We start from the raw sequence: 115343 nt of genomic DNA, 5'->3' as shown, positions 1-115343 counted from the left end.
CCGCCTTGGTCAGCCGCGCCCCATTCGGCGCGACCATAAATCTGGGCAATGCGGTCATGCGGCAAGCGCCTTGTCGATGGCCGTTGATAGCTTGCCCACCAGCTCATCAATCTGTGCGTCCTCGATGACAAACGGCGGCGCGAGCAGCACGTGGTCGCCATATTGGCCATCGATTGTGCCAGACATCGGATAGCAGATCAGGCCGGCGGCAAAGGCCTCCTTCTTGATCCGCGCGGCGAGGCCACGGGACGGATCGAATGGTGCTTTGGTGCTGCGGTCGGCAACCAGTTCGATCCCGCGGAACAACCCGCGCCCGCGAATATCGCCAATGTTGTCATGATCGCCGAACTGCGCCTTTAGTGCTGCGTCCAGCTTGTCGCCCTGGGTGGTGACATGGGACAGCAGGTCGCGGTCAAGGATTTCGCTAAGCACGGCATTGGCCGCCGTGGCCGCCATGGCGTGGCCCATATAGGTGTGGCCATGCTGGAAGAAACCGGTGCCCGCTGCAATCGCATCATAAATGGCAGCTGAGGTCAGCAGCGCGCCGATCGGTTGATAGCCCGCCCCAAGTCCTTTGGCGATGGTGATCATGTCCGGGGCGACGCCGTCCTCGGTGCAGGCGAACAGTTTGCCGGTACGGCCCATGCCGCACATCACCTCGTCCAGGATCAGCAGCACGCCATATTGATCGCAAATCTCGCGGATACGCTTGAGATATCCCGGCACCGCGGGTACCGCGCCAGAGGTCGCACCCACGACAGGCTCCGCGAGGAAGGCCATCACCGTATCAGGGCCAAGCCGCAGGATTTCGGTTTCCAGCTCGTTCGCCACGCGCAGGCCGTAGGCCTCTTGAGTTTCGCCGTCCTGCCGGTCGCGGTACTCATAGCAGGGGCTGATATGGGTGGTGTCGGCAAGCAGGGGCGCGAACTGGGTACGACGCCACGCATTCCCCCCTGCTGCCAAAGCGCCCAATGTATTCCCGTGATAGCTTTGGCGGCGGGCAATGACGCGGTGGCGCTTGGGCTGCCCGATTTCCAGAAAATACTGCCGCGCGAGCTTGATCGATGCCTCGACCGCTTCGGAGCCGCCAGAGACGAGATATACCCGATCAATGCCCGCCGGCGCGTTCTCGACCAGGCGATCGGCCAAACGCTCTGCCGGATCAGAGGTGAAAAAGCCGGTGTGCGCGAAGGCAAGCTGGTCAATCTGGGCGTGCAGGGCGGCGCGGACTGCCTGATTTGAATGGCCCAGACAGGAAACAGCAGCGCCGCCCGAGCCATCAAGATATCTGCGTCCGTCCGCATCGATCAGATAGCAGCCGTCCCCCTTGGTGGCGACCGGCAGCGCGCCTTTGGTGGATCTGCCGAAGATATGACTTTTCATGACTGTAGTCCTTGCTTGAAGACGCGCTTTGGGTGACGTGACATCAGCACTTGCCTGCGCGATGATGCGTTTGTATTATTTTATTGCTATAGATTAAGCAAATGTATTTTTGCTGTGCATTGGATGTGACAGCGACGTGAACGCCGGCACGCATAAACAGAAGGTAAGGGTTTGATGAGCAACGATGAAACGCTGAAAGACCGCTTGTCACAGGTAAGTGCGCAAGGTACGCCCGCGCTTCGGTCCTTTGCGCGGTGGCTTCTGGATAACCTTTCGGTCGTGGCCTTTAGCTCGATTCGCGGGCTGGCCAAGCAGGCAGGGGTCAATCCGAATACCGTGACCCGTATGGCGAAGGAGCTTGGCTATACCAGCTTTGACGCCTTCCGCACGGATGTGCAGGCAACGATCCAGACACCTGCGCCAAACTACGGCGCGCGTGCCCAGACACTAAGACACGAACATCGCGACAGCGCGTTTGCCGCGCTCATGGAAGCGCATGGTAAAAACACGGCGATGCTTTTCTCGGCAGATATTATGGACACGTTGAATGCGTGCATCGACCCGTTGCTCGGGGCGCGCAAAGTCTATGTGGTCGGCGTGCGCAGCTGCTATGCGATCGCGCATTATTTCTCGTATGTGGGCGGCATGGCGTTTTCGAACTTCGTAGACGTGCCGACCCTGCCGGGGGGCATTGTCGATGTACTGTCTCAGGCCACGTCCGAGGATATTATTGTCGGGATCACCTATGAACATTACGCGGCAGAGGTGGTTCAGGCCTGCCAGATCGCCCAGTCCCGCGGTGCGCGGGTTTTGGCGCTGACGGACAGTCATGCCTCCCCAATCGCGGTTGGCGCATGGAAAGTGGTACCGCTGCCGATGGCCGGACCTCATTTCCTGCCGTCGCTCAATTCGGCGTTTCTAGCGGTGGAGATGCTGCTGGTCGGAATGGCCGCGCGTTCGGATGACGCGGCAGAGCGGGTATCGAATTTTGAGGACCGTATCCGGCAGTATGGCGGCTACAACGTGTGAGGTGTCTTGCGCGGATGAAAATCATCCGGCAGGCCCAATGCCACGGCAGAGCCACCGGTGATCAACCCCGTGGACCGCAGGTCGCTTTCGTTCAGCGCGACGATGACCGCATAGGATCGGCGTTGTGCCAGTCCGCGGCATGAGTGACGGTTATACCGATACCGGGCGTGTTGTGGGCGCGGGTCTGGCTGCTACGCGCCCCATTCTGCATGTGACCCAAGATGCGCGATAAGAAAGTCGATCAGGATGCGCGTCTTGGGGGTAAGCACGTTTGAGCGCGGGTACATCAACCACAAGACCGAACTGTCGTTCAGCTTCCATTCCGGCAGGACACGGATCAACCGGCCCGAGCGCAGCTCGTCCGAGACGCTCCAGAGAGAATTGATCGACAGACCGGCCCCCGCAAGCGTGGCCTCACGCTGAGCGTCACCATCGTCAACGATAGTCCGGCAGATCATCTGGGCTGGGTCAAGCGGCGCGGTTTCGCCCTCTGGGCCGATCAATTCACGCGGCTCAAGGTCGATCCATGCCAGAAACCGATGCCCCCGAAGCTCTGCCGGTGACTGCGGTACGCCGTGTTCCTCAAGATATGCAGGAGAGGCACAAAGAACGCGGGTATCACCCGCCAGCTTGCGCCCCTTGAGGCTGCTGTCGGTCAGGGGGGCCGCGCGCAACGCAAGGTCAAAACTGCCCTCGATCGCGTCAAACCGTGCGTCAGACAGGCGAAGTTCGAGCGTAAGGTCGGGGAACGCCGCGTGAAACTGCGGCAGAAGCGGCATGATGTGGCGCTGCGCGAAACTGCTTGGCGCGGCAAATCGGATGGTGCCTTTGGGGCTGGTTTCATGACTGCCAAGAACGGCCTTCGCGGCCTCTGCCTGCGCCAGAATCTCCCGCGCGTAAGGAAGGAAGTCGGACCCTTCAAGCGACAGCGACACTTTACGGGTGGTGCGTCGCAGCAGCTCTACGCCAAGCTCTTGTTCCAGTTTGGCAAGGCGGGCGCTGGCGACCGCAGGCGCAAGGCCCAGATTCCGTCCGGCAGCAGAGATGTTCAGCCGGTCGGCGGCCATCACAAAAAGGCGCAGGTTGTCAGTATCCACCGCTATTATCTCCGTTATCCGAATAATCAAATCGGAAAAATGCCGGTTTTCTACCGTTTCACAAGACCTATTTTTCAGCGACACAATGAAGGAAGAAAGAAATGAAAGCCATTGGCTATAGCGCGGCGGGCCCTGCGGACACGCTCGATATGATTGAAATCGACCGGCCCGAGGTGGGACCGCGTGATCTGTTGGTCGCGGTGAAAGGCATCTCGGTCAATCCGGTCGACGTAAAGCTGCGCGCAGCCGCCCAACCCGAGGGCGCGGCGCGCGTTCTGGGCTTTGACGCGGCAGGCGTCGTGGCCGAGGTGGGCGCGTCGGTCACCGGCTTTAAGATCGGCGATGAGGTCTTCTATGCGGGCGACGTCACGCGCGCGGGCACCAATGCGGAGTTCCATGCCGTCGATGAACGGATCGTCGGGCGCAAGCCGGCCAGCCTCGACTTTACCGAAGCGGCGGGGCTGCCGCTGACCTCGATCACCGCGTGGGAGATGTTGTTCGACGCATTCCGCCTGACCGAAGGGGGCGGCGCGGAGCAAAGCTTGCTGGTGATCGGTGGCGCTGGCGGCGTCGGCTCTATCCTCATCCAGTTGGCCAAAGCGCTGACCGGGCTTACCGTCATTGCGACGGCCTCTCGGCACGAGACCGAGGATTGGGTGCGCAAGATGGGGGCGGATCACGTGGTTGACCATCGCGGTGACCTAGCCGCGCAGCTGGCAGAGCTGGGCCAGACCCCAAGCTATGTCGCCGCGTTGACGGCCACGGATCAGCATTGGCCCGCAATCATCGACTTGATCGCGCCCCGCGGCCAGATCGCGTTGATTGACGACCCCGAGGCGCTGGATATCAAGGTGGCTAAACCCAAGGCGCTGAGCGTCCATTGGGAATTCATGTTCACCCGTTCGATGTTCGAAACCGACGATATGGATGCCCAGCAAGACCTGCTGAACCGCGTCGCAGCGATGATCGACGCAGGCACATTGCAGTCGACAGTCACCGAACGCGGCGAGGCGCTGACGGTCGAGGCGCTGCGCGCGGCGCATCTGCGGCAGGAAAGCGGTCGCGTGATTGGCAAACAGGTGCTTGGCGGACTTTAAGTAATAGAGATCACGCGGGGGCGTCGTGCCATGTTCACGCCACGCCCCCGCGTCCCTTGCGCCTTTGAAGGGGCGCGTTGATTGCCCATAGTTTCGCGCAAGCGCAACGGGTTGCTGATCAGGGCTTGACCTGCGTCGAATGAATCAATAATTCCCGATATATGGATAAGAATCATGCTCTCGACGCTTTTGCGGCGCTCAGTCAGGTCACCCGCCTTGATGTCTTCCGTCTTCTCATCACAGCCGGAGAAGGGGGGATGTCGGCAGGCGATATCGGCGACACCTTGGGGGTGCGGCAGAACACGATGTCGACCAACCTCGCGATTCTGGCACGTTCGGGCCTTATTCGCAGCAAGCGCGAAGGGCGAAGCATTCGTTACTTTGCCGATATGGAGGGGCTGCGCGGTTTGCTTGCCTTTCTGATGGAGGATTGCTGCGGCGGGCGCCCGGAACTCTGCCAGCCCATCATAAACGAGCTCGCCTGCCCCTGTTAGGCGCCCATGGGGGAGGTGCCGCATTGGTCCTGTAACATTCCTGTGCTGACATCGGGCAACCACATATTCACGGCCAAGGGGCTGCAATTTTTGAAGGTTCGACATGACTGATACGACACTTCCCGCGGCGGCGGGTCTGGGCACGTTTGAAAAATGGCTGTCCGTCTGGGTGGCGCTGGCGATTGGCGCGGGGCTGCTGCTTGGCAATCTGTTCCCGACTGCGTTTGGTATGCTTGCCGGGCTTGAGGTGGCGTCGGTGAACCTGCCCGTTGCGGTGCTGATCTGGGCGATGGTGTTCCCGATGATGGTCGGGGTGGATTTCGGAGCCTTGCGTCAGGTGGGGGACAAGCCGAAAGGGTTGGTTGTCACGGTGGTGGTGAACTGGCTGATCAAACCCTTCACCATGGCCGCCCTTGGCGTGTTGTTTTTCAACTATTTTTTCGCAGGCCTGATCCCGCCGGATGACGCGCAGGCCTATCTTGCGGGCGTGATCCTGCTGGGGGCCGCGCCCTGTACCGCGATGGTGTTCGTCTGGTCGAACCTGACGCGGGGGGATGCGACCTATACGCTGGTGCAGGTGAGCGTGAACGACGTCATCATGGTGTTCGCCTTCGCGCCCATCGTTGCCTTCTTGCTGGGGGCCACGGATATCGTCGTGCCTTGGGATACGCTGCTGTTGTCCGTGGGCCTTTACGTGATGCTGCCGCTTTTCGTGGGATATCTGACGCGCCAGCGGCTGATTGCGCAAGGCGGCGAAGCGGCGGTGGATCGGTTCAAGTCGGGTGTGCAGCCGTTCTCGATCATCGGTCTGCTTGTGACGGTGGTCTTGCTTTTCGCGTTTCAGGGCGAGGTGATCCTGGACCGGCCGCTGGTGATTGCCCTGATCGCTGTGCCGCTTCTGATCCAGTCCTACGGGATATTCTTTCTGGCCTATGGGGTCGCGCGGGTCTGGGGTATTCCCTTCAACGTCGCGGCGCCCTGCGCCTTGATCGGCACCTCCAACTTTTTCGAGCTGGCCGTCGCGGTTGCGATCAGCCTCTTCGGGCTCGGCTCTGGTGCGGCATTGGCGACGGTGGTCGGTGTCTTGGTCGAAGTGCCTGTCATGCTGTCGCTTGTCGCTTTTGCAAACAGAACCCGCCACTGGTTCCCTGCCTCGGAGGGGTCAGCATGAGTGTTGTCATTCACCACAACCCCGACTGCGGCACCTCCCGCAATGTGCTGGCCATCATAAAGGCATCGGGCGTGGAGCCCGTTGTGATCCCCTATCTTGATACCGGCTGGACGCGCGGACAGCTTCTGGGGCTTTTCGCGGCGGCGGGTCTGACACCGCGCAGGGCTTTGCGGATAAAGCGATCTCCGGCAGAGGCGTTGGGGCTGCTGGATCCCGACGTGAGCGACGAAGCCCTTCTGGCCGCCATGCTGGAACACCCCATTCTGGTCAATCGCCCCATTGTCTGCACACCCAAAGGCGTCCGGCTGTGCCGCCCAAGCGAGGCCGTGTTGGACTTGCTTGACCACCTCCCACAGGGGCCGCTGACCAAGGAAGACGGCTCTTTACTGATTGACGCGGAAGGAAACCGAGTTGCCTGATACCCCGAACCTTGATGACACCCATTTCAAAGCGATTGATGCGGCGCGTCTGCTTGAGCCCGCAGCAGACGCGGACCGCCCGCGTATCCTGCTGCTTTACGGATCACTGCGGGACCGGTCGTTCAGCCGGCTCATGACCGAAGAAGCCGCGCGCATTCTGACACGGCTGGGGGCCGAGACGCGTACCTATTCGCCGTCTGGCCTGCCGCTGCCGGATGATGCCGACGCCAGTCACCCCAAAGTGCAGGAACTGCGTGATCTGGTCACATGGTCCGACGGGATGGTCTGGTGTTCACCCGAACGCCACGGGGCCATGACCGGCATCATGAAAACCCAGATCGACTGGATTCCGCTGTCCTTGGGCGGTGTGCGCCCGACGCAGGGCAAAACGCTGGCGGTCATGCAGGTCAGCGGGGGGTCACAAAGCTTTAACGCCGTGAACCAGCTGCGCATTCTTGGGCGTTGGATGCGGCTGCTCACGATCCCGAACCAGTCCTCCACCCCCAAAGCCTTTCTTGAGTTTGACGACGCGGATCGGATGAAGCCATCGCCGTTCTATGATCGGGTCGTTGATGTCATGGAAGAGCTGGTGAAGTTCACGATGCTGACCAAAGACAGGAAAGACTACCTGCTGGATCGCTATAGCGAGCGGAAGGAAAGCGCCGCCGAGCTGTCCAAGCGCGTGAACCAGAAGTCGATCTGACCGATTTGTCGACCGCAGGGGCAGAAATATCCGTATGTTGAACGGGACGCGGCTTGAATGATTTGCGCGACAGCTGCGCTGGATGGTCTGTTAAAGCTTCATCCAGCGCAGTTGTCTGCCTAAGGCGACCGCGCAGACGCTGTAATTAACGATCGTGATATCGCCAGAGACAGGGGCATTTTGTGACACAACTATCTGATACACCAACCCGTTACGGCACCGTAAGCCGGCTGCTTCACTGGGGCATGGCCGCATTGTTTGCGGCGCAGTTTATCTCCGCCGCGGCGCATTGGGCGCTTCCGCGAGAGAACACCCTGCGCGAGCTTCTTTGGGGCTACCATACGACGCTGGGGGTGACGCTGTTTGGGCTAATCTTGGTGCGTGGTCTGTGGGGGCTGGCGAACATCCAACGGCGGCCTACGAATGCCGGTTTGATGGGGCAGGCGGCTGTCGCGGGTCATGTGGTTCTATATGCCTTGATGGTGATCGTCCCGGGCGTACGGCTCTTGGCCGCAGCGGGCGGCACCCGTGGGCTAAGCTATTTCGGGGTGCAGATATTTTCTCCCCAAACCGCCGAGGTCGCCTGGATGCAAGCGCCCGCGGAATGGCACGGAGAGCTGGGCTGGATCCTTGCCCTTGTTGTGCTTGGGCATATCTTCATGGCAGTCGTTTGGCATCGCCTGATCCAGCGTGATGATGTCCTGTCCACGATGGCGGGGCGGTAAGATGCTGAAAGTAGGGAACTTGGGTCTTTCCCGAGGCCAACGGCCGCGTCTTCGGTTTTACTATGGGGCCTTCAGGGGGTAAGACGGGCTAACGGCCTGGCTGCTTTTCACCACTTTCAACAAAGGCTTTCCCATGGCCACCAAAACCAACCTGCACCCCCGCAACCTCCACAACGAGGGGTATGATTTCGCGCGCCTGATTGCGGCCCTCCCCGAGCTGGAGCCGTTTACGACCCCTAATCCAGCAGGTCAGACCACCATCGATTTCCGGGACGTGGCGGCTGTGCGTATGCTCAATCGGGCGCTGCTCAAGGCGGACTACGGCATTGATTTCTGGGACATCCCGCCGAACTACCTTTGCCCGCCCATTCCGGGGCGCGTCGATTATATCCACCATCTGGCCGATCTGCTTGCGCGCAGCAACAACAACGAGATTCCGCGCGGGCCGCAGATCAAGGCGTTGGACATCGGCACCGGCGCAAGCCTAGTGTACCCGCTGACGGGGCAAAGCGCCTATGGCTGGCAGTTTACCGGTGTCGATATCGACCCTGTTGCCATCAAGTCTGCGCAACAGATTGCAAAGGCCAACGCGCTGGACGTGGACCTGCGGCTGCAAGAGAACCGCGAGGATATCTTCGACGGGGTGATCAATCCTGACGACCGTTTCCACGTCACCCTGTGCAACCCGCCCTTTCATGCCTCGATGGAAAGGGCGACGAAGGGCACGCAACGGAAGTGGGCGAACCTTGGCAAAGGGCGTTCAGGCAAGCTCAATTTCGGTGGGCAAAACGCCGAGCTCTGGTGCCCCGGCGGCGAGATCAGGTTCATCGCCAGCATGGTCGACCAAAGCCGCGCGATTGCGGGGCAATGTCTGTGGTTTACGTCGCTTGTGTCAAAAAAGGACAACGTGCAGACGCTTTATAAAATCCTGAAAAAGGCCAAGGTCGCCAACTGCGATGTGGTCGAGATGGCGCAGGGACAAAAAACCAGCCGGTTCATCGCCTGGACATTCATCAAGAAAGATCAGCGTGCGTCCTTTATGAAGGGATCCGCGCGCTAGAACGGCCGCGCGCGTGTCTGATACCCCGCGACATTAACCGCCCGTATCGCCCTTCGTCTCGATCTTGAGCGTGGTGCCGCAGTGTTTGCAGTGAACGGCGTCTGTCTCGTGACGGTTGAGGCCACATTCGGGGCAGGTGTGCTTGATCTTGGAGGGTTGGAAAATCGTCCGCGCCAATTGCACGAACAGCGCGACCCCGACCACCATGATGAACACCGACAGCAGTTTGCCACCCGTTGTCGTCATCGTGATGTCGCCAAAACCCGTTGTCGTCAGCGTCGCCACTGTAAAGTACAGTGCATCGACATAGCCCGCGACGCCCGCGTCCTCTTCAAAGGTCAGCACAAACACCAGCGATGTGATGACAAAGATGAACACCAGCAGGTTGACCGCCGCAAGGATCGCGTCCTCGTGTTTGCGGAAAAACGCGCTTTCGCGCCGCAGGTCGTGCAGCAGATGATAGGCATGGATCAGCCGCAAACCGCGCAAGACCCGCAGGAACGCAAAGCTTTCCGCCATAAGCGGTGCCAGCACCAGCGATATCACCACGACCAGATCGGCAAGGGTGTAGATGCGCGTCAGCTCTTTGCGCAGGTTCGTGGAAATCCAAAGACGCGCGGCAAGGTCGAACAGGATGAACAGACCAAAGAACGCATTGACCGCCGTAATCACCGGCGTTGACGGCAGCGCGGCGGTGGCGATGAAATAGATGATCGTCAGCGAATCAAATAGGATCAACCCGTATCGAAACCGCCGCGAGCGCGTGTTCTGCCCATCGTATAAAGCTTTAATCGTACTGCGTAGACTGTTCATTGATTGGACATACCGCTTCCCTCAGGGTCGTCATCGTCAACAACCGCTGAGGGTCAAGATGGCGCAAGGCGCGCCAATATCAATGGTTTGCGTAGTCCGGCAGGATTACTCGGGCGTGGGCTCGTCTGTCCGGGCCAAGCGGCGCACAAAGCTGACGCCCGTTTGACGGCTCAGCATGCGTCGGGATTTATGCTTTAGGCCGACTTCTTCCAGCACCTTGGGGTTGCGGTAATGCACCGTGAAGATATCGCGATCTTCGGGCAGGGGCTCCCCCCGTATCTTGCCGCCCAGGATATAATGTTGCTCTTCCGCCAGCGGGTTCCATGTCAGGCCCGCACGGCGGATGGCGACAGGAAGGCTCATCTGATCAAGATAAGGGCGTCGCTTTTCCAGCGTGTCGATCTCGTCAATCCGTCGGGCCGTCTCGTACCAGACATCGGCAAACCGGCCCTGTGGCCCCTCGGCTTCGGGGAAAAGGACGAAACCGGACGAGAAATAGGGCACTTTGGGGCGGCGCGACTGGCGCATCAGATACACACGCTCTTCCGGGATCTCCATATCGAAGGCCCCGTAGATCAGGTCCCAGATGTCTTTCTGCGCCCAATACATACTGGCCGCGACAGAGCAGGAAACATGGCCGGATTTGACGATATTGTCGATTGTATTGGGGCGGATAAACAAGACGTCGGAATCCACAAAGGCGGAAAACTCGCTCTCGCGGGGCTGCATCGCGGCGATGATCTTGTTGCCGTGGGGATAGGGCTCGCGCCACATGCCTTCCGTTTTCATCGGGCGCAGCTCCGCGCCCATTTTCTCGTGTGCGATGAACACCGAGGGGTGAACGTCGTTCATGCGATGTTCGGGCACATAGCCGATGCAGGCCACGTCTTCGGAAAACTGCTCGCGTACAGAGGCAAGCAGGCTACAGGCCATGATGTCGTAAGAGGGCGGTTCCACGATATAGGTGAGCGTAAGTCTCGGTTTCGCCATTAATCTGCTTCCCTATCTACGGTGCCCGTCCCGCCCGGGCGGTCGGCTCCGGCGGGACTGTCGCGCAAGGCTCGCTTGCACGCCCCAACTGTTTTTCAGGAATGTCTGGTTCTGTCTAGGTTTACGTGACCGATGACCCGCCTGCGCCTTAGCGCAGACGTTGTTCGGTGTTGGCGTCAAACAGCATCGCCCGCTCTGGCGGGATTTTCACGCCAACCTGCGCCCCTTCGCGAGACCGGTCGTCGCCGCGTTCCTCGACGATGATCTTGGCACCGGTGTCGGACAGCAGGTGAACATAGGACACGCCGCCAAGAGCCTCGGTCATTTCGACGGTGAAGCCTTTGCCTTGGGGTTCAATTTCGATGTGCTCTGGCCGGATGCCGAGGGTGATGTCCCGGCCGTCTTCGGGTGGGGTCACGGGCAGGGCATAGCTGCCGTCCAACCCGTCCAGCACGACCTTGCCGCCGCTGGTGGTGCCATCCAGAAAGTTCATCGCGGGCGAACCGATGAAGCCGGCGACAAAGCGGTTGTCAGGATCGCGGTACAGGTCAAGCGGTGCGCCGACCTGTTCGATCCGGCCCTTGCGCAGCACCACGATCTTATCGGCGAGGGTCATCGCCTCTACCTGATCGTGGGTGACATAGACCATCGTCGCCCCGATTTCCTTATGCAGGCGGGCGATCTCGACGCGCATTTCGACGCGCAACTCGGCGTCGAGGTTGGATAGCGGTTCGTCGAACAGAAAGACTTCGGGGCCGCGTACGATGGCGCGCCCGATAGATACGCGTTGCCGCTGGCCCCCCGACAGGGCGGCGGGCTTGCGGTCAAGATACTCTTCCAGCTTCAGGATCCGCGTCGCCTCGGCCACCTTCTGGGCGATCTCGGCTTTGGGGTGGCCGTTCATTTTCAGGCCGAACCCCATGTTGTCGCGCACGGTCATATGCGGATACAGCGCGTAGGTCTGGAACACCATCGCGACCCCGCGCTCTGCCGGGTCCATGCGGGTCACATCCCGGTCGCCGATGCTCATGCTGCCTTCGGTGGTTTCTTCCAGCCCGGCAATCATGCGCAGCAAGGTCGACTTGCCGCAGCCTGACGGGCCGACAAAAACGCAAAACTCGCCATTTTCGATTTCAAGGTCGATCCCGTGTATCACCTGAACACCGCCATAGCGTTTCACGACATCTTTCATGACGACACCGGCCATATACGACTTCCTTTTATGAGGGGACAGAGGGGGACTGCCAGGATTGCGCCTCGGCCCCGATGCGGGTGGCACACTCAAGCAGGGCAGGGCGAAACGCATTCAGACCGTCCAGCGTATGACGGTGTGTTGCGGTTGCAATGGATACGGCACCCACGACGCGGCCCGCGTCGGTTAGAATGGGGGCGGCGATGCTGATGATGCCGGCCTCGTGTTCCTCGCGGTCAAAGGCGATGCCCTCAGCGCGGATCTGTTCCAGCTCGCGCACAAGGGTTTCGGTGCTGGTATGGGTCGCGTCGGTATATTTCAAAAACGCCTGCTGCTGTAGCGCCTGCGCCTGTGCCTCGGGTTCAAGATGCGCGAGAATCGCCTTGCCGACTCCTGTGCAATAGGCCGGGGCGACCTGACCGGTGCGCGCCAACGTGGCAAAGCGGCTGCTGGCCTGACGCTTGTCGACGAACACGACCTGACCGTTGTCGATCTGCGCAAGGTGGATCGCCTCGCGCAGGCGTTCGCCGAGGGCGCTGATATAGGGGGCGGCAATCGGTGCAAGCGAGGCTTGCGACCATGCGGAATGGGCAAGGCTGACCAGACGGATGCCTGGCGCATAGGTCTGCTGATCCTTGTCATAGCTTAGCATACGTTGACTGGTGAGCGTCTGAAGCAGCCGATACAGCGTCGGTTTTGGAAACTCCGATGTCTCCAGCAATTCGCGCATGCGGACGGGGCGGCCCATTGCTGTCACCTGATCCAGCACGCTCAGCGCCTTTGCAACAGTCCCGTCGCTGTTCACCACATTCATATCGTTCTCCGTCCCTCAGGGCGCTGCATCCTGTGGGGTCTTTTGACTGACCCATCCCCCATGCGGCGCACCAAACTGTTGACAAGGCTAGCGAGCTTGATCTTATATATCAATATACAAAACTAAGTTTCAAATAATGAGACAGTTTTGGATTGCGGAAGCATCAGGGAGGATACCATGCATTCCATTCTCAAGAGGTCACTCGCGGCTGTTGTCGCTGCGGGATTTTCAACATCGTTTGCTGTCGCGGACGAAAGTCAGCTTTCAGGGGAGCTCAAGATCACCTCTGACATGTCGAACCCAGCGCCGCGCGCGGTGATGGAGAGTTTGGCAGCCGGTTTCGGAGAGCTGCATCCGGACGTCGATATCGAACTGACGATCGTCGACCGCGAAGCGTGGAAGACGCAGATCCGGAACGCCTTGGGGGCGAACCCGCCCGATGTGGTCAACTGGTATGCCGCGAACCGCATGGGCCCTTATGTCTCTGCCGGGTTGTTCGAAGACATCTCTGATATGTACGCCAACGGCGATCTGCCCGGGCTTGAGTCTGTCAAAGGTGCGCTGACCATCGACGGCAAGCAATATGGTGTGCCCTATACCTACTATCAGTGGGGCATGTACTACCGCGAAGATATCTTCAAGGAACTGGGGCTGACCGAGCCTGAAACCTTTGAGCAAGAGCTTGCGAACTGCGAAAAGATCGTTGCCTCGGGCCGTGCGTGCTATGCCATCGGGACCAAGTTCCTGTGGACCGCTGGCGGCTGGTTCGACTATCTGAACATGCGCACCAACGGCTTCGACTTCCACATGGAACTGGCCCGTGGCGAGGTGCCCTGGACCGATCCGCGCGTCCGCGAAACCTTTGCCAACTGGCGCAAGATCATCGACATGGGTGGCTATGTCGCCGATCACCAATCCTATTCCTGGCAGGAAGCGTTGAACTTCATGATCGAAGGCGAGGCGGTTGCCTATCTGATGGGGAACTTCGCCGTTGCCGCGATGCGCGAAGGCGGCCTGGACGACAGCCAGATCGACTTCTACCAGTTCCCGAAGATCGCGGATGTGCCACAGGGCGAGGATGCCCCGACCGACACGTTCCACATCCCGTCAGGTGCCAAGAACAAGGAAAACGCCCGCGCGTTTCTTCAGTATGTGACATCGGCTGATGTGCAGACCAAGATCAACGCAGGCGACGCCTTGGGGCAGCTGCCCATCAACTCTGAATCCTCGGTCGATAAGGACGAGTTCCTCGAGCAGGGGTTCGAGATGCTGAACACCAGCGCCAAAGGCGGCGTGGCCCAGTTCTTTGACCGCGACTTCAGCGCCGAGATGGCCAGCGTCGGCATGGAGGGGTTGCAGGAATTCATGGTGGTTCCCGACAACCTCGACGACATTCTCGAGCGTCTCGAAGAAACGCGTCAGCGCATCTACGAATAACGCTAAAGCGTCGCGTCCTCCCGCATCGGGGGGACGCAACCCACCGCCTCAATCCATTCGCAAGCCCGCCGATGGCCGGTTTTCGCATGTGTTGATTTACCGGAGACCACGGCATGGCAGCAACAACACCGCCCCCCGCGCGCAGTTGGTACAAACGCAACGAGATCGCGCTGACGCCGTGGCTTTTCCTGCTGCCGGCGATGCTGTTCTTTGCGGTCTATGTGATCATTCCCATCGGCCAAAGCGTGGCGATCAGTTTCTACCAGTGGGACGGACTGGGGGAAAAGACCTTTGTCGGCACCGCGAACTATGAAAGGTTGCTGGGGATCGGCGACCAGAAGATGGACCGCAAGTTCGAGATCTCGTTCTGGAACAACCTCAAATGGCTGGTGCTGTATTTGCTGGCGGTGCCTGCGGGGCTGTTCATCGCCTTGTTCCTGAACCAGACCGTGCGCGGCATCCGTATCTACAAGTCGTTGTTCTTCTTTCCTTTTGTCATTTCCCAGGTGGTCGTCGGGCTGGTGTTTTCGTGGTTCTACCTGCCACGCGAAGGGCTGCTGAACGCGATGCTGGCGATTTTCGGGGCAGGGCCGGTGAATATCCTGGGCGATCCGTCTACGGCGACCTACGGGATCATCGCGGCGGGGCTGTGGCCGCAGACGGCCTATTGCATGATCCTTTATCTAACGGGTCTGAATGCGGTGGACCCCGAGCAGATCGAGGCCGCGCGACTGGACGGGGCCAAGGGCCGCAAGATGCTGTGGTACATCATCCTGCCCCAGCTCAAGCCCGCGACGTTCATCGCCTTTGTCGTCACCATCATCGGCGCGCTGCGGTCGTTTGACCTGATCAGCGTCATGACCAACGGCGGCCCCTTCGGATCGACCCGCGTGCTGTCGTTCTACATGTTCGAAGAAGCGCTGTCCGAGTTCGGCTTCCGCATGGGCTATGGCTCTGCCATCGCGGTGATCCTGTTCCTCATCATGCTCGGGTTCATCGCCTATTTCCTCTATGCCATGTGGCGCGAAGAGCGGGAGGCTCGCTGATGTTCCCTACACCGATCGCCAAACAATCGCGCAGCCGCCAGCTGACCTATCAGACGTTGCTGCCCGTCGCGCTGATCCTGTGGCTCTTGCCGCTGATCGCGGTGGCTCTGTTCTCTATCAAGCCGGGGTCGGATTTCGCCGCCGGGAACTACTGGGGATGGCCGTCCAGCTTCGAGGGGCTGACGAACTACGGCAAGGTCTTCTTTGAAAGCAATATGCCGCGCTATCTGATGAACTCGGTCTTTATCACGCTGCCCACGGTGCTGGGGGCGATTGCGCTTTCCAGCATGGCGGGGTTCGCCTTGGGGATCTACAAGTTCAAGGGCAACCTGCTGATCTTCTTCATGTTCATCGCGGGTAACTTTGTCCCGTTCCAGATCCTGATGGTGCCCGTGCGCGACCTGACCATATCGCTGGGGATGTATGACAGCATTCAGGGGCTGGTCCTGTTTCACGTGGCGTTCCAGACGGGCTTTTGCACGCTCTTCATGCGCAACTTCATCCGCGCATTGCCCTTCCCCTTGATCGAGGCCGCCCGCGTCGAGGGCGTGGCCGAATGGCGCATCTTCTTCTTTGTCGTGCTGCCACTGATGAAGCCCGCACTGGCCGCGCTGGCGGTATTGGTCTTTACCTTCATCTGGAACGATTATTTCTGGGCCGTCGTGCTGACCCAAGGGCCAAGCGCGCAACCTGTCACCGCGGGCATCACCGAATTCAACTCCCAGTTCCGCGCGGCCTATCACCTGATGAGCGCGGGATCGATTGTCGCCGCCTTTCCGCCGGTCGCGATGTTCTTTCTGATGCAGAAACACTTCATCGCCGGTCTCACGCTTGGCGCAGTAAAGTAGAGAGTTATGACACAGACCTACCGCCTTGATGACGGGCACCAGACGCTTGTTCTGGCCTCTGCGCACGACCGCTTGCCGCAGGTGGTCTATTGGGGCAGCCCGCTGCCAGACGGCGAAAATCTGGAAGAGATATGCGCCGCCCATGCCATCGACGTCACAGGCGGCATGTTGGACAAGACCCCTGATCTGTCGCTGTGCCCCGAAGCCGGGCGTAGTTTTCCGGGCCAGGCGGGGATCGCGGTTGCGCGCGCCGATGGCATGCCGCTGCGCCCCGTGTTTCACCTGCGCAACGTGGTGCAGGATGCAGGGCTGCGGTTTGTCTGCGCGGCACCGGACGAGGGGCTGACGCTGACCTTTGACTTTGGGGTTGATGCGGGAACCGGCGTGATCACCTGCCAGACGACACTGGAGGCCGTGCAGCCCGTGCGCCTGCACTGGCTTGCCGCGCCGGTCATGCCCGCGCCGCAGCTGAGCACAGAGATGATCGACGTCTCGGGCCGATGGTGCGGTGAATTCCAGTTGAACCGCACCGCGTGGCGGGCAGGCATCCACGCGCGCGACAACCGCACGGGTCGCACGGGCCACGAACACTTCCCCGGATTGCTGATCCCGACCACGGGGACCACAAACACCCAAGGGACATGCTACGGGTTCCACTATGGCTGGTCGGGCGGTCATACGATGATCGCCGAAGAGCTTCAGGACGGGCGGCGGCAGGTGCAATGGGGCCATGCGGCTGGCACCCAGGACGCCCCCGCGACGCGGTTCCAGACGGCACCGCTTTACCTGACCTATTCTGACACGGGCCTGAACGGCTGTGCCGTCAGCTTTCAGCGTCATCTGCGCGACCGCATCGTGACATGGCCCAAGCCCGACACCCCGCGCCCCGTCCATTACAACTGTTGGGAAGCGGTGTATTTCGACCACGACTGGTCTGTCCTGACCGATATCGCCAACCGTGCTGCCGCTTTGGGGGCAGAGCGTTTCGTGCTGGATGACGGCTGGTTCGGACAGCGCGACGACGACACCAGCAGTCTGGGCGACTGGATCATCGATCCGCGCAAATACCCCAAGGGGCTGACCCCGCTGATCGACCATGTTCAGGGCTTGGGGATGCATTTTGGCCTCTGGTTCGAGCCCGAGATGATCTCGCGCGATAGCGACCTCTACCGCGCCCACCCCGATTGGATTCTCGGCCCGCAGGACCAGATAGAGGGGCGTCAGCAGTTGGTGCTGAACATGGCGCTGCCGCAGGTCCAAGAGCTACTCTACGACCGTATCGCCACGGTGCTGCGCGACAATGCCATCGACTATATCAAATGGGACCATAACCGCGTGTTGCCCGCACCCGAGGCGGCGCAGACACGGGGCGTCTATGCGCTGCTGGACCGGTTACGCGCCGATTTCCCGCTGGTCGAGATTGAAAGCTGCGCGTCAGGCGGAGGGCGGATCGATTTCGGGATCATGGCGCGGACCCAGCGGGTCTGGCTGTCGGATAGCAACGACGCGCTGGAACGGCTGCGCATCCAGCATGACGCTGCCTTGTTCCTGCCCGCTGCCGTGACCGGCAGCCATGTCGGGCCCCGCCACTGCCATACCTCCGGCCGCACGCTGGACATCAGTTTTCGCGCCTGGGTCGCCGCGCAGCGCCACATGGGGTTCGAGATGGACCCGCGCGAGCTCGACGCCCGCGAAACCGATGTGCTGAAACAGGTCACGCAGTGGTGGAAGGACAATCGCGGATGGATGCGCACTGCGGATATCCTGCGGCTCGACAGCGCTGATCCGGCGGTGATCGCAGAGCAGCAACAGGCCGCCGATGGGATGCGTTTCGTGGTGTTCGCAGGCAAGGCCGCGACCTCGGCCCAGATCTCACCGCGCCCGCTGCGGCTGACCGCACTTGACCCGCAGGCGCGCTACCGGATCACGCTGGCAAACCGTGACGATGCGGTAGCGCTGTCACGGGGCGATGCCGCGCTCAAGACCCGCGCTCTGGTGCTGTCGGGCCAGTACCTCATGAACCATGGCGTGACCCTGCCATGGTCGTTCCCTGAACGCATGTGGGTCATTGAAGGAACACGGCTATGACAAAAGAGAAACGCAACCGCGCTTGGTACGGCAAGAATGATCGGGACGGGTTCATTCACCGCAGCTGGATGAAAAATCAGGGCTTTCCCGACCACGCGTTTGATGGCCGCCCCATTATCGGCATCTGCAATACATGGTCCGAACTGACCCCGTGCAATTCCGGCCTGCGCGATCTGGCCGAAGGGGTGAAGCGCGGCGTGTGGGAGGCAGGGGGCTTTCCGGTCGAATTTCCGGTGATGAGCCTGGGCGAGACCCAGATGAAGCCGACCGCCATGCTGTTTCGCAACCTGCTGGCGATGGACGTCGAAGAAAGCATCCGCGCCTATGGTATTGATGGGGTGGTTCTGCTGGGCGGCTGTGACAAGACCACGCCGGGTCAGCTGATGGGCGCGGCAAGCGTCGATCTGCCGACGATCGTTGTCAGCTCCGGCCCGATGCTGAACGGCAAGTGGAAGGGCAAGGACATCGGCTCTGGCACGGATGTGTGGAAGTTCTCGGAAGATGTGCGCGCGGGCGAGATGACCTTGCAGGATTTCATGGCCGCTGAATCCGGCATGAGCCGGTCCAAGGGCGTGTGTATGACGATGGGCACGGCCTCTACGATGGCGAGTGTGGTAGAGGCGATGGGGATGTCACTGCCCACCAACGCCGCGCTGCCTGCCGTTGATGCGCGCCGCATGGCGCTGGCGCATCTGACCGGCAAGCGCATCGTCGAGATGGTCGAGGAAGATATCAAGCTGTCACAGGTCGTTACCCGTGCCTCGATCGAGAACGCCATTCTGGCCAATGCCGCTGTCGGCGGGTCGACCAATGCCGTGATCCATCTGCTGGCCATCGCGGGCCGCGTCGGCATCGACCTGACGCTCGATGATTTCGAGCTTGGGTCGGATATCCCGCTGCTGGTCAATTGCATGCCCTCGGGTAAATATCTGATGGAAGATTTCTGCTATGCGGGCGGGATGCCTGTGGTGCTGTCCCATCTGCGCGACAAGCTGCGGCCCGCGCAGACCGTCATGGGCGGGGATATCCTTGCCTATGCCGAAGGGGCTGAATGCTACAACGAGGATGTGATCCGCCCGCTGGATAATCCGCTGCGCCCTGCGGCCGGGTTGAAGGTGCTGCGCGGCAATATCGCGCCCAACGGGGCGATCGTGAAACCCTCGGCGGCGACGGACACATTGCTGGAACACGAGGGCGAGGCATATGTCTTCGAGAATATCGAGCATATGAAAGCCAATATCGACCGCGAGGATCTGCCGGTGACCGCGGATACGGTTCTTGTGCTCAAGGGCTGCGGCCCAAAGGGGTATCCCGGTATGCCCGAAGTCGGCAATATGCCGATCCCCGCGCGTCTGGTCAAAGAAGGCGTGCGCGACATGGTCCGCGTGTCCGACGCGCGTATGTCCGGCACCGCCTATGGCACTGTGATCCTGCACGTCAGCCCTGAATCCAACGCAGGCGGCAATCTGGGGCTGGTACAGACCGGCGACCGTATCCGGCTGTCGGTGGGGCAGGGCACATTGGACGTGCTTGTCTCTGACGAGGTGCTGGCACAGCGCCGCGCTGCCTGGGTACCCGAACCGCCCCGATACGACCGCGGCTATGCCAAGCTCTATACCGAGACGGTGTTGCAGGCAGACAAAGGCGCGGACCTTGATTTTCTGGTGGGTAAAGACACCCGCCCCGTCACACGGGAGAGCCACTGATGACCCTGAACGCAACATTCCCCGATCTGCGCGGCCGGTCGGTATTCATCACCGGCGGCGGCGCGGGGATCGGTGCCTTTCTGACCGACGGGTTTCTGGCGCAGGGGGCCAAGGTCAGCTTTGTCCAGCGCAGCGACGCCACCGCGTTTTGCAATGAGATGGAAGAAAAACACGGCCAGCGCCCCTTTGCGCAGACCTGCGATATCTCGGATATCGCGGCACTTCGGTCCAGTCTGGCCGCAGCCGCCGATGAACATGGCCCTGTCACGGTTCTGGTGAACAACGCCGCCAATGATGCCCGCCACACCGCCGAAGAGGTCACCGAAGACTTCTGGGACCAGTCGCAGGCGATCAACCTCAAGTCCTATTTCTTCGCCTGTCAGGCCGTGGTCGCAGGGATGCGCGCCGCGGGCGGCGGGGCCGTGGTGAACATGAGCTCGATCTCGTATATGATGGGGAACGCGGGCTATCCTGCCTATACGACCGCCAACGCCGGCATCAACGGTATGACCCGTTCGCTGGCGCGGGAATTCGGGCCGGACAAGATCCGCTTTAACGCGCTGGCACCGGGGTGGGTGTTGACGGAAAAGCAGATCGAACAATGGGTCACGCCCGAAGCACTGGCGGCGCATATTGACCGGCAATGCCTTAAGGATACGTTGAAGCCGCAAGACATCGTGGATGCGGTGCTGTTTTTATCCTCTGCCTCCAGCCGCATGATGACGGGGCAGTTGATGGCCGTCGATGGCGGCGTTGTGGTCACCGGATAGGAAGGGATACCGTGCAACACTACGCTGAATGGATCGCTGTCGATTGGGGCACGTCAAACCTGCGGGTCTGGATAATGGGGGCCGATGGGCGGCCCTTTGCCGCTGACAGGTCTGACAAGGGGATGGCGGGGCTGACGCAGGACGGGTTCGAACCTGCCTTGCTTTCGTTGATAGACCCCTACCTAGATCCGGACCATGTGACCCCAGTGATCTGCGCGGGTATGGTGGGCGCCCGCGAAGGCTGGCGCGAGGCCGCCTATGTCGCCACGCCCTGCGCGCCTCCGGATGCGCGGGCGGCGGTTGCTGTACAAGCCCATGACCCGCGGATCGCAGTGCACATCCTGCCCGGCGTGAAACAGATGGCTGCCCCTGACGTGATGCGCGGCGAGGAAACCCAGATCGCAGGGGTGCTGCACAGTCAGCCGGCGTTTGACGGCATCCTCTGTCTGCCCGGCACCCACACCAAATGGGTCCACATCAGCGCGGGCGAGATCGTGAGCTTCCAGACCTGCATGACCGGCGAGATCTTCGCGCTGCTGGCCAGCCAGTCGGTCCTGCGCCATTCGGTCACCACGGCAGAGTGGGACGAGGACAGCTTTATCGACGGCGTCACGCAGGCGATGGACAGCCCACAAAGCTTCGCCTCCAGACTGTTCGGTTTGCGTGCAGGGGGGCTGTTGCAGGGCACATCTGCAGGGTCGGCGCGGGCGCGGCTTTCAGGGCTGCTTGTCGGGCTAGAGCTGGCCGGCACGCGCCCCTATTGGCTGGGCCGCCATGTCGCCATTCTGGGCGCAGACAGCGTCGCCGCGCATTACCGCAGCGCATTGGTTGCACAGGGTGTGCAGGCCGAAACACTGGATAACGCGGGTCTGACGCTGGCGGGCCTGACCTCTGCCTATCGTTCATTGAAAGGGGCCCTTGTATGAGCCGCAATATCATCGCCATTCTGCGTGGCATCCAGCCGCATGAGGCCGCCGACATCTGCGCCGCCTTGATCGACGCAGGCATCACCCGCATCGAGGTGCCGCTGAATTCGCCAGAACCGCTGAAATCCATCGAAACGATGGCCCAAACCTATGGGGCCGACGCGTTGATCGGCGCGGGCACGGTGTTGGACGTTGAAAACGTCGCGGCGGTGGCGGCTGTGGGGGGGCGGATGATTGTCTCTCCGAATGCGGACCCTTCTGTTATCACGGCAAGCAAGGGGGCGGGCATGATGTCCTATCCCGGTGTGATGACGCCCACGGAATGTTTTGCCGCGCTTAAGGCCGGGGCCGATGGGCTCAAGCTGTTTCCGTCTTTCCTGCTGGGGGTCGAAGGGCTCAAGGCGATCAGGGCGGTGCTTCCGGCGCAGACCGAAACCTATGCGGTTGGCGGCGTCGGCCCGTCGAATTTTGCGGAATGGCTTGCGGCAGGGGTGACGGGCTTTGGCCTTGGGTCCAGCCTGTATAAACCGGGGCAAAGCGCGGCTGATGTGGCGCAAAGCGCGCGCGCGGCGGTAAGCGCCTATGACAAGGCGACCCTCTCTTGAACGCCACACTCTTTGATGCGCGGGCGTGCGCGTTGGGCGAAGGGCCGCTGTGGCACCCCGAACGTGGCCAGCTGTTTTGGTTCGACATCCTCGGGCATACCCTGATGTCGCGGCAGGGTGACAAAACGCTCTCGTGGCGGTTTGACGAATGCGTCTCTGCCGCGGGGTGGATCGATAGGGATACCCTGCTTGTCGCGTCCGAAACCGCGCTGTGGCGGTTCGACCTAAACGGAGCGGAGCGTTCCCTCGTCGTGCCACTTGAGGCGGATCAGCCCCTGACCCGGTCAAACGACGGGCGCGCCGATCCGTGGGGTGGTTTCTGGATCGGGACAATGGGCTTCAACGCAGAGCGGGGGGCGGGGGCGATCTACCGCTACTACAAGGGCGCGCTGCGACAGCTTTTCGCGGAGATTACCATTTCGAACGCGATCTGCTTTTCGCCCGATCGACGATTTGCCTATTACACTGACACGCCCACGCGCCAGATCATGCGCGTGCCCCTTGATGCGACAGAGGGCTGGCCCTCGGCCCCGCCAGAGGTGTTTGTCGATCTCAAGAAAGACAAGCGTAACCCCGACGGCGCGGTTGTCGACAGCGGCGGCTGCCTGTGGAACGCGCAATGGGGGGCCGGGCAGGTCGCCCGTTACAGCCCCGATGGCACCTTGTTGCAGACCCTTGATATTCCCGCAGCGCAGGCCACCTGTCCGGCCTTTGGCGATGCGGATCTGCGGACGCTCTTTGTCACCTCTGCCGCGCAGGGCCGCGACGGGGCGGAGGATGGCCAGACCTTCCAGCTTGCATCGGACGTGCGAGGCCAGTTGGAACACCGGATAATTTTGTGAGGCGTGATGAAACGAACCCTAGGGACTTGCTACTACCCTGAACAATGGCCCGAAGAGATGTGGGAAACCGACGCCCGCCGCATGGTAGACGCCGGCCTGACATGGGTGCGCATCGGCGAGTTTTCATGGAGCAAACTAGAACCGCAACCCGGCCAGTATGACTGGGCGTGGCTGGACCGCGCGATCGAGGTTGTAGGGGCTGCTGGTCTGCGGGTTGTGCTGGGCACCCCCACCGCCACCCCGCCACGCTGGATGCTGAAACGCCACCCCGACATGCTTGCCGTGGATATTGAAGGGCGTCCGCGCAAGTTCGGGTCGCGCAGGCACTACTGTTTCAGCCACGAAGGCTATCAGAAGGAATGCGTCACGATTGCCACGTTGATGGCGAAACGCTATGGCGCGAACCCCCATGTGGCCGCGTGGCAAATCGACAATGAATACGGCTGCCATGACACGGTGATCTCGTATAGTGACGCGGCAGCCCATGCCTTTCGCGGCTGGCTGGCACAACGCTACGGCACCCCCGCCGCGCTGAACGCCGCGTGGGGGAATACGTTCTGGTCGATGGACTACGACAGTTTTGACGACATCGACCCGCCCAATCTGACCGTGACCGAAGCCAACCCTGCGCATCGTCTGGCGTTTCGGCGGTTCAGCTCGGATCAGGTGGTGGCATTCAACCGGCTTCAGCTTGACGTGATCCGCCAGCACAGCGCCGCCCCCGTGAGCCATAACTACATGGGCCGGATCACCGACTTTGACCATTTCGCGGTGGGTGAAAATCTTGATATCGCCACATGGGACAGCTACCCGCTGGGCTTTCTCGAGGATCGGGTGGGCGCGGATGCGGCGCAGCAGCACCGCTATGCGCGGCAGGGTGACCCTGACTTTCAGGCGTTCCACCACGATCTTTACCGCGCCGTGGGCAAGGGGCGCTGGTGGGTGATGGAACAGCAGCCGGGGCCGGTCAACTGGGCCCCGCACAACCCCGTGCCACTGGCCGGTATGGTGCGTCTGTGGACATGGGAGGCCTTCGCCCACGGGGCCGAAGCGGTGTGCTATTTCCGCTGGCGACAGGCCCCTTTCGCCCAAGAGCAACTGCACGCCGGCTTGCTGCGCCCCGACAGTGCCGACGCCTTCGCGATGGCGGAGGTCCGGCAGGTTGGCGCAGAGATGGCCAAGGCTCCGGATGTGCAGCCCGCGCAGGCACCGGTCGCGCTGCTGTTCGACTATGACGCGGATTTCGCATGGGCGACCCAGCCCCATGGTGCGGATCTAAGCTATTTCGGGTTGGTCTTTCACACCTACAAGGCGCTGCGGCGTCAGGGGTTGTCGGTCGATATCCTGCCCGCCACCTGCCGCGATTTTGGCAGCTACGGGCTGGTGATGGCACCGGGGGTGATGCATATGCCGGACGCTCTGAAACAGGCGCTGGCGCGCAGCGCGGCGACGGTCATCTATGGCCCCCGCAGCGGCGCGCGCACGTCCGAGATGGCGATCCCCGTGCCGCTGCCCCCCGCAATCGACGGGTTGGACGTAACGGTCACGCAGGTCGAAAGCCTGCGGCATGACATCTTCGTGCCGCTGGAGGGCGGTGGGAAAGTGATCCGCTACCGTGATGTGCTGGACGGCACGGCAAAGGTCATCTTGCAGACCACAGACGCAGATCCGGTTGCCATGCGCGACGGGCGGCAGATCTATCTGGGGGGCTGGCTGGATGAGGACACGCTCGACCAATTCGTCAGCGGGCTGTGCGGCGCGGCAGGGATCGACGTGCTGCCGATGCCCGAAGGGGTACGTACCCGCACGACGGGGGGCGAACGGTTCTGGTTCAATTATTCAGATGCAGAGGTTGCCTGTCACGGTGTCGAACTGCCCGCCGCGGGCGTTCTGCGTGTGCCGGTCTGACCACAGGGGCGCGGCCCAAAAGACCGGATACCGCCGCGTCATTGGCGGTATCCGGTGCGTCACTTTACCAAGATGTGATGACGGTCCCGTGGTAGCTTTCATCGATGAAGGCTTTGATCTCGTCCGAGTGATACGCCTCTAGCAGGGTCTTGACCCAAGGCGCGTCTTCCTTGCCCTCTTGCACAACGATCACGTTCACATAGGGATTGTCGGCGCTTTCCATCGCGATGGAATCTTCCTTGGGGCTAAGGCCCGAGGCGATGGCGTAGTTGGTGTTGATCAGCGCCGCATCAAGATCGGCCAGCGAACGGGGCAGCTGCGCCGCGTCAAGTTCTTTGAACGACAGGTCTTTGGGGTTCTCGGTGATGTCCAGAACGGTGGGCACCAGACCTGCAGCGGGGTCGACCTTGATCATGCCAAGCTGTTGCAGCACCAGCAACGCGCGCCCGCCGTTGGTGGGGTCGTTCGGGATGCCAAAGGTTGCGCCTTCTTCAAGCTCGGCGATATCGGTGATCTTGTCCGAATAGATGCCCATCGGCGTGGTGATCGTGTTGCCCACAACAGCCAGCGCAAAGCCGCGGTCTTTCATCTGTGCCTCAAGGTAAGGCACGTGCTGGAAGGAGTTCGCCTCGATGTCGCCATCGGCCAGCGCCTGGTTCGGCACCACATAGTCAGAGAATTCGACAACGTCGATCTCAAGGCCCATCGGTTCGGCCACACGGGCGACCTCTTCCATGATCTCGGCGTGCTCGCCGGGGGAAACGCCGACTTTGATCTGCTCGGCCATCAGCGATGTCGCCATAAGCGCGAGGGTAGAGGTCAGGGTCGCAATGCGTAGCATGTATATGCTCCTTTAACTGGGAAACGAAATTGGGAGGAGGAGACGGGCGCTATTGCCCGCCGCTTTTGGTGGCGCGTTTGTCGACAGCGGCTGCGATGCGTTCGCCGATCGATTGCACAAGCTGCACCAAGACGATGAGGATGATCACGACAACCGCCATAACGTCGGGCATAAACCGTTGATACCCGTAGCGAATGCCCAGATCGCCCAGACCTTCGCCGCCCACGGCACCGACCATGGCGGAATAGCCGATCAGGCTAACGATGGCGAGTGTAAGGCCAAGCGTGATGCCGGGCAGCGCTTCGGGCAGCAGCACCTTGCGGATGATCTGCAACGGGGTCGCCCCCATGGCGCGCGCCGCCTCGATCAGGCCGGAGTCAACCTCGCGGATCGCGTTTTCCACCAGACGCGCGATGAAGGGCACGGTGGCAATCGTCAGCGGCACAATCGCGGCTGTCGTGCCGATCGACGTGCCCGCAACCATCCGCGTGAAGGGGATGATCGCGACCACCAGAATGATGAACGGCACCGACCGCGTGGCATTGACCACCAGCCCGAGCACCTTGTTGACCCACGGGGCCGACAGCAGCTCGCCGCGTTGCGAGGTTGCCAGAAACAACCCCAAGGGTAGGCCAAGCAGCGTCCCCAGAAGCGCCGAGATGGCGACCATGTAAAGCGTCTGGCCCGTGGCCTCGATCAGTAGGTTGATAAGGTTAGCCGACATAGCCAAGCACCTCCGTCATAAGCCCGTGGCTTTCCAAAAATGAACGCGCCTCTGCGGCCTTGGCCACAGGCAGCGATACCAGCAGGTTGCCGAAGGGGCGGGTGCCGATTTCCTCGACCGCGCCGGCAAGGATATTGACCGGAATGCCCATGTCCTGCGTCAGCCGCGCCAGCATCGGGTCGGTGGCGTGCTGGCCCGCAAAGGTCACGCGGATCACCTCTTCGCCGCCCTGCGCGGGGGCGTTTGGGATCAGACGATCCTTGACGAAAGCGGGCAGGGTGACGCCGGTCACCCCCGACAGGAAAGACCGCGTGGTCGCATGCTGAGGCGCGGTGAAGATATCGTAGGTCTCGCCATGTTCGACGATGCGGCCCCCGTCGATCACGGCAACGTGGCTCGCGATGTCCCGGACCACGGCCATCTCGTGGGTGATCAGCAGGATGGTCAGCCCCAGGTCGCGGTTGATGTCCTTGAGAAGCGATAGCACCGTTTGCGTCGTTTCAGGGTCCAGCGCGGATGTCGCCTCGTCCGACAGCAGCACTTTGGGGCCGGTGGCCAGTGCCCGTGCGATGCCGACGCGTTGCTTTTGCCCGCCCGACAGCTCTGCCGGATAGCGTGTGGCGTGCGCGCTAAGTCCGACCCGTTCGATCAGGTCGGCCACACGGGGTTTGATTTGCGATGACGGCACACCGGCGATTTCCAGCGGCAAGGCGATGTTGCCCGCCACGCTGCGCGAGGCCAGCAGGTTAAAGTGCTGAAAGATCATCCCCACATCGCGGCGGATCGCACGCAGCTTGGACCCTTTTGCAGCCCCCACATTCTGCCCGCCCACCAGAACCGCGCCCGTCGTAGGCCGCTCGATCCCGTTGACCATGCGCAGCAGCGTCGATTTGCCTGCCCCCGACCGTCCGATGATGCCGGTGATTGATCCCGGCTCCATCGCCAAAGAGACGCCTTCAAGCGCCGTGACAGTCGTGCCGCCGGATTTGGAATAGGCTTTGCCCACGTTTTCGAACGTGATCGAAGCGCCGTTGGGTTCTGTCATGATCGGTCCAGCCTGCGGTCGGTTGCGGTGGCGCCCGTAGACAGAAAGGCAGGGGGTATTGCAAGCGCAGTTTTCGCATACCCGCCCTGACTTTACCGATGTGCTGAACGCTAGGTTTTCACAGGTCCAGCACCAGATGCCCCCCCGCTGCCGCCGCGCGCGACTGGCAGGTGATCAACGTGGTTTCACGCTGCGCCTGTGACAGCACATAATCGCGGTGATCGGCGTCGCCCTCGACCAGCCCGCAAGCGCAAACCCCGCAGATCCCGTCGGCGCATTTCACATCCACGGGCACGCCTGCCTCTGTCAGCATATCGGACAGGCTGCGGTCGGCGGGGACGTGGATGTCTTTGCCGGTCTTGGCCAGATGGACCGTAAAGCTGTGGTTCTCGCGCGGGGGGGCTTCGGGGACGGCGAAATATTCGATGTGACACCGATCCTCGGCAAAGCCCGCGCGGGCGGCGGCGGTCATTGCGGCCTCCATATAGGCAGGGGTGCCGCAGGCGTAGGCGTGACTGCCCACAGGGTGGTCTGACAGGATCGTGTCAAACTCTGCCCGACTGCCCTGATCGCTGACGTGCAGCACGGCATGGGCGGCCCAAGGGGCGGCAGCGATCTCGGCCGCAAAGGCCAGATCAGCGGCGGTGCGGGCTGAATAATGCAGCGCGAAGTCGCGGCCCAACTGATGCAGGCGGTGCGCCATGGCGATCATCGGGGTGATACCGATGCCACCGCCCATCAACACGCTGAAGGGGGCGTCTTCGGTCAGGGGGAAATGGTTGATCGGGCGGGCGGCGAAAATCTTGCGCCCCCGCGTGAAGATACGGTGCATCAGGGCGCTGCCGCCGCGGCCCTGATCCTCGCGCTGGACGGCAATGACATAGCGCGACCGGTCCGAGGGATCGCCGCACATGGAATATTGGCGCAGGTACTCGGGCGCGATCACCACATCCAGATGCGCCCCTGCCTGCCACGCGGGCAGATCTGCCCCGTCGGGATCGCGCAATTCATAGCGCGTGATGCCGTCGCTCAGCACATCCGCGCGGGTGACGGTCAGCGGCAATACCGGACTATCCGCCAAGGGTTTTAGCGCAGGGACCAGCCCCTGCGTGTCTCCGCTTGCGACCCGCGCGCGGTGTGTGGCGGCGGAGATCATCGCGCCATAGGCGCGGATGCCGGCCTCGCGGTCCATCGGGTCAGGGTAGGGGTAGGGATGCGGGGCAAGCGGCGCAGGGTAGACGGCCAGCGTCTGGTCTTTCGCGCGCAGCTTCAGGTCTTTTTGCAGACCGCGGGTGTTCACCGGCTTGTCCGTGGGGCGGTAGCCACCGTCGTCCTGCACCTCCAGATCCCACCACCATTTCTTGACGGGGTTGATGTCGCCACGGTCCAGCAGATCGTCGAGCTTGGCCAGCGCTGGCGCGGTGGCGGGCAGTTTCATCGCGGTCCAGCGCCACACGCTGTCGGCCAAGATCCCCTCAAGGTTCCAGGGGCAGGTCTTCATGCAGCGCCCGCACATGGCACCGCCCTCGGTCGTGATCCGGTAAGTGGCGCATTTCTGGCTGTCGGATTTCCAGATCTCGTAGCCGTTGAACATCAGCTTCGGCCCCGCCGTGATCGCCCCCGAGGGACATTCCCGCGCGCATTTCTGGCAGCTTTCGCAGAATTTCTGCAGGCCGAAGTCAATCGGCTTGTCATGGGTCATCGGCAGGGTGGTCGTCACCGCACCCGATTTCAGACGCGGGCCAAGATAGGGGTTCAGGATCACTTCGCCGATGCGGCTGACCTCGCCCAAGCCCGACAGCAGCAGCAGCGGGGGTTGCAGCACATCGCCATCCATCACCGTATGCGCCTTGGCGGGATATCCCAGATCGCGGATCAACCGCGCCAGCACGCCGCCCACAAGGCTGAACCGCAGATAGGCGCGCATGGATTGCGCCACGCTGATCCAGTCATCGCCCGAAGCCCCCTCCATCGTGTCGAAACCCTGATCGATCACGAGGCTGATCGCCTGATCATGGGGCGGGTCGATCGCGGTGCCGGTGGCGTCATGGCTGTACCATGCCCAATCGGGGCAACGGCTGACCCCCACGGCATCGGCCCCCAGGAAATAGGCAACCGCCTTGACCATCTCTGCAGCCTGTTGCGAGGCCAGGGCGGTTTGCGTTTCGGCAGCTTGCCCGTCTTGCAGCAGACCAAAGGCCCCAAGCGCGCGCCGCTGCGCCATCGAGGTCGGCGTTTTGCGGATGTAGCGCCCGCCGGTGGCCCCGTCTTGCAGCTTTTTGCCCATGTCCCCGAACAGCGCACGGCTGAACATATCGGTGCGTTTGGGCAGGCGCGGGATGCGCGGTTCGTCCATATAGGTTGTGGGGCTGTCCACGCGCTTAAGCTTTTCGAAAGGCTGCGCGCCATCGACAAAGCGCCGTGTTGCATAGGCGGGCGGCGTGCGGGGCAGGGCGGCGGCGGCCAGAGGGCGGTCACAGGCCAGATCCATCGCCATGGTGACGGCGGCCAGCGAAAAGCGCGTGCCGACAAAAGGAGCGGTCAACTGACCGTCTTGGGACAGCGCCAGACCCGCCGCGACCGCCAGCCGGTTCAGATCCACATCGCTTGCCGTCATGGTATGCCCGCGCGCCGGACGCCCCAGCAGGCGGATGTAATTCGACAATACCGCCGCCGATTCCGCGGCCAAAAGGGACGACCGGTGATCCTCCATCCCCGCGATCCATGTCGCACCGGGTTCATCCTGTTCGACCGCGCGGGGATGCGCGAAAAGCAGTACCAGCGCATGGGTATGGCCTGCGATATCCGTCTCGGGTGCGGTGACGGAGTCGCGCAGGTCGGCCATGATCGCATCCACACCAGAGGCGAGCGTTTTGACCTGACGCGTCTGCAAATCCTGCGCCAGCCGCGCCACATCCGCATTGCGCAGGGGCTGTGCCAGATGGTGGTCGGGGGCAAGTTTGCAAATCCCCACCATCGTCGCATCGTTGAAATGGGCGAACGCCTTGAGGTGCTGCGCCCGCTCGGTCAGATCGGCGGGGATCTCGGCCAAGGCCTTGTTCACCAGCCCCTCGCGGATCGCATCCAGCATGGCGCGGTGATCCCGCGTCGCTTGTGCAAGCGGACGCGCGTCGCCCGTCACGCCCAAGGGGGTGAAGGCCGGCACCGGCCCTGCAACACCCTCCGCCCGCCGCAGCTTTTCAGTCGGGTAGGCACCCATATGGATGGGGCGGTTTTTGCGTGAACGCAGCCGTGGGGTCATGGGTATTGCCTCTTAATTCGGCGCCATAGTTGTCCTAGGTCAACTATTTTGCAAGCAAACAGTAGCGGTGCGGCAAAAATGAAGTATTCATGCTTTATGACCGGACCCGAGAACACCTCTGACCCTGCCTCCTATCGTCTGCATGACAGGCTGGGCTTTCGCGTTTCGCGGCTGGCCGCGGTCATGCGTGCCAGTCTGGATGCAGAGCTTTCGCAGCTTGGGCTGACACGGTTGGAATGGTGCGTTTTGGCCAGTATCGCGCTGGAAGGCATCACCGCGCCCTCCGGTATCGCCGAGAATATCGGCATCACCCGCCCCACGGCGTCGCGGACGTTCAAGCAGATGCGCGACAAAGGTTGGCTGGTGCAGAACCTGACAGAAGGCGACGGGCGCGCCCGTGCGATCACGCTGACCGAGGCGGGACAAGACCTGCTGGCGCGGGCGCGCGTGCTGGTCGACGCGCATCAGGCGCGGTTTCTGGACAAGCTCGCCCCCCAAGCGGCGGCGCATTTCCTATCCGCGCTGGATACGCTGCTTGAAGGGGTTCACGACCGGTTCGACGATCCGTAGGGTGGCTTAGGTCACCACAGGAAAGACGTTCGACTGCTTCAGCACGCCATAGGCAAAGCTGGAATCAATCGACGCGATGCCGGGGATGTTGTGCAGCTTGTGGCGCACGAATTCTTCGTAGCTTTTCAAGTCCTCGACCAGCACGCGCAACAGATAATCTTCGCTGCCGGTGATGACATAGCAATCGAGGATCTGTTCGGTCTCGTGCACCTTCTTCTCGAACAGTTTCACCACGTCGCCCGTGTGGCTGCTTAGCCGGATGCGCACCAGCGCGGTTACGGGCAGCCCGTAGGCGCGTTCATCCACAATCGCGGTATAGCCCTTGATCACGCCCTTTTCCTCAAGCGCGCGGGTGCGCCGCAAACAGGGTGAGGGCGACAGATTCACCTGAGCCGCCAGATCCTGATTGGTCAGACGCCCGTTACGCTGCAGCGCTTTGATGATCTCGCGATCTTTGCTGTCCATCTTGGCCCTCTAAGGGCAGGATATGCCCCAAATTCATAATATCGCGCAATCATTAGCAAGCATCTGCCCGTGGATACAGCGTAAAACAGCGCAGATACAACGCGCAGGACGAATATGCTCAGTTCCCCCTCACTGCCCGCCGCACATGGACTTGGTCCGCAGCAGATCCCCCTTCGGCCCCTGGTTGGCTATCTCGCGATTGCGGTGACCGTGCTGGTCTGGGCGGGGTTCGCGCTGTCCACCCGTGCCGCCAGCGGGGCGCAGCTGACGTTTGGCGATGTGGCGCTGATCCGGTCGGGTATTCCGGCGCTGTTCTTTTTGCCCTTCCTGCCAAAACGTATCGCTGTGTTAAGGCAGTTGCCCGCGCATCGCTGGCTGATGATCGCGGCGGGGGCGGGGCTGCCGTTCTTCTGGCTCGCGGCTATGGGCGGGGCGCAGACCTCGGCCACGCATGTGGGGGCGTTGATCGCCGGGACGACACCGGTGTCGGTGGCGGTTCTGACGTGGGTGATCTACCGCCAGCGCCCCGCGGTCATGCTGCCGCTGGGGATCATCCTCGTGGGGGTGGCGGCGCTGATCGGGGCCTCGGGCAATCTTGCGGCAGGCAGTTTGACCGGCGTGGCGCTGCTGCTATCGGCCAGCCTGTTCTGGGGGTGCTATACGCTGGGGCTGCGGGGCAGCGGGTTGGACCCGATTGGCTGCGCGCTGGTGCTGGCACTGCCGTCCACGCTGGTGCTGCTGCCGCTGCTTGCCACGGGGGTGTTGCCCAGCAATCTGACGCAGGTGCGACTGGCCGAGGCGATGCCGTTCATGCTTGCCCAAGGGGTCGGCGTCGGCCTTGTGTCGAGCCTGACCTATGCCATCGCCATCGCCCGCCTTGGCGTCGCGAAATGTGCCGCGATCGGGTCGCTCGCCCCTGCGATTGCGGCGGTGCTTGCCGTGCCGCTGCTGCACGAGGCCCTGACGCTTGGCACGATTTTCGCCGTTCTCATCATCTGCGCCGGCGTCATGCTGGCCAACCGTCCCAAGGAGTAACCCCGATGCTCGACGCGCTTGCCGCCCTTCCCGAAGACCCGATCTGGGGTCTGACCTCTGCCTTTCGCGCCGATCCGCGCAGCCACAAGATCGACATGGTCATCGGCGTCTACCGCGATGACAACGGGGCCACGCCGAATATGAAGGCGGTGCGCATGGCCGAGCGCGCCTTGGCGCAGGACAGTGCGCCGAAAACCTACCGCGCTTTGGCGGGCAATGCGGTGTTCAACGCGGGCATGGCGCGGCTGGTCTTGGGCGATGCGCCCGCGCGGATCGCGCGCAGCCATGTGATCCAGACGGTCGGCGGGACAGGGGCCTTGCGTGTGCTGGGGGATATGCTGGCCAGCTTGCGCCCCGGCGTCACGGTTTGGAGCACGGACCCCGGCTATGTGAACCACCGTCCGATATTCGAGGGGGCCGGGCTGACGCTGCAGCTGTATCGCTGGCAGGCCAAGGGTGACGCGCTGGATCTTGACCGCGTGCTCGCGGATCTGGCGGCGGCGAAGCCGGGGGATGTGGTGCTGCTGCACGGCTGCTGCCACAACCCCACGGGCATCGATCCCGATGCGGATATGTGGCAGGCGCTGGCCCGATTTTGCGCGGCGCGGGGGCTGATCCCGTTGATCGACATTGCCTATCAGGGCTTTGGCCGCGGGCTCGACGAAGATGCGGCGGGGCTTCGGGTGATGGTCGACGCGGTGCCTGTGGCGATGGTTGCGGCAAGCGGGTCCAAGAACATGGGGCTATATTGCGAACGTATCGGGGCGGCGATGGTGCTGGGGCCGGATGCGGCGTCCATCGCCCATGTGGGTCGCCACCTAGAGACATTGACCCGCGCGAATTATTCGATGCCCCCCGAACATGGTGCCGCTGTCGCCTGCCACGTCTTTGACACCCGCACCATCTGGGAGGAAGAGCTCGACAGCATGCGCGCCCGTGTCCAATCGCTGCGGCAGCAATTGGCAGATGCGCTGGCCGCGATTGATGCGGACCCCGCATTTCAGGCGCTGCGGCACCATCGGGGGATGTTTTCCCTGCTGCCCCTCGCGCCCGACCAGATGGAGAGCTTGCGCCGCGACCACGCGATCTATGGCACGGCCACCGGACGGATCAATATCGCCGGTCTGCGCAGCACGCAGATCGAACAGGTCGCGGCGTCGCTTCGGGAGGTGTCACAGGCGTGACACTGGCCCGCCCCTTGGGTCAGCGTCTGTAGGTCTTAGCGCGGAGCGGCGTCGAGCATCCCCAGACGCGGCTCTGTCAGCGAGGTCACGGCAATGCGTCCGTCGGGCAGGGTCACGGCACCCGTGGTCAACGCATAGTCCCCTGCCGGATCCTGAAGCGTTTCCAGCACTTTGCCCGAGGCATCCATTCGCAGGACAAAGCCATAGCGCAGCGGCGCGGGTTTCATTGCGTCGGGCAGGCGCATGATCACGCGGCGCAGGAAGGGGCTGTTTGCCAGTTGATCCATGACGGGGTTGCGCGGGCTGACCAGACCGACCCAGAATGTGCCATCGGGGGCGTTGTTGATATTGTCTGGAAATCCCGGCAGGTTCTCTAGCACCACCGTGCCTGCGCTGCCGTCCATGGGGAAGCGCCAGACGCGGTAGTTGCCGGTTTCGACCACAAATACCGCGCTGTTCGCGTCATCCACCGCCACCCCGTTGGCAAAGTTCAGACCGTCGGCAAAGACAGTCGTTTCGCCCGATGCGGGGTCGTATTTCAAAATGCGGCCGTTCGACGAATGCTCCACCAGATCCAACACCGATGCCGCCAGCGTGCCGCCGTTATCCTGCGCACCAAAGCGGGTCGAGGCATCCGAGAAATAGACGCTCCCATCGGCGGCGATATCCACATCATCGGCGTAAAGGATCGGGCTGCCGTCCTTGGTCGTCTCGGCCAGCAGGGTCACCTGGCCGCCGCGGTCCACCGACAGCAGGCCACGATAGGCGTCGGCGACGTAAAGCGTGCCGCTGTCGTCAAATTCGATCCCAAGAGGGCGGCCCCCGGTCTGCGCAAAGACGGTGATGGCCCCGTTCTCTTCGATCCGCAGGATTTCACCATCATGGGTGGCGACATGTACCAGCCCGTCCGGGCCGATATCGGCATCCTCCGGCCCGCTGCGGCCCTCAAGCTCGACGATCTTCAATGCGGTCAAACGGTCGTTGGCCGCGAAATCACCGGTGTAGCCCTGATCCGGCGGGGCCTCCCACGCGACGGGGGCGACGGATACGGGCCAGAATGCAAGATAGGCAAGCAAGGCCAGCAGGGCGATGCCCAGTAGTGTAAATAGTTTTTTCATCGGTAATCTCCTCCCCAGAGCTCGCGCCAAAGTAGTGGCGTACAGCGTAGGGTTGCCGATCCCTCGGGCAGGTGCAAGAGGCAGGATCGCGAGATTTCTGTCAGCCGCCGTGGCCCGTGCGCGGTCGTGTACCCCCTCGCAATAGCGGTCATCGCGAGGGGGTTTTGCTTAGCTCTCTACCTCGAAGGTCAGCCCTGCATTGGCTGTGAGCCGGTCGATGATCGCACCACCAAAGGCAGGGGCCGCCGTCAGCACGCCGCCGGGGGTGTCGGCGGCTTCCTCGATCAGACACAGCGCCGCTTCGGTCAGCATTTTGGAGGTGGAGCCATAGCCCGGATCGCGGTCGCCCTTGACGCCAACGGTCAGCCGCTCTTTGTCAGCGGAGGTGCCGGTGAACATCAGGTCATAGCTGCCGTTGTCGCGTTCTTCTTTCGACGGGCCTTCGCCGGGTTTGATGTCATCATCGCCCATCGGGTTGGATTTGGCGATGCTCTTGGCGATCGCCTCGCCTTTTTCGCCCTTGCCGGTGAACATCATTTCTTCATAGGTGAAATCCGTGCCGTAGGGGTGCCCCATCAGCATATTGGACCGGTGCACGTTCTTGGTATTGATCGACGCCATCACGAAAGGGGCGACCCAGATGCCGAAATCGGGGTCTTCGTAGGGCTTGTTGCCGTAAGGCTGTGCCGGCCCCTCAAACCCCGGTGTCAGCGCGAAGGACGAGACCAGACGTTTCATCACATCGGGATCGCCCATGGCCAGCTTCATCGTCTCTTTGCCCGACGCCGCCGTCCCGCCCGAGAACGTACCCTTCATCCCGCGCACGCGTCCTTTGACGTCTTTCAGCGGCGCGCCAAAGCGTTTTTGTGCCTCTTGCTGCAGGAAATAGACGCCCATATCGAAGGGGATGCTGTCAAAACCGCAGGAGTGTACGATCCGGGCCCCGCTGGCCTTGGCGGCGTCGTTGTACTTTTCGATCATGTCCCACATGAAGGGCGGCTCGCCCGAAAGGTCGACGTAATCGGTGCCCGCCTTGACACAGGCCGCGACCAGCGGCTCGCCATACAGCAGATAGGGGCCGACCGTGGTGATGATCACCCGCGCCCGCGCGACCATCGCGTCAAGCGAGGCAGGGTCAGAGGCATCGGCCTCGATCAGGGGGGTATCGGCGGGCAGGCCCATCTCGTCGCGCACCTGCGCCAGCTTGGACGCGCTGCGCCCTGCCATCGCCCAAGGACGGTCCGGATAGGTCGCGTGGATGTATTCCGCGACCAGCCGCCCCGTAAACCCTGTCGCGCCGTAGATGATGATATCGAATTCAGCCATGTGCCGTTCCTCCCCGATTGGTTGCATGTCTTTGCGCCGACTATGGGACAGCGCAGACGGTATTGGCCATTGCCGAGTTTCAGAACGCTGCGTCGGGGGGCAAAAGAAACGGGCCGCAGCAGATGCTACGGCCCGTCTCGAATTCAGGTAGGATGCGTCCGGATCACTCTGCCGGGAGCTTCCATGCGTCGCGGTCGATATCCAGATCGGCATAATCGTCCGGGTTCAGCACGGGGCGTTCGACGCCTGCCTTTAGCTGACGACGGAAGTCGCGCAGCAGGCGCATGGCCACGGGGAAGAGCATCATGATCGCCAGCAAGTTGACCAACGCCAGGATACCCATCATCGGATCCGAGAAGAAGAACACCGCAGTCGCCGCCGGTGCTGTCGCACCCAGGAAGACAATCGCGATGATCGCAATCCGCAGGCCGAGGATGCCCAAGGGGCTCTTGGTCAGTACCGTCATCGCGTTTTCACCCAGATAGTAGTTGTAGATGATCGACGAGAACGAGAACAGCAGGATCGCGCCGCTCAGGAAATACTGCACCCATGTGCCCAGATGCGACACCATGCTTTGCTGTGTCAGCGCCACGCCGTCGATGCCTTCGGCACCGGGGACATAGACATCGCCCAGCAGGATCACGAAAGCCGTGCACGAGCAGATGATGATCGTGTCGATAAAGACCGAAAACGACTGCGTGATGCCTTGGCTGATGGGGTGACGCACCTCGGCGGTGGCCGCGACGTTCGGGGCCGAACCCAGACCCGCCTCGTTCGAGAACAGACCGCGCCGCAGACCTTGCGCAACCGCAGCACCCATACCGCCACCAACGGCTTCTTGCAGGCCGAAGGCATTGGTCACGATGTCATAGATCACGCCGGGCAGGCTGGTGATGTTGAGCAGGATCACGATCAGCGCCATTGCCAGATAGCCGATGGCCATGATCGGCACGACAACGTCCGACACTTTGGCAATGCGGTGGATGCCACCAAAGATGATAAAGCCCGAGATGGCCGCCAGCGCGATACCGGTCCACAGACGGTCAATGCCAAAGCTGTCCTGCATCGAACCCGCAACCGTGTTGCCCTGGAACGCGTTGAAGCCCAGACCGAAGGCCGCGATCAGGCAGATCGCGTAGATCACTGCCAGCCAGCGGTATTCCTTACCCAACCCGTGGATGATGGCCGCTGCCGGACCGCCGCGGTAGCTGTGCTCTCCGACTTTGCGCTTGAAGAGCTGTGCCAGCGAACATTCGACAAGGCTGGTGGCCATACCGACCAACGCGATGGCCCACATCCAGAAGACCGCACCCGGGCCGCCAAGGGTGATCGCAACCGCGACGCCCGCGATGTTGCCGCCGCCGACACGTCCACCGACCGACACCAGCAAGGCTTCGCGTGCTGAAATCTGGTTGGAATCATCCGCGTTGTTCTTGTTCGACAGCACGCGGAACATGCGGCCAAAGTATTCGATCTGCACAAAACCGGTGGCAATGGTGATGAAGATACCGAAAATGACGAGGATCGGGATCAGCGACCATCCCCAGGTGAAGTCTCCGATCCAGCCGAAGAGCGTTTGTAGAAATTCCATATAAATGTCCCTTTGTTTTGCCGCGTTTTACGGTGTTCTTGGCCAAAGCGTAAAGCCGAATGACGCAGCGCGAAGCACGCAGCCTCTGCGCGACGTCTAGTGCGTTGATCCTTATACAGGTTATTTCGCAATTCAACTCTAGCGGGTCGGTTCTTTACGCGTTATTCGGCCATTTCTCCGCATTGATCCGCAGCCAGATAGGCGTGTTGCGCGTCAAACTGCGCAAAGCAGCTCAGCGCGAGGTGGATTTTGACGAAGGCCGCCTCGGCTGTCATCTGGCCGCCATCGACCACCCCGCTGTCGCGCAGCGCCTTGCCCGCGGCGTAGGTGCCGATCTGCATGCCGCCCTCCGCGCATTGGCTGACGGCCACGACGGGCACGCCCTTGCCTTGCGCCTTGCCCAAGGCGGCACGCAGGGCGGGGCTGTCGGGGACCGTGCCCGCGCCAAAGCAGCGCAGAACGATCCCGTCGCAGGTGGTCGCCGCATGATCCAGCAGGGCGGCGCTGAAACCGGGGGTGACGGTCAAAAGGGCAACCTCCTGGGGGCGCAGGGGGCTGAGCTGCGGGTCGGGTGCGGTGACACGCGGTGCCCTGTCGGTTGGCGCGGCGGTAAAGGCGTCCAGCGCTTGCGAATGGGCTTTGCGCACCCGCCCGCCATGCAGCCGTTTGCCGCCGAATTGCACCCAGACCCCCGCCGGTGCGGTACGCGCTGCGGCAAGCGCATCGATCAGATTGGCCGTGCCGTCCGTGTCAGCCACAGTCAGCGGTCGCATCGCGCCGGTCACGATCACAGGCTGCGCCAGACCGGGCAACGCAAGGCACAGGGCGGCGGCGGTATAGGCCAGCGTATCCGTCCCGTGGGTCACGACGAAGCCGTCAAAGCGGCCCCGATGCTGATGGATGGTCTGCGCGATGCGTGCCCAATCCTGCGCCGTGGCAAGGGCGGAATCGATCAGCGGATCAAGGCGCAGCACCTCGACCTCTCCGGTGACCTTGCCGCTGGCCACCAGCGCTGCGACCGCATCTTCGACCACCCCCTCGCGAGGGGCGAAACCGTCGGGGGTCTGGGCCATGCCGATCGTGCCGCCCGTGTGGATCAAGAGTATCGCCATGCTGCGCCCTTTGTGTTGATTGCCGCCCAATATGCCCCGTCCGGAGCCCTGCAAAAACTGCCGCAGGCGGACCAGAAGCGCCCGTCGCTGTCAAGCCTGTTGACCGTCGGCGTATGGGGCCAAAGCCGCCATGACGTGACATCCGGCTTGACGGGCAGGGTGCGGCGGCGCGTATATACGCCCGACACGACCGGAAGGCCCCCTGATGCGCACACCGACCCGCCGCCACTTTATCGCCCTCGCCAGTGCGGGTGCCGTTGCCGGATGTGGCGGGCAGGGCGGGTTCTCTGTCGTTGATCCGGACCACGCCAGCGCAGGTGTAGGGGAGGATGTGGGCGCAGGCGTGCAACAGCTGCTCGTTGCGACCACACGCACCGCCGATCCCGCGCCGATCGCCTATGGGGCGGGGCGGGCCAAGACGCTGGATTTCGCGCGGCTTGCCATCTCGATCCCGCCGAACCACGAGGTCGGGCAGATCGAACGCAGCCGCGGATCGCGGGCCGACCCCGCACGCCATTTCGCCCTCACCGGGGCAGAGACCTTGCCGGATCTGGAGGCGCTGGTCACTGCCGCCCGCGCCACGTCGACACCGGGGCAAGAGGCGGTGGTCTTTGTGCATGGCTATAACAACGGTTTTGCCAAAGCCGCATACCGTCATGCGCAGGTGGCGTGGGACTATGAATTGAAGGGGCCGCAGATCCACTTTTCGTGGTCGTCAGCGGCGAACCCGTTCGAATATACCTATGACCGCGACAGCGTGCTGATCGCCCGCGATGCGCTGGCGACTTTGCTGCGGCGCCTGCTGCGCGAGGACGGGCTGCGCGTATCGCTGGTCGGGCATTCGATGGGCGGGCTGCTGATTATGGAGACATTGCGCCAGATCGCGCTGAGCGGGGACCGCGCCCTGCTGGATCGTTTGTCTGCGACGACGCTGATCTCGCCCGATATCGATATGGATCTGTTCCGCGCGCAGGCCCATGCGCTTGGCCATTTGCCGCAGCCCTTTACCGTGGCGATCGCGCAGAACGACCGGTTGCTGCGCCTGTCGTCGGGCTTGTCAGGGGGGGCTGCCCGTCTGGGATCGGTAGAGGATCTGGACCAGCTTGAAGGGCTTGGCGTCTTCGTGGTGGATATGACGGGCATTGCCGACACGGGCAGCAATCACTTCCTGCCGGGCACCTCGGCCTCTGCCATTGCGCTGATAAAGGGGTTGCGAGACGCCGATGCGCTGGCCCCGCAATCCCTGTCGGTCGGACCGGTAAGCATCAAGCTCGGCGGGTAGCCTCGTCGCCGTCCAGGCCCGCTGCTGAAATGGCCGCCCGAAGCGCTGTGCTAAAGCGCGCCATCATCGTGGCGTCCTGTGACAAGCTGCGGCGCAGGGATCGGGGCAGTTCCAACTGCACGCCCGCGCCGCTGCGGGTGCGGTTGCAGATGTTGCTGGGGTGTACGCCGGGCAGGGCCGTATTCAGCGCGGCCCCGAAGCCCGCCGCGCGCAATGCGTCGCCGACAGCATCCCGCAGGGTTTCGTCACGCCCGCCCAGCCAGACCGTGTCGGAGCCATCATCCTTGCGCCCGTGAATGGCGATCGACGTGTCCGCCCCAGCCACCAGTGCCAGCGCCCGAGGTTCATCAAACCGATGCGAGGTGATGTGGTAATCGCCATGCGCCCCGGCGCGCAGCGCCTCGAACAGATAGAACGACAGATCATCTCCGGCGACAGCCCGTGCGATGCTTGCCGTTTCCGGTTCGATCGTCCCGCCGTGGGGCGCAAGGATCGCGACGCGCGTGCCGCGATCCTGCACGGTGGTACGGTAGTCCTTGCCGTGATCATGCGCCGCGGCGAGCGTGGCGAAATCGGGGTAGCGGTCGGCCATAGTCTATACGTCCAGCTTGGTGATCGTTTTGCTGATCTTGCCGTCGACGCGACGCAGGCTCACCATCTCTCCGAAGCGGATGTGTAGCCAGTCTGACCCATCCTCGGTCAACGGTTCCGACGCGAAAATGGCTGAGGTCGCTTTGCCCTCGGGGCTGGCATCGACCTTGTAGCTGTCGGCGTAGTCCTCGAAATTCTCGCCCATCAACAGGTACATCGGTTCAAGCAGCATCGACAGGGCGTAGTCATCGGTGCCGGGGCCGGCTTTGCGCAGCTCTTTCCAGTTGCCTTCGGGTGCGGTTTCGCCTTTGTGGCCGGCCCCATAGTTCACGCCGATGATCCGGTCGGTGGACACCAGCGCGATCTTCAACTTGGTCAGGGCGACCAGATCTAGCTTGCGCATCGCCTGCAATACGGCATCAAGCAGCTTCTCGAACGCTGCCTGCACGTCGTCATCGCTATCGCCTTCCAGTAGGGACAGCAGCAGCACGTAGAAGAATTCCGTGTCTGTCGTGCCTTTCATCTGCCGTAGGAAATCGTCTTTGCACAGGGGCAGCAATTCGCGTTGCAGCAGCCGCCAATGGGGCAGGGCTCCGTTCTGCGCGATGATCCACGGGGTGCCCTTGAACGAGAACGGGTGGCAGTTCTCGTCCGCCAGCACATTGCGGGCGTCATAGGCCGCAGCGCGGACATGGGCGAGCATGGTGCTGGCCTGCAAACTGGGGATGATGCCGGGGGCGTTGTCATCGTGGAACGCGGCCATGGGGCGGTGATACAGCAGCGGTTCCTCGGGCTTCAGCAGATGCGCGCTCCATAATCCGAAGCCCCAACCGGCGAGCTGCAGGTTCGGGTGCAGCTCGGGGTCAAGGCTTTGGTTGATCAGACTGTTTTCCGGCTTGATCAGCAGGCTTTCAAGCGGGATTTCAGGCCCGATATAGGCGAGAACGCGGCACATGGCTTTCCTATCACATCAAGGGGCGATCAGGGGCACCACCAAGCGGCGGCATCCCGTATCATTCTGTCAGCTCAGGTAGGGCGGCGCGGGCCAAAGGCCAGATCAGCGGATCAGAGGGGGCGGACACCTGCGCATGTGGCAGGGGCGTCCGGCAAATGCAGACGGTCGCGGGTCAGCGTGTTGCGCTCACAGCGCGACAGGTGCTGTTTTGCGGCATCCGTATCGCCACTGAACCGCTGCAAGGCGCGCTGCCACGCCCGCAGGGCAGAGCGTGCGGACCAAGGCAATGCCGCTTGGGCCAGCCAGCCGCGCAGTTCCGGCGGCAAGCGGTCATAGGCGGCCATCGGGTCTTGTGTGCGGCGACGTGCGGCAAGGCTGCTGCGGCAGTTGGGCTGGCGAAGGGTGGTTTTCGGCATGGTACTTTTGTCGCTGGAAGCAAGGGGTGCGCCGCCACCGTCAAGGCAGGCAGCGGCGCAGGATGTCAGTGCGCCTGCATCTCGGCAGAGATGTCAGCGGGGCTGAGGGCCGCGGGGTAATATGTCGGCCAGTTGGTGACCTCTTTCAGCAGGGCCGCGCGATCATCCCCCCAATATAGGTGATAGTGATCTGCCTTGGCGGGCGCGATCTTGTGGTCGCTGAACTGGAAGAACATCGGAGCCTCGGCGTCACCGCTGACCTTTTCAAAGATATAGCGCACACCGCGATTACCCTTTTCATAGGTCAACACCTCGAAGCCGTCGCTTTCATACCGCCCCTGCACCGATGTCTCGCCCGTGTAGAAGGTTGCGGTATCGCCCGAGAATACGATCCGGTCGACATCGGTGGCATAGCCGGTGGTGTAATAGGCTTTGTATTCCGCGGCGGTTTTGTCACCCTTGGCCGCCTTATGCGCCATCACTGCGTCCAGATCACCGCTTTGCAACAGCGGGTAGACGGACTGCCAGTCGCCCTCCCAGTCGGCCAGTGGGCGCGGTTTGATCTGCGCATCGTCGAAGTAGCCTTTGTAGATGTCGTCGTCGCCGTGGTCGTGCTTGTGGTCATGGTCATGGTCATGGTCATGATCGTGGGCTTCGTGGTCATGCGCCTTGTCTTTGGCGTGATCCGCAAGGGCGGGCAGGGCTGTGGCGGCAAGAGAGGTCGCGGCCAGAGCGGAAAGAAATGCGGTGTGGATGCGGGTCATCATGGGCTCCATTCAGGTCGGTAAGGAAGTGATTCGTTATGTTATAACGTAACTCTTTTCCTACAGGCAAGCCACGCGGAGAGCAATGATCAGAATTCTTGATTAAATCAGTCAAGGCGGTAAGGTCGGGACACGATTGCCGGTAGGGAACTTGAAAAAGGGCCGTGCAGTCGCTCTGGGAGGAGAACAAAATGAAGACTAATAATAGTATTAATCGACGTTCGTTTTTGACCAAATCGGCAGTCGCTGGCGGGGCTGCGGCTGGCAGCATGCTGGCGGCTCCGGCGGTTCTGGCGCAAGCGCCATTGGTTATCAAAATGCAAACGTCATGGAATGATGCCAACATCTGGCAGGACTTCGCACGCGACTATGCCACCCGCGTCGAAGAAATGTCGGGCGGACGCGTCAAGGTCGATGTGCTGCCTGCCGGCGCGGTTGTTGCGGCGTTCCAAGTGCTGGACGCTGTGAATGACGGCTTGATCGATGCCGCGCATTCGGTGCCTGTCTATTGGTACGGCAAGAACAAGGCCGCGTCGCTGTTCGGCACCGGTCCGGTTTTCGGCGGGTCCGCAACGACGATGCTGTCGTGGTTCTACGAAGGCGGCGGCCAAGAGCTGTATAACGAGCTGACACAGGACATCATGGGCCTCGACGTGGTTGGCTATATGGGCTTTCCGATGTTTGCGCAGCCCTTTGGCTGGTTCAAGGAAGAGGTGAATTCGGTCGAGGATCTGCAAGGGTTCAAATATCGCACCGTGGGTCTGGCGGCCGATCTGATGGCCAAGCTGGGCATGTCCGTCGCTCAGCTGCCGGGCGGCGAAATCGTGCCTGCGATGGAGCGTGGCGTGATCGACGCTTTCGAGTTCAACAACCCCTCGTCGGACAAGGACTTTGGCGCGCAGGACGTGGCCAAGAACTACTATCTGTCGTCTTATCACCAGGCGTCGGAAAGCTTCGAATTCCTGTTCTCGCGGACCTTCCTTGAGGATCTGGACCCGGACCTGCAGGCGATCCTGAAATATGCTGTCGAAGCGGCCTCTACCGCGAACACAGCCAAGGCGATGAACCGCTATTCTGCGGATCTTCAGTTCTTGCAGGATGAAGCAGGGGTCACCGTGCGCCGCACCTCGAAAGAGATTCTGGACGCACAGCTGAAGGCATGGGACGAACTGATCCCCGAGCTGGAAGCCGATCCGTTCATGAAAAAGACCCTCGACAGCCAGCGCGAGTGGGTCAGCCGTGTGTCGTATTACGAGCTGATGAACTCGCCCGACTACGGTCTGGCCTACGAGCATTACTTCCCTGGCAAGATCAAGCTCTGATCCCGCTGACAGGTAAAGTACAGAACCCCGGCACCTTTGTGTGCCGGGGTTTCAGACGAGGCATGGGGACATCATGATTTCATTTATACGGTTCGCCGACAGCCTGTCGGCATGGTTTGGCAAGTCATTCGCGTGGCTTATCCTGTTGATGTCCATCGGCACGGGCTACGAGGTTTTCGTACGCTATGTGCTTAACAGCCCGACGGCCTGGGCGCTGGACGTTTCCTTTATCATGTACGGCACGCTGTTCATGATGGGCGGGGCCTATACGCTGTCGCGTGGCGGGCATGTGCGGGGCGATTTCCTGTACCGGCTGCTGCAACCCAAGACCCAGGGCAAGATCGATATCGTGCTGTATATCGTCTTCTTTTTCCCCGGTGTGCTGGCCCTGATCCTGTCCGGCTGGAAATACGCCGCGCGGTCCTGGCAATACGGAGAGGTCTCCGTCAACAGTCCCGCGGGTGTGCCGATCTACCAGTTCAAAGCGGTGATCGTGGCGGCGGGCATATTGCTGTTTATCCAGGGGATCGCGCAGGTATGCCGCTGCATTATCGCGATCCGGGACAATTACTGGCTTGAAGCGGACGAAGACGTTTTCGAGACCGAAGATCTTTTGATCCAGAAGGCCAACATGGCCGAGAAAGACCATATCACATGACCGATCCGCAAATCGCCCTGATGATGCTTGGGCTGTTCATCATCTTTGTTTTTCTGGGCTTCCCGATCGCCTTTACCCTGATGGCCATGGGCATCGGCTTTGGCTACTACGCCTATTTCGATGCGCGCCGCATGTGGCGCGGTTTTGACCGGCTGGATGAAACCGCCGGACAATGGGAACAATGGTCGAGTTGGATAGAGGGATTTTATAACAACCGAATATTTGACCTCTTCGTGAACCAGACCTTTACCGTGATGTCGAACGAGGTGCTGACGGCTGTGCCCTTGTTCCTGTTCATGGGCTATATCGTCGAACGCTCCAACATCGTTGACCGTTTGTTCACCACGCTGAACATCGCGTCCAAGAATGTCCCCGGATCGATGGGGGTGGCGGCGCTGATCACCTGCGCGCTGTTTGCCACGGCGACAGGGATCGTGGGCGCGGTTGTGACCTTGATGGGCCTGCTGGCGCTGCCGGCGATGTTGAAAGCGCGCTATGACCCGTCCTTTGCGGCGGGCATCATCTGTGCGGGCGGCACCCTGGGCATCCTGATCCCGCCGTCGATCATGCTGATCGTCTATGCGGCGGCGACCAATGTGTCGATCGTGCGCCTTTATGCGGCGGCACTGCTGCCGGGGCTGACGCTGGTGGGGCTGTATCTGGTCTATATCATCGGGCGGTCTTTGCTGCAGCCATCGTCGGCACCAAAGCCTACGGCGGATGAGGTGCCGGACATGCCGATGGGAAAGCTGGTGATGATGATCATCACCTCTTTCGTGCCGCTTGCTTTCCTGATCTTTGCGGTGCTCGGGTCGATCCTTTTCGGTCTCGCCACCCCGACAGAGGCGGCATCTATCGGTGCATTGGGCGGTATCTTCCTTGCCTTCATCTACCGCGCGATGACATGGCAGCGTTTGCGTGAAAGCGTCTATCTCACCGTGCGCACCACGGCGATGGTCTGCTGGCTGTTCGTCGGCTCCTACACCTTCTCTGCCGTGTTCTCCTACCTCGGGGGGGAGCATGTGATCTCGGAGTTCGTGCAATCCATGAACCTGTCGCCGATCCAGTTCCTGATCATGGCGCAGCTCATCATCTTCCTGCTGGGCTGGCCGCTGGAATGGTCCGAGATCATCATCATCTTCGTGCCGATCTTCCTGCCGCTGCTCGCGGTCTTCGAGATTGATCCGCTGTTCTTCGGTATCCTTGTGGCGCTGAACCTGCAGACCAGTTTCCTGACCCCGCCGATGGCGATGTCGGCCTATTACCTCAAAGGCATCGCGCCGCCGTCGCTCCTGCTGACGCAGATCTTCAAGGGGGTCATGCCGTTCCTCTTCTGCGTGATCCTGTCGATGGTGCTGATGTATGTCTTCCCGCAGATCGTCTTCTATTTGCCGGATCTGTTTTATGGACGGTAATCGGATGACGGGTCACGGGGTGGACGGCACCCCCAGCGTGACGCTGCTGCGCGACAGGCTGGCGTCCGGCGCGCTGGATGCGCTGGCGCTGGTCGACAGCTATATCAAGCGGATCGAGGCGCGCGAGCCGCAGGTCGGTGCATGGGCGTGGTTCGATCCCGAATTCGCGCGCGCACAGGCCCGCACGCTGGATGCGCATCGCCGGGCAGGGCGTCCCTTGGGGCGGCTTCACGGGTTGCCGGTCGCGCTGAAGGACGTGATCGACACCCAACGCATCCCCACGGAAAACGGCAGCGTTCAGGATGCGGGGCGCGTGCCCCTGCGCGACGCCTTTGTCGTAGAGAGGCTGCGCAAGGAAGGGGCGATCCTGATGGGCAAGACGGTCACGACCGAGCTTGCCTTCATGCAGCCCGGCAAGACAGTGAACCCGCATAATCTGGCGCATACGCCCGGCGGATCGTCGCAAGGCTCTGCCGCGGCGGTGGCGGACGGAATGGTCCCGCTTGCCATCGGCACCCAGACCGGCGGTTCGGTGATCCGCCCGGCGTCCTTCTGCGGGGTGACCGGATATAAACCCACCTTCGGCGCGATCCCGCGGCGGGGGGTGCTGACGCAATCGCCCTCGCTTGATACGATCGGGGTCTTTGCCAGCGACCCCGCAGGGGCAGCACTTCTGGCCGAGGTGCTTTTCGGGCAGGATGACGAAGACAGCGCGACCACGCTTTGCGCCGCACCCGCCTTACATGCGGCGGCGACTTCGGCCCCGCCGCTGCCGCCCGTGTTCGGCTTCATCCGCCCGCCGGGATGGGAGAATGCGGAGCCGCAACTGCTTGACGCCTTTGCCGAGCTGCTGGACGCGCTTGGCGATCAGGCGTTCGAGCTTCCGTTGCCAGCGGTGTTCGACACGGCAGCAGACCAGCGCAAGCTGATCAATCTGGCCGAGATGTCCTATCACTACTACCCCTATTGGCACCGGGGCGCGGACAAGCTGGGGCCGATCACCCGCGACGCGATAGAGCAAGGCAACGCCGTGCCTGCCCGCGACTACCTGTCGGCCCGCGACATGCCCAAGGTGCTGAACGCCGCGCTGGACGAGATGTTCACCCGCTGCGATGTGATCCTGTGCCCCTCGGCCCCCGGTCCGGCCCCCAAAGGGTTGGAAACCACGGGCGATCCGGTGTTCAACGGGCTGTGGACCTTCTGCGGCACACCCTGCATCAACCTGCCGCTTTTCACCTCGACCGAAGGGCTGCCCATGGGCGTCCAACTGGTCGGCGCTCGCCACAATGACGCGCGGTTGCTGCGCACGGCACAATGGCTGACCGACTGGGCCGCCGGTGCCTCTGCATAAAGGATATCTGATATGAACCGACTTCTCGCACTTGTGGCGTTTGCGACCATCACCGCCTTTCTGCTGATCCTGGCCGTCAAGGTGCCCAGCCCCGATCTGGTGATCATCGTGGCGATCACGCTGGCGTTCATCGCCTTTGATCTGTTCACCTCCAGTCACAACAAGAAAGACTAGCCGATGTCCAAGCCCGTGATCTGGATCACCCGCACTCTGTCGAATGCCACGCTGGAACGCGCCCGCCGCGACTACGAGGTGATCTGGGATGCCGCCGACACCCCCGGCAGCGCCGAGGATATCATCAGGATGAGCGCATCCGTCGACGGGATCATCCCGTGCCACTCCGAACATTTCAGGGCAGATGTCGTGGCGCAGCTCGACCCGCGGCTGAAAATCGTCGCGAACCATTCGGTCGGGGTGGACCATTGCGATCTGGACGCGCTGCGCGGCAAGGGGATCGTCGTGACCAATACGCCCGATGTGCTGTCGGACGCTACGGCAGAGCTGGCGATGATGCTGATGCTGGGGGCTGCGCGCAATGCGGTCGCGGGGGACCGGACTGTGCGGTCCGGCACATGGGATTTCTGGTCGCCGGCCTTTCTGGTGGGCAAACAGATGACCGGTGCGCGGCTGGGGATCGTGGGGATGGGCGGTGTGGGTCGTGCCTTTGCCCGCAAGGCGCGCGGCTTTGACATGGAGATCCACTATCACAACCGCAGCCGTCTTTCGCCCGAGGATGAAGCGGGCGCGATCTATCACGAGACGCTGGAAAGCCTGCTGGCCGTGTCCGACTTCCTGTCGCTCCATTGCCCCGCAACGCCCGAGACGGTCGGGCTGATGAACGCCGACCGTTTGGCGCAACTGCCCAAAGGGGCGGTTCTGGTCAACACGGCCCGCGGCAATCTGATTGACGAGGCTGCTTTGGTCGACGCTCTGGATGCGGGGCATATCGGGGCGGCGGGGCTGGATTGCTTTGTCACCGAACCGGGGGGCAATCCGGCCTTCGCGTCCTATGACAACGTGATGATGATGCCCCATGTGGGCAGCGCCACGGTGCAGACACGCGATGCGATGGGGTTCAAGGCGCTGGATAATCTTGACGCGTTCTTCCGTGGAGAGTCCCCGCCGAACGCGCTGTAGTCTAGAAGGGGTCCGAAGAACTCAATGCGGACCTACGCTGAAAAAAATCGTATACGATTTACATGATCGTATTTATTTGTCATGGTGTGTTTCGAAAGGGGCGCATCATGACACTTCGGCAATCGAAATCGGACATTCTATTCGACCGGCTTCGCCGTGATATCCTGTCGCTGGATCTGCCACCGGGCATGGCGCTGCGCCTACCGGCCCTGTCGGAACACTATGGCATCGGCCTGACGCCGCTGCGCGAATGTCTGAACCGGCTGGCGGCTGAACAGCTTGTCGTGCCCGAGCATAACAAGGGCTTTTGCGTCACCCCGCTGACCCGTGCCGATCTTCTGGATCTGGAACGCAGCCGCGATGCCATCGAAGGCGCGATGCTGGCCCACTCCGTCAGCCACGCCGATGACACGTGGGAGGCAGGGGTAATCGGCGCCTATCACCACCTGTCGCAAACGCCCGTGCCTTCGGTGATCCATAATGACGAGGCACTGGCCCAATGGACGCGGCGGCATCTGGCCTTTCATCAGGCATTGGTAGCGGGGGCGCGGTCTGAATGGATGGCGCGGTTTGCGGGGCAGTTGCAGGACCAGTTGGGGCGCTACCACCGTTTTATTCAGGCAGGCCTGCGCGATCTGACCCAAAGCGCGCCCCCGCTCGCGGCCAAAGCGGCAGAGGTATTCTCTGCCGGTATGGCGCTAGAGCCGCATCGCGCGCTCTATCAGGCAGCAGTTGATCATGATCCGGCGGCGGCGCTTGCCGCCTTTCGCCATCACACCGGCCTGAGCATCGCCGCGTTCGAGGAGCTTTCGACGCTGATGCCTGCCCATTCGCCCTTTGCAAGAACCCTCGGCCCCCAATCGGAGACCCCCGCATGACCGGATACAACCCCGCCGATGAAGGGGCACAAATGTCCTTTGCCAAGGATATGTCCTATACCGACTACCTGTCGCTCGACCCTATCCTCGGGGCGCAGAATTGCAAATCCGATGCCCATGACGAGATGCTGTTCATCATCCAGCATCAGACCTCAGAGCTATGGATGCGCCTGTGCCTGCACGAGCTGTCGTCGGCGCGCACCCATCTCGCGGCGGGTGATTTTGCGCCTGCGATGAAGATGTTGACCCGTGTGGCGCGCATTTTTGAACAGCTCAACAGCGCGTGGGATGTGCTGCGCACCATGACTCCCAGTGAATACAGCGATTTCCGCGACGACCTTGGCGCGTCCTCGGGGTTTCAGTCGCATCAATACCGGCTGATCGAATTCATCCTCGGCAACCGCAACCGCGCGATGATGAAAGTGCATGAACATCGCCCCGAACTGCACCGCATGCTGACGCAGGAACTGGGGACAAAATCCCTGTACCATGTGGCGCTTGATCTGCTGGCAGAGGCAACGGGGCAAACCTTTGACCCGCAAGCCTATGCGATGGACACGCCTCATGCGGCGGATGATGCGGTGATGCAGGCATGGGTGCGTGTCTACCAAGACCCGCGCGCCCATTGGCAGCTGTATGAGCTGGCCGAAAAGCTCGTCGATCTCGAAGATTATTTCCGCCGCTGGCGTTTCAACCATGTGACCACGGTGGAACGCATCATCGGCTTCAAACGCGGCACGGGCGGCACGTCGGGGGTGAAATACCTGCGCCGGATGCTCGAGGTCGAACTTTTCCCCGAACTCTGGAACGTACGAGGTGCCCTGTGACCCGATTGCCGATGAAAGACCGCTTTTCCCTGCCCGAGGGCATGATCTACCTTGATGGAAACTCGCTTGGGCCTCTGCCTGTGGGGACGGCCGAAAAGGTGCAGGATGTGGTGCAGGCGCAATGGGGCGCGCACCTGATCAAGGGCTGGAACCTTGACGGCTGGATGGCGCAGCCCGCACGGGTCGGCAATCGCATTGCCCGCCTGATCGGCGCGCCCGAGGGGTCGGTCACCATGGGCGACACGCTGTCGGTCAAAGTGTTTCAGGCCTTGTCTGCCGCTCTCAAGATGCGCCCCGACCGGCGGGTGATCCTGTCGGACAGCGGCAACTTCCCGTCGGACCTGTATATGGCCGAGGGGCTGATCCAGCAGTTGGGGCAAGGCTACGAGCTGCGCGTCGTCGCCCCCGAGGATGTCGCCAGCGCCACGACCGATGACGTGGCTGTCGCGATGATCACCCAAGTCGACTACCGCACGGGCCGCATGCATGACATGGCGCAAGTGACCGCGGCGGCCCATGGGGCAGGGGCGGTGATGCTGTGGGATCTGGCCCATAGCGCAGGCGCGGTGCCCGTCGATGTGGCCGCCTGCAACGCGGAATTCGCCGTCGGCTGCACCTATAAATACCTCAACGGCGGGCCGGGGGCCCCTGCGTTCATCTATGCACGGCCCGATATCGTCGCGGACATCCAGCCCGCTTTGGCCGGATGGCTGGGGCATGATGCACCCTTCGCCTTCGAGACCGGATACCGCCCCGCTGCGGGCATCGAGCGCATGCGCGTCGGCACGCCCCCCGTGATCCAGATGACCGCGCTGGAACATGCGCTTGGGCTTTGGGACGCGGTGGATATGGCCGAGCTGCGGGAGAGGTCTGTCGCGTTGAGCGAGCTGTTCATCGCGCTGGTTGAAGAAAAATGCCCCGAGCTTGTGCTGGCCAGCCCACGGGATGCAGACCAGCGCGGCAGTCAGGTGTCTTTCGCGTCAGAGAACGGGTATGCGGTGATGCAGGCGTTGATCGCACGCGACGTGATCGGTGATTTCCGCGCGCCTGACATCATGCGCTTTGGCTTCACGCCCTTGTACATCGACGAAGCTGACGTGCGCGGCGCAGTCGACATCCTTGCCGAGATCCTTGCGACCCGCAGTTGGGACCGGCCCGAGTATCACCAGAAGCGCGACGTGACCTGAAGGGACAAGCGACATCGGGACACAGCGCGGTGGCGGTGCGTCTTGGTGATGGTGGTCCGCGCGAATGAACGCTATGATCAGGCCATGCTTGATCTTCAGTCGCGCCCGAAATGCAGTGAATGCCCGATCCGCCACCGCGCCGTTTGTGCGCGGTGCGATGATGATGAACTGCTGATGCTGGAGCAGATCAAGACCTATCGGTCGTTCAAGGCGGGTGATCCGATGCTCTGGCGGGGCGACGGTCTGACCTATGTCGCGTCGGTTGTGTCGGGCGTCGCGAGCCTTGGCAAAACGATGGAGGACGGGCGCACCCAGATGGTGGGGCTGCTTTTCCCGTCGGATTTCATCGGCCGTCCGGGCCGCGCGGCGATCGACTTCGACGTGGTCGCCGTTACCGATGTGACGCTGTGCTGCTTCCAGCGCAAACCCTTCGAGGCGCTGATCGAAACCACGCCGCATATCGCCCAAAGGCTGATGGAGATGGCGCTCGATGAACTGGACGCGGCGCGTGACTGGATGCTGTTGCTGGGCCGCAAAACCGCGCGCGAAAAGATCGCGACCTTCATTGAAATGCTGGCGCGGCGGCAGCAATTGGCCAATGCGGATACCCCTGGGCAAGAGCTGGTCTTGCCTCTCACACGGTACGAGATCGCCAACTATCTGGGGCTTACGCTTGAAACGGTCAGCCGCCAGCTTGGCGCGATGAAGAAAGAGGGTATCCTGAGCTTTGTCGACCGTCGCCGATTCCGCGTGGCCGATGTGGACGCGCTGCACGCGGCCTCGGGCGACGACTGCGACTAGGGAAATATTCCCTTTGATTTGATCTGTATCAACGCCGCAGGGCACCCCAAGGTGTTTCCTGTCTGCACCTTCATAGGAGAGTGCAGCATGTACAAGAATATCCTGATCCCCGTTGTTTTCGAGACCCCCGAGATCACCCAGACCGCCTTTGATGCGGCGCAGGCGCTGGCGGCACCGGACGCCAGATTGACCCTGCTGCATGTGATAGAGGCAGTGCCGGTCTATGTCGCCGAATACATCCCCACCGACGTCGTGACCTCCACCCGCGAGGCGGTACAGGCGCGGCTGGATGCGCTGGCGCTAAGCTTGCCGGGGGCCGCGACAGCGATTGCGGACGGGCGCGCCGGGCCACGGGCGACACGCTGGGCCGAGGAAAACGGGACCGACTGTATCGTGATCGCGTCGCATCAGCCCGCGTTGTCTGACATCCTGCTGGGGTCGGTCGCGCAATATGTGGTGCGTCACGCCAAGTGCGCGGTGCATGTGGTCAGATAGGTCGGGGCACCGCCAACGCGCTATTGCAGCCCAAGTATACCGTCAGCGGTGGCGGCAACGCGGGCGAATGCGGCGCGGTCTTTACGTGCGATCAGCCAGAGGTCATGAAACCGTCGTTGGGGCAGGGTATGCACCGCTAGCGCGTCGCGGTGCGCAAACCCCTCCACCCCTGATCGCGGCAGGATGGTATAGCCCAGTCCTTGGGCCACGGGCAGGGGGATTTGCCCGATCTGGTTGATAAAACTGCGCAGCCGCAAATGCTCTGCCCCGCGGTAGTCATCAAAGTTGCGCCCGAGAAGATCATCGGCATAGGCATTGCCATCAGGATGCGCGATGAACCCCAAGTCATCAAGCTTCTGCAGTGTCAGATCCGCCGCGTTAAAGGTGGCGGGCAGCACGAGGCAAAGTTCCTCTTGCGACAGGGGCGTGGCCTGAACGCGGGGCATATCGGGCACCGCGGTTACCACGCCCAGATCAAGCGTCCCTGCCAGTATATCCGCCAGTATACGCGCCTGCGGGGCGGCGCTGAGATGCATCTTGAGCTTCGGGGCCTGCTGCATCCGCGCGATCAGATACGGATACAGCCTTAACGCAAAGCTGCCAGAACAGCCGATCCTGACCGTGCCTGACAAGGGATCATCGCGCTGCATCCTTTCGCGCAGGGCGCGCTCCTCTGTCCGGCGGGCACGTCCGATCGACAGCAGCTCTTCTCCGGCGGGGGTGAGGGTAAAGGACTTTCCCTCGCGCAGGATCAACGGCTGGCCGACCTGTTGTTCCAGCTTGCGGATATGCTGCGACACCCCCGGCTGGGTCATGGCCAACCGGTCTGCGGTGCGGGTGAAATGCCCGATGTCACATAGGGTGGTGAAGGTTTCGAGCCATGAGGCGTTTAACATGCGGATCATTCCATAAAGTTATAAATTTAATTCCATATGATAATTTTATGTTTGCTCGTGGTCCACCTAAATCACGGGGTATCACAGAACAAAGGATAGACCATGACACCGACACCACGCAGTTTCTCTCACATCGGGCTTTCCGTGCCGGATCTGGACCAAGCCGTAAAATTCTACGCCGACGTGCTGGGGTTTTACGTCATCATGCAACCGACAGAGGTTGTCGAAGACGGCAGCGATATCGGGCAGATGTGTACCGATGTCTTTGGCGAAGGCTGGGGCCGCCTGCGTATCGCGCATCTTGCCACGGCAGACCGTATCGGGATCGAGTTGTTCGAATTTGACGGCAACCACGCCCCCGCAGACCCGCTGAATTTCCGCCAGCACGGCACGTTCCATTTCGCCATTCAGGATCCCAACCTCGAAGACCTGCTGGCCAAGATTGTCGCGGCAGGGGGCAGGCAGCGGATGCCGGTGCGCGAATACTTCCCCGACGATAAACCCTATCGCATGGTCTATGTCGAAGACCCCTTTGGCATCGTGTTCGAGCTGTACAGCCACAGCTACGAGCTGACCTATTCCGCAGGTGCCTACAGCTAAACTCAAGTCTGTTCTGCGGGCGAGGGCAGGGCTTTCGCCCGCAGTTATAATGACAAGATATGTCAAATAATGCAGGTCGGCGGGAACCCTCCTGCGCGGGAAGGCGGTTTTGTTGTCATAGCAACATCACGAAAGGTCTTCTCATGTCATACTGGCGCTTCTTTGCAATGATCATCACCTCTACCGTGGTGATGTTCGGCTTAATGTATCTGAACACCTACGCAATCGATCACGTGTTCTTTAGCGAAACCCGCAGCTATATGGCGCTGTATATGGGCGCGGTGATGGCGGTCATCATGCTGGCGTTTATGCTGGGGATGTACAGCAACCGTGGGGTGAATATCGCGATTTTTGCAGGCAGCGCGCTGGTTTTTGCGGTGTCGCTGTTTCTGGTGCGCAGTCAGTCCACGGTCGATGACACGGCGTGGATGCGTGCGATGATCCCGCACCATTCCATTGCGATCCTGACGAGCGAGCGTGCCAATATCTCGGACCCGCGGGTGCGCAAGCTGGCGGATGATATCATCGAAGCGCAACGGCTTGAGATCGACGAGATGAAGGCCCTGATCGCGGATCTTGAAGGCGGGCCAACCGCAACACCGGAAATCGACGGGAAGTGAGGACACAATGACGCAACAGCAGACACAACCGGCACAACTCTACCGTATGGTGATGCCTGACCATACCTGTCCCTACGGTCTGAAATCCAAAGACCTGCTGGAGCGTCAGGGCTTCGAGGTCGAGGATCACCACCTGACAACGCGCGAAGAGACAGACGCGTTCAAGGCGAAGCATGATGTCGAAACGACGCCGCAGAGCTTTATCGGCGGGGAACGGATCGGCGGCTATGACGATCTGCGGGTCTATTTTGGCTTGGATAAACCCAAGGATCAGCAATCTGACACGTCGTACCAGCCGGTGATCGCCATCTTTTCGGTCGCCTTTCTAATGGCGCTTGGCCTGTCGTGGTTTGCCTTTGAAAGCATCTTTACCGTACAGGCGTTCCAGTGGTTTATCTCGATCTCCATGTGTTTCCTCGCCGTGCAGAAGTTGCAGGATATCGAGAGTTTCTCGACCATGTTCCTGAACTATGACCTGCTGGCAAAACGCTGGGTGCCCTACGGCAAGATCTACCCGTTCGGAGAGGCCTTTGCAGGCATCGCCATGACCGCAGGGGCGTTGCTGTGGCTGGCAGCACCGATCGCGATCGTGATCGGTGGCATCGGGGCGATCTCGGTGATCAAGGCGGTCTATATCGACAAACGCGAGCTGAAATGCGCCTGCGTGGGCGGCAGTAGCAATGTGCCGCTTGGCTTTGTGTCCCTGACCGAGAACCTGATGATGCTGGGCATGGGGCTTTGGATGCTGGTACGCCTCTTCGGGTGATATTCTGGCACCTGCTCAGCGGAATTGAAGCCTATTCCTATTGCAAATCCCCCCGCGCCGCATCCGCGGTACGGGGGGATTTTTGTTCGTGTGGGGCGCGGGAAACACCCCTTTCCGTGCCTGACCATAAGCGCCGCCTTAGGGGGCGATCCGCACTTCAAAGGACACAGACCCCGTTGCACCCGGTTCATGTGATCCGGTGCAGTCCCATTGCAGCGCCCCCGCATAGCCCGCCGTATCCGCCCCGGGCGTGGTCATCGTGCAGATCACATCGCCGCCGATGGAGACGGGGCTTGGGATGGCGGATGCCAGTTCTGTGTAGGGCGGCGTGCGGTCGTGGATCACGATGTTGGTCGCGGGCAGTTCGCCAGGGTTGTCGAGGAAGATGCGATATTCAAGCACATCCCCCGCAGCGGCACCGTTGCTGACGCCTTCGGGCGTGCCTTGGGTGACGTTGCGGACCGTCTTGCGCAGTTTCAGCACCCCTTCGGAGGATTCTACCCGCACCAGATCGGTGTTGCGGTCCTGCTCGGTCGCGCCGGTCGCGCCATAGGTCGTGTCGGCGACCACATCAAAGGCGATGGTCGATCCCGGTGCCGCCGCACCCGAGGCGGCGACACGCGCCACCAGACAGATACGCGTGTCAGGGGTCACGGGCAGGGCGGTGGTGATGGGGCTGGTGGCCGTCCCGTCGCAGGCGGCATCCTCGAACAGGGCGACGGAAAAGAGCCCCGGCGCGGTGATCGACTGGATATCGGTGTCAAACACCACAGAGCCTTCTGCATCGGCAAGATATTCATGCCGCAGGGTCACCACCTGTGCCGGACGGATCGCGCTTTGCTGGCTTTCGCTCAGCCGGGCGTCCTCGATCAGGCCGACATCCAGATCAGGATAGGATGTCCCCGCCGCAGGCGTGAAGGTAAAGGTACCATCGCCGCTGGCCGGGTTGACCAGGCCGGGCAATGCACCGGGGTTTTCGGACACGGTGAGCAAGCCGTTGTCCGGGACCACGGTGATGGTGACGTTATCGGCAAAGCCTTCGGGCAGGGTCAGGCTCCAGCTGCCGTCGCTGGCAACCTGCGGCGACCCGATCAACGTGCCGCTGCTATCGGTGATCCGGACTTCGGCAGCACCGGTGTCGGCTTCCGAGGCCCCTTGCAGCGCGTCATAGGCCGTGTCGGAACCTGCACCATTGTCGATAAAGACCTTACCAGACAAGCTTGGGCCGGACCCGGCAAAACTCACGCTCACGGCGGCTTCGTCGTCATCGACAACCGCGTCGCCCAGATCGTCCGTCAGCGGGCCCACCAGCGGATCACTATCGGGATCCGGCAGGTCAGAGGCGATGATCTCGGCCACGTTGGTATGCTCGCCTGTGGCGTTCATCGTGACCCGCACGGTCAGGGTTTCGCTCGCGCCATTGGCCACCTCGCCGACGTCCCATGTACCGGTGTTGGCGTCATAGGTATCGGTGCTATCCGCCGGTGTGGCAGAGACAAAGGTGAACCCGTCGGGGATCAGGTCACGGACCCGCACACCGGTGGTACCGTCAGGGCCGTCGTTTGTCACGGTGAGCACGAAATCAAGCTCTGTGCCCGGGCCCGCTTGGGTCACCGGCTGGCCGCTGGTGTCGAACACGCCCTTGGTCAGGGACAGGTCCGCCGTCGCCCCGCCGTTCACAAACCCGAAATCAAGGGTGCGCACGCTGCCGGCGGTGATTGATACGCCCGTCTGCGGGTTCACGGTACCGGCCACAAGCCCGGGGGGCATGTCGGGATCGGCTGCGTCGACCTCTACGCGGTAGGTCGCTGTGGCAGATAGGTCAGAGAAGAGATAGGTGCCGTTGCTGGCTGTCTCTACGCTGGTCAGGAACGTGTCATCCGCGGTGTCGGCTGTGCCATTGTCGTCGTACAGCGACACGGTCACGGCGCTGAGCACGGTTTCACCGGGCTGGTAGCTGTCCGAATAGTTGGTGTCACGGTAGACGACGCCGGACAGGTCACCTTCGGGCGGCAGCGGGCCAAAGCGCGACGGGCAGGCGGCACCGTCGTTCAGGCCACCCTCGCCGACAGGCACCGTATTGATCAACTGCCCCCCGCCCGAGCCGGAGCCCTGAAGTCCTACGTCGGCCTCATAGACCTCGTTTGTGACGTTCTGGTTGATGTACATGCGGCCGTAGAAATCGAACCACACCGCGCCATAGGACCCTGTCCAGGCGGTCGGGCCGAATTCAACCGGCGCGCGGGTGCCAGACGTACCATCCGCAGGGTCGATATAGAACAAACGGTCAGAGGCCTCGTTGACACCGTACAACATGCCGTCGTTCGGATTATAGGCGATGTCGGAGGGTTCAACCGCAGCCGACAGCGTGATCAGGCCCAGATCAACGGGCGCGGACGGATCGGAAAGATCCAGCAGCTGCAACGCGTTGGCCCCGTTCACACGATAGACCATCACCCCGTTGGGCAGGATGTCGCCCGCGGTGGAGCCCACCGCCGCCGACGCGGGGAGGGTCGAGACCACCTCGTAGTTGCCGGTGGAGTCCAGGCGGATCAGCTCGCGCGTTGCACTGCGCACCCCGTAGAACAACCCGTCGAGCGCATTATAGCCCCAGCCGCCGTCATACTGCACGCCCGCAGGGGTACCGATGTCGGTCGCGGTGATGCTGTACACGCCAGCGCTTTCCGCGAAGCTGAGCCGCTGCAGCTGCGTATCCGTCTGTGTCACACGGTAGAGCGAGCCATCGCAGGTAAAGGGCACCGCCCCGGCCGAGAGGATCACTTTGTAGTCCTCGACCTCACCGTCGAAATTCAGACCATCAAAAGGGTCCGCCGCGACGGCGCTGGAGGTCGACCAGCGGATACGTGCATGGGTAAAGCCGCTGGTGATATTCGCAGGGACAGGGATGTTCAGGGTGATCTGGTTGTTGAACACCCCATCCGTATCGCCCGCGCCCCCATCACGGTAGTCGACCGCGATGTGTTCTGAGGGATCGAAGGTGCCGCTTTGGTCAAAATCGACCCAAAGCTGCAGGTTCGTGATCCCCGCGGTTACCGGAATGCCCAAGGCGAGTTGAGCGCTCAGGGTTTCATGGGTCACGATGGTCAGGGGCACGGTTGTGCCGGCCTCCAGGATGGGAAAGACGGCGATGGAATCCTCGTCGTCAAAGCCCGACAGGTCATCTGCATCGGAATCGGGGCTATGCTGAGGGGTCTGTTCGGTGTCGGGTTCGCCGGCACCCAGATAGATGTCCTGGACCACGATGTGACGCGGATCGCCATAAGTCGCGGGCGCATCGCCGCGGTCGGACAGATCAGCAGCCGCAATGACCAGCGAATAATCCTCTACCTCGCCATCTACGGCAAAATCCGATGTGCTTAACCCTGTCTCGGAGCCGTAGCGGAAGCGCGCGTAGGTGGTCGATGTGGTCGCATCCGACGGCACGGTAACGTCGATCTGGATCACGCCATCGCCCGCGACATTGTCGAATTGCGTGCCGTCATCCTTGAGGTCAAGCGCGATACGCTCGCCGAGTGTCTCTTCGAACAGACCGTCGCCGTTGAAATCGATCCAGGCCTGCAGGTTACCATTGCCTGTTACGGTCACGTCGAGCGTGCTGATCGTGCCTTGGGTCAGGACGGGAAAGGTGATCCCGTCTTCGTCGTCGGTGCCGATCAGGTCATCCGCCGTTGCCGTGGCATCCGATTGTGCAACCAGCTCGATATCCGGCTCGATCAGGCCCAGATACACACCCGGAGAGGCATCAACGCCGTGGGTCGGTGTGAGGTAGCTAAGCGGTGCATCGCCAAAATCCACACCCAGCCCGGCAAAGACCGCCACCGTGACCAACGCGCGGTCACAATCTGCGGGGTCCAGCGCATCGCAGAGCTGGTATTCGATGGTGTAGACGCCAGCGGGAACGCCCGCGGGCACAATAACGCGACCGGCTTCGGCACCGGCTGTTTCCAGAACCGGCACAGGATCGCCCGTGTTCTGCGGCACGGCTTCGGTCAGTACAGTCAGCGTCGCGGTCGGGAAGGCGGCGGGCAGGCCGTTGATTGTGTCATTCGACATGACTTCGCCTGCGGTGCCGCCCAGCAAGGTGTTCACGGGCGACGCGGTGTAGTCGTCGTCTTGCGCCACAATATCGGGCGAGGTGTTCGAGATTGCGCAAAGCTGGATGCCGGACCCCCGCGTCGCGCGACGGTCGGATGACCCTGTGTAGCCGTGGATAAATTCAGCTTCGACGAAGGTGTTGAATTCATAGGTGGCGTAGTTGTCAAAGCTCGATTCATTCGGCTCGTCTTCCCAATCAAACGGGTCGCCCACCTTTGCAGGATCCATCGCGATCGCGTTCGGTCCGGCGGGAAAGGAGGATAAGGGCGCGGTGTTGAAGAAAGAGGTCACCGTCGGGTTGGTGAGCGAGCCCACCACATCCGAAGAGTCATCGCCCTCGCCGCGGCTGTCGACATCCGTTTGCTGTACAATGACCCCGTTGATGCGGCTTTGGTCAATGGCCAGACCTTGCGGGTTGGCCGCCGTGGCCGTGCCATCCTGGACCAGTCGCAGACGGTAGGTGATGTATGCGTCGTCCTCTGGCGTCATGCGCGCCTCAAGCGAGGTGTCCAGCTCAAGCGCGGTCGCATTATTGATGCTGGTGACCTGCATGACGACATCGATCGGGTTGCCGTTTATATCGGTTGTCACGTCGTCGAACAGGAAGATGTCTGACGGGGTTACATTCGTCCGGCTGCCGGACCCTGCCAACTGGGTCGATGGCTGGCGGAAGACGGACTGAGGCGTGCAGCTTTGCGAACCGGTCTCGCCTGACAGCACGCTGCTGACGATGGACAGGGATTCAGAATTCGACTGCAACCGTGAAACAAAAGGCTGGCCGATGCGGCCAATGCCCGCAACCGCGTTGCTGTCCACGGACCCCGTCAGCACATCGGCCGCCTGAATGGTGTAGTCCTCCTGACAGACGACCGTTCCACCCGGGGCGACAGGCGTGGTGATCGCGGGGCAGAGCACAGGCCCCAGCAGATCGTCGTTGATCACAATGTCCTGCCCGGTGTTGAACGGCAGCGCGCCGGTGTTTGTGACCGTGTAGGTATAGGTCACAGTCTCACCCTGCGTCCCTGTGCTGGGGCTGGCGGTACGTGTCAATGAAATGCTTTGATCCACATTGAACGTTGCCGCACCAAACATCCCGATACCCCGCGGGGCGGGATCATAATTGGTGAACTGGTTATAATTGCGCACGTCGGCAATAGATTCATCATACCAGAAGGTGACCGTCGAGGTGCTGTCGGGGAAGGTCGCGCGCACGGTGCCGGTGTCATCGTTGTTCGATGTGGGCGAGGCCCCGAACCCTTCGACATAGATACATTGGGCCTGGTTCGCGCCGATGGTGCCGGTGAAGCCAGACCCGGGACCGGGGCCGACCAGAAGTGCGGGTGCCGCGCTAACCGGTGCCAGCGTCGGATTGCCGTTATCGCCAAAGGCGGTCACAAGATCGCATCGGTCAGACCCGGCGTTGCTATCGCTGGCGTCAATATCCAAAATGTCGACCTGTAGATTGTCGATCGGAAAGGCGACCCCGCCCGAACTGGAGGAGATGGAGGAAGTTGTCCGCGCATCCCCGATACGCCCGCGGTTTCGCGGCGCGTTGGAAATGACTACGAGCGATTCCACATTGCCCCCAAAGATAGCAGAATCGTTGGGTGTCCCTTCGCCGCTGAAGGCGGTGTAGTTGCCCGTATGTTCAAAGGTCAGGTCAACCTCGAACCCATATTGGTCCCGCAGGGTGCGTGTCAGCGGGCCAAGATTGCCACCGGGCCAGTCGTAGGTGCCCCAATCAAGTTCGAACTCGCCGGCATCAGCTTTGCCGGAGCCTGTAACGACCAAAGCCGCCAAAGCGGCAGCACAATTCAGTGTTGTAAAGGTTAACTTTGAAATCGACATCAGACGGACCTCTTGTTGCGGTGTCCCAAACACCTTGTACATTGGCCGGAGACGACCTCGCCGTCTTTCCTGCCCCCCGGGATATGTCTAAAGTTCTCATACAAGGTTAACGCGAGCGACAATGCGCAGGTACAATCCCCCTGCCTTCCAGAATAGCGCCCTATACTTTCGAGAGCGTCCCACCCAGAATCGGTAGGCGGCGAGATGCGGAAAAGCCTTGAATCCATAGGCCCTTGCTCTGTTGCCGTTTGCCCGCGGATGGTGAATATGTCGGCACCAATTCTCTCGCGCCGCACGAAAGCCAGTATTTTGCAGACAATTTTCGACAAATCAGGAGCGTCTGCAGAAACTCCACCTGTTTTCGGTCACTTCGGTGAATGGGTGCAGGGGCGGTTGGGGCCGGAGGGCCCTGTGGTTCTGGTCACGATGCTGTGCCGTGCACATGGGGTGCGGGCGCGGTTTACCCGCGGGGGGGCATTGGACCTGACGCAGGGTAAACCCGCAGCGGTGAGCCTCGCGCAGCTTCGACACCTGCTAGAGGCCGCAGGGGAAAATGGGGGCAGTTTTACCTTGTCTGGTAACCTTCCCGTCGGGGTCGGGGCCGGTGCATCCACTGCGGCGCTGGTGGCTTTGGCGCGGGCTGCGGGTATTGCTGAAGACCGTTTGCCGTCGCTGTGCTTGGCGGTGGAAGGGGCCACCGATCCGTTAATGTTACCGCATCCGGACCGCGTGATCTGGGCCTCGCGGTTGGCGCAAAGCAAGGGGGCGCTGGGCGCGCCGCCACGGGCTGACATCATCGGCGGCTACTTTGGCGAACCGATCCGGACCGATGCGGCGGATAGCGGTTTTGCGGATATTGCCGACCTGTTGCCAGCCTGGGAAAGCGCCGTGGCGCAGGGTGATTTGCCTCAGGTGGCGCGGTTGGCGCGCATCAGCGCAGATCGCACCACCGCGTTGCGCGGCCCCCTGAACGACCCGAGCACGATACTGGCGCAGCGGCTCGGTGCTTTGGGCTATGCGCGTGCGCACACAGGGTCCGCGCGCGCGTTCATCTTTGCGCCGGGCACCGCCCCCGATGATGCTGAACAGCTGTTGTCAGACCACGGGCTCACCGGTGCGATGCGGTTCACAACCGGAGGGGACGCATGATCGGTGCGGCGGGCATCATGCTGGGGTTTGTGATCGAGGCGGCTTTGTCCTGGCCTGCGCCGCTTTATGCGATAATCGGCCATCCGGTGTCCTGGATCGGCCACGCCATTCGCATGATCGAGACGCGGTTGAATAGCGCCAATACATCGCCCGCACGGTTGCGCCTGTTGGGCGGTGTCGGGGTCTGCCTCGTGCTTGCGCTTGCGGTCTTGCCTGCCATTGTGGTCGCCGCGTTGCTGCCGTCTGGCTGGGCGGGCTACGTTGTCGGCGGGCTGCTGGCGTGGCCCTTTCTGGCACCGCGGTCGCTGTTCGACCACGTCCAGGCCGTCGCTACGCCTTTGATACAGGGAGATATTGCAGGGGCACGCTATGCCGTCTCGATGATCATCGGGCGCGATCCTGATCAGCTGGACGCTGCCGCGATTGCCCGTGCTTCGATCGAAAGCCTGGCCGAGAATGCCTCGGACGGGGTGGTGGCTCCGGTGTTTTGGGGCGTGCTGCTGGGGCTGCCGGGGCTGGTGGCCTATAAGGCGATCAACACGATGGATTCGATGATCGGGCACCGGTCCGCGCGCTACCGTCACTACGGGATGGTGGCTGCGCGGCTCGACGATCTGGTCAATCTGATCCCGGCGCGGGCAACGGGGCTGCTGTTCGTGATCGTGTCGGGCCAGCCACGCCGCGCCGCCGCCGTGATGCTGCGCGATGCGCGTCACCACCGGTCCCCCAATGCCGGTTGGCCCGAAGGAGCGATGGCCGGTGCGCTGAACGTGCGCCTGTCCGGCCCGCGTGTGTACGGCGAAGAGATCGCGGATGAACCCTGGCTCAATGCCGAAGGAACAGCGGCCGATGCAACCACCCTGCGACGGGCGCTGACGCTTTACCTTCGCGCCATGTTCGTATTAGCAGTCGTGTTGGCGCTGGTGGCGCTGATCTGACAGGGGCAAGCGATGCGGGACCACGGCGGCAATCTGGATGGGGCGATCAAGGCGTTCGGCGGCGACCGCGCTGATTGGATCGACCTGTCCACGGGGATCAACACGGTGCCCTATCCGGTGGGGCCGATCTCGCCAGAGGCATGGACCCGTCTGCCCGAACGCAGTGCCCTTGCCGCGCTGGAAGACGCCGCGCGGAGGGCCTATGACGCAAACTGTGCTGTTGTGCCTGTGTCAGGGGCGCAGGCGGCGATCCAGCTGGTGCCGCGTCTGATCGCGCCCGGGCAAGCCGCGATCCTGTCGCCCACCTATAACGAACATGCCGCCGCACTACGGGCCGAAGGCTGGCAGGTCACCGAGGCCACCGATCTTGCGGCGCTTGAAGGGTATGCCCTTGCCGTGGTGGTCAACCCGAACAACCCCGACGGGCAGCGCCACGCCCCTGACACCTTGCGCGCGCTTGCCGAAACGGTCGAACTTTTGATCGTGGATGAAAGCTTTGCCGACCCTGATCCAGAGGTGTCGCTGGTCCGCGGCGGGGCCGAACTGCCGAGAAATATCCTTGTGATGCGGTCCTTTGGCAAGTTCTACGGGCTGGCGGGGCTGCGCTTGGGTTTTGTGCTGGCGGCAGCGCCTTTGGCCGAAAGGCTGCGCGCGATGACGGGGCCATGGCCCGTTTCCGGCATGGCGATAGAGGTCGCCTTGCGCGCACTGAACGACACGAATTGGGCGGCACAGACCACCGCGCGCCTGCAAGGCGAGGCGGCGCAATTGGATGCGATGGCGGCGCGGGCAGGGTGGGGGCTGGTAGGCGGCACCCCGCTGTTTCGCACTTACGCGACGCCGGATGCCAGGGCTGCGCAAAACGGCTTGGCCGCACATCACATCTGGTCGCGGATCTTCCCCTATTCCGACAGCTGGATCCGTCTGGGCCTGCCCGGACCGGCCGGTGATTGGGCCCGGTTAGAGACCGCGTTGGAAGACGGCGCGTGATCCGGCGGATCACTCTGACAGGGCGGCGGGTGCTGCTGGGGCTGGTGGCCGCTCTGATAGCCGTCACGTCAGCCAGCGCCGCAGACCTGCCCCGTGTGGTGTCGATGAACCTGTGCACGGACCAGATGGTGCTGCTACTGGCGGATTCTGATCAAATCACCTCTCTCAGCCGATTGGCGCGCGATCCGCGATCGTCGTCGTTGGCGCAGGAAGCCTCGGCACATCCGCAGAACGCGGGCGGTGCTGAAGAAATATACCTTTCCGCGCCGGATCTGGTGTTGGCGGGGCAATACTCCGACAAAGCGACCCTTGCGATGCTGCGCCACCTTGGCCTGCGGGTAGAGCAGATGCCGATCACCAAGGCGCTTGACGATATTCCCGCGCAGATCCGGTGGATGGGCGACCTCTTGCAACAGCCCGCGCGGGCAGAGGCGATGGCCCGCGACGTCGAACAGACATTGGCCGCACAGCCCGCATTGGCCCCCGATGCCCCTGTTGCGGCGTTCTATTACCCGAACGGTTATTCGCTGGGGGTGGATACTTTGGGCCACGACATCGTGACCACCGGCGGACTGCGCAACCTCTCGCAGAAACTCGGACGCCGGACCAGCGGGCGTCTGGCGCTGGAAGAACTGGTGATGAACGCCCCCGATGTGCTGGTCACCACGACACCCTATCCCGGAGGTTCCCGATCCGAAGAGATCATGCTACATCCTGCGCTCGCACAATACGCCAAGACCGGCCGGATGGTGTATAGCTCGCCCGATTGGGTCTGCGGCACGCCGCTGGCGTTGCGGGCGGTGCAAGACGTACGCAGGGCAGGCAACCAGATACGCCACGAGGAGAGATAACAGATGACCGACAGCACCCCAGACCAGAACAAGCGCCACGCCGAAAAGATGGCGAAGGTCCAGACGGCCCGCGCCAAGATGATGGCGGAAAAGACCGTGACCAAGGGGTTGATCATCGTCCACACCGGGACCGGAAAGGGTAAAAGCAGCTCTGCCTTCGGGATGATCATGCGCTGTATCGGGCACGGGTTCCCCTGCGCGCTGGTGCAGTTCATCAAGGGCGCACGGGTGTCCGCGGACCGTCAACTGCTTGAGGACCGCTTTAGCGATATCTGTCAGGTCTATGTGATGGGCGAGGGCTTTACCTGGGACACGCAAGATCGCGAACGCGACATCGCCGCCGCCGGACGCGCATGGGAAAAAGCCAAAGAGCTGATCCGCGACCCCAACAACCGCATGGTGCTGCTCGACGAGCTCAACATCGCGCTGCGCTATGGCTATATCGACGTGCAGGATGTGGTCGATTTTCTGCAGGCCGAGAAGCCGCATATGACCCATGTGGTGATCACCGGCCGCAACGCGCCCGACGCCTTGATCGAGATTGCGGATCTGGTGACCGAGATGAAGGAAATCAAACATCCTTTCCGCAAACAGGGTATCGCCGCACAGGCCGGTGTGGAATTCTGATCTCTACCGGGGCAGGGCGTTCGCGCGCGCCCCGCTTGGCAAAGGGCGGATATCATGGACAAGATCACGCTGGTCACCGGCGGTGCAAAATCGGGCAAGAGCCTTTTTGCCGAAAACCACCTGCGCGCCTACGGGCTGCCGCTGGTCTATATTGCCACCAGCCAGGCCTTCGATCCCGAGATGGAGCACCGCATCGCCGCACATAAAGTGCAACGCGGTGACGGTTGGGACACGGTGGAGGAGCCGCTTGATCTATGCGGCGCGCTGATGCGCACCGATGGGGCGGGCGCGCGGCTGGTCGATTGTATGACGCTGTGGCTGTCCAACGTGATGCACGCCGAACGCGACTGGCAGGCGGAGCTTGAAAAAGTGCTGGACAGCTTGCGCGCACAGTCCTCTCCGGTGGTGCTGGTCACGAATGAGGTGGGCGGGGGCATCGTGCCGATGTCCGCGCTGGCCCGGCGCTACCGCGATGCCTCGGGCCTGATGAACCAGCGCATTGCAGCGGTGGCGGGGCATGTCGTGTTGGTCAGCTGTGGTCTGCCCCTGACGCTGAAGGGCAGTGCGCAGGCTCCGGCCTCGCTTGCCTGACCCATGATCCCGACATACGATAGATTTCCAAACGAAAGAGACCCCTTTGCATGGCGCATGTGACTTTTCCCCTGACTTCCCTGTCCGACCTTGACGCGCTGACCCGCGATTTGCCTCAGGTTGATGCCGTCGCTCAAGACGCCGCGCGCGACCGGCAGAATGCGCTGACCAAACCGCCCGGATCACTGGGCCGGCTGGAGGAACTGGCGGTGTTCATGGCGGGGTGGCAGCAACAGGCGGTGCCGCAGATCGACATGGCGCAGGCCCTCGTCTTTGCCGGTAACCACGGGATCTGCGCGCAGGGGGTGAACCCTTTCCCGCAAGAGGTGACAGCCCAGATGGTGCAGAACTTCAAGGCGGGGGGCGCTGCGATCAACCAGCTGTGCCGCACCAACGACGCGCAGCTGTCGGTGATTGATCTGGACCTTGACCGCCCCACGGCCGATTTCACGCAAGGCCCCGCGATGAGCGAGGCGGACTGTGTCGCGGCTCTTAACGCAGGGGCGGCGGCGCTGCATCCGGCGGCCAGTGTCTTGATCCTGGGCGAAATGGGGATTGGTAATTCGACGGTCGCGGCAGCGCTGACGGCGGCGGTCTTTGGTGGGGCTGTGCAAGATTGGGTCGGGCGCGGCACCGGTTCGGACGACGAAGGTCTGCGCCGCAAGGTCGACGCCATCACCCGCGGACTTGCCCGCCACGCCGCTACCCCGCAGGATGGGGCGTCTATCCTGATGACCTTGGGCGGGCGCGAGCAGGCGGCGATCTGCGGCGCGGTGCTGGCCGCACGGCAACGGCGTATTCCGGTGATCCTTGACGGGTTCATCTGCACCGCCTCTGTCGCACCGCTTTTCGCGCTGGCCCCTGCGGCGCTGGACCATTGTCTGATCGGGCACCTGAGCGTCGAGCCCGGGCATAAACGTCTGCTGGATGCGATCGGCAAGACGGCCGTGCTTGATTTCGACATGCGGTTGGGCGAAGGATCGGGCGCCGCGCTGGCGCTTGGTATCCTGCGCTCGGCGCTGGCGTGCCACAGCGGCATGGCGACCTTTGCCGAAGCCGGCGTGGCGGACGGCTGATGCTGCGCGCCCGGGTGGCAGAGGCGCGGCTGGCGATGCTGCTGCTGACCCGTATCCCCGTGGGATATCTGCGCGATCCGATCCCGGCGACAGGAGCCTCGGCCTGGGGCTGGCCTTTGGCGGGGGCGGTCGCGATGCTGCCTGCCGGTCTGATCTACTGGGTGCTGCACGCGGCGGGCTTTGGCCCGACGGTTGCGTCCCTTGGTCTGATCTTTGCCACGACACTGCTGACCGGCGCGATGCACGAAGACGGGCTGGCCGATATGGCCGACGGGTTCGGCGGCGGGCAGACCCGCGCGCGCAAGCTCGAGATTATGCGCGACAGCCGCATTGGCAGCTACGGGGTGATGGCCCTGATCCTGACGGTGGCGCTGCAGGTGGCGCTGATCGCACGGCTGGATCATCCTGCACTGGTCGTGCCTGCCGCGCTTGGTCTGTCGATGGCCAGCCGCGCGATGCTGCCGTTCTGGCTGGCGCGGATGCCTGCCGCGCGGGCCGACGGGCTGGGGCACGGCGCGGCGCAGGTGCCGGCGACTTGCGTCTATATCGCGGTCGCCTTTGGCTTGATTGGGCTGCTGCCCTTGGGCTTTGGCGCGGCGGCGGTGATCTTTGCGGGGGTCGTCGTGGCCACCGCGCTGGTGGCCGCGCTGGCGCTGCGGCAAATCGGCGGGCAGACCGGCGACGTGATCGGCGCGATGCAGAAACTGGCCGAACTGGCGGGCTGGGGCGTCACCGTCTATCTCTTTGCCTGACGCGTCCGAGCCGCGTGCCCCCTTTGACGGGCCGCAAATCCGATGTAGCAAGGCCCCATGTCGAAAAAGACCCTGAACACCGCAAATCTTGCCGCCCTCGGGGCGGAGCGGCTGGCCGAACTGTTGATCGAGGTCAGCACCGGCAGTGCCGATATGAAACGTCGTCTGCGGCTTGAGTTGAGCCACAACCTAGGCCCTGCTGAACTCGCGCGTGATGTGCGCAAGCGGCTGGTCACAATCCGGCGGGCCAAAAGCTATGTCGGGTGGCGCAAGCGGACGGCGCTGATCAAAGACCTGCGCACCCAATCCGCGATGATCATCGACAATATCGCCCCAGACGCCCCCGCCGACGCCTTCGACCTGCTGTGGGAGTTTCTAGCGCTTGCCCCTTCGGTCATGGATCGGGTGGACGACAGCAAGGGGGACGTGGGGGCCGTCTTTGCCGATGCGCTTGCTGAGATCAGCCAGATTGCCGCCCGCGCCCCGCTGGACCCGATCGCGCTGGCGGAACGCACGTGGGAGGCGGTGCAGGGGAATACGGATGGCGCTTTTGACGGGATTATCACGCGCATGGCCCCGTCCTTGGGCGACAGCGGGCTCGCACATCTGAAGGAGCTGATCCAGATATTCGAGGCCGCGCCGCTGGACGCGACAGAGGATCACCCCGCCTTGCAATTCCTGCGCGAGCTGCGCGGGCGCAATGCGAACTACGCCGCACAACGCAAAAAACGCTTTGTCCAGATGCATCTGCGCGAGGTGGCCTTGGCGCAGGGGGATACGGAGACCTACATCTCGCTGTTCTCTCCCACCGATCTGGCGCGGCCCACCGTCGCGGTCGAGGTGGCGGCGCTCTGGTCGGCCGCTGGCAATCACGATGCCGCGCTTGATGTTCTTGAGGGTGCGCGCCCCAAGGGGAAAGAGGCGGGGCGGCAGGCATGGGACGCGGCCTATATCCACGCGCTGATCGCATCGGGGCGCGAGGACGAGGCGCAAGCCCACCGCTGGCGCTGTTTTACCGAAACGCTCGACCCCGAGATGCTGCGGGCGCACCTCAAACAGCTACCGGATTTCGATGATCTTGAGGTAGAGGAGGCCGCCAAGGCCCATGCGGCCACGTTCAAGGATCTCAACGCGGCGATCGCCTTTTTCCTCGCGTGGCCCGACCTGCGCGGGCTTGCAGCGATGATTGAAGCACGCGCCGAGACGTTGAACGGCACCCATGTCGCCCCTCTCTCTGATGCCGCCGATGCGCTGCGGGCGCGCCATCCTCTGGCGGCAGCGCTGTGTTGGCGCGCCATGATCGAAGCCGCGCTGTGGGAAAGCGCCAAGTCGCGCTACGCGCAGGCGGCAGATCACCTGATGGATTGCGCCGCCGCGGATATCGAGATCGAGGATTACGGAGTTTTCGAAGGCCACGACGCCTTTGTCCGGCGCCTGCGCAAACGCTATGCCCATAAGGCGGGGTTCTGGACGCGGGTCACCTGATCTGCGCGTGCTGGGTCTTTTCTTGCGGCGACGCGGGAACCAACAGGCACGCCGCGCGTATGGATGCATGAGTATTTTCAAACGCGCCGCCTTCGCCCCCATTGCCGCCCTTGGCTTTTCCCTTCCTCTTGCAGCTACCGCTGATGTGGTGGGCAATGTCGATGTGGACTGGCTGGGCAATGACATCGTGGTAGAGGCGGTCCAAGACCCCGAGGTCAAGGGCGTTACCTGCCATCTGGCCTATTTTGAACGCGGTCTGATCGACCGGCTGCAAAAGGGCAATTGGTTCGAGGACCCATCGAATTCCTCCATCTCTTGCCGCCAGACCGGCCCGATCGAGATTGGGGACATCTCGCGCGATGACGAGGGCGAGACGGTGTTCAGCGAACGCCGGTCCGTGATCTTCAAGACGCTGAAGGTCAAACGGATTTTCGACGAGGAAAACAACACCTTGGTCTATATCAGCCACGCGCGCGATGTGCAGAACGGATCTGCCAAAATGTCGATGTCGACCGTGCCGCTCTACGTGCCGACCAAATAGGCAAAGCTTTGCCAAGGCGTATCATCCGCTTTGCCCGCCCCCGTGCTTCGGCTATTCTATGCCGAAGTCATAACAAACAAGGGCGCGGGCAGTATGAGCATTTCTCGAAGAAGTTTCACCGTCGGATTGGCAGCATTGGGCCTTGCGGCCTGTAGCACCGGCAACAGGGCAGGCAGCTTTGCGCCGCGCAGCGATGCGGGGCTGGCACCGGACCTGCAACCCCAACCGAACGCGGGCTATGACGCGTGGGTTTCGGCGTTCAAGTCACGCGCTGCGGCGCAGGGCATTTCCGACAGCACGCTGCGTCGCGGCTTTGCGGGGGCGGGCTATCTGCCGGGGGTCGTCAAACGGGACCGAAACCAGACGGAATTCAGCCGCTCGCTTGAAGATTACCTTGCCATTGCGGCATCGGACGAGCGTGTCACCAAGGGGCGCGCGGCATTCGCGCGCCACCAAGGCGTGTTGCGCCAGATAGAGGCGCGCTACGGCGTGCCTGCCGAAGTCGTCACCGCCGTGTGGGGGCTGGAAAGCTTTTACGGGGAACGGCGCGGGAAGGTGCCGGTCGTGTCGGCGACATCGACGCTGGCCTATGACGGGCGCCGCGGGGCCTTTTTCGAGAAACAACTAATCGCGGCACTGCGTATCCTTGAGCGCGGCGATGTCTCGGCTGCCGGTCTGACCGGAAGCTGGGCCGGTGCCATGGGCCACACGCAGTTCATCCCCACATCCTATCAATCCTTCGCGGTAGATTTCACCGGCGACGGCAAACGCGACATCTGGTCTGACGACCCGTCGGATTCACTTGCTTCCACCGCCGCCTATCTGGCGAAGTCGGGCTGGAAGTCCGGCCAGAAATGGGGCGCAGAGATGGGCACCGCGGCGGCAAGCTCTGCTACGCCGGTGCAGATCCTCCAGCCCGATGCAGGCGGGCCGCGCTTTGCGATCTTTAACAACTTCAAGGCGATCAAGCGCTACAACAACTCGGACAATTACGCGATTGGCGTCGGGCATCTATCGGATCGTATCGCAGGGGGCGGGCCTATTCAGGCCAGCTTTGGCCCGGATAAATACGGGCTGACCATTGACGACCGCAAGGCGTTGCAAGAACGGCTGACCGCCCGCGGTTTTGACACAGACGGCACCGATGGTGTGATCGGCCCGAACAGCCGCAAGGCGATCACCGCCTATCAGCAAAGCCAGGGGCTGCCCGCAACCGGCGACCCGTCGCGCGCGCTGCTGGCGCGGTTGGGCTGATAGCGCGATGAAACGATGATCCGCCCGCTTAGCTCGGGCGGATCAGATCGGCGATTTCGGACAGTTTGCTGGCCAGCGGGCTGGTCTTGCGCCAGATCATCCCCACACGGCGCGTCGGTTCGGGCGCGGGGAAGGCGTTGACCGCCACCTGCGCCGACCGCGTTTCCACGGCGACGGCCATCTCGGGGATCAGCGTCACGCCGATGCCCGCGCCGACCATCTGCACCAGCGTGGACAGGGAGCTCGCATCCAGCCCCTCGCGCGCGGTTTCCGACTGCATATCGCAAAACGACAGGGCCTGATCGCGAAAGCAATGCCCTTCCTCAAGCAGCAGTAACTTCATCTCGTTCAGATGTGCGCTGCTGGGGATCGGCTTGCCGCGATCAGCCTCGGGGCGCACCAGCATGAATTTCTCGTCAAACAGGGTGACTTCGGTGAGCGAGGGTTCTGACACGGGCAGGGCGACGATGGCAGTGTCGATGCGCCCCTCCGTCAGCTCGGTGATCAGTCGCGGGGTCATGGTTTCGCGCACGTGGATATCCAGCGCGGGGTTCATCCGGGTCAGCTTGGTGATGATCGAGGGCAGTAGATAGGGGCCGATGGTGGGGATGATGCCGATTCTCAGCCGGCCCATCAGCCCGTCCTTGGAGGCGCGCGCCATATCCTGAAGCTCGTCCACCCCCTGCAGGATCGCCCGCGCGCGCGGCGCGAAATCGACGCCAAAGCTGGTCAACGTGATATTCCGCCCGCCGCGATCAAAGAGAGGCGTTTGCAAGTTCTGCTCCAACTCCTTGATTTGCACGGATAAGGCGGGCTGCGAGATCGCGCAGGCCTCGGCGGCGTGGCCAAAGTGACGGTGATGGGCAACGGCCTCAAAGTAGCGAAGCTGTTTCAGGGTGATGTTGGTCATAGTTTATTTTTATCAAACTGATAGGAAATGCCAACTTAAACTAATCAATAACTGCTGTTAGAATAATTCCAGAAAGACGGGGCAGACCGTATCGCGCCCCCGACATCCATCCCCCGTGACGCGGTGCAAAACCGCGCACCAGACAGATAACATCGGAGACCACCATGGACGGAAATGACGTCGAAAACATCAGCAAATGCCCGGTCGTCGGCAGCCACGGCCGCAACTCAAAGCGCGGTGCGCGGTCGTTGAACGAATGGTGGCCGAACCAGCTGAACCTCAAGCTGCTGCACCAGAACACCATCGATTCGAACCCGCTTGGGCCAGACTTTGACTATGCCGAAGAGTTCAAGAAGCTCGACGTTGACGCGGTCAAGGCTGACCTGCATGCGCTGATGACGGATTCACAAGACTGGTGGCCCGCGGACTACGGTCACTATGGCCCGTTCTTCATCCGTATGGCATGGCACGCGGCAGGCACCTACCGGACGGCGGATGGCCGTGGCGGGTCCAGCACGGGCACGCAGCGTTTCGCGCCGCTCAACAGCTGGCCCGATAACGCCAACCTCGACAAGGCGCGCCGCCTGCTGTGGCCGATCAAGCAGAAATACGGCAACCAGATTTCCTGGGGTGACCTGATCATCCTGTGCGGCAATATCGCGCTGGAATCGATGGGGCTGAAAACATTCGGCTTCGCCGGTGGCCGCGTGGACCGTTGGGAACCCGAAGAGGATGTCTATTGGGGCCCCGAAGACGAATGGCTGGGCAACAAACGCTATAGCCAGGAACGCGCGTTGGAAGACCCGCTGGCCGCTGTGCAGATGGGCCTGATCTATGTGAACCCCGAAGGGCCGGACGGCAAACCCGATCTGCAAGGCTCTGCCAATGACATCCGCGACACCTTTGGCCGGATGGCGATGAACGACTATGAAACCGTCGCGCTGATCGCGGGTGGTCACACCTTTGGTAAGGCGCATGGTGCCGTGGGCGGCGAGAATGCCGGCCCCGATCCCGAAGCCTCGCCGTTGGAAGCACAGGGCTTCGGCTGGACCAACAAGCACGAGACCGGCCACGGCATCCACGCCCTGACCAGCGGGCTTGAAGGCGCATGGTCGCAAACTCCGACAAGCTGGGACATGACTTACTTCGACAACCTGCTGGGGCTCGAGTGGGAAATGACCAAAAGCCCTGCCGGTGCCGTGCAGTGGACCCCAAAGAACGGCGACGCCGCAGGCACCGTGCCGGATGCGCATGACCCGTCCAAGCGTCACGCGCCTATCATGTTCACCTCTGACCTCGCGCTGCGCGAAGACCCCGAGTATTTTAAAATCTCGACGCGTTTTCACGAGAATCCCGAGGAATTTGCCGACGCATTTGCCCGTGCATGGTTCAAGCTGACCCACCGCGACATGGGACCGATTGCCCGCTATCTGGGCAAGGACGTCCCCAGCGAAGAGCTGATCTGGCAGGACCCGATCCCCGCCGTGACGCATACGCTGGTCGATGACGCAGATGTGGCATCGCTGAAAGCCAAAGTGCTGGAGTCGGGGCTGAGCGTTCAGGAACTGGTGGCCACTGCTTGGGGCTCTGCCGCGACCTTCCGCGGGTCCGACAAGCGCGGCGGTGCAAATGGCGCGCGCATCCGTCTGGCACCGCAGAAAGACTGGCCGGTGAACGAACCCGATCAGTTGGCCAAAGTGCTTGGCGTGCTGGAAACGATCCGCGCAGACTTCAACAACGCGCAGTCGGGGGACAAAGAAATCTCTGTCGCTGACCTGATCGTGCTGGCCGGTGCCGCCGGGATCGAGAAAGCCGCCAAGGACGCAGGCCACGACGTGACCGTGCCCTTCGCACCGGGTCGCGGCGATGCCTCGCTTGAACAGACCGAGGTTGACTCCGTCGCCTATCTTGAACCCGTCACCGACGGCTTCCGCAACTTTGCCAAGACCCGTTATTCGGTCACCACGGCAGAGCTGCTGGTCGACCGCGCCCAGCTTCTGACGCTGACCGCGCCAGAGATGACGGTTCTGGTCGGGGGGATGCGTGCACTGGACGTGAACGTGGGTCGCGCCAAACACGGCGTGTTCACCGATGCGCCCGGCACGCTGAACAACGACTTCTTTACCACATTGCTGGATATGGGCACCGTGTGGTCGAAGGCGGAAGAGACCGCGACGGACGACATCTATGAAGGCCGCGACCGCGCCACGGGTGAGCTGAAGCACACCGGGACCGCTGTTGATCTGCTTTTCGGGTCGAACTCGCAGCTGCGCGCGATTTCAGAGGTCTATGCAGGGGATGTCGCGAAAGACAAATTCGTGACCGACTTCATCGCCGCCTGGACCAAGGTGATGAACCTTGACCGTTTTGACCTCGCCTAAGGGTAGGTAACGAGTGCCAAGGGCGCGGCCGGTATCCGGTCGCGCCCTTTTTTGTGTCGTGGTGTCAGATGAAACAGGGCTTAGCTGCCCGCGTGGCGCAGCAGATGGGCCTGTGCCTGCTCTGCCGTGGGCGGGGTGCTGCTGCCCAGCAACAGCAGATGCCAGTAGAATTGCACCTCTGCCGGGTCGGTCATCAATGCGGCAAACCTGTCATGGTGCCACTGCACCGCCTGCGCGTGCGCGTCGGCCACACCGGGCAGGGCGCGCAGGCGGGTGACCTCTGCCATTGTGGCGTCCAGCATCGGGTCAATCATCGTGTCAGTCACGGTGTTGAAATTACGCTCCGCCCAGTAATGCAGATCCAGCCGCTTTGTCGTCCGGTTGGGCAGGCCGCGCCCGCGTTTGACCATAAACTCGCCCGCCGAACGCAGGGAATAGTGGTTCAGCCGCGCCCGCGCTTGGGTCTGCATCACGCCGAACAGGTTGATCCGGTTATCATTTTCGGCAAAGCCCCCGGGGGCGGCCTGAACACCGCCCAGGTTCCACTGCGGGCTGACACCGCGCTTTTTCTTGGGCCGATGCACGCCGAGCTTCTGAAAGGCAGCGGGCCGGTGCAGGGTCTTGAAGAAGCTTCCCGCAGGCAGAAAGAACGGATCAGGGGCCGCATGGCGAAACCGCAGCGGGGTGAGCATATCTTGCAACGCCTCTTGCCCGTCCGCACCGAAAAACCGCCAGGGCAGGGCAATCGCGTCGGTATCCGCGGGGACCGACGCGATCAGATCGGGCAGCCCACGCATCGGTGCTGCGAGGGTTAGAAACTCGTCCGCGTCAAAAAACAGCGCCCAATCGGCTTGTTTCATCAGGTCATGGCGGTCAGCCAGACGCATGGCCTGCCATTGCACCGATGTGTCGCCCTCTGGGGTGAAGGGCACATGGGTCACATCATCCAGCAGGTCCAGCAGGGCCGGCGTGCCATCGGTGCAATCATGGGTAAAGATCAGAAAATCCGTCACCCCCGCCGCGCGGTGATGCGCGATCCATTCAAGGCAATAGGGCCCTTCGTTGCGCATGCAGGTTACGGCAAGGATACGTGTCACGGGCGGGCGGTCCCTTGGGTCAGGATATCAAAGGTTGTGCAAATGACTCTCATGCGGGTCAGGGCAAGTCAATCTTTGCCACAGGCGATGCCGCGTCGGCTTAGGATTGTTTACAAGCCGGGGTCGGCTAAGCTATCGTTCTGCCAATGTATTTGAAACCACCACGGTGCATTTCAGCCCCGCGTTTCGCGCCACCAGAGAGGCCCCTTATATCATGAACACCCGTCGCCCTGTCGCCTCCCTTTGGATTGGCGAAAAGCTTCACTATCTGAACCAGCTTTGCCTCAAGTCCCATGTCGTTGCGGGTCATAAAACGATCCTGTATTGCGCCGATAAAGTGGACAACGCCCCCGAAGGGGTCGAGGTTCGCCCCGCGTCCGAGATCATGGATATTGACCGCGAGCTGGTCGCCGCGACCAGCGCCTCTTTCCTGTCGAACGTGTTCCGCTACAAGATGATCCAGAAGACCGGCGCGATCTGGATCGACTGTGACGCTTTCTGCCACCAGCCTTTCCCCGAGGATCAGGAATATATCTTTGGCCGCCACGGCATGTCTGGCGCTCTCAACTGTGGTGTCGTGGGGTTGCCGCAGGAATGCGAGTTGATGGATCAACTGCTGGATTACTACGATAACCTGCCGGACTATCCCGCATGGTGGAACAAGAACCAGCGCAAGAAATACGACCGGCAAGACCCCAAACTGAGCCACGCGCACCGCATCTATAATGCCGAGCGTACGGCCTTTGGCCCGCAGGCGTTTACCTATTTCGCCAAGCAGACCGGCCAGTATGAAAAAGCCAGCGAACGCGAGGTGCTGTATCCGGTGCCGTTCCAGTTGAACGACATCTTCTATGACCCGCATGGCCGCGTCGAAGGGCATTTCACCGACAAAACCCTGTCTGTGCACCTTTATACCAATGGCACGAAACCGTGGTGGGAAAAGAACGAACCTCTGCCCGGCTCCTATGCCGCGCGGATGTGCGAGAAGATCGGCATCGACCCGTCCAAAGCACTGCGCTAAGCCGCGTTACAAAGGGCCTTTGCCATCAATCTGAAACCGCACACCAGCCGGCACGGCAAGCTACTGGCCATCTCTATGATGAAGGACGAGGCACCATTCCTGCTGGAGTGGTATGCCCATCATCTTGCCGTGGGGTTCACAAAGATACTCGTTTACACAAACGATTGTTCCGATGGCACCGATGACATGCTGATCCGGCTTGAAGAACTGGGTCTGGGCTACCACCGGCGCAACGACATCCCCGAAGGGGTGAAGCCGCAGCCATCGGCGATGAAATACGCGCAGGCCGAACCCAAAGTCGCCGCGGCCGACTGGATCTTGATGTTCGATGCCGATGAATTCCTCTGCATCAACTATGGTGACGGCACGCTGGACCCGATGCTGGACGCGGCGGGGGATGCCAACGGCATCGTGATCACTTGGCGCATCTTCGGCTCTGGCAATGTGGTCGACTGGTCCCGCGATCCGGTGACCGAACAATACCTCTATGCGGCCCCGCCCACGTGGAACAAGGGCTGGGGCGTCAAGACGCTGTTCAAGTTTGACCCTGACAAATGGAAAATCGGAATCCATCGCCCGTCAATTAAGAATAAGCATCTGGAGACCGGCTTTCCCGACACTGTGAAATGGCTCAACGGATCCGGCCAGCCGATGGAGGATTACTTCAAGTTTCGCGGCTGGCGGTCGATCCGGCGCACCGTGGGCTATCAATGGGCGCAGATGAACCACTATGCGGTCAAATCGGTCGACAGCTATGCGATCCGCAAGTTTCGCGGCAATGTGAACAACAAGAAAGACAAGTATAACGCCGACTATTGGTCGCTGCAGGACCGAAACGAGGTCTATGATGACAAGATCCTTCGCTATACCGAACGGCGCAAGCAGATCATGGACGAGCTGCTGACTGATCCGGTTCTGTCGCGTCTCCATAATGCCGCCATCGAAAAGGTCGAGGCACGGCTTGAAGAATACCGCGCGACCGACGCCTATGCAGAGCTGAAGCAATCGCTGCTTGAGGCATCCGAGGTGCCGATCACGCAGATCGTGGCCAAGCCGCCCAAGGCCCGCGACCCCGAAGAGATCGCCAAGCTGATGTCTCAGGTCGAGAAAAACGTCGCCGACCGCCCCGCCGAGGAACGCCGTAGCGTGCCGGAAGCCGCATTCGCGGATGTCGCAGAGGGCGGCGACGGGTTCGTTCCGGGCGACATTGACGTATCAGTTCAAACGGCGGTGGATTGGGTGCCCAACCACGACATCGCCCTGCCTGCGGATGTGCGTATCTTTGCGCAAAGCACGCTCGAGCTTGTAATGCGCGGCAAATACCAAAGACGTATGGCGCGCATGACCGGGCGCATGGTCGAAGCTGGCCAAAAGGTGCTCGACCTTGGCGCGGGGATCGGTTTTCTGTCGATCCATGCCACGCAAACGGTGTCAGGTGCGACGGTCCTCGCGCAGGAGGATAACAGCTCGCGGTTGGCGATCATGCGCGACGTGTTGGACCATAACGCGCTTGAACTGGGCGACCGTTTGTCCATGATCAACGCGCCGGTGATTTGCGACGACGATGCCGAAACCCTTGCGCGGGTGAACCAGATGATCGCGGACCATCAGCCGGATGTTCTGCGCATCAGCTACGAGGAACTGGGCGGCGGATTGCTTAGCCGGGTGACGCTTGGCCCTGTGACGCGTGTCGTGTTGTTCGGGCCTGCCGTGGCCGCGTTCCACGCACAACGGAGCAAGGTCAAAGACCCGAGCCTGTCGCCCGACCAAGACCAAAGCATGCCCGAGTTTGTTATCATCGAGCCAAAGCAGGCTGCCCATGCGACCTGAGACGGCTTTCCCGAAGGGGATGGCGGCTGCGATGCTTTTGCCGCCTCGGGGATGGTGACATAAACGATGCTGAAGGGGGCGCGAAACGGCGCCCGACCCGCCAATAGGAACGTATCAAATGCCAGACCACGCCCCCAGTAAACGCGGTGTCCTTCTTCGGGCAAAGAACGGCGATGTGATCGGCTTTGACGAAACGGGCCTGCGCCTGAACCTCTCGGACAGCGTCATCGCGGATATCCACCGTCGCCTGCCTGCCGGGGGGCAGGTGCTGCCCGTCGATGCGGCTGTGTTGGGCGATGTCGATGCGTGGAACCTTCGAGAGCAGGGGGAATGGTATGTGTTTGACGCGAACCTGCCCGGTGCCCAAGGCACGCGGCAATTCCGGCGCAAGATCACCGCTGCCCCGGACGCCAGCGCGCCTGACATTATCGCCGACACGTCGGGCGCGGTCTTTGGTGTTCTGGCCATCGGGGGCACGCGGCGGGCGGTGACTGCGGATGAAACACTGTCCTTCCCCTACCACGTGGTGACCACGGGTGATGACCTGGGGCCCGCTGGGGCTGCGGGGACAGAAACGCTGGCACCCACTGACCTGATGCAGCGCCTGACCGAACAGACCCGCGACAGCCTGATCGCCGACGAAATTCTGCGTCGCAGGCACGCGGAGCACCGGGCCCTGCCACTGCTTTATGCGCGCACCGAAACCGACAGCAGCGCCAGCATCACCGCGTTGATCGACGGGGCCGCCCTTACCAGCTTTCATCAGACTGTCGCCAACCTTTGTGCCGCCGCGCGCGCATTGGGTAAACCGGCCAAGGTCCTGTCTGTGGGGCTTGATTTCACGCTCGAAGATGTTCTGAGCACCGGACCTGAATGGTGCGCCGCCATGCACGCGCTGATGCGCCGTATCACGGATATCTTCGCCGACCACGGCTTGCGCAAGCCGCTGTTTACGGCTGTCTTTGATGCAGGGACGCGGGATGTATCGGACTCGGACGTGCTGCGCGCGCAGTGGGATTTGGCATGGAACAAGGGCGGGCACGATCACGTCTACGCGGCACCGGGCTATATGTTCGCGCTGGATGAATTTGGCCGGCCCACAGATATCGCGCGGCTGCAAATGGCCGAGATGGAAGCCTGCGCGATCGAGGCGCGCAACAGCGACCAGCCGTGGAACTGCCCCGTTCTTCTGCTGGCAGAGCGTGAGCTCGACAACCCCAGCGTGATCCGTTGCCGCGGGGAGGGGATGGGCCCCTTTGTGCTGGATGCCGCCGACCCGCTGAATGCCGGTGGTGCCTGTGGTTTCCGCCTTGAAGGGGACAGTGCCGGTGCCACGATTACCAGCGTGCAGGTTGATGCCAAAGACCGTAACGATCTGCTGATCACCTGTGACAAGCCTCCGACGGGGGAGGGGCTGACGCTGTGTTACGCCATCGGGGCCGCACCCAGCGACGACGGGATGCCCGCCAATCGAGGGGCGCTGCGCGACGGGTTCTGCTATGCCAGCCGAACCGGAGAGATGTTACACCGTTGGGCGCTGCCTGCCGCGCTGCCGGTGCACTGATGCAAGATATCACGCCCCTTTATGTCGATATCGACCTGCCCGAAGGTGCCTTGTTGCGCGATGACGCAGCGCAGGCCAGCGTCGTGGACGCCTGTCACCCCAATGATGCGCAGGCGGTCTGGTACCATGCCCATGCCCCCGCCATGACCTTCAATGCGCAAAAGGCGATTACCCAATGGGCCGCCGAGAACGGACTTGGCCCGCGCGCGCGCCCTGTCGATCCGAATGACGACAATGGCACGTTGCTGGAGGGCGGCGGGGTGGCATTCACGCGCGGGGTGAACTGCGGCTTTGTCGTTGATGCGGCACTGGTCGAGCAGGACTGCTTCTGCCTTGCCATCCGCGTCACTTCGCCCGACGCAGAGGCGCGTAGCCTCCTGACGGTGAACCCCGACGCCAGCGACAACTACCTGTTTCTCAGCGAAAGCGAGGGCCGGCTGATCTGGCGGGATGATGCGGGTATGGTCGAGGTCTCTATCCCCGCACCGGGTAAGGACTATTGGGTGCTGGCAGGTTTTGACCAAGGGCAGTTGCACCTGACCGCCGCACCGGTCGGGGATGTGTTTCCAATCCCGCAGAAGAGCACCCGACCAAGCGCTGAACTGGCGGCGGCGTTGAACGGTGTGGCTGATCTGTTCATCGGCTGCCGGTCCCACCGCAAGGGGATCCTCAAGACCCTGGGCACATCGGTGGTGCATGACGTGCTGATCTGGCTTGATCATGCTGCCAGCACGCCCGCCGCCCTTGAACAGGTCGCGCGCACTTGCCGCTATGCCGAAGCGCCCCGAAACACAGGGGAACGCCCATGAGCTTTACCAGAACCGACACCGCTGGTGGCAATATCTGTGTCATCTGGATCGATGACATGATCGATATTTTCACGTGGCGAACGGCCTTCGGGCTGCAGATCAGCACGCCCAATATCGACCGCTTCATGTCCGAGGGGACGCGGTTTTCCAACGCCTATGCCACCGTGCCGCTGTGTGCGCCGTGCCGGGCGGAACTGGCGACGGGCTTGTCACCGTTTCGCACGGGTCTGGTCGATCTCAACCGGTTTTGGCGCGATATCTTGCCGCCAACGGCGGGCTGGCAATATGATTTGCGCCGCAACGGGTTTCGCACGTTCACAACGGGCAAGGTCGACAGCAACTACAAACCCATGCCCCATGAGTATGCGCGCATCCTCTTTCACGAACAGCCTGAGGCAAAGGATGCGGGGCGGCGATCCAAGGTCAAGAAATACCTCGACAAGGGGCCGGGGATCGCGGGCGTCAACCATCCCGATGACGATGGCAGCCAGGATGACCGCTTCTACGACAATAGGGTGGCGCAGAACGCGATCGACTATCTGGATCGGGCCGACCCTGCGCGGCGGCACCTGATCCAGCTGGGCTTCAAGCACCCGCATTACAACCTGCAATGCCCCGACCGCTTCTATCAGCAGTATGATCCCGACCAGATTGTCTGGCCCAAGTCAGCCGCGCCGGAAGATTACTTTGGCCCGCAGGAGGGCATGGCCGTCTACGAGGCCGCCTATATCGCCAACGGTCCCTGGACCCCGGAGAAGGCGGGCGATCATGCGTGGCGACAGGTTGTACGCGCCTATTTCGCGGCCATCAGCCATGTGGATGCGGAAATCGGCCGCTTCATGGACGCCTTGCGCGGTTCGGAGTTGGCGCAAAATACCACCGTCCTGTTGCTGTCAGACAATGGGTTCAACCTTGGCACCCACGACAGTTTCCACAAGATGAGCCAGTGGGACAGCGCCGCCCATGTGCCGCTGGGGATCTGGCACGCAGGCATGACGCAGGGCCGCGTGGTCGAGATGCCCGTATCGCTGCACAATGTGCCCAAGACGATCATGGACCTGGCGGGGCTGCCATACCGCCCCGACTGGACGTCGGGCCAAAGTCTGCTGCCGCTGATCGATGACAGTTTCGGATCGTATGACGACAGCAAATCTCCGGTGACGAGCGTTTTCGGCACGCTCTCCGTGCGCGCCGCCGATCCCGATCTGAGCCAATACCGCTACTTCCGCTACCCCAACGGCGAAGAGCATATCTATGATCTGGTCGCCGACCCCGGCGAGACGACGAATATCGTGGAAACGGCCCCTCTCGACGCGTTGCGCCGGACGATGGTGGATAATGCGCTGGACCTCGGGCTTGACCTGCGCGGGTTCGAGAACCCGCAGCGCGGGGTCAATGCGATGATGGCGCTGGACGGCTCTGTGGTGCTGGCGGGGGGCACGGCGGATAATGATTATTGGGCCTATGGGGCCAATGCCGAAAAGATTTCGGAAGATGAAGACGGCGGCAATGATACGTTGTGGTATATGGCGGGGCCAGATGACTATGTGCTGCACATGCCCGCCTATATCGAGAATATCCGCATCGCCACTGTCGTCGCCCGGGAAGAGCAAGACCCATCGAAGGGCAAGCCCATTGCGGTTGTGGCGCATCCCGATACCCCGATGAACTTCGAAACCTCCGAAAGGGTCGCGGTGAACGTCGAAGGAAGCCGCGGGGCCGATGTGATGATCGGTGCAAAATACGCGGGCGCGACCTTCTATGGCGGTGCCGGCGACGATATGTTGATCGCCAAATCAGGGCGCGGCAAGGATGTGCACCTGTTCTACGGCGGCGCGGGCAATGACACGCTGATCGGCGGCAATGGGCGCGACATCCTCGACGGGGGCGCGGGCAACGACGTGATCCGTGGCGGGGCAGGGCGCAGCAAGATCTACGGCGGGCCGGGCAATGATGATATTTCCGATGGCGAAGGCGGGTCCGAAATCCACACTGGCCCCGGCCGTAACCGCGTGCAATCCGCAGGCGGGGATGATACGATCTATATCGGCAGCGGGCACAACACGATTGAACCCGGCAAAGGGCGTGCGACCTTCCACGTGGCTTATGGCGGCGTGACGACACTTACCGGATGGGAGGACGACTATACGCTCGACCTATCCGACTGGCCGGCCGCCCCGACCATCACAATCGACGAAGGCCGTGGTGCGGAACTGAGGCTCGGCGTCGCCGTCGTGCGGATCAACGCCGCCGTCAGCGCCAGTCAATTACAGTCGCAAATCCAGCAAAGCCGATGAAAGCGCTGTCGCCCGCCGAAAGCCCGGGGCGACAGCGGATGTCTTAGGCGTTGCGCAGCCCCAGAATCTCGCGCGCCTGCTGCCAGGTCGCCACGGGGCGTTCGTATTTCTCGCATAGATCCGCGGCGCGTTTGATCAGCGCCGCGTTGGATGGGGCGAGCGTGTTACGGTCCAGACGCACATTGTCTTCCAGGCCGGCCCGCGTGTGACCGCCCGCCGCAATCGCCCATTCGTTCACGACGATCTGGTTCGGCCCGATCCCTGCGGCACACCACGCGGCCTCGGGCGCGCGGGCCTTCAACTGCGCGACGTAGAAGTCAAAAACCTCTTTATCCGCGGGCATGGCGTTTTTCACCCCCATGACGAATTGCACATAAAGCCGCCCGAACAGCTTGCCGTCCTTGTGATGCTGGATCGCCTGTAGGATGTGGCTCAGATCAAAGGCTTCGATCTCGGGCACAACCTCATGGGCGCGCATTTCGGACGCCAGCCAATCCACCAGATCCGGCGGGTTCTCGTAGACGCGTGTCGGAAAGTTGTTCGACCCCACCGACAGCGAGGCCATATCGGGCCGCAGTGACAGCATGCCGCCGCGCGCCTTGCCCGCACCTGACCGCCCGCCGGTCGAGAACTGGATGATCATCCCGGGGCAGTGTTTCTCCAGCCCCTCTTTCAACCGCGCGAATTTCTCTGGGTCAGAGGAGGGCGTCTCGTCGTCATTGCGCACATGGGCGTGGCAGATGCTCGCCCCGGCTTCAAAGGCTGCGTGCGTGCTTTCAATCTGCTCGGTGATCGTGACGGGCACGGCGGGATTGGCGGCTTTGGTCGGTACGCTGCCGGTGATGGCAACGCAAAGAATGCATGGATCAGACATCTAGGAACACTGTTTCTTTCTCGCCCTGAAGGTAAATATCAAACCGATAGACGCCATCGGTTTCTCTCTCCGCGATCAGGGTCGCTACGCGGTTTTGATGTTCAATACGGGTCAGCAACGGGTCGGCGCTGTTATCGGCATCGGGGAAATACATACGTGTATTCAAGCCGATATTGATCCCGCGCGCGACGATCAACAAGCTGATATGCGGGGCCATCATACGCCCGTCGGGAAAGGGCACGGCGCCGGGGCGGATGGTGTCGAACTGCCATTCGCCGGTGTCATAATCGCTCGCCTTGCGCCCCCATCCGGTAAAGTTCGGATCGGCGGCCCCACGGGGGTCATTGCCCGGATAGAGCCCCGCCGCATCGGCCTGCCAGATCTCGACCAGCGCGTCTTTCAGCGGCGTGCCGGTGCCATCATAGATCGTGCCCTTCACCGTGATCCGTTCGCCTTTGGTCTCGGCATTGACCATACGCGCGCCCAGATCCTCGGGGTAGACGCCGGTAATGTCGCAAAAATTCGGCACGCAGCCGATATGCACATAGGGCCCTGCGGTCTGCGACGGGCTTTCTTTCAACTGGGTCAGCTCTTGCATCAGTTCCCCTCCATCCGGTTTTCAAACATGGTGGACCGGCGGCCCCTGAGCACGATGTCGAATTTATAGGCCCGCGCATCCATTGGCACGGTATTGTCCATGTCCAACGGCGCGATCAACTGCTCTACCGCGGCGCGCGACGGGATCGTCTGCACGATGGGGCATTTCCAGATCAGCGGATCGCCCTCAAAATACATCTGCGTGATCAAGCGCTGCGCAAAACCCTGCCCGAAAACGGAAAAGTGGATATGCGCAGGGCGCCAGTCATTCACCCCATTGGGCCAGGGGTAGGCACCCGGTTTGACCGTGCGCAGGCTATAGCCGCCGTTCTCATCGGTCACAGTGCGGCCACATCCGCCAAAATTGGGGTCGAGCGGGGCCAGATATCCCTCTTTCTTGTGGCGATAGCGCCCCCCCGCATTGGCTTGCCAGAATTCGAGCAACACACCGGGCACACCGCGCCCGTTCTGGTCGAGCACACGACCATGCACGATGATCCGCTGGCCAATCGCCATTTCGCCCTCGGCGGCGTAGTTGAGGATCAGGTCATTATCCAGCGCCCCCAGCATATTGTGGCCAAAGACCGGGCCGGTCTGCTCGCTCAGCGTGGTATTCATCGAGATCAGCGCCTTTTGCGGCGACCGCACCACCGATGTCTTATAGGCCGGTGCCAGCGCGGGCGGGTGCCAGCTCCGGTCACGGTGAAAGAACGCTCCGTTCTGATCGGTCATTCGGCGGCTTCCATTTCCTGATAGGTCTGTTTGGCGAGTTTAAGCGCATGGTTCGCCTTTGGCACCCCCGCGTAAATGGCAACATGCTGGAACGCCTCGATCACATCGGATTTGCTGGCACCGGTATTGGCGGTGGCACGGATGTGCATCGGGATTTCCTCGAAGTTGCCGGTCGCCGCCAGCAGTGCCAGCGTCAGCATGGATCGTTCGCGGCGGCTGATCTTGTCGCTGGCCCAGACGGTGCCCCAGGCGCTTTCGGTGATCAGACTTTGGAACGGCGCGTCCAGCTCGGTCTTGGCGGCTTCAGCGCGGTCCACATGGGCATCGCCCAAAACGGCGCGGCGGGTGGTCATACCGATCTCGGTTCGGTCGGCCATGTTCTTCTCCTCGGTCACGGTGGGTGTTCATTGTCGCGCCGCCGATTGGACAGGAAAAACACGCGGCGCGCAAACGCATATCCGCCCTTCCAAATGGATGAAAATCCCGGGGGAGGGGCCGCAAAGCGGTGCCGGGGGCAGCGCCCCCTTATGCCTGTCCAGCCTCCCCCTGACCTTGACATTACAGCGCTTTTTCGTCCTTTTGGCCGAAACAGCAAAAGGACGCTTCTTATGATGAAAACACGCGCCGCCGTCGCCGTTGCCGCAGGGCAACCGCTTGAAGTGATGGACGTAAATCTCGAAGGCCCCAAGCGGGGTGAAGTCCTGATCGAAATCAAGGCCACCGGCCTGTGCCACACCGATGAATTCACCCGTTCGGGCGACGACCCCGAAGGAATTTTCCCGGCCATTCTGGGCCACGAGGGCGCAGGCGTCGTGCTTGAGGTCGGCGAGGGCGTCACCACGCTCGAGGTCGGCGATCACGTGATCCCGCTTTACACGCCCGAATGCCGCGAGTGTGAATATTGCCTATCGGGTAAAACCAACCTCTGTCAGGCGATCCGCGTGACCCAAGGTCAGGGGCTGCTGCCCGATGGCACCACGCGGTTCTCGATGATGGATGGCACGCCGATCCACCACTACATGGGCTGTTCGACCTTCGCCAATCACACGGTCATCCCTGAAATCGCTCTTGCCAAGGTCCGCAAGGACGCGCCCTTTGACAAGATCTGCTATATCGGCTGCGGTGTGACCACGGGCATCGGCGCGGTGATCAACACCGCCAAGGTAGAGATCGGCGCGCGCTGCGTGGTCTTTGGTTTGGGCGGCATCGGGCTGAACGTCATTCAGGGCCTGCGCATGGCGGGGGCCGACCAGATTGTCGGCGTCGATCTGAACGACGACAAGGAAGAGACAGGCCGCTACTTCGGCATGACCGACTTTGTGAACCCCACCAAGGTCGAGGGCGATATGGTCGCGCATCTGGTCGAGCTGACCAAAGGCGGCGCGGATTACACCTTTGATGCCACAGGCAATACCAAGGTCATGCGGCAGGCGCTTGAAGCCGCGCATAAGGGCTGGGGGGAGTCGATCATTATCGGTGTTGCACCGGCGGGGGCCGAAATCTCGACCCGTCCGTTCCAGCTGGTCACGGGCCGCGTCTGGAAAGGCACGGCATTCGGCGGGGCCAAGGGCCGCACCGATGTGCCCAAGATCGTGGATTGGTACATGAACGGCAAGATCGAGATCGACCCGATGATCACCCACAAGCTGACGCTGGACCAGATCAACGAAGGGTTCGAATTGATGCACAAGGGTGAATCCATTCGCGCCGTCGTTGAATTCTAAGCGCGAATTCGTAAAACTTGCGACAAACGCCGTCCTCACGGGGGCGGCGTTTTATGTTTTCTGAAACCCCTCGTGACACGATGTTTTGACGTGAGGGCACGAAGGGATGCGGGACAGATTGGGTTTACCACCCCGATTCCGCTGGTATTTATAGAGTGAACGTCGGGAGACAAGGCATGAAACTTACAGTAAATGGCGTGACCCATGATGTGGACGTCGAGGAAGACATGCCCATGCTCTGGGTCTTGCGCGACGTTCTGGGGATCACCGGCCCGAAATACGGCTGCGGGATCGCGCAATGCGGGGCCTGCACCGTGCATATGGACGGGATCGCGGTCCGGTCGTGCCAGTTGGCTGCGGGCGATGTCGAGGGTGAGATTACCACCATCGAAGGATTGGGCTCTCCGGCGGTGCGCCATGCGGTGCAGGAGGCTTGGATCGACCTGCAGGTCGCGCAATGCGGCTACTGCCAATCGGGGCAGATCATGCAGGCGGCCTCTTTTCTCGAGCTGAACCCGACCCCTACGGATGACCAGATTGACGCCGCGATGAGCGGGAACCTCTGTCGATGCGGCACCTATCCCCGTATTCGCGAGGCGGTGAAATCCGCCGCGATCAAGCTGAAGGCGGTGTGATATGGGACGTGTGAAAACAATTGCGCGCCGCAGCTTCCTGATTGGCTCTGCCGCTGTTGCAGGCGGCGTCGTCTTTGGCACCTATCTTTACAAACGCGAGGGGGAGAACCCGCTGCTCGACGGGTTGAAACCCGGCGAAACCGCGATCACCCCCTACGTCAAGATCGACGCTCAAGGGATCACGCTGATCACGCCGCGCGCGGATGTGGGGCAGGGCGCGTGGTCGATGCAGGCGCATATGATCGCCGAAGAGCTCGACATTGACCCGCGCAGCGCCAAGCTGTCGCCCGGTCCGGCGGATGCGATTTACTACAACGGCGTTGTCGGGGCAGAGGCGCTGCCGATTGCCGCGACCTCTGACACGATGCTGGCACGCGGCGGGCGCGGTGCGGTCGATGTCATGGGCAAGCTGATGGGGCTGCATATCACCGGCGGCTCGTCCACCGTGCCTGATATGTATGATCGCCTGCGCATGGCCGGTGCCGTCGCACGCGAGACGCTGATCAAGGCCGCGATGAAGCAGACCGGCCTGCCGCGCGACCAACTGGGGACAGAGAACGGCTGCATCGTTCTGCCCGATGGGTTGAAGATCGAATACATCGACCTTGCCAGCATCGCCGCCGAGATCGAGCCGGTACAGGATGTCACCCTGCGTGATCCGTCGGAATGGCGCTATCTGACCAAGCCGCAGAAGCGGACCGACATCGTGGCGAAATCCACCGGTCGGCAGATCTACGGCATCGACATGCAGATGGACGGTATGGTGATCGCCACGACCCGCACCAATCCGGCGATTGGCGGCGGGCTGAACGGTTTTGATGCCGAGGCCGCACGCCAGATGCGCGGGGTCAGCGCGGTCTTGCCCATCACCGGCGGCATCGCTGTGGTGGCGGATAACACATGGCGCGCGTTTCAGGCGGCTCAGGCGGTTGAATGTGACTGGGGCCCGTCGCCCTATATCGGTGACAGCGCCGACCAGTTCGCCGCTGTGGCGGCCTCTTTCACCGAGGATCACCGCGACAGCCGGTTCAAGGACGACGGCGATGTAGAGGGGGCGTTGCAAGATGCCTCGGTCGTCGAGGCGGAATACCGCATCCCCTATCTGGCCCATGCCCCTATGGAACCGATGAGCGTCGTGGTCAAGCTGACCGAGGGGCGGCTGGATATCTGGACCGGCACGCAAATCCCCCGTTTCGTCAAGGCGAATATGGCGCGGCTGACAGGGTTGGACGGCGATGACATCCACGTGCATGTGCTGATGTCCGGTGGCAGCTTTGGCCGGCGCCTTGAGGATGATTATATCGCCCAAGCGGTCGAGATCGCGATGCAGATGCCTGACACGCCGATCAAGATGATCTGGCAGCGCGAGGAAGACTTCACTCATGATTTCCCCCGCCCGCTGGCCATTGCGCGCGGGCGCGGTGCTGTGGCGGATGCCGGTATCGCGGCGTTTGATCTGTCGATTGCGGCCCCCTCGGTCGCTGAATCCTCGCTCGCAAGGTTGAACCAGCCCGCCTTCGGTCCTGATGTGGCGATTGTCGCGGGGGCGTGGGACCAGCCGTTCCAGATCCCCAACTACCGTGTCACTGGCTACCGCACGCCAGCGATGGTGCCCATCAGCTCTTGGCGGTCGGTCGGGGCATCGGGCAACGGGTTCATGCACGAAAGCTTCATGGACGAGATGTGCCACGCCGCGGGCGCAGACCCGTTGCAAGAGCGGCTGCGCCTGTGTTGGCACGACGCATCGCGCAAGGTGCTGGAGGCCGTGGGCGAGATGTCGGAATGGGGCAGCGATCTGGGGCCGAACCGGGGGCGGGGGCTGGCGTTTACGCTGGCCTTTGGCGTGCCCGTGGCCGAGGTGGTCGAGGTCACCAACACCCCCGACGGCATCCGTATCGACAAGGTATTTGTCGCCGCCGATGTGGGCCGCGTGCTGGACCCCGTGAACTTTGAGGCGCAGTTGCAAGGCGGTGTGATCTTTGGCCTGGGCCACGCGATGAACTGCGAGCTGACCTATCGCGACGGCGTGGCAGAGCAGGATAACTACCACGCCTACGAAGGGATGCGCCTGCATCAGACGCCTTTGATCATGGTGCGCGGGCTTGAGAATGGCGACAAGATCAGGGGCATCGGTGAACCCGCCGTCCCCCCCGCAGCACCTGCTTTGGCCAATGCGATCTTTGCCGCGACGGGGCAGCGTATCCGCGAACTGCCGCTGTCCAAGTCGATTGATTTTGTATGATCTCCCTTCGCGGGGGGATCATCGCGCTGGTCTGCGCGGGTGGTGCTTTTGCGCAAGAAGCACCCGATCGCGCAGCGGCGCTGGCGGCGTGGGATGATATCCACACGGTCGTTTCACATCCGCGCTGTACCAATTGCCACGTGGGCCCTGCTGGCGTGCCGCTCTGGGAGGGGTTGGGCCACGAGGAGGCAGCCGACCAAGCGCCCGTGCACGGCATGAACATCCTTGCCGATGAAAGCCGCATCGGGGCCGAGACGATGCCCTGCCGTACCTGCCACATCAGCGCCGCGTCGGAAAATAACGTCCCGCACGCGCCGCCGATGATTGCGGACGCATGGCGGCTTCCCCCGATTGAGATGGCGTGGAAAGGCAAGACCAGCGCCGAGATATGCGCACAACTGCGTGACCCCGACAGCAACGGTGCCTTTGCGCCCGAAGACCTGTCCGATCACCTGCGAACGTCGGCCTTTGTTGCATGGGGCTTTGACCCCGGCGCAGGGCGCGAGGCGGCCCCCGGTAGCATCCCCGAGATGCAGGAGGCGCTGGCGATCTGGGTGGCAGGCGGCACGCCCTGTGTGGGCGACCCGCACCCGTAGTCAGCCCTTGAACAGATCCCCATAGGTTTCGCGCAGCAGGTTCTTTTGCACCTTGCCCATCGTATTGCGGGGCAGGGCATCAATCACCACCAGCTTGCGCGGACATTTGAACCGCGCCAGCGATTGCGCGACGGTCTGCGACAGCGCCTCTAGGTCCAGATCTCGGCTGCCATCGGCGACCAGCACACCAACCGGTGCCTCGCCCAGATCCCCATGAGCCACGCCGATCACGGCGCTTTCCAGCACGCCGGGTTGATCGTCCAGCACCTGTTCGACCTCTTTGGGATAGATGTTATAGCCGCCGGATATGATCAGATCCTTGCCGCGCCCGACAATCTGCACATAGCCGTCTTCATCAATCAGCCCCAGATCGCCGGTGATAAAGAACCCGTCCGCACGCAGTTCAGCGGCGGTTTTTTCGGGCATCTGCCAATAGCCTTGGAAAACATTCGGCCCGCGGACCTCGACGACGCCGATCTCTCCCTGTGGTAGGGTCTCGCCGGTATCGGGGTCGCAAATCTTGAGCTCGACCCCCGGCAGGGGTGTGCCGACGGTCCCGCCGCGCCGCGGCCCGTCATAGGGGTTCGACGTGTTCATATTGGTTTCCGTCATCCCGTAGCGTTCCAGAATACGGTGGCCTGTGCGTTCCTCGAACTGCTTGTGCGTTTCGGCCAGCAAGGGGGCAGAGCCCGAGATGAACAGACGCATATGCGCCGTCAACCCGGCGGTGAAGTCATCAGAGCCCAGCAAACGGGTGTAGAAGGTCGGCACGCCCATCAACGCGGTGGCCTGCGGCATGAAACGGATCAACTGATCGATATCGAGCTTGGGCAGGAACACCATCGCGCCACCGCTGAGCAGCATGATATTGGTCGCCACGAACAGCCCGTGCGTGTGGAAAATCGGCAGCGCATGCAGCAGCACATCAGCCTTGGTGAATTGCCAGACATCAACCAGCGTTTCGGCGTTGCTCAGCAGGTTGCGCTGGCTCAGCATCGCGCCTTTTGATCGGCCTGTGGTGCCCGAGGTATAGAGGAAGGCGGCCAGATCCTCGGCCCCGCGGTCGACGGTATCGAATGTGTCGGGCAGGGTGGCCGCCAGATCGCGCAGCGTGCCGCGGCCGGTGTTGTCCATCGTCTCTACCGCAGCACCGGCGGCGGCAGCGACCGGCGTGAGTTCGGGAACATCGGCAGGATCGCAAACCAGCAGCCGCGCGCCCGAGTTGCCGACGAAATAATCCACCTCGGACGCGGTGTAGCCGGGGTTGAGCGGCAAGAACACCAGCCCTGCCTGTACGCAAGCGGCATAAAGCGCCAGCGCATCCGGCGATTTGCCGACCTGCACCGCGACACGGTCGCCCGCTGTCAGCCCCTTGTCCGAAAACGCATTGGCATAGCGCGCGGCAGAGCGGATGAATTGGTCGTGGGTGATGGTGCGCCCGTCCGGCAGGATCAGGAACGGCGTGTTTTGCCCGATGTGGCGACCGAATAAAGCGTCGTAAAGCGGGTTGGGCATCGTCGTCTCCTTCTGACCTTTGGTAGCGCGGAATTTGCGCCATCGGCAGGGCCAGGTAAAGGGCGGCAAATGGCGCATTTTGATCTTTGCTGCATTTCGCGCGTGCAGACGGCCTTGACGACCCGCAGCGTATGACTTACCCCTCCTCCCGTAGCGCGGGCGTTGTGTAATGGTAAGACCTCTGCCTTCCACGCAGAAGACGCGGGTTCGATTCCCGCCGCCCGCTCCACTCCTTTCCCGACATCCTTTTGATTTTGGCTATTTGCGCTGGATCAATGCGCTTTTGTCGCAAGCGCCTTAGGGGTGCAGCCCTTGACCCCGCGCGATGTGCGGGCGATGACACGGCAGCACTCCAAAGGATATCTCATGGCACGTACCCCGACGCCCGGCCCCGGCACCGAAGAACGCGAAAAATCGCGTGAGTTGGGGGCCCTGCGTGCGCTGCTGCCGTTTCTTGCACCCTATCGCGGGCTGATGATCGCGGCCATTCTGGCGCTGGTGCTCACGGCGATGATCTCTTTGACGCTGCCGCTGGCCGTGCGCCGCGTGATCGATAACTTCGGCACCGGCGAGGCCGAACTGCTGGACCAGTACTTCGTTGCCGCCCTGATCATCGCGGCCCTTCTGGCCGTGGGCACGGGGCTGCGCTATGCGCTGGTGACGCGCTTTGGCGAACGGGTCGTTGCCGATATCCGCAAGGCGGTGTTCGATCGCGTGATCTCTATGAGCCCGGCGTTCTACGAGAACCTGATGACCGGCGAGGTGCTGAGCCGGATCACCACGGACACCACGCTGATCCTGTCGGTGATCGGGTCGTCCGTGTCCATCGCGCTGCGCAATATGCTGATCGTGACCGGTGGGCTGGTGCTGATGCTGTTCACCTCGGCCAAGCTGACGGCGATGGTGTTGTTGATCGTACCGGCGGTCATTGTGCCGATCCTTGTTCTGGGGCGGCGCTTGCGGGTGCTGAGCCGTGAAAATCAGGACTGGATCGCGGCCAGCTCGGGCAATGCGTCCGAGAGTTTGGGCGCGGTGCAGACCGTTCAGGCCTTTACCAATGAAGCCGCCAGCCAATCGCAATTCGCACAGATGACCGAAGCGTCCTATGATGCGGCGCAGCGTCGGATCAAGACCCGCGCGCTGATGACGATTATTGTGATCTTTCTGGTATTTGCCGGCGTCGTGGGCGTTTTGTGGATGGGCGCGCGGGATGTGCGTGCCGACCAGATGACCCCCGGCGCCTTGGTGCAATTCGTGATCTATGCCGTGATGGTGGCAGGCGGGGTCGCGGCGCTGTCCGAGATATGGGGTGAACTTCAACGCGCCGCCGGTGCCACGGAACGTCTGGTAGAGCTGTTGCGGACCGAAGACACCGTGCAAGACCCCGCTGCGGCCATCGCCTTGCCCAGCCCTGTCGCCGGTCGGATTGCCTTTGAGGACGTGCATTTCAGATACCCCGCACGACCTGATGTGCAGGCACTGGACGGGATCAACCTGTCGATCAACCCCGGTGAAACGGTCGCGTTCGTCGGGCCCTCGGGTGCAGGCAAGACCACGATCATCCAGTTGATTCTGCGGTTCTATGACCCTGCCTCCGGGCGGATCACCCTTGACGGGGTCGATCTGCGCGATGTTTCGCGTGCGGCCTTCCGCCGGTCGGTCGCCTTGGTGCCGCAAGATCCGGTGATCTTCGCCGCCTCTGCCCGCGAGAATATCCGCTTTGGCCGCCCCGACGCCACAGACGCCGAGATTGACGCCGCGGCCGACGCCGCCGCCGCCCACGGGTTCATCAGCGCATTGCCCGACGGCTACGACAGCTATCTGGGCGAACGCGGGGTGATGCTGTCGGGCGGGCAAAAGCAGCGTATCGCCATCGCCCGCGCCATCCTGCGCGACGCGCCGGTGCTGCTGCTGGACGAAGCCACAAGCGCCTTGGATGCCGAAAGCGAACGCGCCGTGCAGGCCGCCGTGGATCGGTTGAGCGCGGACCGCACCACCCTGATCGTCGCGCACCGTTTGGCGACGGTGAAAAAGGCTGATCGCATTGTCGTGCTGGAAGCAGGGCGGATCGTCGATATGGGCACCCATGACGAGCTGGTCACCAAGGGGGGGCTCTATGCGCGCCTGGCGCGGCTGCAATTCACCGATGGGCGCGCGGACGTATAAAAAACCTTGTGAATTTCACGGTTAAATGGAAACAATCACACCCGAATGGATCCAGAAGGAGAACAACATGGGTTTGTGGAGTTTCGTAAAAGACGCCGGCAAGAAAGTGTTTGGCGGCGGTGATGATACCGAAGTCACCGGAGCCGCGCTTCAGGATGAATTGAAAGACCTCGGGCTTGATGCAGAAGGGCTCGATATTTCTGTCGAAGGCGACAAGGTCAAGGTTTCGGGCAAGGCAGCGAGCCAAGAGATGAAAGAAAAGGTCATTCTGGCCGTGGGGAACGTCGAAGGCGTTGCCGCGGTTGAAGAAGACATGGACGGCGGCGAGGGGGACGGCACCTTCCACACCGTTGAAAAAGGCGACACGCTTTGGGCCATCGCGGCCAAGACCCTTGGCAATGGCGCGCGCTATGAAGAAATCTTTGAAGCGAATAAACCCATGCTGACCCACCCCGATAAAATCTATCCCGGTCAGATGCTGCGTATTCCTGCCAAGTAATCGCACTACACAAAAGGGGTGTGCCACGCGCTTTTACCCCATAAAAGAGAGCGGCAGGCGGCGTCTGCCGCTTTTTTTCGAGCCTTCCGTTGGGTCAGTGGGCTTGAACGCAGCGTTTGAGCGCCTGCAAATGCTTGCGAAAGCTGGAATTAGCAATCATCTTTGACAACAGGGAATAACGGGATGCGGGCAAACCGCACCACTAAGGGAGGAAAATAATGTCATTTGCCGGTGTAGAAGACCGTAACGCAATCGAAGCAGAAATGCCGTGGGCTGACCGCGACGTGCCCAAAACACTTTGGAGCATGTTGAGCGAAACCGCCGGAAAGTTTCCAAGCCACGACGCGATCAGCTACCAGATTTTCTCTGGGCCGAAAGATCACGCGGAAACCCTAAGCTGGTCGCAGTTGCGGGGGCAGGTGGGCCGTGCGGCCAATCTGTTCCGGTCGCTGGGTGTGGGGCCGACCGATGTGGTCGCCTATGTCCTGCCAAACTGTAACGAGACGGTCATCACGCTTCTGGGCGGTGCGGTCGCAGGGATCGCGAACCCCATCAACCCGTTGCTCGAGGCAGAGCAGATCGGATCGATCCTGCGTGAAACCAATGCCAAGGTCGTTGTGACCCTGCGGCCTTTCCCAAAGACGGATGTGGCCGAGAAAACCGCCGAGGCGGTCAAGCTGGCACCGAATGTCACGACCGTGCTCGAAGTGGACCTGTGCCGCTATCTGACCGCGCCAAAGTCGTGGATTGTGCCGCTGATCCGTCCGAAGCTGAAGGTCACCAATCAGGCGACCTACAAGAATTTCAATTCCGAAATCGCCAAGCAACCGGCCGAGCTGACATTCGACGATCCGCAAGAGGATCGCGTCGCCTTCTACTTCCACACCGGCGGGACAACGGGCATGCCGAAAGTGGCGCAGCACAAGTACTCCGGCATGGTCTACAACGGCTGGCTTGGGCACACGCTGCTGTATACGGAAAACGACAACATCATGTGTCCGCTGCCGTTGTTCCACGTTTTCGCCTGCCACGTGATCCTTATGGCCGCGGTGAAATCCGGTGCGCATGTGGTCTTCCCGACGCCTCAGGGCTATCGCGGGGACGGGGTGTTCGACAACTTCTGGAAACTGGTCGAGCGCTGGAAAATCACTTTCATCATCACTGTCCCTACGGCGATTTCCGCCAAGATGCAGCGCCCGATCAACGCTGATATCTCGACCGTGAAAACCGCCTTCTCGGGCTCGGCACCCTTGCCGCTGGAACTGTTCCGCCGCTTTGAAAAGGCCACCGGCATCACGCTGATCGAAGGCTACGGCCTGACAGAGGCAACCTGCCTTGTGTCGTCGAACCCGACGGACGGCGTGCGCAAAGTGGGCAGTATCGGCATCACCTTCCCCTATACGGATGTGAAGATCGTCAAAAGCACCAGCGACGGGCTGGTCGAGGCAGAGGTCGACGAGATCGGCGAGATCTGTATCTCGAACCCCGGCGTCTATGCGGGCAATACCTATACCGAAGCCGATAAGAACAAGGATCTCTACTATCAGGGCACGCACCTGCGCACAGGGGATCTGGGCCGTATCGACAGCGACAAATACCTCTGGATTACGGGCCGCGCCAAAGACCTGATCATCCGTGGCGGTCACAACATCGACCCCGCCGAGATCGAAGAGGCGCTTCTGGGGCACGAGGCGGTCGCCTTTGCCGGTGCCATCGGCCAGCCGGATGCCCACGCGGGCGAGGTACCTTGCGCCTTTGTCGAACTGGTCGCAGGTGCGTCGATCACCGAAGCGGAACTGCTGGAGTTCTGCAAAGAGCACGTGCAGGAACGCGCGGCGCAGCCCAAGCATATGACCATCATGAGCGAGCTGCCCAAAACCGCCGTCGGCAAGATCTTTAAGCCCGACCTGCGCAAAAACGCGATCACGCGCGTCTATGACGAGACGTTGGAAGCCGCCGGTCTGCCCGCGCGTGTTGCCTCTGTCACCGATGACAAGAAACGCGGTCTGGTTGCGCAAATCGCCATGAATGGCGCAAGCGAGGCTGATGTCGGCGCATCGCTGGACGTCTTTACCTTCGGTTGGGAGGCCGCGTGATCCAACCCGACTACCGCGTTCTACTGGATGAGGAAATCTGGGCCTATATGGACCGCTCGGACAGTTTCTATCCACCGGACGCGGTGTCATTAACCATCGACCAGCAGCGCGCTGTCTATAACCGGATGTGCGCTGCTTTTCACCAACCCCACCCTGATGGGGTCCGCACATGGGACGTCGCCTTCGGCGGCGTCCCATGTCGCGTCTACGAGGCCGAGACATCCGCGATCACGGTCGTCTACTATCACGGCGGCGGGTTTGTTGTTGGCGGGCTCGACAGTCACGATGATGTCTGCGCCGAAATTTGCGCCGCGACCGGCTACCGTGTGATCTCTGTCGACTACGCGCTCGCACCCGAGGTCGTCTTTCCCGCTTGCTTCAACGACGCATGGGCCGCGTTTCAGGCGATTGCAGCCGCATATGACGGCGGGATTGTATTGGCGGGGGACAGTGCGGGCGGCAATCTTGCTGCCGCCGTCGCCCATACCGCGCGAGCATCTTTTCAGGGGCGCATAGCGGGTCAGGTTCTGATCTATCCTGGACTGGGCGGGGATCGCAGCAAGGGCAGCTATATCACCCACGCCAACGCGCCGCAGCTGACGGTTGCGGATATGGAGTTTTACCAGCAGGTGCGATCCGGTGGGGCACCGCCTGTGGACGATCCACGCTACGCCCCGCTGCACGATACCGACTTTACCGACCTGCCGCCTACGGTGATCCTCACGGTGGCCTGTGACCCGCTGTCGAGCGACGGGGAAGCCTATGCCGACGCGATCAACGGGGCGGGCGGGCAGGCCCATTGGCACGAGGCCGCGGGCCTTGTCCACGGCTGTCTGCGCGCGCGGGTGGTGTCACGCAAGGCGGCGGCATTCTTTGATCAGGTGACAGCGGCGATCGGCGCTGTGGGGGCAGGGGAATGGCCTGCGATCAGCACGGCCTAAGAAACGGCATCATTTCAGGAAAGACTGCGCCTTCATCGTATCAGCAACAGGCGCACCCAGACGGCCAAGGATCGTCGGCGCGAGCTGCAGCTGGTCGATCACCGTATCTTCGGACGGCCCTTCGGCATCGCCAAAGTAATAGAGCGCGGTTTCCTGCTGTAAGGCACTGCGTCCGCCGTGGTGCCCGCGTTCGTCCTGCCCGTGATCCGCTGTGACGATCACCTCATACCCCAGGGCGCGCCATTTCGGGATGAAGGGGGCCAGCATCTCGTCCATGACGGCGCAGGCGTGGTCCATTTCCTGACAATCGTGGAAAAACCGATGCCCCATGCTGTCCAGCGTGCAGGTGTGCAGCATTCCGTAGTTCAGCCCGAACCGCAGCGCCAGATTGGTGAGGGAGCCAAACAGATCCACATCCGAAGGGGTCATCTGGTTCACCAGCCCGTAGCCGGTCATCGTGTGAAACCGCCCGTGGTTGATCGTGTCGCTATCGGGTTCGTCGTATTCCACATCGCGCACATAGTCGAAGGGGTGGCGATTGAAGAATTGCGACCAGAAAGAATGGGCCACGGCCCCTGTCACACCGCCCGCCGCACGGGTCTGGGCGAAGACGTCCTTGTGCTTTAGCCGGAACACATTGCCGTTGCCCGTGCAGCCATGTTCAGCCGGTGCCACACCCGTGTGGATCGAGGCATAGCAGGAGGCAGAGATTGACGGCAGCACCGCACGCTGGGTCCAGACCCGCGCCTCGCCACTATCGACCCAGCCTTCCAGATTGCCGAACAGCCGACGGAAATTGCGGTAGGGCACACCGTCGAGGATGATCAAAAGCAGCTTGTTCTTCATGTCGATACCTCTTCGGCGGGCCACAGCGCTTGTATTTTTCCGATACAAACGGCCTCGTTGCCCACAGGCCTAATAGCCAGCACTTTCCATTTTGCGATGTGCGATGGTTTCTTCCAGCCAGCCGATCTTCATCTCGGGGACAGAGCTCAGCAGCAGGTCGGTATAATCGTCAAAGGGCGGTGACAGCACCTGACTTTTGGTGCCATACCGCACCACTTCACCCTGATACATCACAGCGATACTGTCTGCGATGGCTTTTACCGTCGCCAGATCGTGGGTGATGAACAGATAGGCGACATCCTCGATCTTTTGCAGGTTCAACAGCAGCTTGAGGATGCCATCTGCCACCAGCGGGTCAAGCGCGCTTGTCACCTCGTCGCAGATGATCAGCTTGGGCTTGGCGGCCAGCGCACGGGCGATACAGACACGTTGTTTCTGCCCGCCCGACAGCTCTGCCGGATAGCGGTCCTGAAACCCGTCGCCCAATTCGATCTCGTCCAGCAGTTCCTGAATGCGCTTCTGCTTTGCCTTGCCTTTCAGCCCGAAATAAAACTCCAGCGGGCGGCCGATGATGGTGCCCACGGTCTGGCGCGGGTTCATCGCGGTATCGGCCATCTGGTAGATCATCTGCATCTCGCGCAGGTCTTCGATGGGGCGTTGCGCCAGGGCGGGGGCAAGCTCGCGCCCGTCAAAGGTGATCGTCCCGTCGCTTGGGGGCAGTAGGCCGGTGATCACGCGGGCCAGCGTGGATTTGCCCGAGCCGGATTCCCCCACCACAGCCAATGTCTGGCCCGGATGAATATCGACGTTGATCCTCTTGAGAACGTCAAAATCCGTGCCGGCATAGCGGGCGGTGACGTTTTCGACCCGTAGAACAGGGGTATCGGTCGGCGTCTTTTCCTCGTGGCGGATCGACCGGACTGACACAAGCGCCTTGGTGTAGTCTTCCTTGGGCGCGTTGATGATCTGATCAACGGTGCCGTATTCGACCATATCCCCTTGTTGCAGCACCATAATATGATCGCTGACCTGTGCCACAACCGCGAGGTCATGGGTGATATAGAGCGCGGCAACGCCGGTGGCGGCGATGGCTTCTTTGATGGCGGCCAGCACGTCGATCTGCGTGGTCACATCCAGTGCCGTGGTGGGTTCGTCAAAGACCACCAGATCGGGCTGCGGACACAGTGCCAGCGCGGTCATGCAGCGCTGCAACTGCCCGCCAGACACCTGGTGGGGGTAGCGGTTGCCGATGGTTTCAGGGTCCGGCAGACCAAGCTTGCGGAACAGGTCAACTGCGCGTTCCTCGGCCTCGGCCTTGGTGAACTTGTTCTGATAGATCGCGGCTTCGGTCACCTGATCCATGATCTTTTTCGCGGGGTTGAAAGACGCCGCCGCGGATTGCGAGACATAGGTCACCTCGGCCCCGCGCAGGCGGCGCACGGCGCGTAGACGCTCCTTGAGGATGTCGCGCCCGTTGACCCAAACCTCGCCGCCGGTGATCTCTACCCCGCCGCGGCCATAGGCCATGGCGGCCAGCCCGATGGTGGATTTGCCCGCCCCGGATTCCCCTATGAGCCCCAGCACCTTGCCGGGTTGCAGATCAAAGTCGACACCGTGCACGATCTTGATATCAATCGGCTTTTCACCGGGCGGATAGGCGGTCGCGCCGATTTTCAGGCCGCGTACCTTGAGAAGTGGCTCGGTCATCCGCGGCCCCCTTTCAGCGATGTGGTGCGGTTCAAAATCCAGTCCGCAACAAGGTTGATAGAGATGCAAAGCGTGGCGATGGCATAGGCAGGATAGAGCGCCGCCTGAATACCATAGTTGATGCCTTCCTTGTTCTCTTTCACGATACCGCCCCAGTCGGCTTGAGGGGGCTGGACGCCCAGACCCAGAAACGACAGCGTCGACACAAAGAGCACCGCAAAGATAAACCGCAGGCCCATCTCGGCGATCAGCGGCGACAGCGCGTTCGGCAGGGTTTCACGGAAAATGATCCAGCCGATCTTCTCACCGCGCAGGCGGGCGGCCTCGACATAGTCCATCACGGTATTGTCCACGGCCACGGCGCGCGCCAGACGGTAGACACGGGTGCTGTCCAGCAGACCCATCAGGATAATCAGGATCGGCACGGTGGTCGGCATCACCGACAGCACGACCAGCGCAAAGATCAGCGACGGGATCGACATGATCAGATCGACAAAACGCGAAATGGCTTGGTCGACCCAACCGCCCGAGACGGCTGCGAAGAAGCCCAGAATGGACCCCAGCGTAAAGCTGAGGATGGTGGCTGCAGTGGCGATAAAGATCGTGGTGCGCCCACCGTAGATCATACGCGACAGCAGATCGCGCCCGATGCTGTCGGTGCCCAGCAGGAACTCCGACGACGAAGGCTCCCACACATCGCCGACGATTTCAGCCATGCCATAGGGGGCGAGCCAGGGGGCAAAGACGGCCATGATGAAATAGACGCTGGTAAAGAACAGGCCGATCATGGCGGAGATTGGAATGTTTTTCATGGGTTCGCTCCCAAACAAATGAATGGGTCAACGTCAGGTGGCGATACGGGCATGCGGCAGGGGGTCGCGTTGATGCGAAGCTGAACTGCGGCCCCGTGCGTCGCGCATTGCCTCGGGGGGAGATGCGCGGCGCTCATTTGGGATGCCTCAGGCGCGGGTTGGCAAGGATCGACACGATGTCGGCCACAAGGTTCAACCCGATATAAACGGCGGCAAAGATCAGACCGCAGGCTTGCACCACGGGCACGTCGCGTTTGCTGACGTGATCGACCAGATATTGCCCCATGCCGGGATAGGCAAAGACGACCTCTACCACCACGACGCCGACGACCAGATAGGCGAGGTTCAGCATCACCACATTGACGATTGGGGCGATGGCGTTGGGGAAGGCGTGCTTGCGGATAATCTTCAACATGCCCAAGCCCTTAAGCTCGGCTGTTTCGATATAGGCCGATTGCATCACATTCAGGATCGCGGCGCGGGTCATGCGCATCATATGCGCCAATACGACCAGCGTCAGCACCATCACCGGAATGGCAATCGCGTTCAGCTTGGCCCCGAGGCTCATGCTATCGTTGATGATCGCCACCGACGGAAACAGCCGCCATTTGATCGCCACCCAATAGATCAGCACATAGCCGATCATGAATTCGGGGATAGAGATCGTGGTCAGCGTGACGGCCGAAATCAGCTTGTCGGGCCAGCGGTCTTTGTAGCGCACGGCCAGCAGGCCCAGAAAGATCGCCAGCGGCACAGAGATTGCAGCAGCCCAGAAGGCGAGGAAAAGCGTGTTCTTCAGACGCCCGCCAAGGCTTTCTGCGATGTCGCGGCCATTGGTCAGCGCGGTGCCCAAGTCTCCTTGAAGCACGCCGCCCAGCCAGGCGAAATAGCGGGTCATGGCGGGATCGTTCATGCCAAGCTCTCGGCGCAGGTTCGCAAGCGCTTCGGGCGTGGCGGATTGACCTAGGATGGATTGTGCCACGTCGCCGGGCAAAATCGAGGTGCCTACGAAGATCAGGATCGACGCGGCAAAGAGGAGAAGAAGGCCCAACGCTAAGCGTTGGGCGATCAGTTTGACGATGGGATGCATAAGCTGGGTTTACCTTATGCGTCTTTGACCCAGCATTTGATCCCGGCTTTGTTGTTGGACAGTTCCGCGTTGGGATCTTCGACCCAGCCGCCGACATTGTTGGCGACACCATCCACAAAGTCGTTGAACATCGGCAGGATCAACCCGCCTTCGTCGCGGATCATCTGACCCATCTTGGAGTAGGTCTCTTTGCGCTTGGCCTCGTCTAGTTCGGCGCGGGCCGACAGCAGCATCTCGTCGAACTCGGGGCGCTTCCAGCGGGTGTCGTTCCAGTCCGCGGTCGACAGATAGGCGGTCGAATACATCTGGTCCTGCACCGGACGGCCACCCCAGTAAGAGGCGCAGAACGGCTGTTTGTTCCAGACCTCGGACCAGTAGCCATCGTTCGGCTCGCGTTTGATCTCAAGCGGGATACCGGCGGCTTTGGCGGATTCCTGGAACAGCGATGCCGCATCGACCGCACCGGGGAAGGCACCGTCTGCAACGCGCAGGATGATCGGGCTGCCATCGTGACCGGAGGCGGCGTAATGCTCTTTCGCCTTCTCGATGGAATGTTCGCGCTGCGGGATCGATTCATCGAACAGCGGATAAGAGGCGTTGATCGGCATGTCGTTCCCGATGGTGCCGTAGCCGCGCAGGATCTTGTCGACCATTTCCTCGCGGTTGATCGCATATTTCAGCGCCAGACGCAGGTCGTTGTTGTCGAACGGTGCGGTGTCGACATGGGCGATAAACACATAGTGGCCCCGACCGGCAACGGATTTCACCGTCAGGTTGGGCGCGCGGTCCAGTAGGGCGGCAACCTTGGGATCAACGCGGTTGATCATGTTGACCTGACCCGACTGCAGCGCCGCGGTCCGTGCGGTGGCATCGTTCAGTACCAGCACCTCGTTATAATCTGTAAAGCCGCGGTTGTCGGCGTCCCAGTAGTTTTCGTTACGCTTGAAGCCGTGGCGCACGCCGGGCTCGTCGACTTCCAGCGTGTAAGGGCCGGTGCCGATGCCCGCGCCGGGGTTGTCCATGCCGCCATCGGGCTGGATCATCAGGTGGTAGTCGGCCAGCAGGTAGGGAAGGTCAGCGTTGCCGACGCCCAGTTCAACGATGAAGTTGTCGCCATCGACCTTCATGTTCTCGATGCCGCGCATGATGCCCAAGGCACCGGATTGGCTGTTTTCATCCGAATGGCGCTGCATGGTTTTCAGCACGTCTTCGGGTGTCATTTCCTTGCCGTTGTGGAACTGGATGCCCTTGCGGATCTTGAACGCCCAGGTTTTCGCATCGGCCGAGGCCTCGTAGCTTTCGGCCATGCGGTTTTCGATTTCCCCGTTGGGATCGACCTCGACAAGGCTTTCGTACAGGTGGCGCAGGTTGTTCAGCGGCACTTCGGAGGCGGTCAGCGCAGGATCGAGCGTATTGGTGGATTCACCGCCCGACGACCCGATTTTCAGTGTGCCACCGCGAATCGGTGCTTCGTGGGCTGCAGCCTGCGCGTGGTTCGCCAGCATCGAGTTGGCGACGGCGGCTGTCACGCCCAAAGCAGCGGCGCGCCCGACGAATTCGCGGCGTGTCATAGTGCCCTTGGCCACTTGGCCGGTCATATGTTTCAGTTGATCATCCATGATGAGAACTCCCTGTTTTAGGTGATACTTCCACGCATTGGTGCGCAGGTTTTTTTATTGACTGGTGGCACAACGTTAAGCATTTCAGCCCGTGTCGCAAGTGGTAATACCGGCGGCCATGTGACGAGTTTGTTACATAAAGTGTCGCTTAATGTCTTCCGTCACGTCGCGTTCATAGATCAATTTGTCGTTTTCGTACGCTTCAAGACGGGCCGTTAGATGAAAATGGGTCGCGTCCGACCACATCTGCGACCGGGTTTCTGTGCGCAGGATGATGTCGTCCCGCTCCAGCTCTTCGGTCCAGTGACAGGTGCCTTTTGCGGACAGCGGATCGTCGGGATGAATGCGCCACACCTCCCGCGCGACAGAGCCTGCGATCAGCCCGTGATCGGCATCGCGCAGCTTGCCGAAGTCATCCTCGATGATCAGAGAGACGATGCCCGTGACGCGGTCGATCTCTTGGCGGCGGATGTGGTTTTCGGGGCGCAGTGTCTCTGTCTCCCACGGGGCGGCAGAGGTGGGCGGGGCAAAGCTGTATTCGTCCCCGCCGCTGGTCGGGCGCTGCGGCAGGTCGATCTGGCCGGACGACAGCGTGACCTCTGCCGTTTCGGGCGCAGGCCAGAGCAGGGGCCAATAGGCGGTAGAGATCGACACCCGCAGCCGGTGCCCCTTGGGGATGCGGTAGGCGATGTGGTCAAGGTCCAGCGTGATGTCGGTCATGGCACCGGGCGCCATCGCCTGCGGATGTTCGGCGCTGTCGCGATGGGACAGGTTCAGCACGCCATAGGTGATCCGCGCCGAGGCCCCATCAGGGTGGATATGGTTCAACCGCACCGCGATCTGGCCCTGTGGCTTGTCGCAGGCCAGACGCAGGCGCAGACGCGGCGCGCCAAGGATATCCATCTGCTGCGCCAGGGGCCCGCTGTCAAAACAGACCGATAGCGCATCGTCTTGCCTCTGGTCGCCGGGCATTTCGGGGCCAAGCCAGATCGCACAATATTCCCCGCCATCCGCGCCGCAATGCGCGGGGGAGGCGACGCTGCGGTCCAGCGGGGCCGCTGTGTCTTGCAGGCCCTCATCCGTCAGATGCAACGTCTTGACGGGCAGATGCGATGTCGCGCCTGTGGGTTCGGTGATCCAGCGGCCGGGGCGTTCATGTGTCCACGTGGCGGGGCGCATGCCGTCCATCAGATAGGCGCGATAATCGGGGTCGGCTTCGACGCCCGTGTCGATCCCCTTGAGCCACCGGTCCCACCAGCGCAGCGCCTCTTGCAGAAAGCCGATACGAGGTTCTGGAATGGCGAAATGCGGGTATTTATGCACCCAAGGCCCAACGATCCCCTTCGCACCGGGCAAGGCTTCAACCAACTGCGGGACCGCGTTCTTGTAGGAATCGCCCCAGCCGCCAATCGCCAGCACTTTGGCCTTGAGCGCGCTATACTCCTCGATCACCGACCCTTGCTTCCAATAGGCGTCGCGTGATTGATGGCGCAGCCAAAGCGCGGGGAGAAACGGTTCTGCCTCTAGCCGCTCCAGCCACATTTCGCGCCAGTCGGGGCGCAGGGCGGGATCGGGCGCGCGGCTGGAATAGGCCCACATCGTCGCGCCCCAGCCAAGGTTCTCGTTCAACAGGCACCCGCCCTTATAGTGGATGTCATCGGCAAAGCGGTCGACGGTGGAACATAGCGTTATCACCGCCTTCAGCGGCTCTGGCGCATGGGCTGCGACCTGCAGCCCGTTAAAGCCGCCCCAGCTGATGCCCATCATGCCCACCGTCCCGCTGCACCAAGGTTGCGCGGCAAGCCAGTTGATCACCTCTATGCAGTCGGCCTGTTCCTGGGGGGTGTATTCATCCTCCATCACGCCATAGCTGTCGCCATTGCCGCGCATATCGACCCGCACGCAGGCATATCCGCGTTCGGCAAACCAAGGGTGGGTCAGCGCATCCCGTGCGGTGGTGCCGTCGCGTTTGCGGTAGGGGAGGTATTCCAGAATCACGGGCACAGGCGCGGTATCGGAATTTTCAGGCCGCCAGACTCGCGCGGAAAGCCGGCACCCATCCGAGAGGGTGATGCCCATGTCGGGGTCTTCGATCAGTGATAGCGGGGTGTTCTGGGCGGTATCCATGCCGCAAAGGTCAGGGGGGAGCCCGGTATTGTCAACCGTTTGCAAGGGCTTGCGGTGTGGCACCTATGGGGATTTTTCCTGAGTGAAATGAAGTGGTTAATTATCTGGCAACGTTAACTATTATTAACGCTTTCCCGTAGTGGTAGAAACTGTGGCCGTGTTGCACTGTTGAAATAAGGCAAGAATGTGGCGTTCCACTTTAACCTTGGCTTTTATGTGTCTAAGCGGCTACCTTCTGCCTCAATAATACGTTTCGTTTTTTACGACGGACATAATCAGGCGGCTGCACGATGCGATCAACGCGTTGGCGGTCATAAAATTTCTCAGGTGTCGCGCGCAGAATGCGCACCGAGGTGGAGCAGATATTATGAAGACGATAGATTTCGTCGTTCGCGATCAAGCGGGCGCATTGCAGCGTGGCACGGTTGCGGAAAACGCAAACTTCCATGTTATCCAAGCGACATCAGGTCAGGAAATCTCGCTGAACCTGCGTCAGACCGATTTCCAATCGCACCAGCGCTCGGGCAACGATCTTGTACTCACGCTGAATGACGGGTCGGTCATCACCATCGAGAATTACTTTAACGAAACCGGTGCCGCGAACCGCCTGTTCATTTCGTCAGATGGCTATCTGAACGAAGTCGCATTCGTCGAGGCCGAAGGCGGCGGGCTTTATGCGCAATACGGCCCGACCGAGCAGTGGGGTAAATGGAGCCCCTCTGACGATCTGATCTATCTGGGCCGCAGCGATGTGGCGTCGGTGCCGGGCGGTGTCATGCCGGGCGCGGGTGACGACGAAGTGTCGATGTTGGCAGCGCCCTTGCTGGGCGGCGTCGTTGGCGGTGGTGGTGCCGCGGCAGCAGCCGGTGCGGCGGTTGTCGGCGGGGCAGCTGTCATCGGTGGCGGCGGTGGTGGCGGCAATGGCGGCAGCCCTTCGGTCGCACCTCCGTTCGTGAATGAGCCCGACGCAACCGGCACGGTCGGCGGCGACGGCGCGGTAGAGCAGGTCGTTGTCACTGGCGGCGGCGAGCCCGGATCGGATGTCGTGGTCACCATCGGCGATAAAGAAGTCACAACAACAGTTGGCGACGACGGCACATTCGAAGCCGTGTTCGAAGGCGATAACTTCCCCGACGATGGCACCTATGAAGCCGAGGTCGTCGTGACCACGGACGGCAATGAGATCGTGCTTGACGGGCCGAGCTTCGTCATCGACACCACAGCCCCCACGGTCACCATGTCCGAAGGCACGCAGAGTGTCGGCGACTTCTTTAACGGTGAATCCTTTGCGAATGGCGTCACGCTGACCGGGAACGGTGAAGCAGGCGCGACCGTTGACGTGACCGTCGCGGATGTCACACGCAGCACCACCGTCGGCGCAGACGGCACATGGTCCGTCACATTCGAACCCGGCACGCTGGCGGGGGGCGAATACGAGACAGAGGTGCTGATCAAGACCACCGATCAATACGGCAATACCTCCACCACCACCGAAACGCTGGTGGTTGATACCATCGCACCGACCGTCGCTGTAACATCGGGCACGCAATCCGTGGGCGACAGCTATAATGCCGCATCGTTTGGCAACGGTGTCACCCTGAACGGCACGGGGGAGCCCGGTTCGACTGTGCAGCTGACCATCGGTGGCATCACCCGCACCGCAACTGTGGGCGACAACGGCACATGGTCCGCGACATGGCAGGCGGGCACCTTGCCCGAAGGCGAATACGTCAGCGATGTCACCATCGTGACCACCGATGCTTTCGGCAACAGCTCCACCTCGACCGAGCAGCTGGTCGTCGATACCGTCTCTGAAGTCGCGATTGCGGCGGATACTGTCGAAGTCGACGGCGTGATCAACGCGGCAGAGCGTGGCGACGGCGTGACGCTGACCGGCACATCGCAGCCCGGGTCGACCGTTCAGGTCACCTTTGGGGGTGTGACCCGTGACGCGGTGGTTGACGCAAACGGCAACTGGTCCGCGGATTTCGCGGCCTCCGAAATTCCGACGGGCGAGACGACGGCGACAGTGACCGCAGTCGCGACCGATGCGGCGGGCAACACGGCCACCGCAACCGGCCAAGTCGATGTCGATACTTTGGTCAACAACCTTGCCTTCACCGGCCAGACCGGCGGCAGCGACGGGGTCGTGAACGCGGCAGAGGCGGCGCAGGGCATCGTGATGACCGGCACAGTTGAACCCGGCTCGACTGTTATGGTCCAGCTTGGCCAAGTGTCGCGTGCGGCCACGGTTGCGGCGGACGGCACATGGACCGTCAGCTTCGCCCCCAGCGACATCCCCGCAGGCACCTACACCAGCACAATGACCGCCACCGCCACCGACGCGGCAGGTAACGTTGATAGCGTATCGCAGTCTGTATCAGTCGATACCGAAGCCGGTTCGCTGACCATCAGCCCGCTGCCCGTTGAGGGCGACGACGTGGTGAACGCGGCCGAGGCAAGCGACGGTGTGGCGATCTCGGGCACCGCCGATGCGGGCGCCGTTGTGCAGGTCACGCTGGCGGGTGTTACCCATACGGTTGTGGCAAATGGGAACGGTCAGTGGACTGCCTATTACGCCGCGGGCGAAGTTGCCCAAGGCGTTTATACCGCCGACATCACCGCAACCACAACCGACGCGGCGGGCAACAGCCGCAGCGCCTCTGACAGCGTGCGCGTGGACACGCGCGTCGACAATCTGTCGCTGAACACCGTCGAAGGCGATGACATCATCAGCGGGGCAGAGCGTCTGGCGAATGGCGGCGTGCTGGTCACCGGCACCTCTGAAATCGGCTCGTCTGTTGTCGTGTCGCTTGGCGCGGCATCGGTGAACGGCGCGGTGGATGCGAATGGGAATTGGTCCGTCACCTTTGCGCCGGGTCAAGTGCCCGAGGGCACGATCAACACCACCGTTTCGGTCAAGGCAACGGATGCCGCGGGCAACTCTGCCACGGCAAGCCACGCGGTGCTGATCGATACGGTCGTGGATCCGCTCGACATGAACCAAGCGGGCGGCAGCGACGCTGTGGTCAGCGCACGTGAAGCCCAGACCGGCATTGATCTGAACGGTCAGGTCGAAGCGGGATCTAGCGTTGTGGTCAACTTTGACGGCACCAACTACACCGCGTTTGTGGACGGTGCGGGCAACTGGTCGGTCACGATCCCGCCTTCGGAAATCCGTCAGGGCACCTATGACGCCGACATCTCTGTCACCGCGACGGACCATGTGGGCAACATCGCGTCGATCACCGATACGCTCGCAATCGATACCTATGCGCCCGAAGGCCCGGTCATCGCGTCCTATACCCGCGATGGCGACGGTATCCGTGGCATCTCGACCGAGATCAGCCCCGATACGCTTGAGGTGCATCAGGTGAACGCAGATCGCTCCATCTCGGAAGTGGAATCGACCAGCTTTGACATCGAAGCCATCGGCGAGCGTAACTTCCAGTTCGAAAGCAATGTGCCAGACGGGTCCGACCTGATTGTCACAGCCACGGACGCTGCGGGAAACTTTTCCGGCACGTATCTGGCGCTGGATGATGAAGCGGCGAACACGCAGTTGACCCTGACCAACCCGAACCTGGGAAACTACAACATCGAAACCGTTGATCTGCAGTTCGCCGAAGAGGCGCATCTGACGATCACGGAAACCGCGCTGGTCAACCTGTCGAGCAACACGAACGAGCTGATCATCGACGGGCATAACGACGACACCGTGACGATCACAGGCGCGGTACGTGGTGGTTCAGAGGTGCGTGGGGATCAAACCTATGACATCTATACACTGGGCGACGAAGCCACGCTGATGATCGACAACGATATCAACGTCATCGTCTAAAGATTGCACCGCGCCCTCTGTTCAAGGGGGCGCGGTTGGCACACGCAGGCGGCAACGACCGCAGGCGTTTCCAGAATAAAAAAACCGGCACGTTAAGGGCAGGATAATGAGGCAGAGTGTAAAACGGGCAGGGGGCATGTGCGCAGCAGCGCTGGCCCTATCCGGCTGCATGTCGGATTTCGGCAGCGGCATGATGCCCGGTGACCTGATGCAATCTGACATCGTTACCCGGTTCCGCACCCCCGATGCCTCGCAGGCGATCAAACCCACCTACGCCGAAAAAATCACCGCAGACAGCCAGATCATCCAGGGTCTGGCGCTGCGGTCTTCTGTTCTGCCCGATGACACCGTGTCGGATCAGGTGGCCTCTGCCGTGCTGGCCGCCAACAGCCGCACCGCCGAGGCAGAGCTGCGCGCCGCCACCCTGCGCTCGGAAGCGGCAAGCAAGAACTGGTTGCCCAAGATCGGGCCGCAGGTCAGCCTGACATCCTTGGGGTCGCTGGCGGCCAATCTGGTGGTGGATCAGGTGCTGTTTGACAATGGCCGCCGTGCGGGTGAACGCGCCTTTGCCGTGGCCGATGTCGAGGTCGCTGCCGTGTCGCTGGCGCAAGATACGAACGACCGCGTGGCGACCGCGCTGAAGCTCTATACCAATGCGATCGAGGCGCGCGATACCGCCGCGCTGAACCGTGTCGCGCTCAAGGATATGACGCATTTCGAATGGGTGATGCAGGAACGGGTCAAAGGCGGCGTGTCCGATGTGTCCGACCTGACCATTCTGCGCCAGAAACTCCTTGAGATCCGCGCCACGCTTGATGCCTCCGTCGAACGCGAAGCCACGTCGATGTCCGAGCTGAACGCCATGTCGATCCGCCCGCTGGATACGCTGCACGGCTTGCCCGAAGTGCCCGTGAACAGCTTTGCCGGTGCGCCGTTGTCCGTGGTGCGTGCCGAGGCCGAAAAGACCCGCGCCATCGCCGCCGCCAAGGTGGAACGCGCCGGATTGCTGCCGGGGCTGTCGGCGGGTGCGACCATCGGTGAAGGGGGCGGCGCAGGGCTGACCCTTGAATCGGATCAGCTTCTAGGTCTGGGCACAAAAGCCTCGCTTGATGCCTCGGCCATGGCCGAGGAAACTGCGACCCGCAAGGTCCGGCAATCGGTCGAGGATGCCAACCGCTCGCTGCGCCGTCTGGAGAAACAGCTTGCCGCCAAGACCCGTCAGGCCACCGAGGCCGCGACCCTTGCGGCACAGGCCAAACGCAACCTTGACCTGTTTCAGGAACAATATGACGCCGGTCAGCGTCAGGTTATGGATGTCGTCGGCGTCTACGAGACCTATTCGCGTCAGCAGCAGTCGCAGATCAGCCTCAAGTACGAGGCCGTCCGTCTGAAGATCGAGATGGCGCAGATACAGGGCGTGTTGGCGGACGGGAGCGCGATTTGACCCAGAAGCCGACCTTTACGCTGACAATCACCAACGGCAATCAGGGTCGGATGGCGGCGGCGGATGCAGCCCGGCCCAAGGCAGAGAACGCCAACCGCCCCGAAGACCGTCTGATGGCGCGGGCAAAACTGGCCGCGACCTATGCCGGACTGCTGGGCGTCACCACCGCGCCACGCGACATCTTTGAAATCGTCGCCACGGCGCCCTTGCAGGGCAATGATCCACAGGTAGAGGCCGAAGCACTGGCCCGCGGGATGGAAAGCGCAGGGCTGGTGACACAAGTCAGCCGGGCGCGGGGGATATCTAAGGATATGTGGCCTGCGCTGGCCTATATGACCTCGGGGCAGGTCTTGCTTGTCATGGGGCAGCAGCGTGGCGATCTGATCTTGTATGACACGACGTGCACCGACAATCGCGCGATGGTGCCGATCAGCGATTTCAAACCCTTCTTTGCGGGGCTGATCCTGCGGGCCGAAGCCTCGCTGAAAACGGTGGCCGAAACCCATAAGACCGATGGCGCGCCTGCGCATTGGTTTTGGGGGCAGTTCCCGCGCTTTCGCCGCCAGCTGATAGAGGTTGCGACGGGGTCGTTTGTGGCGAACCTGCTGGCCGTCGCTGTGGCGCTGTTTTCCTTGCAGGTCTATGACCGCGTGATCCCGCATCAGTCCGAAGCGACGCTTTGGGTGCTCGCCGCCGGTGCGGGGCTCGCGTTGCTGATGGAAGCTTTCCTCAAGATGGCGCGGGCGCGTTTGATGGATGGGGCAGGGCGGCAGATCGAGCTGTCGGTGCAGGACATCCTGATGCGCCGGTTGCTGGGGATGCGGTCCGACACGCGCGGCCAAGCCCCGAACCAGCTGTTTTCCGCGATGCGCGAATTCGGGTCGGTGCGTGAATTCTTTACCGCGTCGACCATTGGCACGATCGCGGATATCCCCTTTATCTTCGTGTTCCTCTTCCTTGTGGCCAGCATTGCGGGGAATGTCGTCTGGGTGCTGGTGCTTGGCGGTATCCTGATGCTTGTGCCGGGGTTATTTCTGCAAAAGAAAGCGATCCAACTGACGCAGGAGACCCAAGGCGCGTCGACCAAATCCTCGCGGCTACTGCACGAGGCGATATTCGAGCTTGATACGGTCAAGACCCAAAGGGCAGAGGACCGCGTGCTGCGCCTGTGGACCGAGCTGAACACCCTGTCGTCCGTCAAATCGTCAGAGCAACGCAAGCTCGCGTCCTTCCTCACGTTCTGGAGCCAAGGGGTTCAGCAGGCCACCTATGTCGCGGCGGTCATCGTGGGCACCTATCTGGTGTTTGCGGGGGAGTTTACCGTGGGCTCGATCATCGCGGTCGGTATCCTGACGGGCCGGACGCTGGGGCCGCTGACGCAACTGTCGGGCACGATGGCGCGGTGGGGCAATGTCAAAGGCGCGCTTGACGGGCTCGACGCGATTGTCGCCGCGCCGCAGGACACTGCAGAGGCGCGCACCTATCTGCGCCGTGAAAAGCTGAAAGGCCAGTTCGAACTGCGCGACGTGATCTTCCGCTACGAAGATGACGGCGCACCGACAGTGGATATCAAAGCCATGTTGATCCAGCCGGGGCAGCATGTCGCCGTGCTGGGGGCCAATGGATCGGGCAAATCGACACTGCTGAAGATGCTCAGCGGGCTTTATGCCCCGACCGAAGGGCGCATTCTGGTGGACGGCACAGAGCTGGGCCAGATCGAGCCGCGCGACCTGCGCCGGCTGATCGGCTATCTGGGACAGGACGTGCGCCTGTTCTCGGGCACGCTGCGCGATAACCTGAACCTCACCATGCTGGAACGCGACGACGACCGCCTCCACGCCGCCCTTGATTTCGCAGGTCTGGGGCCTTTCGTGCGCAACCACCACAAGGGGCTGGACCTAGAGATCAAGGACGCGGGCGCCGGCCTGTCCATCGGGCAGCGTCAATCCATCGGTTGGGCGCGCCTGTGGTTGCAGGATCCGGCGATCTGCCTGCTGGATGAACCCACAGCAGCGCTGGACCAAAGGTTGGAGGCAACGCTGGTCTCGCGGTTACAAAGCTGGATGGCAGGGCGCACCGCGATCATCGCGACCCACCGCGCCCCGATCCTTGCGCTGACTGAACGCACGCTGGTGCTGCAGGATGGCCGCATGACCATCGACGGGCCCAAGGAAAAAGTGCTTGCCCATCTGGCGGGTCAGAAGGGGCACGTCGCATGAGCAGTCTCAGCACCACGCCACTGGGCGCGCAGATGACGGGGCAGATGCGCGGGCCGTCCATGGTGATCTGGCTTTGCGGTGCATCCGTGCTGGTGTTCCTGCTGTGGGCTGCCTTTGCTTGGGTCGATGAAATCGTGCGTGCCGAAGGATCGATGATTTCCAGCTCGCGACCCCAGATTATCCAGAACCTTGAAGGTGGTATTCTGGCAGAACTTGCCGTGGGCGAGGGCGATCATGTGGAGAAGGGCGACGTGTTGGCCCGTCTGCATGGCACCCAGTTCCAATCCGCCGTGGACGACCTGCGCGACCAGATCAGCGCCTTTGAAATCCGCCGTCTACGTCTGGAGGCAGAGCTGGCCGGACAGTATGACTTTGACGTGCCCGACGCCTATGCCACGCGCACGCCCGATATCGTCGCCTCTGAACGGGCATTGCTGAAAGCGCGGCAATCGGACTTTGTCTCGCGCTCCGAAGGGGCGGGGCGGGTGCTGACCGAG

General features: G+C 61.9%; 100 protein-coding genes and 1 tRNA gene (2 of these 101 only partly in view). 66 read left to right on the top strand and 35 right to left on the bottom strand.

Annotation, left to right across the window (positions count from 1 at the left end; all coding sequences use genetic code 11):
• Both IV89_RS12645 and IV89_RS12640 read right to left on the bottom strand, forming a co-directional pair.
• Positions 1-58, bottom strand: partial view of a 3-keto-5-aminohexanoate cleavage protein gene (locus IV89_RS12645; protein WP_037943663.1) — the 5' end (the start) only. The gene continues 722 nt to the left of window position 1, outside the view; 58 of the gene's 780 nt are visible here — the first part of the coding sequence; the start codon lies at positions 56-58; its stop codon lies beyond the left edge, outside the window.
• On the bottom strand, positions 55-1383 hold the full coding sequence (locus IV89_RS12640) for an aspartate aminotransferase family protein (protein WP_037943664.1): 1329 nt from the start codon (positions 1381-1383) through the stop codon (positions 55-57). Before IV89_RS12640 ends, IV89_RS12645 begins: the two co-directional genes overlap by 4 nt.
• Before the next feature lie 174 nt (positions 1384-1557).
• Here IV89_RS12640 and IV89_RS12635 point away from each other — a divergent pair, with 174 nt between their 5' ends.
• On the top strand, positions 1558-2412 hold the full coding sequence (locus IV89_RS12635) for a MurR/RpiR family transcriptional regulator (RefSeq protein WP_037943665.1): 855 nt from the start codon (positions 1558-1560) through the stop codon (positions 2410-2412).
• 191 nt (positions 2413-2603) lie between these two features.
• On the opposite strand, the gene IV89_RS12630 is transcribed toward IV89_RS12635, so the two are convergent.
• Positions 2604-3509, bottom strand: coding sequence for a LysR family transcriptional regulator (locus IV89_RS12630; RefSeq protein WP_037943666.1), 906 nt, complete (start codon positions 3507-3509; stop codon positions 2604-2606).
• A 101-nt stretch (positions 3510-3610) separates the two neighbouring features.
• On the opposite strand from IV89_RS12630, the gene IV89_RS12625 reads away from it, so the two are divergent.
• From IV89_RS12625 to rlmF, 7 genes are all read left to right on the top strand, one after another.
• A complete protein-coding gene (locus IV89_RS12625; RefSeq protein WP_037943667.1) occupies positions 3611-4606 on the top strand; it encodes a zinc-binding alcohol dehydrogenase family protein in 996 nt (331 codons plus the stop codon).
• A gap of 161 nt (positions 4607-4767) precedes the next feature.
• Entirely contained in the window at positions 4768-5100 is a 333-nt protein-coding gene (locus IV89_RS12620) for a metalloregulator ArsR/SmtB family transcription factor (protein WP_005852102.1), read from the top strand.
• Positions 5101-5203: 103 nt separating this feature from the next.
• Positions 5204-6271, top strand: coding sequence for an ACR3 family arsenite efflux transporter (arsB, locus tag IV89_RS12615; RefSeq protein ID WP_037943668.1), 1068 nt, complete (start codon positions 5204-5206; stop codon positions 6269-6271).
• A complete protein-coding gene (arsC, locus tag IV89_RS12610) occupies positions 6268-6690 on the top strand; it encodes an arsenate reductase (glutaredoxin) (RefSeq protein WP_037943669.1) in 423 nt (140 codons plus the stop codon). The genes arsB and arsC overlap by 4 nt, the downstream gene beginning before the upstream one ends.
• Entirely contained in the window at positions 6683-7393 is a 711-nt protein-coding gene (gene arsH, locus IV89_RS12605) for an arsenical resistance protein ArsH (protein ID WP_009826384.1), read from the top strand. The genes arsC and arsH overlap by 8 nt, the downstream gene beginning before the upstream one ends.
• Before the next feature lie 182 nt (positions 7394-7575).
• The gene (locus IV89_RS12600) at positions 7576-8118 is read left to right on the top strand and encodes a cytochrome b (RefSeq protein ID WP_081858779.1); all 543 of its coding nucleotides are present in this window, start codon (positions 7576-7578) and stop codon (positions 8116-8118) included.
• Between the two features lie 133 nt (positions 8119-8251).
• Positions 8252-9178 (top strand): 23S rRNA (adenine(1618)-N(6))-methyltransferase RlmF, encoded by a 927-nt coding sequence (gene rlmF / locus IV89_RS12595; protein ID WP_037943671.1) that lies wholly within the window; start codon positions 8252-8254, stop codon positions 9176-9178.
• A 33-nt stretch (positions 9179-9211) separates the two neighbouring features.
• Here rlmF and IV89_RS12590 read toward each other — a convergent pair whose 3' ends face one another.
• From IV89_RS12590 to IV89_RS12575, 4 genes are all read right to left on the bottom strand, one after another.
• Complete coding sequence (locus tag IV89_RS12590) at positions 9212-9991, bottom strand: ion channel (RefSeq protein WP_037943672.1); 780 nt, start codon at positions 9989-9991, stop codon at positions 9212-9214.
• A 105-nt stretch (positions 9992-10096) separates the two neighbouring features.
• Entirely contained in the window at positions 10097-10981 is an 885-nt protein-coding gene (locus IV89_RS12585; RefSeq protein WP_037943673.1) for a hypothetical protein, read from the bottom strand.
• A gap of 148 nt (positions 10982-11129) precedes the next feature.
• On the bottom strand, positions 11130-12188 hold the full coding sequence (gene ugpC / locus IV89_RS12580; protein ID WP_037943674.1) for a sn-glycerol-3-phosphate ABC transporter ATP-binding protein UgpC: 1059 nt from the start codon (positions 12186-12188) through the stop codon (positions 11130-11132).
• Between the two features lie 13 nt (positions 12189-12201).
• The gene (locus IV89_RS12575; RefSeq protein WP_009826389.1) at positions 12202-12987 is read right to left on the bottom strand and encodes an IclR family transcriptional regulator; all 786 of its coding nucleotides are present in this window, start codon (positions 12985-12987) and stop codon (positions 12202-12204) included.
• A gap of 177 nt (positions 12988-13164) precedes the next feature.
• On the opposite strand from IV89_RS12575, the gene IV89_RS12570 reads away from it, so the two are divergent.
• The 10 genes from IV89_RS12570 (at position 13165) to IV89_RS12525 (ending at position 25163) form a co-directional block, all read left to right on the top strand.
• Positions 13165-14424, top strand: coding sequence for an ABC transporter substrate-binding protein (locus IV89_RS12570; RefSeq protein WP_181358628.1), 1260 nt, complete (start codon positions 13165-13167; stop codon positions 14422-14424).
• A 113-nt stretch (positions 14425-14537) separates the two neighbouring features.
• Entirely contained in the window at positions 14538-15470 is a 933-nt protein-coding gene (locus IV89_RS12565; RefSeq protein WP_005852117.1) for a sugar ABC transporter permease, read from the top strand.
• Positions 15470-16318, top strand: coding sequence for a carbohydrate ABC transporter permease (locus tag IV89_RS12560; protein ID WP_005852118.1), 849 nt, complete (start codon positions 15470-15472; stop codon positions 16316-16318). Before IV89_RS12565 ends, IV89_RS12560 begins: the two co-directional genes overlap by 1 nt.
• A 6-nt stretch (positions 16319-16324) precedes the next feature.
• Positions 16325-18406, top strand: a complete 2082-nt coding sequence (locus tag IV89_RS12555; protein WP_037943676.1) for an alpha-galactosidase — start codon at positions 16325-16327, stop codon at positions 18404-18406.
• Complete coding sequence (locus tag IV89_RS12550; protein ID WP_037943677.1) at positions 18403-20112, top strand: IlvD/Edd family dehydratase; 1710 nt, start codon at positions 18403-18405, stop codon at positions 20110-20112. Before IV89_RS12555 ends, IV89_RS12550 begins: the two co-directional genes overlap by 4 nt.
• Positions 20112-20882, top strand: a complete 771-nt coding sequence (locus IV89_RS12545) for an SDR family oxidoreductase (RefSeq protein ID WP_037943678.1) — start codon at positions 20112-20114, stop codon at positions 20880-20882. Before IV89_RS12550 ends, IV89_RS12545 begins: the two co-directional genes overlap by 1 nt.
• An 11-nt stretch (positions 20883-20893) precedes the next feature.
• Complete coding sequence (locus tag IV89_RS12540) at positions 20894-21808, top strand: 2-dehydro-3-deoxygalactonokinase (RefSeq protein WP_037943679.1); 915 nt, start codon at positions 20894-20896, stop codon at positions 21806-21808.
• The gene (locus tag IV89_RS12535) at positions 21805-22413 is read left to right on the top strand and encodes a 2-dehydro-3-deoxy-6-phosphogalactonate aldolase (RefSeq protein WP_037943680.1); all 609 of its coding nucleotides are present in this window, start codon (positions 21805-21807) and stop codon (positions 22411-22413) included. The genes IV89_RS12540 and IV89_RS12535 overlap by 4 nt, the downstream gene beginning before the upstream one ends.
• On the top strand, positions 22410-23255 hold the full coding sequence (locus IV89_RS12530) for an SMP-30/gluconolactonase/LRE family protein (RefSeq protein WP_037943681.1): 846 nt from the start codon (positions 22410-22412) through the stop codon (positions 23253-23255). Before IV89_RS12535 ends, IV89_RS12530 begins: the two co-directional genes overlap by 4 nt.
• Positions 23256-23261: 6 nt before the next feature.
• Positions 23262-25163, top strand: a complete 1902-nt coding sequence (locus tag IV89_RS12525; protein ID WP_037943682.1) for a beta-galactosidase — start codon at positions 23262-23264, stop codon at positions 25161-25163.
• A 64-nt stretch (positions 25164-25227) separates the two neighbouring features.
• Here IV89_RS12525 and IV89_RS12520 read toward each other — a convergent pair whose 3' ends face one another.
• From IV89_RS12520 to IV89_RS12505, 4 genes are all read right to left on the bottom strand, one after another.
• Positions 25228-26004 (bottom strand): MetQ/NlpA family ABC transporter substrate-binding protein, encoded by a 777-nt coding sequence (locus IV89_RS12520; protein ID WP_037943683.1) that lies wholly within the window; start codon positions 26002-26004, stop codon positions 25228-25230.
• Between the two features lie 49 nt (positions 26005-26053).
• Positions 26054-26728 carry a methionine ABC transporter permease gene (locus IV89_RS12515; protein WP_009826399.1) on the bottom strand — a complete coding sequence of 225 codons (675 nt, stop codon included), beginning with the start codon at positions 26726-26728 and terminating at the stop codon, positions 26054-26056.
• Complete coding sequence (locus IV89_RS12510) at positions 26718-27773, bottom strand: ATP-binding cassette domain-containing protein (RefSeq protein ID WP_037943684.1); 1056 nt, start codon at positions 27771-27773, stop codon at positions 26718-26720. Before IV89_RS12510 ends, IV89_RS12515 begins: the two co-directional genes overlap by 11 nt.
• Positions 27774-27891: 118 nt before the next feature.
• Positions 27892-31035 carry a 4Fe-4S double cluster binding domain-containing protein gene (locus IV89_RS12505; RefSeq protein ID WP_037943685.1) on the bottom strand — a complete coding sequence of 1048 codons (3144 nt, stop codon included), beginning with the start codon at positions 31033-31035 and terminating at the stop codon, positions 27892-27894.
• Positions 31036-31131: 96 nt separating this feature from the next.
• On the opposite strand from IV89_RS12505, the gene IV89_RS12500 reads away from it, so the two are divergent.
• Positions 31132-31605: a MarR family winged helix-turn-helix transcriptional regulator gene (locus IV89_RS12500; RefSeq protein ID WP_037943686.1), complete on the top strand. Its 474-nt coding sequence runs from the start codon at positions 31132-31134 to the stop codon at positions 31603-31605.
• Between the two features lie 6 nt (positions 31606-31611).
• Here IV89_RS12500 and IV89_RS12495 read toward each other — a convergent pair whose 3' ends face one another.
• A complete protein-coding gene (locus IV89_RS12495) occupies positions 31612-32070 on the bottom strand; it encodes an Lrp/AsnC family transcriptional regulator (protein ID WP_037943687.1) in 459 nt (152 codons plus the stop codon).
• Positions 32071-32184: 114 nt separating this feature from the next.
• Between IV89_RS12495 and IV89_RS12490 the strand changes: the two genes are divergently transcribed.
• Complete coding sequence (locus IV89_RS12490) at positions 32185-33105, top strand: DMT family transporter (RefSeq protein WP_235183757.1); 921 nt, start codon at positions 32185-32187, stop codon at positions 33103-33105.
• A 5-nt stretch (positions 33106-33110) separates the two neighbouring features.
• Entirely contained in the window at positions 33111-34289 is a 1179-nt protein-coding gene (locus IV89_RS12485) for an aromatic amino acid transaminase (protein WP_037943688.1), read from the top strand.
• Between the two features lie 35 nt (positions 34290-34324).
• Here IV89_RS12485 and IV89_RS12480 read toward each other — a convergent pair whose 3' ends face one another.
• The 4 genes from IV89_RS12480 to IV89_RS12465 all read right to left on the bottom strand — a co-directional run bounded on the left by IV89_RS12480 (position 34325) and on the right by IV89_RS12465 (position 39436).
• The gene (locus IV89_RS12480; protein WP_037943689.1) at positions 34325-35407 is read right to left on the bottom strand and encodes an SMP-30/gluconolactonase/LRE family protein; all 1083 of its coding nucleotides are present in this window, start codon (positions 35405-35407) and stop codon (positions 34325-34327) included.
• Positions 35408-35575: 168 nt separating this feature from the next.
• Positions 35576-36733: a saccharopine dehydrogenase NADP-binding domain-containing protein gene (locus IV89_RS12475; RefSeq protein ID WP_037943690.1), complete on the bottom strand. Its 1158-nt coding sequence runs from the start codon at positions 36731-36733 to the stop codon at positions 35576-35578.
• Positions 36734-36896: 163 nt separating this feature from the next.
• Positions 36897-38324 (bottom strand): alanine/glycine:cation symporter family protein, encoded by a 1428-nt coding sequence (locus IV89_RS12470; protein WP_037943691.1) that lies wholly within the window; start codon positions 38322-38324, stop codon positions 36897-36899.
• Between the two features lie 161 nt (positions 38325-38485).
• Entirely contained in the window at positions 38486-39436 is a 951-nt protein-coding gene (locus tag IV89_RS12465) for an asparaginase (RefSeq protein ID WP_037943692.1), read from the bottom strand.
• 205 nt (positions 39437-39641) lie between these two features.
• Between IV89_RS12465 and IV89_RS12460 the strand changes: the two genes are divergently transcribed.
• Positions 39642-40718, top strand: coding sequence for an alpha/beta fold hydrolase (locus IV89_RS12460; protein ID WP_037943693.1), 1077 nt, complete (start codon positions 39642-39644; stop codon positions 40716-40718).
• Here IV89_RS12460 and IV89_RS12455 read toward each other — a convergent pair.
• From IV89_RS12455 to IV89_RS12440, 4 genes are all read right to left on the bottom strand, one after another.
• Positions 40702-41310: a poly-gamma-glutamate hydrolase family protein gene (locus tag IV89_RS12455; protein WP_037943694.1), complete on the bottom strand. Its 609-nt coding sequence runs from the start codon at positions 41308-41310 to the stop codon at positions 40702-40704. The two genes, IV89_RS12460 and IV89_RS12455, sit on opposite strands and share 17 nt — an antisense overlap.
• Positions 41311-41313: 3 nt before the next feature.
• Entirely contained in the window at positions 41314-42264 is a 951-nt protein-coding gene (locus IV89_RS12450; protein WP_037943695.1) for a class II glutamine amidotransferase, read from the bottom strand.
• 110 nt (positions 42265-42374) lie between these two features.
• Positions 42375-42680, bottom strand: coding sequence for a DUF6525 family protein (locus IV89_RS12445; RefSeq protein WP_037943696.1), 306 nt, complete (start codon positions 42678-42680; stop codon positions 42375-42377).
• Positions 42681-42745: 65 nt separating this feature from the next.
• Positions 42746-43444 (bottom strand): metal-binding protein ZinT, encoded by a 699-nt coding sequence (locus tag IV89_RS12440; RefSeq protein ID WP_107277680.1) that lies wholly within the window; start codon positions 43442-43444, stop codon positions 42746-42748.
• Between the two features lie 191 nt (positions 43445-43635).
• Between IV89_RS12440 and IV89_RS12435 the strand changes: the two genes are divergently transcribed.
• From IV89_RS12435 to IV89_RS12385, 11 genes are all read left to right on the top strand, one after another.
• Positions 43636-44766: a TRAP transporter substrate-binding protein gene (locus IV89_RS12435; protein ID WP_037943698.1), complete on the top strand. Its 1131-nt coding sequence runs from the start codon at positions 43636-43638 to the stop codon at positions 44764-44766.
• 73 nt (positions 44767-44839) lie between these two features.
• Positions 44840-45424: a TRAP transporter small permease subunit gene (locus tag IV89_RS12430; RefSeq protein WP_005852157.1), complete on the top strand. Its 585-nt coding sequence runs from the start codon at positions 44840-44842 to the stop codon at positions 45422-45424.
• Positions 45421-46839 (top strand): TRAP transporter large permease subunit, encoded by a 1419-nt coding sequence (locus tag IV89_RS12425; protein WP_005852158.1) that lies wholly within the window; start codon positions 45421-45423, stop codon positions 46837-46839. Before IV89_RS12430 ends, IV89_RS12425 begins: the two co-directional genes overlap by 4 nt.
• A 4-nt stretch (positions 46840-46843) precedes the next feature.
• Positions 46844-48190, top strand: coding sequence for an amidase (locus IV89_RS12420; protein WP_037944963.1), 1347 nt, complete (start codon positions 46844-46846; stop codon positions 48188-48190).
• A 12-nt stretch (positions 48191-48202) separates the two neighbouring features.
• On the top strand, positions 48203-48364 hold the full coding sequence (locus IV89_RS12415; RefSeq protein WP_181358629.1) for a hypothetical protein: 162 nt from the start codon (positions 48203-48205) through the stop codon (positions 48362-48364).
• A gap of 3 nt (positions 48365-48367) precedes the next feature.
• Positions 48368-49327, top strand: coding sequence for a D-glycerate dehydrogenase (locus IV89_RS12410; protein WP_037943699.1), 960 nt, complete (start codon positions 48368-48370; stop codon positions 49325-49327).
• Positions 49328-49434: 107 nt separating this feature from the next.
• Positions 49435-50205 (top strand): GntR family transcriptional regulator, encoded by a 771-nt coding sequence (locus IV89_RS12405; RefSeq protein WP_037943700.1) that lies wholly within the window; start codon positions 49435-49437, stop codon positions 50203-50205.
• Positions 50202-51032, top strand: coding sequence for a tryptophan 2,3-dioxygenase family protein (locus tag IV89_RS12400; protein WP_037943701.1), 831 nt, complete (start codon positions 50202-50204; stop codon positions 51030-51032). The genes IV89_RS12405 and IV89_RS12400 overlap by 4 nt, the downstream gene beginning before the upstream one ends.
• An 11-nt stretch (positions 51033-51043) precedes the next feature.
• On the top strand, positions 51044-52219 hold the full coding sequence (kynU, locus tag IV89_RS12395) for a kynureninase (protein WP_037943702.1): 1176 nt from the start codon (positions 51044-51046) through the stop codon (positions 52217-52219).
• A 48-nt stretch (positions 52220-52267) separates the two neighbouring features.
• The gene (locus IV89_RS12390; protein WP_081858780.1) at positions 52268-53020 is read left to right on the top strand and encodes a Crp/Fnr family transcriptional regulator; all 753 of its coding nucleotides are present in this window, start codon (positions 52268-52270) and stop codon (positions 53018-53020) included.
• A gap of 87 nt (positions 53021-53107) precedes the next feature.
• Complete coding sequence (locus tag IV89_RS12385; protein WP_037943703.1) at positions 53108-53515, top strand: universal stress protein; 408 nt, start codon at positions 53108-53110, stop codon at positions 53513-53515.
• Between the two features lie 20 nt (positions 53516-53535).
• Here the strand turns inward: IV89_RS12385 and IV89_RS12380 are convergent, their stop codons facing one another.
• A complete protein-coding gene (locus tag IV89_RS12380) occupies positions 53536-54411 on the bottom strand; it encodes a LysR family transcriptional regulator (RefSeq protein ID WP_037943704.1) in 876 nt (291 codons plus the stop codon).
• 102 nt (positions 54412-54513) lie between these two features.
• Between IV89_RS12380 and IV89_RS12375 the strand changes: the two genes are divergently transcribed.
• From IV89_RS12375 to IV89_RS12365, 3 genes are all read left to right on the top strand, one after another.
• Positions 54514-55011: a lactoylglutathione lyase family protein gene (locus IV89_RS12375; RefSeq protein WP_037943705.1), complete on the top strand. Its 498-nt coding sequence runs from the start codon at positions 54514-54516 to the stop codon at positions 55009-55011.
• A gap of 143 nt (positions 55012-55154) precedes the next feature.
• Positions 55155-55631, top strand: coding sequence for a DUF305 domain-containing protein (locus tag IV89_RS12370; protein ID WP_037943706.1), 477 nt, complete (start codon positions 55155-55157; stop codon positions 55629-55631).
• A 7-nt stretch (positions 55632-55638) separates the two neighbouring features.
• Complete coding sequence (locus IV89_RS12365; protein ID WP_037943707.1) at positions 55639-56397, top strand: glutaredoxin family protein; 759 nt, start codon at positions 55639-55641, stop codon at positions 56395-56397.
• 138 nt (positions 56398-56535) lie between these two features.
• On the opposite strand, the gene IV89_RS12360 is transcribed toward IV89_RS12365, so the two are convergent.
• Positions 56536-62361 carry a GEVED domain-containing protein gene (locus tag IV89_RS12360; RefSeq protein WP_235183758.1) on the bottom strand — a complete coding sequence of 1942 codons (5826 nt, stop codon included), beginning with the start codon at positions 62359-62361 and terminating at the stop codon, positions 56536-56538.
• Positions 62362-62628: 267 nt separating this feature from the next.
• On the opposite strand from IV89_RS12360, the gene IV89_RS12355 reads away from it, so the two are divergent.
• The 11 genes from IV89_RS12355 to IV89_RS12305 all read left to right on the top strand — a co-directional run bounded on the left by IV89_RS12355 (position 62629) and on the right by IV89_RS12305 (position 72615).
• Positions 62629-63510 carry a hypothetical protein gene (locus tag IV89_RS12355; RefSeq protein WP_235183759.1) on the top strand — a complete coding sequence of 294 codons (882 nt, stop codon included), beginning with the start codon at positions 62629-62631 and terminating at the stop codon, positions 63508-63510.
• Positions 63507-64448 carry an adenosylcobinamide-phosphate synthase CbiB gene (cbiB, locus tag IV89_RS12350; protein WP_037943710.1) on the top strand — a complete coding sequence of 314 codons (942 nt, stop codon included), beginning with the start codon at positions 63507-63509 and terminating at the stop codon, positions 64446-64448. The genes IV89_RS12355 and cbiB overlap by 4 nt, the downstream gene beginning before the upstream one ends.
• Before the next feature lie 12 nt (positions 64449-64460).
• On the top strand, positions 64461-65438 hold the full coding sequence (gene cobD, locus IV89_RS12345; RefSeq protein ID WP_037943711.1) for a threonine-phosphate decarboxylase CobD: 978 nt from the start codon (positions 64461-64463) through the stop codon (positions 65436-65438).
• Positions 65435-66289 carry an ABC transporter substrate-binding protein gene (locus IV89_RS12340; RefSeq protein WP_235183760.1) on the top strand — a complete coding sequence of 285 codons (855 nt, stop codon included), beginning with the start codon at positions 65435-65437 and terminating at the stop codon, positions 66287-66289. Before cobD ends, IV89_RS12340 begins: the two co-directional genes overlap by 4 nt.
• A gap of 3 nt (positions 66290-66292) precedes the next feature.
• Positions 66293-66916, top strand: coding sequence for a cob(I)yrinic acid a,c-diamide adenosyltransferase (gene cobO, locus IV89_RS12335; protein ID WP_037943712.1), 624 nt, complete (start codon positions 66293-66295; stop codon positions 66914-66916).
• Between the two features lie 54 nt (positions 66917-66970).
• On the top strand, positions 66971-67507 hold the full coding sequence (gene cobU / locus IV89_RS12330; protein ID WP_037943713.1) for a bifunctional adenosylcobinamide kinase/adenosylcobinamide-phosphate guanylyltransferase: 537 nt from the start codon (positions 66971-66973) through the stop codon (positions 67505-67507).
• 50 nt (positions 67508-67557) lie between these two features.
• A complete protein-coding gene (cobT, locus tag IV89_RS12325) occupies positions 67558-68583 on the top strand; it encodes a nicotinate-nucleotide--dimethylbenzimidazole phosphoribosyltransferase (RefSeq protein ID WP_037943714.1) in 1026 nt (341 codons plus the stop codon).
• Positions 68583-69335: an adenosylcobinamide-GDP ribazoletransferase gene (locus IV89_RS12320; protein WP_037943715.1), complete on the top strand. Its 753-nt coding sequence runs from the start codon at positions 68583-68585 to the stop codon at positions 69333-69335. Before cobT ends, IV89_RS12320 begins: the two co-directional genes overlap by 1 nt.
• 57 nt (positions 69336-69392) lie before the next feature.
• Positions 69393-70820: a DUF6880 family protein gene (locus tag IV89_RS12315; RefSeq protein ID WP_037943716.1), complete on the top strand. Its 1428-nt coding sequence runs from the start codon at positions 69393-69395 to the stop codon at positions 70818-70820.
• A gap of 67 nt (positions 70821-70887) precedes the next feature.
• Positions 70888-71361 carry a CreA family protein gene (locus IV89_RS12310; protein ID WP_037943717.1) on the top strand — a complete coding sequence of 158 codons (474 nt, stop codon included), beginning with the start codon at positions 70888-70890 and terminating at the stop codon, positions 71359-71361.
• A 93-nt stretch (positions 71362-71454) separates the two neighbouring features.
• Entirely contained in the window at positions 71455-72615 is a 1161-nt protein-coding gene (locus IV89_RS12305; protein ID WP_037943718.1) for a lytic murein transglycosylase, read from the top strand.
• 28 nt (positions 72616-72643) lie between these two features.
• Here IV89_RS12305 and IV89_RS12300 read toward each other — a convergent pair whose 3' ends face one another.
• Positions 72644-73525 carry a hydrogen peroxide-inducible genes activator gene (locus IV89_RS12300; protein WP_009826441.1) on the bottom strand — a complete coding sequence of 294 codons (882 nt, stop codon included), beginning with the start codon at positions 73523-73525 and terminating at the stop codon, positions 72644-72646.
• 164 nt (positions 73526-73689) lie between these two features.
• On the opposite strand from IV89_RS12300, the gene katG reads away from it, so the two are divergent.
• Positions 73690-75906 carry a catalase/peroxidase HPI gene (gene katG, locus IV89_RS12295; RefSeq protein ID WP_037943719.1) on the top strand — a complete coding sequence of 739 codons (2217 nt, stop codon included), beginning with the start codon at positions 73690-73692 and terminating at the stop codon, positions 75904-75906.
• 80 nt (positions 75907-75986) lie between these two features.
• On the opposite strand, the gene IV89_RS12290 is transcribed toward katG, so the two are convergent.
• Complete coding sequence (locus IV89_RS12290; RefSeq protein ID WP_235183761.1) at positions 75987-77003, bottom strand: glycosyltransferase family 2 protein; 1017 nt, start codon at positions 77001-77003, stop codon at positions 75987-75989.
• 214 nt (positions 77004-77217) lie between these two features.
• On the opposite strand from IV89_RS12290, the gene IV89_RS12285 reads away from it, so the two are divergent.
• From IV89_RS12285 to IV89_RS12265, 5 genes are all read left to right on the top strand, one after another.
• The gene (locus tag IV89_RS12285; protein ID WP_037943720.1) at positions 77218-78024 is read left to right on the top strand and encodes a hypothetical protein; all 807 of its coding nucleotides are present in this window, start codon (positions 77218-77220) and stop codon (positions 78022-78024) included.
• 75 nt (positions 78025-78099) lie between these two features.
• Complete coding sequence (locus IV89_RS12280; protein ID WP_037943721.1) at positions 78100-79854, top strand: glycosyltransferase family 2 protein; 1755 nt, start codon at positions 78100-78102, stop codon at positions 79852-79854.
• 118 nt (positions 79855-79972) lie between these two features.
• Positions 79973-81418, top strand: a complete 1446-nt coding sequence (locus tag IV89_RS12275) for a hypothetical protein (protein ID WP_037943722.1) — start codon at positions 79973-79975, stop codon at positions 81416-81418.
• The gene (locus IV89_RS12270) at positions 81418-82227 is read left to right on the top strand and encodes a hypothetical protein (protein ID WP_235183762.1); all 810 of its coding nucleotides are present in this window, start codon (positions 81418-81420) and stop codon (positions 82225-82227) included. The genes IV89_RS12275 and IV89_RS12270 overlap by 1 nt, the downstream gene beginning before the upstream one ends.
• Positions 82224-84524 (top strand): sulfatase-like hydrolase/transferase, encoded by a 2301-nt coding sequence (locus IV89_RS12265; RefSeq protein WP_037943724.1) that lies wholly within the window; start codon positions 82224-82226, stop codon positions 84522-84524. The genes IV89_RS12270 and IV89_RS12265 overlap by 4 nt, the downstream gene beginning before the upstream one ends.
• Before the next feature lie 43 nt (positions 84525-84567).
• Here the strand turns inward: IV89_RS12265 and IV89_RS12260 are convergent, their stop codons facing one another.
• Genes IV89_RS12260 through pcaC form a run of 4 tightly spaced genes read right to left on the bottom strand, consistent with a single transcriptional unit; the run spans position 84568 to position 87104 of the window.
• Positions 84568-85398, bottom strand: a complete 831-nt coding sequence (locus IV89_RS12260) for a 3-keto-5-aminohexanoate cleavage protein (RefSeq protein ID WP_037943725.1) — start codon at positions 85396-85398, stop codon at positions 84568-84570.
• Positions 85391-85996, bottom strand: coding sequence for a protocatechuate 3,4-dioxygenase subunit alpha (pcaG, locus tag IV89_RS12255; protein ID WP_037943726.1), 606 nt, complete (start codon positions 85994-85996; stop codon positions 85391-85393). The genes IV89_RS12260 and pcaG overlap by 8 nt, the downstream gene beginning before the upstream one ends.
• Positions 85996-86727 carry a protocatechuate 3,4-dioxygenase subunit beta gene (gene pcaH / locus IV89_RS12250; protein WP_037943727.1) on the bottom strand — a complete coding sequence of 244 codons (732 nt, stop codon included), beginning with the start codon at positions 86725-86727 and terminating at the stop codon, positions 85996-85998. The genes pcaG and pcaH overlap by 1 nt, the downstream gene beginning before the upstream one ends.
• Positions 86724-87104 carry a 4-carboxymuconolactone decarboxylase gene (gene pcaC / locus IV89_RS12245; protein ID WP_037943728.1) on the bottom strand — a complete coding sequence of 127 codons (381 nt, stop codon included), beginning with the start codon at positions 87102-87104 and terminating at the stop codon, positions 86724-86726. Before pcaC ends, pcaH begins: the two co-directional genes overlap by 4 nt.
• A 234-nt stretch (positions 87105-87338) precedes the next feature.
• Between pcaC and IV89_RS12240 the strand changes: the two genes are divergently transcribed.
• The 4 genes from IV89_RS12240 to IV89_RS12225 all read left to right on the top strand — a co-directional run bounded on the left by IV89_RS12240 (position 87339) and on the right by IV89_RS12225 (position 91924).
• On the top strand, positions 87339-88451 hold the full coding sequence (locus IV89_RS12240; RefSeq protein ID WP_005852224.1) for an S-(hydroxymethyl)glutathione dehydrogenase/class III alcohol dehydrogenase: 1113 nt from the start codon (positions 87339-87341) through the stop codon (positions 88449-88451).
• A gap of 176 nt (positions 88452-88627) precedes the next feature.
• Entirely contained in the window at positions 88628-89086 is a 459-nt protein-coding gene (locus tag IV89_RS12235) for a (2Fe-2S)-binding protein (RefSeq protein ID WP_005852225.1), read from the top strand.
• Between the two features lies 1 nt (position 89087).
• Positions 89088-91328, top strand: a complete 2241-nt coding sequence (locus tag IV89_RS12230) for a molybdopterin cofactor-binding domain-containing protein (RefSeq protein WP_037943729.1) — start codon at positions 89088-89090, stop codon at positions 91326-91328.
• Positions 91325-91924 carry a hypothetical protein gene (locus tag IV89_RS12225; protein ID WP_037943730.1) on the top strand — a complete coding sequence of 200 codons (600 nt, stop codon included), beginning with the start codon at positions 91325-91327 and terminating at the stop codon, positions 91922-91924. Before IV89_RS12230 ends, IV89_RS12225 begins: the two co-directional genes overlap by 4 nt.
• On the opposite strand, the gene IV89_RS12220 is transcribed toward IV89_RS12225, so the two are convergent.
• A complete protein-coding gene (locus IV89_RS12220) occupies positions 91925-93439 on the bottom strand; it encodes a malonyl-CoA synthase (RefSeq protein WP_037943731.1) in 1515 nt (504 codons plus the stop codon).
• Positions 93440-93594: 155 nt separating this feature from the next.
• Here IV89_RS12220 and IV89_RS12215 point away from each other — a divergent pair.
• The 5 genes from IV89_RS12215 (at position 93595) to IV89_RS12195 (ending at position 99141) form a co-directional block, all read left to right on the top strand.
• Positions 93595-93668, top strand: a tRNA-Gly gene (locus IV89_RS12215).
• A 137-nt stretch (positions 93669-93805) separates the two neighbouring features.
• Positions 93806-95605: an ABC transporter transmembrane domain-containing protein gene (locus tag IV89_RS12210; protein ID WP_037943732.1), complete on the top strand. Its 1800-nt coding sequence runs from the start codon at positions 93806-93808 to the stop codon at positions 95603-95605.
• 67 nt (positions 95606-95672) lie between these two features.
• Positions 95673-96104: a peptidoglycan-binding protein LysM gene (gene lysM, locus IV89_RS12205; RefSeq protein ID WP_037943733.1), complete on the top strand. Its 432-nt coding sequence runs from the start codon at positions 95673-95675 to the stop codon at positions 96102-96104.
• 218 nt (positions 96105-96322) lie between these two features.
• Positions 96323-98200, top strand: a complete 1878-nt coding sequence (locus IV89_RS12200) for an acyl-CoA synthetase (protein WP_009826457.1) — start codon at positions 96323-96325, stop codon at positions 98198-98200.
• Positions 98197-99141 carry an alpha/beta hydrolase gene (locus IV89_RS12195; protein ID WP_037943734.1) on the top strand — a complete coding sequence of 315 codons (945 nt, stop codon included), beginning with the start codon at positions 98197-98199 and terminating at the stop codon, positions 99139-99141. Before IV89_RS12200 ends, IV89_RS12195 begins: the two co-directional genes overlap by 4 nt.
• Positions 99142-99150: 9 nt before the next feature.
• Here the strand turns inward: IV89_RS12195 and IV89_RS12190 are convergent, their stop codons facing one another.
• The 6 genes from IV89_RS12190 to IV89_RS12165 all read right to left on the bottom strand — a co-directional run bounded on the left by IV89_RS12190 (position 99151) and on the right by IV89_RS12165 (position 107342).
• A complete protein-coding gene (locus IV89_RS12190) occupies positions 99151-99987 on the bottom strand; it encodes an alkaline phosphatase family protein (RefSeq protein ID WP_037943735.1) in 837 nt (278 codons plus the stop codon).
• Positions 99988-100056: 69 nt separating this feature from the next.
• Positions 100057-101694, bottom strand: coding sequence for an ABC transporter ATP-binding protein (locus IV89_RS12185; protein WP_037943736.1), 1638 nt, complete (start codon positions 101692-101694; stop codon positions 100057-100059).
• Positions 101691-102506: an ABC transporter permease gene (locus IV89_RS12180; protein WP_037943737.1), complete on the bottom strand. Its 816-nt coding sequence runs from the start codon at positions 102504-102506 to the stop codon at positions 101691-101693. The genes IV89_RS12185 and IV89_RS12180 overlap by 4 nt, the downstream gene beginning before the upstream one ends.
• Positions 102507-102639: 133 nt before the next feature.
• On the bottom strand, positions 102640-103596 hold the full coding sequence (locus IV89_RS12175; RefSeq protein ID WP_005852247.1) for an ABC transporter permease: 957 nt from the start codon (positions 103594-103596) through the stop codon (positions 102640-102642).
• A gap of 14 nt (positions 103597-103610) precedes the next feature.
• Positions 103611-105215: an ABC transporter substrate-binding protein gene (locus IV89_RS12170; protein ID WP_037943738.1), complete on the bottom strand. Its 1605-nt coding sequence runs from the start codon at positions 105213-105215 to the stop codon at positions 103611-103613.
• Between the two features lie 132 nt (positions 105216-105347).
• Positions 105348-107342 carry a CocE/NonD family hydrolase gene (locus tag IV89_RS12165; RefSeq protein ID WP_037943739.1) on the bottom strand — a complete coding sequence of 665 codons (1995 nt, stop codon included), beginning with the start codon at positions 107340-107342 and terminating at the stop codon, positions 105348-105350.
• A 367-nt stretch (positions 107343-107709) separates the two neighbouring features.
• Between IV89_RS12165 and IV89_RS12160 the strand changes: the two genes are divergently transcribed.
• The 4 genes from IV89_RS12160 to IV89_RS12145 all read left to right on the top strand — a co-directional run.
• Complete coding sequence (locus tag IV89_RS12160) at positions 107710-111183, top strand: Ig-like domain-containing protein (RefSeq protein ID WP_037943740.1); 3474 nt, start codon at positions 107710-107712, stop codon at positions 111181-111183.
• Between the two features lie 106 nt (positions 111184-111289).
• Positions 111290-112627, top strand: a complete 1338-nt coding sequence (locus tag IV89_RS12155; RefSeq protein WP_235183763.1) for a TolC family protein — start codon at positions 111290-111292, stop codon at positions 112625-112627.
• Positions 112624-114846 carry an ATP-binding cassette domain-containing protein gene (locus IV89_RS12150; RefSeq protein ID WP_037943742.1) on the top strand — a complete coding sequence of 741 codons (2223 nt, stop codon included), beginning with the start codon at positions 112624-112626 and terminating at the stop codon, positions 114844-114846. Before IV89_RS12155 ends, IV89_RS12150 begins: the two co-directional genes overlap by 4 nt.
• Positions 114843-115343, top strand: the 5' end (the start) of a protein-coding gene (locus IV89_RS12145; RefSeq protein ID WP_005852257.1) for an HlyD family type I secretion periplasmic adaptor subunit. It continues 690 nt past the right edge of the window; only the first 501 of its 1191 coding nucleotides appear in the window; the start codon lies at positions 114843-114845; the stop codon falls past the right edge of the window. The genes IV89_RS12150 and IV89_RS12145 overlap by 4 nt, the downstream gene beginning before the upstream one ends.

The sequence above is a fragment of the Sulfitobacter sp. CB2047 genome (genome assembly GCF_000735125.2).
Taxonomy (GTDB): Bacteria; Pseudomonadota; Alphaproteobacteria; order Rhodobacterales; family Rhodobacteraceae; genus Sulfitobacter; species Sulfitobacter pontiacus.
The sequence above is the reverse complement of the archived record's forward strand: the minus strand, read 5'-3'. Positions and strand labels throughout refer to the sequence as shown.

Coding starts and splice junctions, on each gene's coding strand:
- IV89_RS12640 (WP_037943664.1), bottom strand. CDS start 1,383: ATGAAAAGTCATATCTTCGGCAGATCCACCAAAGGCGCGCTGCCGGTC.
- IV89_RS12635 (WP_037943665.1), top strand. CDS start 1,558: ATGAGCAACGATGAAACGCTGAAAGACCGCTTGTCACAGGTAAGTGCG.
- IV89_RS12625 (WP_037943667.1), top strand. CDS start 3,611: ATGAAAGCCATTGGCTATAGCGCGGCGGGCCCTGCGGACACGCTCGAT.
- IV89_RS12620 (WP_005852102.1), top strand. CDS start 4,768: ATGGATAAGAATCATGCTCTCGACGCTTTTGCGGCGCTCAGTCAGGTC.
- arsB (WP_037943668.1), top strand. CDS start 5,204: ATGACTGATACGACACTTCCCGCGGCGGCGGGTCTGGGCACGTTTGAA.
- arsC (WP_037943669.1), top strand. CDS start 6,268: ATGAGTGTTGTCATTCACCACAACCCCGACTGCGGCACCTCCCGCAAT.
- rlmF (WP_037943671.1), top strand. CDS start 8,252: ATGGCCACCAAAACCAACCTGCACCCCCGCAACCTCCACAACGAGGGG.
- IV89_RS12590 (WP_037943672.1), bottom strand. CDS start 9,991: ATGAACAGTCTACGCAGTACGATTAAAGCTTTATACGATGGGCAGAAC.
- IV89_RS12585 (WP_037943673.1), bottom strand. CDS start 10,981: ATGGCGAAACCGAGACTTACGCTCACCTATATCGTGGAACCGCCCTCT.
- ugpC (WP_037943674.1), bottom strand. CDS start 12,188: ATGGCCGGTGTCGTCATGAAAGATGTCGTGAAACGCTATGGCGGTGTT.
- IV89_RS12575 (WP_009826389.1), bottom strand. CDS start 12,987: ATGAATGTGGTGAACAGCGACGGGACTGTTGCAAAGGCGCTGAGCGTG.
- IV89_RS12570 (WP_181358628.1), top strand. CDS start 13,165: ATGCATTCCATTCTCAAGAGGTCACTCGCGGCTGTTGTCGCTGCGGGA.
- IV89_RS12565 (WP_005852117.1), top strand. CDS start 14,538: ATGGCAGCAACAACACCGCCCCCCGCGCGCAGTTGGTACAAACGCAAC.
- IV89_RS12560 (WP_005852118.1), top strand. CDS start 15,470: ATGTTCCCTACACCGATCGCCAAACAATCGCGCAGCCGCCAGCTGACC.
- IV89_RS12555 (WP_037943676.1), top strand. CDS start 16,325: ATGACACAGACCTACCGCCTTGATGACGGGCACCAGACGCTTGTTCTG.
- IV89_RS12550 (WP_037943677.1), top strand. CDS start 18,403: ATGACAAAAGAGAAACGCAACCGCGCTTGGTACGGCAAGAATGATCGG.
- IV89_RS12545 (WP_037943678.1), top strand. CDS start 20,112: ATGACCCTGAACGCAACATTCCCCGATCTGCGCGGCCGGTCGGTATTC.
- IV89_RS12535 (WP_037943680.1), top strand. CDS start 21,805: ATGAGCCGCAATATCATCGCCATTCTGCGTGGCATCCAGCCGCATGAG.
- IV89_RS12525 (WP_037943682.1), top strand. CDS start 23,262: ATGAAACGAACCCTAGGGACTTGCTACTACCCTGAACAATGGCCCGAA.
- IV89_RS12520 (WP_037943683.1), bottom strand. CDS start 26,004: ATGCTACGCATTGCGACCCTGACCTCTACCCTCGCGCTTATGGCGACA.
- IV89_RS12515 (WP_009826399.1), bottom strand. CDS start 26,728: ATGTCGGCTAACCTTATCAACCTACTGATCGAGGCCACGGGCCAGACG.
- IV89_RS12510 (WP_037943684.1), bottom strand. CDS start 27,773: ATGACAGAACCCAACGGCGCTTCGATCACGTTCGAAAACGTGGGCAAA.
- IV89_RS12505 (WP_037943685.1), bottom strand. CDS start 31,035: ATGACCCCACGGCTGCGTTCACGCAAAAACCGCCCCATCCATATGGGT.
- IV89_RS12500 (WP_037943686.1), top strand. CDS start 31,132: ATGACCGGACCCGAGAACACCTCTGACCCTGCCTCCTATCGTCTGCAT.
- IV89_RS12495 (WP_037943687.1), bottom strand. CDS start 32,070: ATGGACAGCAAAGATCGCGAGATCATCAAAGCGCTGCAGCGTAACGGG.
- IV89_RS12490 (WP_235183757.1), top strand. CDS start 32,185: ATGCTCAGTTCCCCCTCACTGCCCGCCGCACATGGACTTGGTCCGCAG.
- IV89_RS12485 (WP_037943688.1), top strand. CDS start 33,111: ATGCTCGACGCGCTTGCCGCCCTTCCCGAAGACCCGATCTGGGGTCTG.
- IV89_RS12480 (WP_037943689.1), bottom strand. CDS start 35,407: ATGAAAAAACTATTTACACTACTGGGCATCGCCCTGCTGGCCTTGCTT.
- IV89_RS12475 (WP_037943690.1), bottom strand. CDS start 36,733: ATGGCTGAATTCGATATCATCATCTACGGCGCGACAGGGTTTACGGGG.
- IV89_RS12470 (WP_037943691.1), bottom strand. CDS start 38,324: ATGGAATTTCTACAAACGCTCTTCGGCTGGATCGGAGACTTCACCTGG.
- IV89_RS12465 (WP_037943692.1), bottom strand. CDS start 39,436: ATGGCGATACTCTTGATCCACACGGGCGGCACGATCGGCATGGCCCAG.
- IV89_RS12460 (WP_037943693.1), top strand. CDS start 39,642: ATGCGCACACCGACCCGCCGCCACTTTATCGCCCTCGCCAGTGCGGGT.
- IV89_RS12455 (WP_037943694.1), bottom strand. CDS start 41,310: ATGGCCGACCGCTACCCCGATTTCGCCACGCTCGCCGCGGCGCATGAT.
- IV89_RS12450 (WP_037943695.1), bottom strand. CDS start 42,264: ATGTGCCGCGTTCTCGCCTATATCGGGCCTGAAATCCCGCTTGAAAGC.
- IV89_RS12445 (WP_037943696.1), bottom strand. CDS start 42,680: ATGCCGAAAACCACCCTTCGCCAGCCCAACTGCCGCAGCAGCCTTGCC.
- IV89_RS12440 (WP_107277680.1), bottom strand. CDS start 43,444: ATGACCCGCATCCACACCGCATTTCTTTCCGCTCTGGCCGCGACCTCT.
- IV89_RS12435 (WP_037943698.1), top strand. CDS start 43,636: ATGAAGACTAATAATAGTATTAATCGACGTTCGTTTTTGACCAAATCG.
- IV89_RS12430 (WP_005852157.1), top strand. CDS start 44,840: ATGATTTCATTTATACGGTTCGCCGACAGCCTGTCGGCATGGTTTGGC.
- IV89_RS12425 (WP_005852158.1), top strand. CDS start 45,421: ATGACCGATCCGCAAATCGCCCTGATGATGCTTGGGCTGTTCATCATC.
- IV89_RS12420 (WP_037944963.1), top strand. CDS start 46,844: ATGACGGGTCACGGGGTGGACGGCACCCCCAGCGTGACGCTGCTGCGC.
- IV89_RS12415 (WP_181358629.1), top strand. CDS start 48,203: ATGAACCGACTTCTCGCACTTGTGGCGTTTGCGACCATCACCGCCTTT.
- IV89_RS12410 (WP_037943699.1), top strand. CDS start 48,368: ATGTCCAAGCCCGTGATCTGGATCACCCGCACTCTGTCGAATGCCACG.
- IV89_RS12405 (WP_037943700.1), top strand. CDS start 49,435: ATGACACTTCGGCAATCGAAATCGGACATTCTATTCGACCGGCTTCGC.
- IV89_RS12400 (WP_037943701.1), top strand. CDS start 50,202: ATGACCGGATACAACCCCGCCGATGAAGGGGCACAAATGTCCTTTGCC.
- kynU (WP_037943702.1), top strand. CDS start 51,044: ATGAAAGACCGCTTTTCCCTGCCCGAGGGCATGATCTACCTTGATGGA.
- IV89_RS12390 (WP_081858780.1), top strand. CDS start 52,268: ATGGTGGTCCGCGCGAATGAACGCTATGATCAGGCCATGCTTGATCTT.
- IV89_RS12385 (WP_037943703.1), top strand. CDS start 53,108: ATGTACAAGAATATCCTGATCCCCGTTGTTTTCGAGACCCCCGAGATC.
- IV89_RS12380 (WP_037943704.1), bottom strand. CDS start 54,411: ATGTTAAACGCCTCATGGCTCGAAACCTTCACCACCCTATGTGACATC.
- IV89_RS12375 (WP_037943705.1), top strand. CDS start 54,514: ATGACACCGACACCACGCAGTTTCTCTCACATCGGGCTTTCCGTGCCG.
- IV89_RS12370 (WP_037943706.1), top strand. CDS start 55,155: ATGTCATACTGGCGCTTCTTTGCAATGATCATCACCTCTACCGTGGTG.
- IV89_RS12365 (WP_037943707.1), top strand. CDS start 55,639: ATGACGCAACAGCAGACACAACCGGCACAACTCTACCGTATGGTGATG.
- IV89_RS12360 (WP_235183758.1), bottom strand. CDS start 62,361: ATGTCGATTTCAAAGTTAACCTTTACAACACTGAATTGTGCTGCCGCT.
- IV89_RS12355 (WP_235183759.1), top strand. CDS start 62,629: ATGTCGGCACCAATTCTCTCGCGCCGCACGAAAGCCAGTATTTTGCAG.
- cbiB (WP_037943710.1), top strand. CDS start 63,507: ATGATCGGTGCGGCGGGCATCATGCTGGGGTTTGTGATCGAGGCGGCT.
- cobD (WP_037943711.1), top strand. CDS start 64,461: ATGCGGGACCACGGCGGCAATCTGGATGGGGCGATCAAGGCGTTCGGC.
- cobO (WP_037943712.1), top strand. CDS start 66,293: ATGACCGACAGCACCCCAGACCAGAACAAGCGCCACGCCGAAAAGATG.
- cobU (WP_037943713.1), top strand. CDS start 66,971: ATGGACAAGATCACGCTGGTCACCGGCGGTGCAAAATCGGGCAAGAGC.
- cobT (WP_037943714.1), top strand. CDS start 67,558: ATGGCGCATGTGACTTTTCCCCTGACTTCCCTGTCCGACCTTGACGCG.
- IV89_RS12320 (WP_037943715.1), top strand. CDS start 68,583: ATGCTGCGCGCCCGGGTGGCAGAGGCGCGGCTGGCGATGCTGCTGCTG.
- IV89_RS12315 (WP_037943716.1), top strand. CDS start 69,393: ATGTCGAAAAAGACCCTGAACACCGCAAATCTTGCCGCCCTCGGGGCG.
- IV89_RS12310 (WP_037943717.1), top strand. CDS start 70,888: ATGAGTATTTTCAAACGCGCCGCCTTCGCCCCCATTGCCGCCCTTGGC.
- IV89_RS12305 (WP_037943718.1), top strand. CDS start 71,455: ATGAGCATTTCTCGAAGAAGTTTCACCGTCGGATTGGCAGCATTGGGC.
- IV89_RS12300 (WP_009826441.1), bottom strand. CDS start 73,525: ATGACCAACATCACCCTGAAACAGCTTCGCTACTTTGAGGCCGTTGCC.
- katG (WP_037943719.1), top strand. CDS start 73,690: ATGGACGGAAATGACGTCGAAAACATCAGCAAATGCCCGGTCGTCGGC.
- IV89_RS12285 (WP_037943720.1), top strand. CDS start 77,218: ATGAACACCCGTCGCCCTGTCGCCTCCCTTTGGATTGGCGAAAAGCTT.
- IV89_RS12280 (WP_037943721.1), top strand. CDS start 78,100: ATGATGAAGGACGAGGCACCATTCCTGCTGGAGTGGTATGCCCATCAT.
- IV89_RS12275 (WP_037943722.1), top strand. CDS start 79,973: ATGCCAGACCACGCCCCCAGTAAACGCGGTGTCCTTCTTCGGGCAAAG.
- IV89_RS12270 (WP_235183762.1), top strand. CDS start 81,418: ATGCAAGATATCACGCCCCTTTATGTCGATATCGACCTGCCCGAAGGT.
- IV89_RS12265 (WP_037943724.1), top strand. CDS start 82,224: ATGAGCTTTACCAGAACCGACACCGCTGGTGGCAATATCTGTGTCATC.
- IV89_RS12260 (WP_037943725.1), bottom strand. CDS start 85,398: ATGTCTGATCCATGCATTCTTTGCGTTGCCATCACCGGCAGCGTACCG.
- pcaG (WP_037943726.1), bottom strand. CDS start 85,996: ATGCAAGAGCTGACCCAGTTGAAAGAAAGCCCGTCGCAGACCGCAGGG.
- pcaH (WP_037943727.1), bottom strand. CDS start 86,727: ATGACCGATCAGAACGGAGCGTTCTTTCACCGTGACCGGAGCTGGCAC.
- pcaC (WP_037943728.1), bottom strand. CDS start 87,104: ATGGCCGACCGAACCGAGATCGGTATGACCACCCGCCGCGCCGTTTTG.
- IV89_RS12240 (WP_005852224.1), top strand. CDS start 87,339: ATGAAAACACGCGCCGCCGTCGCCGTTGCCGCAGGGCAACCGCTTGAA.
- IV89_RS12235 (WP_005852225.1), top strand. CDS start 88,628: ATGAAACTTACAGTAAATGGCGTGACCCATGATGTGGACGTCGAGGAA.
- IV89_RS12230 (WP_037943729.1), top strand. CDS start 89,088: ATGGGACGTGTGAAAACAATTGCGCGCCGCAGCTTCCTGATTGGCTCT.
- IV89_RS12225 (WP_037943730.1), top strand. CDS start 91,325: ATGATCTCCCTTCGCGGGGGGATCATCGCGCTGGTCTGCGCGGGTGGT.
- IV89_RS12220 (WP_037943731.1), bottom strand. CDS start 93,439: ATGCCCAACCCGCTTTACGACGCTTTATTCGGTCGCCACATCGGGCAA.
- IV89_RS12210 (WP_037943732.1), top strand. CDS start 93,806: ATGGCACGTACCCCGACGCCCGGCCCCGGCACCGAAGAACGCGAAAAA.
- lysM (WP_037943733.1), top strand. CDS start 95,673: ATGGGTTTGTGGAGTTTCGTAAAAGACGCCGGCAAGAAAGTGTTTGGC.
- IV89_RS12200 (WP_009826457.1), top strand. CDS start 96,323: ATGTCATTTGCCGGTGTAGAAGACCGTAACGCAATCGAAGCAGAAATG.
- IV89_RS12190 (WP_037943735.1), bottom strand. CDS start 99,987: ATGAAGAACAAGCTGCTTTTGATCATCCTCGACGGTGTGCCCTACCGC.
- IV89_RS12185 (WP_037943736.1), bottom strand. CDS start 101,694: ATGACCGAGCCACTTCTCAAGGTACGCGGCCTGAAAATCGGCGCGACC.
- IV89_RS12180 (WP_037943737.1), bottom strand. CDS start 102,506: ATGAAAAACATTCCAATCTCCGCCATGATCGGCCTGTTCTTTACCAGC.
- IV89_RS12175 (WP_005852247.1), bottom strand. CDS start 103,596: ATGCATCCCATCGTCAAACTGATCGCCCAACGCTTAGCGTTGGGCCTT.
- IV89_RS12170 (WP_037943738.1), bottom strand. CDS start 105,215: ATGGATGATCAACTGAAACATATGACCGGCCAAGTGGCCAAGGGCACT.
- IV89_RS12165 (WP_037943739.1), bottom strand. CDS start 107,342: ATGGATACCGCCCAGAACACCCCGCTATCACTGATCGAAGACCCCGAC.
- IV89_RS12160 (WP_037943740.1), top strand. CDS start 107,710: ATGAAGACGATAGATTTCGTCGTTCGCGATCAAGCGGGCGCATTGCAG.
- IV89_RS12155 (WP_235183763.1), top strand. CDS start 111,290: ATGAGGCAGAGTGTAAAACGGGCAGGGGGCATGTGCGCAGCAGCGCTG.